Below are 96,794 nucleotides of genomic sequence, written 5' to 3'. Positions count from 1 at the left end.
GCTGGGGGCAAAGCCGGGGGCGGGGGTTTCGGCGACGAGCATCAGCGTGACCGGCTGGCCGCCGCCGGTCAGCGCCCGCCATAGTCCCGACCCCTCTGCGCGCGTCGTCGTGATCGTGCCCGTCACTTCGCCACCGCGCCAGTCGGGCCTGCGATCGGGCGTCTTTGACACGCCCATGTCGATGCTGAGCAGCGGGCCCTCCGCGCCGGTGCGGCAATCGGCGATGTGACGCCAGCCCAGGCTGCCCGCGCCCTCCGTACGCCAGTCGATCACCTCGAGGCACAACGCGCTCGCCCGGCGGAACAGATGGGCATCGCCGCCGAAGCGCGGGAACGCCATCACCGGTTTAGTCAGGTTGGCACGATATTGCGCGATCAGCGCCGCCTTCTCGCCGCGTCGGTCGAGCTGCCAGATGCCCAGCCCGATCATCGCGGCGACGGCCATGGCAACGATCGCGGTGGGAATGACCGGCCAGCGCGTCATTCGCCATCCCCCTCGACGATCCGCCCCTCGCGGGCGGCGTTGCGATATTCGAGCGCGATCAGTGCCGCCTTGGTCAGCCGCAGCGCCGCGACGATCGTGACGAGCCCGAGCGGCAGCCACAGGAGCAGGTGCACCCACCAGGCCGGGCTGAACGCCAGCTCGACCATGACCGCGAGCACGGTAATCAGCGTGCCGAGGATCAGCGTCAGAAAAGCCGCGGGGCCGTCACCGACGTTGAACGCGCCGAAATCAAGGCCGCAAGCACGGCAGTGTTGCGCGAAGCGCACGGTTCCGGCGAACAGGGTCGGCGCGCGGCATCGCGGGCACAGGCCCTTCACCGCCATCTCGGCCAGTCCGGGCTGGGCGTCAGGCGTGACCGACGCACCAGGGGTCGGGACCCATGTCGACCGGCCCATGTCCGGTGCCGGGGCGGGGGTGGATCGATTTGAAGGTGAAGGCCTGCTCATGTGGGCCATAACGATCGAGCAGCCAAAGTCGTGCCAGCGCATCGTCGATGGTCGGGCGCGTGCCGGCCGGAACCCACCACAACGCCTGATAAGCGCCGTCGAAACGCTCGAACCAGCTGCGGCGTTGCGTCATCACGGGGGTATGCGCGCTGCGATAGACGAAGGCGAACAGCGCGTCCGCATCCTTCCAGACCGACAGGTTCACGATCAGCCGCGGGTCCGGCGTCGGCTGATAGGCGGTGGCGTTGCCGCCATTGTCCTGCAGCCGCCACACAAAGCCGGGCGATGCATCGGCGATGGCATTGATGCGGTCGAGCTCGGCGAAAAAACCGGCGACTTGGCGGTCGTCGGACGGCGCGACGAGCCGCCCGATATTGACCTGTGCAAGCTGCCAGTCGCCGGCATCCATCCTAGTGGATTTCGGCGCCCCAGCCGCCCCAGACATAGACGACGACGAACAGGAACAGCCACACGACGTCGACGAAATGCCAGTACCAGGCGGCGGCTTCGAACCCGAAATGCTGGCGCGGGGTAAAGTGGCCGGCATAGGCGCGATAGAGGCAAACCATCAGGAACAGCGTGCCGATGATGACGTGGAAGCCGTGAAAGCCGGTCGCCATGTAGAAGGCCGAGCTGTAGTTGGACTGGCCGAACGGGAAGGGTGCGTGGGCATATTCATATGCCTGGACAGCGCTGAAGATCAGGCCGAGGATGATCGTCAGCCACAGGCCCTTTTTCAGGCCGTCATGCTCGCCGACGCCGATCAGGCCCCACAGCCCCTTCATCTCGCCGCCGCGCTCGCCGTGGATCAGGGCATGATGCGCCCAGGTTACCGTGGTGCCGGACAGCAGGAGGATGAAGGTGTTGAGCAGCGGGAAGTGGAACGGGTCGATGACCTCCAGCCCCTTGGGCGGCCAGCTCAGCAGCGCGTTCGCGCCGTCCTGGCCGATCAGGTTGGCGACGCCGCTTTCGGTGATTTCGAGCGGCACCGGGAACAGCGAGAAATCGAACCACGACCAAAACCAGCCGACGAAGAACATCACTTCCGACGCGATGAACAGAATCATGCCATAGCGCAGGTGCAGCTGGACGACGGGGGTATGGTCGCCGGCATGCGCCTCGCGCACCACATCCGCCCACCACGATCCCATGAAGAACAGCAGCGCGATCATCGCCACGCCAAAGATCGCCGGGCCGCCGGCCGCGTCGCGCATCCACATGATGCCGCCGGCCGCCGCGCCGAACGCGGCGAGCGAGCACATCATCGGCCAGATGCTGGGGGGAAGAATGTGATAATCGTGGTTCTTGGCGCCGGCCATGATCCGTCCTTGGTCCGTGGGTTCGTTGATCCGGTCGTGCTCTAGCTTGCGCTTTTGCCAGAATCCACCGGGTAAAATGTGTAGGACAGCGTAATTGCGGTAACGTCCTTGGCGTCCGGGTCGTCGGCGATGCGCGGATCGACATAGTAGATCACCGGCATCCGCACTTCCTCGCCGGGCTTGAGCGTCTGTTCGCTGAAGCAGAAGCATTGGATCTTGGTGAAATACTGGCCCGCAATCGCCGGGGTGACGTTGAAGCTGGCGGTGCCCGTGACGGTCCTGTCCGAACGGTTGCGCGCGATGAAATAGGTCATCTCGCGTGCGCCGACCGTCACCTGCTCGGCGCGCACCGACGGCTTGAAGTCCCAAGCGAGCGACTGTGCGGTGTTGCTATCGAACCGCACCGTCACCTGACGGTCGATCGCGCCCGGTGCCGCCTGGCCACGCTGGGTCGTTCCGTTCAATCCCGTGACCTGGCAGAATATCCGGTAGAGCGGGACGCTAGCATAGCCCAGCCCGCCCATGCCGACGACGCCGGCCGCCGCGAGCAATGCGGTGCGCAGATTGCGGGTCATCCGCCCATCCCCGCGCGAATCTTGGCGATGGTGATCGCGAACATCAGGATGCAGAAGCCGCCCAGCATCAACGCCATCACGCGTGCGCGGGCGCGCTGGCGGGCGCGGATCGCCTCGCTTTTCTGGAGGGGGGTCAAAGGATCCATTTGTCGATCACCAATACGCCAAAGAGGATGAAGAGGTAGAGGATGGAAAAGGCGAAGAGCTTCTTTTCCGGCTTCATTTTATCGTCCGCGGCCGGCACACGCATCGCGACGATCGCCGCATACCAGCCGAAGATCACGCCCGTCACGATCGCCGTTATACCGTAGAGCCCGCCGGCCAGCCCCAGCGGCCACGGCGCGATCGCAGCTGCCACCATCGGGATGGTGTAGAGCCCGACCTGTCGCCGGGTCGAGCGTTCGCCGGCAACCACCGGCATCATCGGCACGCCGGCATTGGCATAATCGGTGCGCACGAACAGCGCGAGCGCCCAGCTGTGCGGCGGGGTCCACAAAAAGATGATGAGGAACATGAGAATCGGCAGCGCAGAGACGTCGCCGGTCGCCGCCGCCCAGCCGATCAGCGGCGGAAACGCGCCCGCCGCCCCGCCGATCACGATGTTCTGGGGGGTGCGGCGCTTCAGCCAAACGGTATAGATCAAAACATAATAGAGGATCGATAGCGCCAGGATTCCCGCCGCGACATAGTTGAGCGCGAGGCCCATCAGCACGACCGACAGCACCCCGGTGCCGACACCGAAGTGCAGCGCGGTCTGGCGGTCCATCCGGCCTGCGGGCAGCGGCCGTCCGGCCGTCCGCTTCATCAGCGCGTCGATGTCGCTTTCATACCATTGGTTGAGCGCCGCCGCCGCGCCCGCGCCGAGCGCGATGCACAGGATCGCGGTGAAGCCCAGGACCGGATCGATGCCGCCGGGCGCGGCGAGCATCCCGGCCAGCCCCGAATAAACGACCAGCGTCATCACGCGCGGCTTGGTCAGCGCGAGGAAATCGCGCCAATCGGCCGGCAGCGTCACGGGTTGGGCAGGGGTCACGATGGTCATGTCTGCTTTGAAAGCCTCTTTATCAACCCCAAACCCCGCTCATCCTCAGTAGGGACTGAGCCTGGCGAAGGCCCGTATCGAAGGACGCAGAGGTCGCGTGCGTCCTTCGATACGCCGCTTCGGCAAGCTCAGCGGCTACTCAGGATGAGCGGGCGAAGAAGAAATATGATTCTATCTGCGCACCCTTCAATCCGCGAAGGGATCACGGACCAGAATGGTGTCCTGGCGCTCGGGGCTGGTCGACACGAGCGCCACCGGGCACTGGATCAACTCCTCGATCCGGCGGACATATTTGATCGCCTGCGCGGGCAGATCGGCCCAGCTGCGCGCGCCCGCGGTCGATTCGTGCCAGCCCGCCATCGTTTCATAGACCGGCTCGACCGCTGCCTGGTCCCCGGCATGGGCCGGGAAATGGTCCAGCGTCGCGCCGGCCAGGCGATAGCCGGTGCAGATGCGGATCTCGTCGAACCCGTCGAGCACGTCCAGCTTGGTGAGCGCAATGCCGGTCACGCCCGACACCGCGACCGACTGACGCACCAGCACCGCGTCGAACCAGCCACAGCGGCGCTTGCGCCCCGTGACGGTGCCGAATTCGCGGCCGCGTTCGCCCAGCCGCTCACCGGTCGCGTCCGCCAGCTCGGTGGGGAAGGGGCCGGAGCCGACCCGGGTCGTATAGGCCTTGGCGATGCCGAGCACGAAGCCGACCGCGCCCGGCCCCAGTCCCGACCCGCCCGCCGCGGTGCCCGCGATGGTGTTGGACGAGGTGACGAAGGGATAGGTGCCGTGGTCGATGTCGAGCAGCACGCCCTGCGCGCCTTCGAACAGGATGCGGCGGCCCCGCGCGCGCGCCTCGTTCAGTTCGCGCCACACCGGGCGCGCGTAGGGCAGGACGAAGCCGGCGATCTCGCGCAACTGCGCCAGCAGCTCGGCGCGGTCGATCGCCGCGACGCCGAAACCGGCGCGCAGCGCGTCGTGATGCGCGGTCAGCCGGTCGAGCTGGGGATCGAGCGTGTCGAGATGGGCGAGGTCGCACACCCGGATCGCGCGCCGCCCGACCTTGTCCTCATAGGCGGGACCGATGCCACGCCGCGTCGTGCCGATCTTGCCGGCACCACTTGCATCCTCGCGCAGCGCGTCGAGGTCGCGGTGAAAGGGCAGGATCAGCGCGCAATTGTCCGCGATCATCAGCGTCTCGGGAGTCACCGCGACGCCCTGGCCGCGCAGCCGTTCGACCTCGTCGCGCAGCGCCCAGGGGTCCAGCACGACGCCGTTGCCGATGACGCTGGGCGTGCCGCGCACGATGCCCGACGGCAGCAGCGACAGTTTATAGACCTGTTCGCCGACCACCAGCGTATGACCGGCATTGTGTCCGCCCTGAAACCGCACGACGATGTCGGCGCGTTCGGCCAGCCAGTCGACGATCTTGCCCTTGCCCTCGTCGCCCCATTGGGCGCCGATCACTGCCACATTGGCCACATTGCTTCCTTCGCTGCCGCCGGTTTTGCGGTCCCGGCGACCGGACGCCCTAGTGCGATGCGGCGCGGTCGTCCACCGCCATGACGCGCGGCGAGGGTGAATCCAGCGCTGCGCGTACCCGCCGGGCCAGCGCATCGACGGTGAACGGCTTGACCAGCAGCTCGGTCGTGGTGACGCCGGGGATGCCGGGCAGGTCGGCGGCGGCCGCGTCGCGGACATGGCCACTGGTAAAGAGCACCGCCAGCCCGGGGCGATGCCGGCGCGCGGCGGCGGCGAGCTCGGTGCCCAGCATCCCCGGCATCACCACGTCGGTGAACAGCAGGTCGACCGGCTGGCCCTGGCCGAGCAACGCAAGCGCGGCGTCGGCCGACGCGGCTTCATGGACGACATAACCCAGTTCGCGCAGCGCCTCGCACGAATAGGCGCGAACCCTCGCCTCATCCTCGACGACCAGGATATGCTCGCCCCGGCCGACCGGCGTGTCTTCCGATTTGACCAGGTCGATGCCCGGATCCGCGCTGCCCCGATCGAGCGGCAGCAGCATCCGCACCGTCGTCCCCTGATTCTCGGCGCTGTCGATCGTCACGTGCCCCCCCGATTGCCGGACGAATCCGAACACCTGGCTCAGCCCCAGCCCGGTGCCCTTGCCCACATCCTTGGTGGTGAAGAACGGGTCGAACGCGCGCTCCAGCACCGCGGGGGACATGCCCATGCCCGAATCGGATACCGCGATCTCGACATAGTCGCCGGCATCCACCCCCAGCCGCGCGGCCTGGTCCTGGCTCAGCTGGCGGTTGACCGTGGCGATCGTCAACCGGCCGCCGCGCGGCATCGCATCGCGCGCGTTGACGCCCAGATTGAGGATCGCGTTTTCGAGCTGGCCGGGATCGACCCGCGCATTGCCCAGATCGGCGGCAAGCCAGGTTTCGACCTGCACGCTCTCGCCCAGCGTCCGGTTGAGCAGGTCGATCATCCCGCGCACCATCGCGTTCACGTCGATCGTGCGCGGCTCCAGCGTCGACCGGCGGGAAAAGGCGAGCAGCCGGCGCACCAATGCCGCCGCCCGCTCGGCCCCGTCGCGCGCGGCGACGACGTAACGGGTGATGTCCCGCTCGCCGCGCGCCATCCGCCGCTCGAGCAGGTCGAGCGCGCCGATGACGACGGCGAGCATGTTGTTGAAATCGTGCGCAATGCCGCCGGTCAGCTGGCCGACCGCCTCCATCTTCTGGGCCTGGCGCAACTGGTCCTGCGCTGCCAGCAGCTCGCGCGTGCGCGCCTCGACCGCGTGCTCCAGCTCGACGCGCGATCGGCTGAGCACTTCGCGCGCGTCGACGATCTCCTGGATGTCGGTGCATGTACCGAACCAGCGGGTGATCCGTCCCTGATCGTCGCGCACCGGCTGGGCGCGTCCCAGCACCCAGCGATAGACGCCGCTCACATGGCGCAGGCGATATTCGATGTGATAGGGCTCGCCCGTCGCCAGGCTGTGCGACCATGCGGCGATCGAACGCGCCTGGTCTTCGGGGTGAAAGATGCCGTTCCACAGTTCGCCATCGGTCGAGCCATAAGGAACGCCGGTATATTCATACCAGCGGTCGTTGAAATAATCATGATAACCGTCGGGGCGCGTCGACCAGATCATCTGGTCGACCGAATTGGTGATCGCGCGGAACTTGGCCTCGCTTTCCCTGAGCGCGCTGAGTGCGGCCAGCCGACCGACCGCGTCCCAGGTGATTTCCGCCACGGCCTCGACCAGCGCGATTTCATCCGCGCTCCAGTCGCGCGGCGTGGCGCTGCCGACATGCAGGCTCGCGACCCATTCGCCCGCACGCAGGAGCGGCACGCCGATGCCCGACACCACGGTCCACGACCCGATCGTCTCCTGAAAATCCGGGTCCTCGCGCGCATCGCGCGACAGGATCGTCTGCCCCGATCGATAGCGGTTCAGGATCGTCTCCCCGAGCCGATCGACCGGCACGCTGCCCTGCGTCGGTGGCAATGCGCCCGACGTCCAGCAGGGGCCGAACACCATCCGGTTTTCGCGCACCTGAAAAAACCCGGCACGGTCGAGGCCGAGCTGGGCCGCCAGCGCCTCCGCGGTCTCGCGCATCACGGCTTCCGGGGTCTCCAGCCGCCGCTGACGGTCGGCAAGCCGGTAGATGAAGGACTGGGTCTCGGTCGTGGCATGCAGCGTTTCGACCGCGGCGCGCGCGCGTTCCTCGGCTTCGTAGCGGCGCGTGATGTCGAAACTGATGCCGGCAAAGCGCAGCGGCGACCCGTCGGGCGCATAGGTGACCCGGCCCTGCACCGCGATCCAGCGCACGTCGCCCGCGTCCCGGACGACGCGATACTCGACGTCATACGGCGCACCGGTGGTCAGGCTTTCCTCGATCGCCGCCGAGACGCGCGGCAGGTCGTCGGGATGGATTGCGGGAAAGAAGGCGTTGACGTCGATCCCGCGTGCCGACTCGGCGCCCGACATGCCGTAAAGTTCGGCGAAGCGTGCGTCGCTGATCACCAGCCCAGTGGTGAGGTCCCAGTCCCAGGTGCCCAGGCCGCTCGATGAATCGAGCGCCAGCTTCAGTCGGTCCTCGCTCGCGCGCAGCGCCATTTCCGCGCGTGCACGCTCGGTGATGTCGACGACCTGGATCAGGACGCCCACCATCGTGCCCCCCGCGTCGCGGAACGGCTGGAACGCGAAATCGACCAGCCGTTCCTCGGGCGTATCCTGGCCGGCGCGATGCACCCGGACACTGCGCCCCTCGCCACGATAGGCCTGGCTGGTCGCCCACACCCGGTCGAGCAGTTCGACATAGCCCTGCTCGACGAGCTCGGGCATCACCTCGGCGACCGGTCGCCCCTCCAGCTGGTCGCGCCCGACCAGCTCGCGATAACCGGGATTGGCCAGCTCGTGGACATGCTCCGGCCCGATCACCAGCGCGGCCGCCGCGGGCGTCTGTGCGAACAGCTCGCGCAGACGGGTGATCTCCGCTGTCTGCACCCGCTCCGCCAGGACCAGCCTTGTGGTTTCGTTGCCATGGTTGAGCACGCCCGCAATCCGGCCGTGTTCGTCGCGGATCGGCGTGAAGCTGTAGGTCCAGTAGGTTTCCCGGGGCGCGCCGTCGCGCTCCATGCGCAACAACTGATCATAGGAAGCGTGGCCGATCCCGCTCGCCATCACGCTTTCGAACTGGGGACCGACGACGTCCCAGATGTCGTGCCACACCTCGCGCGCGGGGCGGGCGAGCGCGCCCGGGTGGCGATCCGCCGGAATCGGAGCCCAGGCGTCGTTGTAGAGCAGCCAGAGCGGCTCGCCCCAGTAGATCGCGGTCGGATAGCTCGACGCCAGGCAGAGATCGAGCGCGAAGCGCAGGGCCTGCGGCCAGCTTTCCGGGACGCCGAGCGGGTGCGCCGACCAGTCGATCGCGCGAATACGCGCCGCCATCTCGCCAGGATGATCGAGAAAGCCGAAGGAACTGGTCATCGCCACCGGATGGTGGCAGGCAACGCCGGTGTCAACAACCCCGACCGGTCCTCCGTCTGCCAGCACGGAATTCCGGGCGGTGCTGCAACCCATTGGGAGAGAACATGAAATTAGCCAGTCTCAAACATGGCCGCGACGGTCGCCTGGTGGTCGTGTCCGGCGATCTGGCGTGGTGCGCCGATGCGACGAACATCGCGCCGACATTGCAGGCGGCGCTGGACGATTGGGACAGGCTGGCACCGGCGCTGCGCAACCTCGCCGTCGACCTTGAGCACGAGGCGATCCCGCGCGAGCGCTTCCACGAGCGCGAGGCCGCCTCGCCGCTGCCGCGCGCCTATCAATGGGCCGACGGATCGGCCTATGTGAACCATGTCGCACTGGTCCGGCAGGCACGCGGCGCGGAGCTTCCGGACAGCTTCTGGCACGACCCGCTGATGTATCAGGGCGGGTCCGACGCGTTCCTGGCGCCGCGCGACCCGATCCCGCTCAAGGACGAAAGCTGGGGCTGCGATCTGGAGGGCGAGGTCGTCGTCGTGACCGGTGACGTGCCGATGGGGGCGAGCCGCGACGAAGCGCTGGCGGCGGTCCGCCTGGTCGGGCTGACCAACGACGTGTCGCTGCGCAACCTCATTCCCGGCGAACTGGCCAAGGGCTTCGGCTTTTTCCAGTCCAAGCCGGCCAGCGCCTTTTCGCCGGTGTTCGTGACGCCCGACGCGCTTGGAGACTGGTGGCGCGACGGCAAGCTCCATCGCAAGCTGATGGTCGATCTGAACGGCAGGCCCTTCGGGCGCGCCAATGCTGCCGAGGACATGACCTTCGACTTCGGCACGCTGATCGCGCACGCCGCGCGCACGCGGACGCTGGGGGCGGGGACGATCATCGGTTCGGGCACGGTGTCCAACCGCGACGCCGATGGCGGACCGGGCAAGCCGGTGGCCGAAGGCGGGGTCGGCTACAGCTGCATCGCCGAAATCCGCATGATCGAGACGATCCGCGACGGCACGCCATCGACGCCGTTCCTGAAGGCCGGCGACCGGGTGCGCATCTGGATGGAGGATGATCGCCACCACCCGATCTTCGGCGCGATCGAGCAGACGGTTGTCGGATGAGGACGGTCCGGGCGGGATCGCGCATCCCGTCCCGGACCCGGCTCACACGTCTAGATTAGCGACGCTCAGTGCGTTTTCCTGGATGAATTCGCGGCGCGGTTCGACCACATCGCCCATCAGGCGGGTGAAAATCTCGTCCGCGACATCGGCCTGGTCGACGGTCACGCGCAGCATCGCGCGGTTCTGGGGATCGAGCGTGGTTTCCCACAACTGCTCGGCGTTCATTTCGCCCAGTCCCTTGTAGCGCTGGATCGACAGTCCCTTGCGCCCCGCCGCCAAGATCGCGGCGAGCAGTTCGGAGGGGCGCGACACGAGCGATTCGCCCTTGCCCAACGCGGCGGGTTCGTCGCCATTCTCGTCCGCGCCACCGGCCTCCGCCTCGCCCGACGCGGCGGCGTCGACGGCGGCGTTCTTCAGCGGCACCAGCCGCGCCAGACCCTGGTAGCTGGCGACTTCCTCGCTCGCCAGCGCGTGCAGCTTGCGCGCTTCGGCGGAGGCGACGAAGGCGGGCTCGATGATGTGATGATCGGTGACGCCGCGCCACAGCCGGCGGAAATGATAGCCGCCTTCGCCGGTGACTTCGACCGACCAGCGCGCCTCGCGATCGCTCAGCTCGAGCGCGCGCGCCACCGGATCGGCGCGTGACGCGCGTTCGGCGCGCGGCGCTTCGGGGTCGAGCGCGCCGGTCAGCGCCAGCGTCTCGACGATCACCGGATCATAGCGACGCGGGACATAGCGCATCAGCGTGCGCATCCGTCGTGCATGATCGACCAGCGCGCGCAGATCGGCGCCGGTGCGGCGCGCGCCCGCGGCGGTATCGAGCGCGTTGGCCGCCACGCCTGCTTCGACCAGATAGGCGTCGAGCGCGGCATCGTCCTTCAGATAGACTTCGGAGCGGCCTTTCGTGGCCTTGTACAGCGGCGGCTGCGCGATGAAGAGGTGCCCGTTCTCGATGATCTCGGGCATCTGGCGATAGAAGAAGGTGAGCAGCAGGGTGCGGATATGCGCGCCGTCGACATCGGCGTCGGTCATGATCACGATCTTGTGATAGCGCAGCTTGGCGATGTTGAAATCGTCGCGGCCGATGCCGGTGCCCATCGCCTGGATCAGCGTGCCGATCTCGCGGCTCGACAGCATCCGGTCAAAGCGCGCGCGCTCGACGTTCAGGATCTTGCCCCTCAGCGGCAGGATCGCCTGGAAATGCCGGTCGCGGCCCTGTTTGGCGCTGCCGCCCGCCGAATCGCCCTCGACCAGGAACAATTCCGACTTGGCGGGGTCGCGCTCCTGGCAATCGGCCAGCTTGCCGGGCAGGCTGGCGATATCCATCGCGCCCTTGCGCCGGGTCAGCTCGCGTGCCCGCTTGGCGGCTTCGCGCGCGGCGGCGGCGTCGATCACCTTCTGGATGATCGCACGGGCATGGGCGGGGTTTTCCTCCAGCCATTCGGCGAGCTTGTCGGCCATCAGGCTTTCGAGCGGCTGGCGGACTTCGGAGGAGACCAGCTTGTCCTTGGTCTGGCTGGAAAACTTGGGGTCCGGCAGCTTGACGGAGACGATGGCGGTCAGCCCCTCGCGCATGTCGTCGCCGGTGAGGGAGACTTTCTCCTTCTTCAGCATCCCCGACTTGTCGGCATAATTGTTGAGCGTGCGGGTCAGCGCCGCGCGGAATGCCGCCAGATGCGTACCGCCGTCGCGCTGGGGGATGTTGTTGGTGAAGGCGAGGACATTTTCGTAATAGCTGTCGTTCCACTCCAGCGCGACGTCGATGCCGACATCGTCGCGATGGCCGTTGATCGCCACCGGCTCGGGCATCAGGGGCTGCTTGTTGCGGTCGAGATATTTGACGAACGCGGCGATCCCGCCCTCGTAGAACAGCTCGATCTGCCGGGGCTCTTCGTGCCGGGCGTCGTTGAGGAACAGCCGCACGCCCGAATTGAGGAAGGCGAGCTCGCGATAGCGGTGCTCGAGCTTGTCGAAATCGAACTCGGTGATCTTGAAGGTGGCGGGGCTGGGCAGGAAGGTGACGCGCGTGCCCTTCTTTCCGGCGGGCGCCGGGCCGACCACCTTGAGCGGCGCCACCGCGTCACCGAACGCGAACCGCATGTAATGTTCCTGGCCGTCGCGCCAGATGGTGAGGTCGAGCCATTCGGACAGCGCGTTGACGACGCTGACGCCGACGCCGTGCAGCCCGCCCGATACCTTGTACGCGTTGGTGTCCGACGTATTCTCGAACTTTCCGCCTGCGTGCAGCTGGGTCATGATGACCTCTGCCGCCGACACGCCTTCCTCCGGGTGGATGCCGGTCGGAATGCCGCGGCCATTGTCCTCGACCGACACCGAGCCGTCCGCGTTGAGCGTGATGTCGATCCGGTCGCAATGACCGGCCAGCGCTTCGTCGATCGCATTGTCGGAAACCTCGAACACCATGTGGTGCAGGCCGGAGCCGTCATCGGTGTCGCCGATATACATGCCGGGGCGTTTGCGCACTGCGTCGAGGCCCTTCAGGACCTTGATCGAATCTGCGCCATAATCATTGGAATTGGGGTCGGTTGCCATAGCGAGGATATAGGGAGTGGCGGGGGTCAGGGAAAGCGAAATGCGGCATTGCCGCACGCAGCGGCAAGCGCCTTTCGGCTAAATGAATTGGCGGACTGCGCCGCGCAGGACGGGCAGTACCTGTTCGGCAAACCACGGGTTTCGCCGCATCCAGCCGGTGCTGCGCCATGCGGGGTGGGGCAGGGGAAACAGGTGCGGGCCCCAGCGGTTGAACGCGCGCACCCGATCGGTCATCGTCATGCCCGGCGCGCGCGGCAGATAGCGCGCCTGCGCATGGCTGCCGACCAGCAGGGTCAGGCGATCGCGCGGCAGCATCGCCAGCACGGCGTCATGCCACAGCGGCGCGCATTCGGGGCGCGGTGGCAGGTCGGCATTGGCACCCTTGCCCGGATAACAAAAGCCCATCGGCACCAGCGCGACGCGCGCGGGATCGTGCAGTGTCGCCATCTCGATCCCGGTCCATTCGCACAGCCGCGCCCCGCTCGCATCGTCCCACGGCACGCCGCTTTCGTGCACCCGCGCACCGGGGGCCTGGCCGATGATCAGCAACCGCGCGGTCGGGCTGAAGCGGACCACCGGGCGCGGCGGATGCGGCAGATGCCGGGCACAGTGCGTGCACCCGGCAATCCGCGCCGCCAGTTCGCCGCTCATTCCCGGATGAGTTCCTTCAGCGGCACGGTCGTGTCGGCGAGCCGCTCGGGGTCGATCCGCGCGCGCGCCGTCACCAGTGCGCGGCCCTGGACATAGTCGCGCGTCGCATTGACGCAGTCGAGCGCGATCACCCGGCCCTCGCGCAGATAGAGGACTGCGAACTGCCGCGCCGCGGGGTCGCCGCGCAGCACGGTCGCGTCATGTCCCGCCGACAATCCGACGGTCTGGAGCTTGAGGTCGTACTGGTTGGACCAGAACCACGGTACCGCATCGTAATGCGCGGGCTCGCCCAGGATCGACTGGACCGCGACATTGGCCTGGTCGTGCGCGTTCTGGACCGATTCCAGCCGGATCATCGCCCCGCCGGCATAGGGATTGGCATGGTGTGCGCAGTCTCCGATCGCATAGATGTGGGGCAGCGAGGTGCGGCATTGGGTGTCGACATCGACGCCGTTGCCCCCCGCCGCGCCCGCCGCCAGCAACGGCGCGACGGCGGGGACGATGCCGATGCCGACGATCACCATCTGCGCGGGCAGCACCGTGCCGTCGGCCAGCCGCACGCCGCTGACCCGGCCTTCATCGCCCTCGATCGCCGCGACCGCGCTCGACAGGCGGATGTCGACGCCGTGCGCGCGGTGTTCGGCCTCGTAAAAGCGCGACAGGTCGGGGCCGGCGACGCGGGCCAGCACGCGGTCCTGTGCCTCGACCACGGTCACCGCCCGCCCGAGCTTGGTCAGCACGGCTGCCGCCTCCAACCCGATATAGCCGCCGCCGATCACCACCACGTCGCGCACCCCGGGCAGTTCCGCGATCATCCGGTCGGCATCGGCGCGGTCGCGCACGCAATGGACACCGCTCAGCGCGTGGCCGGGGCACGCGATGCGTCGCGCCCGACCGCCGGTCGCCCAGATCAGGTCGCCATAACCGATCGTCGCGCCGCCCGCGGTGTCCAGCCGCCGTGCAGCCGGATCGACCGCGGTCACCTCGGTACCGGGCAGCAGCGTGACCGCGCGCTCGGCCCAAAAGCCGGCCGGGCGGATCAGCATGCGCTCGAACGGCTTGTCGCCCGCCAGATAGTCCTTGCTGAGCGGCGGGCGTTCATAAGGCAGCTCGGGCTCGTCCCCGACGAGCGCGATCGTCCCGGCAAAGCCGCGCTGGCGCAGGACGATCGCGGCCTGTGCCCCGCCATGCCCAGCGCCGACGATCACCACGTCGAACCTGTCCGCCATCCCGTCATCCTCTTTCCTGCTCGCGGTCCTTTGGCGGACCCCCGCGCGACGGTCTATCCCGTAACTGCGCTGCCAAGCATCCGCAGCATCTCCCGATGAAGCGCGTGGGTGCCGTCGTTCGACGGGGACGGCCGCCACGCGGTCTTGACCATCGCGGTGCCGGTCCGCCCGTCGATCAGCAGTCGCTGGCCGTGCACGCCGATCGCGCCGATCACGCCGTCGCCCTGCTGCCACCACAGGTCGCGATAGCCCCAGCCGCGCCGCTCAACGTCGTCGCCGATCGCCTGGATGGGGCCGAACATCCGGGCGACGCTCGCCTCCGCCATCACCCGGCGGGTGCCGACGCTACCGCCCGCGCTCAGCATCGCGGCAAGGCGCGCCAGATCCTCGGGCACGGCGTTCAGCCCGGTGCCGGCGATCTCGTCGCCTGCGGTGTCGAGGATAAGGTGGGCGGGATGCGCCGCGCCGATCGGCACCCATAACAGCTCGCCGAGCAGATCGCCGAGCCGCGCCCCCGTCGCCGCGCGCAGCACCCAGCCGATCATGTCGGCGACCGGGGTGCGATAGGCGAATCCGTCGATCGGCGCACGCCGCCCGATCGTCTTAAGCGCCGCGCGCGTGCCGCCGGGGGCATCGCGCCAGTAATGGCTGGAGTAGCGATGAATCTCGCCGCGCGGATCGGCATAGCTTTCGTCGAACGCGACCCCGTCGCGCATCGCCAGCAAAGCGCCCAGCGTCGCGTCGGTAAAGGCGGTGCCGCGAAAGTCGGGCAGATAGTCGACCACCCGACGCGTCTCCGTAACCGCGCCCTGGTCGATCAGGATGCGGGCGATCAGGCCGAAAACCGACTTCGTGACCGAAAACAGCATATGCCGGTCGTCGACACGCATCGGCGGACGATATTCCTCGTGATGGACGACACCGTCGGTCACCGCGATCACCGCGCTGGCATCGGCGGGCGCGATCATTGTGGCCCAGCCGGGCGGATCGGGCCGGATCGCCCGCGGCAGCGCACGTGGCCGGACGGCGGCGGGCACGATGCGATGCGGCAGGAAAGTATCGGTATGGCGAAATGCCCAGGCTTGCGTCGCGGGCGCCTTCCAGTCGGTCGGGTCGAAACCGGCGGGCGGTGGCTCGGGACGGATCATGCGGTCGGCGGATAGAGCCTGACGAGCCGCCGTTCCAGTTGCCACAGCCGGATGAAGTCGCGCCACCGGTCGGGCTGGAAACCACGCTGCCGGTTCGCTGCGCCGATCGCGAACAGCCACCGGAACTGGGTGAACAGCACGCGATAGGCGTCGCGCAGCCGCATCCGGCTGTCCCAGATGTGCGTCGCCTCCGCCCCCGCGCCGTTGACCTCGACGATGCGGAACCCTTCGCCGCGCTGGAATGCCGCGAAATCGCCGAAGCGCACGTCGAAGCGGCCGAAATGGAATTCGGGAATGGCGCGCGCGATCTGGTCGAAGCGTGCAGTGAGCTCGGGCGTGATATGGCGCGCGCCATCGCGAAAGATCGCGCCGCGGCTGTGGCTGCCGGCAAAGGCCAGCCGCACGCGCTCGCCCGCCGCGACGACCAGGTCGAGGCGATCGGGATGGCGGTGGAAATAGAGGTGGTGGAGCGGGCCGGCGCGTGGATCGGCAAGGATCAGCGCGCGCAGCGTCGACCGCCCGTCGCCGACGACATGCGGAAAATGCTTGAGCGTCAGCGAGAAGATGTGCCCCTGCGCCGCGCCCGGCGGACGGACGTAGAATACGCCGGCTTCGCCCTCGACATCGACCATCTGCTGCAAGAGCAGCCGGTGCCCGGCGGGAAACGCGGCGAGATAGGCGACCAGCTGATCGCCATCGCGCACCGGCCGCACGCCTGCGCCGCGGCAGCCCAGATCGGGCTTGGCGACGACCGGCAGGCTGAGGCCCGCCGCAGTCATGGCCGCGCGGGCACGTGTGGCCGTCGTCGCGGCGTCGTCTTCGCCCCGGTCGAACGCGATATAGGGCGCGACCCATTGCCGCGCGTCGCCCCCGACCAGGTCGAGGATTTGGCTCTTCGATTCGCCGACCAGCCCGCCCGCCGGAAAGCTCGGATTGGCGAGCAGCGGCAGGCGCAGCCCGCGGTGCCGGATCGCCAGCAGGACCAGCCACGCCCAGACCGGCGGATAGAAGCGCCACGCCGGCCAGAACTCGAAGCGCGAAACCACCGGCGCGGGATCGAGCGGCGGCATGGCGGGGCTGCCCGTCATCATGTCGCGCGCGCCATGATCGCGATTTCGCGCGCGATGACGCGGGGGTGCTTCCAGGGCAGGAAATGGTCCTGGCGGTCGAGGCGGATGACGCGCAACGGGTGCGCGGCGGTGAAACGCGCGGTCATGTAGGGCACGTTGGCATAGGGCACCTGTACATCGGCGGTGCCGTGGATGATCGTCACCGGCTGGCGCACGTCGTCCAGTCGCGGGGCCAGCGCGATCAGCTCGTGCTTCAGCGCCAGCAGCTCGCGATTGGCATTGGCAAGCATGCGCGGCAGCAATCCCTTGAGCGTCAGCCATTCGCCGACCCATTGTGCGGGGTGCACCTTTTCCTGTCCCGGATCGAGCGCGGCGGCGAGCAGGATCACCCCGCCGACGCGTTCCGGCATTCGCGCCGCCGCCGCGGCCGCGACGGGCCCGCCATAGGAATGGCCGACCAGGATTGGCCAATGGCCGTTGCGCGCCACGAGCAGCGGGGCGATCGCATCGGCATGCGCGGCGAGCGTGACGACCGCATCCGCCGGCTGCGACTGACCAAAGCCGGGGCGGTCGATCGCCAGATATTCGAACCCCGCCGGCGCGTTTTCGACGGTCGCGCGCCAGCCCGCCGCATCGCCCGGGGTGCCGTGGATGAAGATGACCCGCCGTCCGCCCGGCGTGCCGCCGCGCAACATGCTGATCCGCCAACCCGGCGGTACGGCGGTGGTATAGCTTTCGCGCGTCACGGCGGCGGGCCCGGCCGGCTTGTCCGCGCTGCCCGCCAGCCCGACCGCGGCGAGTGCCAGCGGTACGGCACGCGCCTTCATGCCGCCAGCGTGTCGGCCGTGTCCACGATCAGCCGGGCATGGCATCGCCGTACGGCCGGTGCGGCGCGCCGGGCCAGTGCGCGCGCGCCCGCTATGTCCCCGCTGCGCAACAGCGCGTCGACAGCGATGCGTGCGAACAGGTCGCGCTGGACCACGCTGCCGCCCGCCAGGTGCAGCTGGTCGTGCACATGGCCCAGGCGCATCGCCGCGCGCGGATAGTCGCCGGTCGCGTGCGCGATCATCCCGGCCAGCGCGTCGGGCATCATCATGCGCCACGGCGCTTCGGCCCGTCCCGCATGGGCATCGGCCGCCGCGATCAGATCGCCCAGGGCGTCGCCTGCGTCGCTGCGTGCCAGCGCATAGGCGTAATGGAGGTCCAGAAAGCCATCGACCGCGTCGCCCGCGAACGGTGCGATTTCGCGCGCCAGCTCCGCCCAGCGGTCGCCGACGTCGCCGCCGGCCAGCTCGAGCCGCGCAAGCAGGGCCACCGCGTTGATCTGGTCCTGACAGTAATCGTGCCGTCGCGCCCACACGCGCGCATCGTACAGCTCTATCGCGCGCGCCATGTCGCCCAGCTCGAGGTGAAACAACGCGGCGTGCCACCAATTGTGGGTGTAGAGAAAGGACGAGCAGTCCGCCCAGGCGGCCGCATGGCTCTCGAGCCAGTCGACGCCGTCACGCGCACGGCCCATGGCATCGAAGGCATGGGCCAGCGCATGGTGCGCCCATGGATCGTCAGTGAGGGCGATGCCGCGCCGGGCCGCGCGCTCGGCGCCGCGCGCATCGCCGGTCTCGCCGAGCGCGAAGGCGTGCATCGCGTGGACGCGGCCGTCGAGTTCGTGGTGACGCACCAGCATCGTCGCGGTGCGCAGCATATCGGCGGAACGACCGCTGGCGAATTGCAGATATTGCAACAGCTTGGCGGCGAACAGGTCGCGCGGCTCGTCGTCGAGCACCGCGGTCAGCCGGGCAATCGCCAGCTGCGGCTGCCCGTTGCCCCATGCCAGGATGGCGGCGATGACGCCACGTTCGCGTGCGCTGTCCGCCCGGCCGGCCCGGGCACCGTCCAGATAGGGCCGGGCGCGCGCAATCGCCGCCCGGGTCAGCGCGAACAGGTGCGCGGCCGCGCCATAGGCCTGGGCGATCGCGCATTCAGGGTCACGCGCGATCGCGGTGAAGACGATCGCCGCGCCCTGACCATAGCCGAGCAGTTCTTCTTCAAAGGCGTGCAGCAGGGCAGCGACCTCTGGATCGTGCGTCGATACGGCCAGCCCGCGCGGTGTGCTGAATCCTGTTCCGGTCATCGCAGTCCCGCCGTCGCTCACGCCACGACCTGATTGTTCAGGCCGCTGCGGATGCCCCCGCGGTAGGCGGCGGGCGTCGTGCCGACAATACGCCGGAAGCGTCGCGTAAGGTGGCTTTGATCAACGAAGCCGCACGCGGCGGCGACCTGGCTCGCCGGCTCGCCGATCGCGAGCAGCCGCCTGGCCATGTCGATCCGCGCCTGGGTCTGGAATTGCCACGGCGTCAGGCCGGTTTCCGCGCGAAAGACCCGGATCAGGTGGAATTTGCTGATCCCGGCGATCTCGACGAGTTGCTCCAGGGTCACGCGCTTGTTCGCCTCCGTCATCAAATGCTCGCGCACGCGGCGCACGGCCTCGCGTTCGACGCTCTGCGCCGTGGCACCGGCACCCAGGATGGCATGTTCGACCAGCAGCGCAAGAAAATCAGTCAGCGCGGCTTCGCGGTCGGCCGCATCGGCGGTCGACACCAATGTCTCGGAGAGCCGGGTAAAGGCGCGCGCGACATCGGCGTTGGTGATTACCGGGCCGGCCAGGATCGGCAGGCCGCTTTGCCCCGCCGCGGCGATTGCCCGGCGCATCCGCTCGGGCGGGAGGAACAGCGCGCGATAGCCCCACCCCTTTCCGGGCAGGCTGCCGCCTTCGTGCACGACCCCGGGGTTGATCGTGCGCAGGCTGCCCGCTGCCGACCTGCCGGGCTGGCCGGCCTGGACAAAGTCCTCGGTGCCTTCGGTGGTTAGCCCGATCAGGTAATCGGCGTGGCTGTGCGGCGGGAAGCGGTGCTTGCGGTAAAAGGCGTGGACATGCTCGACGGCAAGGTCGGCGTCGAAGCGGAAGATCGCATATTCGCCCTTCATGATGCGGCATCGGTCGGCAGCGCAGCCGCCGGGCGAAGCCAGCGACGCAGGAGTGCGGGCGACGCGGCGATCAGCACGACGACGCCGATCGCGATGCCCCAGCCGAGCCCGCCGAAGCGGCCGACGCCCTGCATCCCAAGCTTGGAGGAGATCACGAAGAGTAGCGGCGTCCACAGCAGGGCGGTGCCGATCACCGCGGCAAGGAAGGGCTTGATCGGCATGCGGACCGCGCCGGCGGCGAGATAGACCGGCAGGCGAAAACCCGGCGCAAAGCGCGCGAGGATGACGATCGGCAGGGCGTTTCGGCTGATCCAGGCGAGCGCCGACTGGACGAGCGGCTGGGCGAGCAGGCGCGCGATCGGCCCAAAGCTTCCGAACCAGCGTGCGGCGACATAAAGGACCACGTCGCCCAGGATCGTTCCGGCCAGCAGCGCCGCAATGGCGATGCCGGGATCCAGCAGCATCTGGGATGCGAGCAGCGCGACGGTGACGACCGCGACGTCCTCGAGCAGGAAGGTCGCGATCAGGATGGTCACGACCAGCGGAACCGGCTGCGTCGCGACCGCGGTCAGCATATCGGCAAGCGCGTAGCTCGGTTCCATCGTCTCGCTCCACATGGCCGGATCGGCACATCCTTGTGGCGGAGCGCGCGAGCCGCGAGAAATGCCTGGTTGCGATTGGTTCGATAGCCGGTGTGCATTGCATCCCCGGCGGCGATACGCGCCGCCTATCGAACTGATGCGCGCTGCCCCCTTCCGTCGGACCCGGTTTCGCGGGCATAGGGCCGACATGGCTCAGCCCCCGACTCTTCGCGACAAGCTGGTCGAATGCAGCCAGACCCTTGAGGACTGGATGCCGATCTATGACGCCTTCGTCGCGCGATTGCGGGGCCTGGGCGTCGGCGAGCTGGCGCCGAGGCCGGGCGATCGGTTCGTCGATTTCGTCCTGCCCGACATCAACGGCCGCTTTCACTCGCTCGACACGATGGTCGCCAATGGCCCGCTGGTGCTCAGCTTCAATCGCGGCGGCTGGTGTCCCTATTGCCGCAGCGAGCTTGCGACGTGGCGCACGCACGAGGCCGATCTCGCCGGGCTTGGCGCGCGCTTCGTTTCGATCGCGGCGGAAGTGGGCGGGCGCGCAAAGGTGCTCGGCGACATTCTGGGACCTGGGGCGCTCGTGTTGTGCGACATCGATCACGGCCTTGCGCTCATGGCCGGGCTCGCCTTTCACTGCGAGGCCGATCTTCGCCGGCGCTACCTCGACTGCGGCCTCGATCTTTCGGAAATCTACGGCACCGACAATGGGCTTCTGCCGGTCCCCGCGACCTTCGTGCTGACCCCGGACAAGATCGTGCGCTATGCGTTTCTCGATCCCGATTTCCGCAAGCGGGCCGATCCGTCGGACGTGCTTTCCGTCCTGGCGGCGCTCTAGGCGCCGGCGCAAGTCAGCGGTCGGGCCATGCCCGTGCGCGCGCGGCACGCACGAACGCATCGGCCGCGGGCGATCGCTTGCGTCCGGCAATCCCCGCCAGCACCACCGGCGCCATCATGTCGGCATCCAGGATGGACAGCACGCCCAGCCGCTCGTCCACCCCGGGGGTGACCATCAAAGCGCTGCCCAGCCCACCGCGCACCATCACCAGCGTCTGGTCGTAATGGTTCGTGCGATGGCGAAAATCAGGGGTAAAGCCGGCGAGCGCGGCCTGCGCGCGCAGCCGGGCCGCGCCGTCACCGCCGCAATCCACCCAGATCTCCGACGCAAGCTCACCGATCGGCACCTCATGGCTGCGCGCCAGCCGGTGGTCGGGGGCGGTGATCATGCGATAGGTCTGGATGAACAGCCGCCATGCCTCCAGCCGTTCCGGCCCGCCATCGGGCGCTTCGACGAGCAGCAGGTCAAGCTCGCCCTTCATCGCCTGATCGATCAGGTCGCCGGAATGGCCCGTGGTCATGCTCAGCTCGAAACCGGGCAGGCTGTCGGCGACCGACCGGATGACCTCGCTCAGCGCCGGGCAGGATGCGGAATGCGCCACCCCCAGCGAAAGCGGCGCGACCTGCGCCTTGTTGAGCCCCTGCGCCAGCGCCTTGGCGGCCTGTGCGGCCTCGAACGTCCGTTCCAGATGCGGCAGCATCATGCGGCCCAGATCGGTCAGATGAGTCAGCGATCGTTCGCGACGGAACAGCAGTCCGCCGAGCTCGTCTTCAAGCTTTTGCACCGCACGGGTCAGCGACGGCTGCGTCACATTGCATTCGTCCGCAGCGCGCGTGAAATTGAGGGTGCGCGCGACGGCAAGGAAATAGCGGACCTGATGCATCTCCATGTTCAGAATCACCCAGTGCGGCAACGGCCACTCTCCGCCTCTCGGTGCCACGCATTGGACGCGATTGCGATTCGTTTGTGGCGATGCGGGGGCGGATTGAGCAAGGATCAAAAACTGCGCGCGAATGCGAAATCGTGAACGCGGGCGTGCCGGGCGCCGGGGCCGTCCGCCGGATCGTCGCCGCGTTGCGGATCGCGCGCTTCGTCGTCACCGTCCTCGTCGGCATCGCCATGCTGCTGGTACCCCAGCTGCTGTGGCTCGCCGCAACGCGGGGACGACCGTCGCCGATCGCGCGGCTGTTCCACCGGATGCTGTGCGCCGCGCTCGGCATCCGTCGCGACGTGGTCGGGCGTTTGTCGGCAGTGGGTGCAGCACCGCTGGTCGTCGCCAACCATATGTCGTGGACCGACATCCTCGTGCTCGGCGCGACGATCGATGCGACTTTCGTCGCCAAATCGGACGTCCGAGGCTGGCCGCTGCTGGGATGGCTCGCCGCGCTCAACCCGACCCTGTTCGTGGCGCGTGGCGCGCGCGGCGCGGCGCGCGACCAGATCGCACAGCTCGCGGCGGCGCTGCGCCGCGGGCCGGTCGTGTTGTTTCCCGAGGGGACGACGTCGAACGGCCGCCGAGTCCTGCCGTTTCGGTCGACGCTGTTCGCCGCGGCGGGCGGCGCGGTGCAGCCGGTGACGCTGTGTTACTCGCCTGGTCCGCCGCGCGCCTGGGAACCGGGCGAGCTGGAAGCGGTGGCGTGGGACGGCGACAAGGAATTCCTGCCGCATTTCCTGATGATGATCGCGCGCGGACGGTTGCGTTGCCGGATCGTGCTGCATCCGCCCGAGCCCGCCGACGGTGATCGCAAGCGGCTGGCCGATCGTTGCCGGACGGTCATCGCCGCCACGCTCGACCACCATCTCGGCCAGCAATCCTAGCGCATCGCCGCCATTCGCCGCTCAATCCAGCGCGGCAGGGCGAGCATCAGGCTGGCGCCCGCGATCAGCGCCAGATAGGCGACCGGCGCGTGCGGCGACAGGCCGGGAAAGCCGTGCAGGACGAGCGCATCGTTGCCGCCGGGGATCCAGGCGGTGCCGATGCCCATGACGAACCCGCCAACCAGTCGCTGGGGCAACTCACGACCGTTGAGCCGCGGAACGAACGCATCGGTGCGCCACGCCGCGAACATCGCGCCGCCGACGCTCGCTAGCGAGATCAGCAACAGGTCGAAATCGGCGATGCCGCCGGCGCGCATCGTCTCCGCCCCGCGTTGCAGGACGATCGTGTAGGCCCAGCTGCCGTGGAGCGCATAAAGCAGGCCGCCGGTCACGCCCATCACCGCTGCTGCGCCCTCGGGCGACCAGTCGCCCCCGTCGCCGCGCCGCGTCCGCCCGCGCACCAGCTCATGCACGACGAAGACCCAGGCGATGACCAGGACGATGACCGCCGTCGTGCCCATCGTCTCGAGCAGGCTGCGCCCCATCGGTCGGGGTGCCGAGACGACGCCGTGCGTGAACGCGGCCGCCTGAAAGCCGCCGAGCATGCCGAGCAACGTCGCAAGATAGCTGAAATCGCCGGCGCCGAGCCGGATGATGGTCCCGAACGAGCAGCCGCCGTTGATCGCGGCGCCCGCGCCGAACGCCATCCCGGCCAGCGCGGCGGTCAGCGTCGGGAAATAGATGGCGGAAAGATGTGCATCGGGATCAAGCCACAGGATCGGAACGCTGATCGCGATGACCCACAGGCTGCAGCGGAAGAAGGAGAGGAACAGGCGCGGCGACCGTCCATCGAAGACGCCCTCGATCCCGCGGACGATGCAGATGCTGCCACGGCGAGCGGCATAGCCAAAGGCCAGGCCGCTCGCCGCCGAAAGTGCCAGGATGACCGGCGACGCCCCGTTCACGCGAAGCTGGTCTTGCCCTTGCCGCCGCCGACCAGTGCGAGAAGCCGGTCGCGGTTGACCAGGATGAGGATCGCGGACGAAATCCACACCAGGCACGCCAGCCCGAACAGCAGCCCGCCATCCTGCGTCCCGTCGGCATTGGGGACCGACACGCCGAGCGGGGTGAACAGGTGAAAGACGATTGCGCCGGAAATCACGCCCATCGCCATCAGCGCCCCGAAGGGACGCAGGCCGCGCAGCGCCGGGATCAGGCTGGCGAGCAGGATCAGGCTCGCGACCAGTTCGGCCGAACCGATCACATATTGGGAGAAGATGCCCGACGGCGCGAACAGGCCGGGAAAGCCGAGGCCCGTGGCCCATGCATCCAGCGTCCCGAAGATGTGCACCGTCTCAGGCGAGTTGGTGAACTTGAAGAACAGCGACTGGATGAACACGAAGGCGATGAACAGCACGAAGATCGGCTGAATGCGGCGAAGGATCGACATCGGACATTTCCCTCAAAATGCGGTGAGCGTGACGCCAGCGGTTACTTGGCGAGCAGTTTCGGCCAGTTGCCGTCGGCGGCCTTGATGTGGCCGGGGATATTCTTCGACCAGCGCTCGCCGACCTCGGCGTTGTAGTTCAGATAGAGCTTGCCGTTGACGACCTTCCACACCTTCGGGTCACCCGACGCGGTATAGCCCTGGCTCACCGCCCAGGCGCAGTAGCCGCCATATTGCGGGGCATAGGCGGCGGGGTTCGCCTTGAACTTCGCCAGATTCTCGGCGCTGGCAAAGCGGAACTCGGCACCCTTGTAGCTGGTCTTGAACTTGGCATCGCCCTTCACCGGCTTGCCCGCGGTGAAATAGGCGACGGGGTCGTAGCCCGACACGGCGACGTTATCGAGCAGGCCGGTATAGACGGGCTCGGTCTTTGCCCAGGCCGCGGCGGGCAGGCCGGCGGTGAACGCCAGGCTGCCGGCGATCATGACGAGCGAGCGGGTGAAACGGCGCATAACAATCTCCATCATCCAATTCGGGGAAGGCGTGCGGCACGCCTTCGGCATCCGTCATTTGGACCTGATGGGACGCTGACGGAAATGCCGGGTTCCTATGCTTTCGATGCGCAATCGGCATGTAACCGGTCGAGGCGCTTAGCCGCCATGCGGGGGCCGTGGCGGCTGGACCAGGCCGAAGCGGCGCCCATAGCGGCCGACGATATGCTCGACGGGCATGACCATGAACACGTCGACCGTGTTGAAGTCATGATCGATGAACGCGCCGTCGCCAACCTTGGCACCGACGCGCAGATAGCCCTTGATCAGCGGCGGCAATTCCCGCCCGGTCAGGTCGCCGGTCACCGCGCCCTCGTCCATTTCGACATGATGGTGCGCCAGCGTGCGCACGCGGATCTCCGCGGCGGCCAGGTGAAAGCGTTTCAGATAGGCGAGGCTGTCGGCGTGCACGCGCGGATCGGTGCCGCCAAAGGAGGCGCATCCGAACAGGAAGCCGATCCGGTGCGCCTCCAGATAGGCGGCGATCGCGCGCCACAACAGGCTGATCGTCGCGTGGTTGCGATAGGCCGGCGCGACGCACGATCGGCCGAGTTCGAGCAGCTGCGTGCCCATTCCTGCCGCCAGCCCGTGCCGCAGCAGCGGTTCGAGGTCGTATTCGCCCGCCGAATAGAAGCCGCCGACCTGCATCGCCACCCGCTCGCGCAGCAGCCGATAGGTGCCGACCACCGGCAATCCGGGCAGCGCATGGTCGATCACGACCAGATGGTCGCAAAACTCGTCATAATGATCGCGGTCGAGCGATGCGCCGCCCGCCGATGACCCGCCCGTCGGCCGTGCGCCCATCTCCTCGACGAAGATCGCGTGGCGCAGCGCCTGGGCACGGACGATGTCGACCCCCGCCGCGAGCCGCACCTCCAGCGTGCCCGCGTGGTGAGTCAACTGCGCCGGATCGATCTCGGCGTCCTCGATCCGCGGGCAGCTGCCCGGCCATGTTCCGCCCATCGTGCCCATTCCCCTCAGCATCGATTCGCCGCCCGCCTCAGTCTGGTAGGATATTGCTGCATCTGGTGCGCGTCACGCGACCGCATCCTCCCCGCGCGGGGCCGGGCGGGGCGGCGATGCCGCTGGATCGCCGCCGGTGATCAGCCGCGCCCCGCGGTTGAACGTGACATAGTGCCACAGCCAGTTCGCGCCGACGACGATGCGGTTGCGAAACCCGACCAGGAAATAAATGTGCGCGATGCACCAGAACAGCCAGGCGATCGTACCGCGCAGCTGGAAACGGCCGAAATCGGCGACCGCACGGTGACGGCCGATCGTGGCGAGGTTGCCCAGATTCCGGTACGCGAAGGGCGGCGGCAGCTGGTCCGTCCGGCCCGCGATGCGGGCGGCGAGCGTGCGGGCGACATGCTCGCCCATCTGCTTGGCGGCGGGCGCGACGCCCGGCTGCGGACGTCCGTCGGCCTGGGGGCATGCGGCGACGTCGCCGATCAGAAAGATGTTGTCATGCCCGGCCAGGCTCAGGTCGGGTTCGACCTTGACCCGGCCCGATCGATCGGCGGTCTCGGCGCCCAGCCATTGCGCGGCGGGCGATGCCATCACTCCGGCACACCAGATCACACAGGCCGAATCGATCCGCTCGCCGCCCACCTCGACCCCCTGCGCGTCGATCCGGGTCACCGGTGCGCCGAAGCGCAGCTCGACGCCCAGTCCCTCGAGCGAACGGCGCGCGCAGTCCGACAGCGCCTCCGGAAAGGTGCCGAGCACCCGCGGGCCGCTTTCGATGAGCAGGATGCGTGGCTTCGACTGCATCACCGCACGGAAATCGTTGCCCAGCGCGTGGCGGGTCAGTTCGGCGACTGCGCCAGCCATTTCGACGCCGGTCGGCCCCCCGCCGATCATGACAAAGGTCAGCTCACGGTCGCGATCGGGGCCGGGGGGCAGGTTCTCAGCGCGCTCCAGCGCCAGCAGGATCGATCGTCGCAACCGGGTGGCGTCGTCGATGGTCTTGAGCCCGGGCGCGAGATCGGCCCATTCGTCGCGGCCGAAATAGCTGTGGCGCGCGCCGGTGCCGATGACCAGATAGTCATAGCTGACCGGTGCGCCCTGGCGCAGCAGGACATGCCGGGCGGACTTGTCGACGCCCGTGACCTCGTCGAGCAAAACACGCGCATTGGGCTGGTCGGACAGGATGCTGCGGATCGGCGCGGCGATGTCGGCGGGGGACAGGCCGGCCGTGGCGACCTGATACAGCAGGGGCTGGAACAGGTGGTAGTTCTGGCGGTCGATCACGGTGATCCGCGCATCGGTCCGGCGCAGGCTGCGTACCAGCGACAGACCGCCAAAGCCCGCGCCGACGATGACGATGTGGGGTCGGCGGTCCGGACCGTCCCGGTCGGCGATGACGGTTTCGCCTGCATGTGCGGGGACGACGCTGGTGTGTTCGATGACCTGACGCTGCATGGTTAGGGGTTCCCGACCGCTTGATGTGCGTGGCAACGCCGCGCGCGGTGAAGCTTCTTCTACCGCACCTGCGAACGGAAATGCCGATCACGCATCAACATCATGCATAACGCGGCTCGGGCTCCAGCCAGAATTCGACCTCGCGTTCGACAAACGCCCATTCCTCGCTCGCGCGCAACGCGTCGAGCAGCGCCTGAAAGCCGGCATCATACCCCTGGTCGAATTCGAACCAGGTCAGGAAATCGAACGGGCCCCCCAGCTCGCGGCAATGGAACAGCGTTCGGCGCACGCGCGGCAGGTGGTCGAGCCCGATCGGCGTGTGGCGGCCACGACGATAGATGGCGAGCCGCTCGTCCTGCGCCAGCGCCCACCATGCGGCGGACTTGCGGATGGGGATCAGCACCGCACGGTCGCTCGGCGCGGGTTCCTGCCCGGCGAAGGGCGCGGCGAGAGCCGAACGTTCTTCGCGCGTGGTATAGCGCAGGTTGCTGGTCGTCCCGGCGAGCATCCACGTCCAGGCGGCGGGCGGATGCTGCGCGATATGGCTCACCCGGTCGACATCGCTCCCCACGATGGCGACCTGGCGCGATACACGCCACGCCCCGTCGTCGCTGCCATAGAATTGCCGCCGCATCGGCGTGGCTCCGTTCGGCTCGCTCATTGCAATCTCCGCGCAGTCATCTTCAGAACCCGAAACGTACGCTCGCCCGGATATCGCGGCCCGCGATCGGGGCGAAGTCCTTGAGCAGGCTCGCGTGGCGCCGCCCGGTCGCATCGAACAGATTGTCGGCGCTGAGCTGAAAGGCGAGCTCGGGCCGTGTCGGAACCGGCCGCCACGTCATGGTCAGGTTGACGGTCGCATAGTCGTCGGTCGGCGTCTCGAACGGCGACAGCCGTCGCTGCGCCGCGACATATTCGAGCTCGGCGCGCAGGCTGAGCGTACCGCTCTCGCCGCCGATCGCACCCAGCGCGCGAAAGGGCGGGATGCGCGGAAAGGGTGAGCCATCGGCCAGGGTGGCGCGGTTGTAGTCGGCCAGCCCGTCGAGCATCAGCGTCCAGTCGGCGAACCGCGCGAGGCGCACGCGCCCCTCAAGCTCGAAACCCCAGAAGGTCGCGCCGACCTGGTCAAAGCTGAATACGGGCAGGTTGTCGATGATCTCGCCCGTCTCGCGTGCGAAGATGGCGCTCGAAAAGTCGGTGTAGTGGAGCGTGCCGCCCAGCGCCCAGTTCGGGGTCTCGTGCCGCACGATCAGTTCGCCGCCATAGCTGCGTTCCAGGTCGAGCGCGGTGTTGCCGAGCAGCGTGCCCTGGGTGCCGGGGTCGATGCCCTGGGTCAGCAGCTCCTCGACCACCGGTGCGCGTTGGCTGTAATTGGCGTTGAACGCGACGTTCCAGACGCCGAAGCGGCGATTGACGCCCGCAGCAAAGGAAACCGCGTCATAGCCGCGATCGAAAACGGGGTTGCGCAGGATGTCGTCCCGGTCGGCCTCGACCTCGATCCGCTCGTAGCGGGCGGAGCCCTCCAGCCGCCATTCGCCGAGCGAAATGCTGTGCAGCATGAATGCAGCAAATTGCGAAGTCCGGTTCGGCGGCAGCAGCGGTGCGGGGCCGACGACGCTGAAATTTCGCTGGTATAGGACGGCCCCGAAGGTCGGCTGCCAAGCGCCGATAGGGGCCAGGGCCGCTTCGACCCGGCCCTCATACGCCGTGTTCAGGAAGGTGGCGGTTACCGTGTCGTCGGTCAGGATCTCGTCATGCGCATAGTCGGCATAGCCGAAGCGGCCGCGGATCGTCTCGATTCCCGCCGGCCCGTCGAACTCGAAGCGCAGGTCGAAGCGCTGCTGGTCGAGCTCGATCCGCGAATCCAGCACTGCGCCGTCGGGCTCGAGCGAGAATCGGGTAGGCAGGCCATATTCGCTTTCGAACGTGCCGAATGAAATGCCGACCTGGCCCGTCGGCAGGATGATCGAGGCGCCGCCCGCGATCTCGAAGGTGCGTGCGGCCGAACTGGGCAGGTCGCCGGCCAGATCGGCCAGCGCGCGCACCGCCGGGTCGGGCGACGCAAGCGCCTGGGCCCGCTGGGTCGGACCCAGGATGAAGCCGCCGGTTTCGAGCAACCCGGATCGCAGGAACTGGCCATCGGCATGGAGCACGATGTTCGATCCGACCCCGACATTCACCGCCGCCGCAATGCTGCGTTCATTGGCCGCGCTGGCGAAGCCGGCCTTGACAACGCCGTCGACGCCCTCGGGCAGGCGGCGGGGAATGCGGTTGGTGACGCTGTTGACCACGCCGCCGGTCGATCCCGACGCATAGAGCAGCGCGGTCGGCCCGCGCAGGATTTCGATGCGCTCCGAGACGATCGGATTGATCGCCACCGCGTGGTCGGGGCTGGTGTTGGACACGTCCAGGCTGCCGATCCCGTCGATCAGCAGTCGCGCGCGCTCGCCATTGAAGCCGCGCAACGTTGGTCGCGAGGCGCCGGGTCCGAAGGAAGCGGACGAAACGCCAGGCAGCCGTGCCAGCGTCTCGCCGATTGTCGCGCGGACGTTGCGCGCCAGCGCGTCCGCCGTCAGCGTCGATCCGGACGCGACATCGGCGCGGCGCGACTTGGTGCGCATGCCGGTGACGATGATGTCGGGCGGCACGTCGTCGATCGCCATCGTCTCCAGTGCATCGGTCGACATCATGTCGTCCATGTCTGTGACTTGCGGCGGTGCCGCGTCCTCGGTCGGCACTGCCGCCTCGGCAGGTGGCGGGGGCGGCACGGCATCCTGTCCGGGCCGGGCAAGCGCGACCGTCGGAGCGGCGATGCCCGCGACGATAAGCGCCGCGCTGAGACGCAACGTGGCGGGTGCAGGCATCGGTACTCGCTACAAAAAGGGGGGTGCGGGGCGGCCCGGGGGAAAGCCGCCCCGCTGGGAGTGTCGTGTCCGGGTTAGTTGATGCGGTACACGACGGGGCAGTTGACGACGAAGCCGACCGCGCGGAAATCACCGCCGTCAAGGCTCTTGAGGTAGCCGCGCGTCGACATTTCGGCCGCCTGCAGCGCGCTCGTCATGCGATAGCGATAGCCCTTCTTGATCGCTTCGTCGGTCCAGACGGCGGGGAACAGCCGCCACATCGGCGAATAGTCGAGATTGATCGTCGGGATGCCGCCCAGAATGTTGAGCGGTCCCCGACCGTCGGTCAGGGCGCTGACCAGGCCCTGGCGATGCGGGTTGTCGAGGCCGGTCGGGCCGTTGACGACGACGACGATGCGCTCGGCCGACTCGCCGGGCGATGCGTCCTCGAGCGCGAAGGGCAGATCTTCGAGTGCAGGCGCGAACGTCGCATTCTCCAGCGCGGCGACCAGCGGGTTGTTGGCTTCGGTCGAGAGATACTGGATCGGCTTGTCGAAGGTGAAACCCAGCGTCATCGACAGCGTCACGGTCTCGTCACGCGGACAGATGGCGACGACCTTGTCGTGCACCTTGCTGTGATCGACATTGCCTGCGCACATCGCGTTCAGTTCGGCTTCGCTGGCCTGGCTGACCACCGGCGCGTTCAGGATCACCGATTTGGCCGAGTTTTCGACTTAGACCATCGGCGTATAGGTCGCGTCACCGACCGATCCCGGCTGGAATTTGGCCGGCGGGAACGGGGCGTTGGCGGGTCCGGGCGTGACGCCCAGCACCGGCTTGAAATCGACGCTGCCGCTTTCAAAGGTGAACGACCCGTCCTTTTCGATGGTCGCGCGGCGAGCGCCGCGACCCGTCAGGCCATAGGCCATCTTCGGCGCATAGTTGACGCCGTGCAGGTTCGAGAGGTTTTCGTCGGTCGTGTCGGTGATGATGAACCACACCGGGGTGCCGTTCTTCAGCTTGCCCTTGCGCAGCGGAAGGGTGGCCGTGCCCTTTTCCAGGTCGATATGCGCTGACTTCAGCATCACCACCGGGCCCAGATATTCGGGCTTCACCTCCGAGGGGGAGGGCTGCGCGACGATGGTGCGCAGATCGGGGTAGATCGAGCCCGGCGCCTGACGGATTTCGTCGAGCGGCTTGCCTTCCTTGCCACGGACCACGACTTCGGCGGCGGCGGGGCTGATCGCGCCCAAGGCGACGGCACCGACGCTGGCAAACGCACACAGCTGACGGGTGAAAACTCTTGGCATGATGTCCCTATCCTTCGATCGATTCGTTGGTTCGCGGCCCGACTCGATCGGTGCCACTGACGCATGATTAGGGAGCCGGCGACCGCGGGGCTTTCGCATTGGCACCGCTTTTGCGCGAACTTGCCGCGTGATCGCGCAGCAAATTCCGCTAAAACCAGGCCGGACGACGCAATATCGCGAAAGGCCGGGTGGTCGCCACGCCGGTATGTTCTTGCTTTGGAAGGTGCGCGCGCGATGCCCTGGCGACGGCTGTTCTTTCAGGACCTGGAGCACCCGCAGCCGGTGGAAATCCCCCCGGACCTGACCCTCGTGACCTTGCGGCTGATCGAGAATCCTTCGCCGGACGAGGTCGCCTTCTACGATGAGGCGGAGCGGGCGACGTTGCTCGACTGGTGCCGGAGAGGCCAGTTTATCTTGGCTTTATGCAATACGGCGGGGACCGAACTGGAATTGCTTTGCCCATCGGACCGGGACACGACGCACGCGCTCGTCATGTCGATGCCGTTCGTCGTCGCGGGGCTGTCGACCTTTCATCTGCGGCCGATGATGCTCCTTCGACTATCGCCCGCCGTGATCCCGGCAAAGATGAATTGATCGCGGGCACGACCTTTTCACGGTTTTGCCATTTTGCCCTTTTCTGGGCACCGGCATCGCTGCCGCGTTGAAGCGTCGGCGTCGTCAGGATATCTTGTTTCCACGGCGTAACGGGTGAGGGTTGCCCGGTTCTGCGCCGTTGAATGGAGGACCGCATGGAACGCGCGGATCCTGGCAACGTGCTGCGTTACGGCGGCGCGACCGGTAAGACATGCTATGATTCAATCCGCTTTTCGGGGCCGCCGAAAGCGGAATTGCTGAGTGCTTCTTCATCGACGATCACGGTGGTGCGACACATCGCCGTCAACGTCGAGGGCGAATCGCGGGCACGCGCCGTGATGAAGCGCGACGACTATGATCTGCTCGCGATGAACCTGAACGGAAGCGGTCAGTATGATCGCTTTGAAGGCGGCAAATGGGTGCGCGCGCCGCTGCGCCGCGACGACATCAGTTTCATCCCGCACGGCTATGAATCGATCGTGGAATGCCCGCCTGAACAGGCGGCGTTGCTGATCTCGTTTCCGAGCAGCCTGCTGGGCAGCGCGGCTGCCGAAATGGGCACGACGGAACTCGAGCCGATCCACACCGAACCCAATGCGCGGCTCGCGCAGCTCGTGCGTTTCCTGGTCGGGGAGGTACGAACGCCGGGTTTCGCGGCCGATGTCATGCTCGACGGCATCGTGCGCGCGATCGCGGCGACGATGATCCGTCAGGATGCGGCGCATCGCGTCGCGGAGGCCGATCGCATCTACCTGACGCCGCTCCGGCTCAACCGGGTGATCGAGTTTATCGAGGCGAACCTGTCACGCGACATCGCGCTGACCGACCTGGCGCGCGTCGCCGGGCTTTCGATCTTCCATTTTGCGCGGGTGTTCAAGCGCGCAACCGGCCAGACGCCCTATCAGTTCGTCTGCCATCGCCGGTTGAGCGAGGCCTGCCGGATGCTCGCCGCCGGCGAAGTGCCGCTTGCACAACTTGCCCTGTCGTGCGGCTTTTCCAGCCAGGCGCATTTCACCGCTGCGTTCAGCAAGGCGATGGGAATGCCGCCCGGTCGCTACCGGCGGGTCGTGCTCTCCTGACGCGGAGACCGGCCGACGCACGATTTTGATAATTGCGACATTGCACGAAATACATGGTTTGCTGCGCAGCATAAATCGGTTGGGTCACCCAGTTTATCGGGAGCTCAACAATGAAATATCTTGCAATGGCCGCCGTCATCGCCGGCCTGGGGGGTGCGACACCCGCATTCGCCCAGTCGGAGGAATGGACGCCGCTGACGAAGGACTTTTTCGGCGAACTGACCGCGCCGTGGATTCCGGTGCCCAATGGTGACAGCGGTGCGCCCCGGCAGGGCTGGCTGGCGACCGCGGACGGCTTTTTCACGCGTGAAGCGCATCTCGCTTATTCCTACACCGACGCGACCGCGGAAACGCACGAGGTGCTGGCGCGCTTCAACTATCCGCTGTCGCGGCGGTTTTGGATCGGCACCGAACTGCCCTTCTATCGCGACGTTGGGGGGGAATCCGATGTCGGCGACGCGACGATCACCACCCAGGTGATGTTGCTCGAAAACCGTAACCTCTCCGTCAATGCCGGCGTCGGCTGGCGTATCCCGGTCGGGTCCGCGACGTCGGTGGCGGTGTCTTCGCGGCCGAACCCCAGCTCAATTTCTGGACCGACGTCGGGAGCGGTTTCGCGCTCCGCGGCCGCGTATCGTACGCATTTCCGGATTCGGGCGTTGATGAGAGCTTCGCGCTCAACTTCGCGATCGGCCAGACCTTTACCGATCATGACAAGGCGCCGCTCGGCGATCTGACCTGGTACATCTCGGGCAATTGGCGTGAATCGCTCAGCGGCCCGGGCAGTTATGTCAGCATCACGCCCGGCGTGCGCACGCATCTGGGCGGCAACCTGTTCGCGCTGGCGGGGATCGAGATCCCGCTGACCGATCCGGACAATTCCTTCCGCGAACGCTTCATCTTCCAGCTCGTTCAGGGCTTCTGATCGTCCACAGCGACATCAGCGGCCGGGTCGCCGGGGTCTGGCGCACGCCAGCCCCGGTGGCGTCGATATTCGACCGGGGAGATGCCCATCACCTCCCTGAACCGCGTCGAAAACTGTGCGTGCGACGAAAAGCCCGATTGCACCGCGACCTCCGCGATCGGCAGGTCGCCGCCGGCAAGCAGTGCACAGGCATGCTCGATGCGCTGCCGGATCAGATACGCATAGGGCGGGTAGCCGGCGCTGATCCGGAACGCCCGGACGAAATGATAGCGGCTATAGCCAGCCACCATCGCCAGATCATCCAGCGTGATCCGGTTGGCCAGGTTGGCCATGATATATTCGCGCACGCGGCGCACCGTGTGCGGGGCCAGCGTCAGCCGGGGCGGCGGCACGAAGCTGCCGCCCTGGGTGGCGAGCGAGGCGAGCCGCACGATCAGCGCGTCCAGATAGGGTTCCGCCAGCGCACTCCAGTCCGGCTGATCGCGGGCCGCCAGCACCGCGTTGAACAGGTTGGCGGTCAGCGGGTCATATTGGCCGATGCGTTCGGCGAGCCGGACATTTGCCGGATCGCGATTGAACGCTTCCCCGACCATCTCGCCGAACCGGTCGGGGCGCACATAGATATGGGCAAAGGCGATCGGGCCCTCGGTGTTCCAGTGATAGCTGCTGCCGCTTTCGACGGTGGTGCAGCTGTTCAGCGCGACGATCTCGTCCCGGGTCTGGCCGGCCCCCTTTCGCACCACGCGTTTGGGCCCGCCCTGATGGAGCACGAACAGGTGATGGTCGAGCGCGGGCTGGCGCATCTCCGCATCGCTGCCGGTCCATTGCTGGATGATCGCGCGGTCGAGGTGATGCGGACCAAAATCGATGACGCCCGTGCTCGCCTCGAACCCGCGCCATTGCAACGGATTGAGGTGGCCACCGCCTAACTGACTGCGCGACGTCGCCAAATCTGTTCCCCCGGGGATGCGCCGGTGGTGTCCCGAAGCGGCGAACCGATGGCTGCATACCCCATGGCCCATGTCTAAACCGACTGGCCCCGCGGCTGTATGGTATCAAATTGCGCGAGGCGGCCGCCCGAGCGACTCCGAGCGCCGAGTCGTGCGAATGCGGGACGATCGCCGCAGCTCCGCCATCGTCGGTTTTCCGTCTCGGTCGCCGCGGCAGTTTGCTGCAAGACATCGGTCGGGATCGATCCGATGGCAGGCGGGTTGGGCCGGACAGGGGAGGACACCCGACCGATCGACCCGCCTGATGAACCCCGGGGGCACCACGACGATGAAACCGCTCAAGTTACTGACTTTCTACGGTTCCTATCGATCGGATCGCGCGGGCATCCGCCTCGCGCGCTATGCGGTCGACCGCTTTGCGGCGCGTGGCCATGACAGCCGGCTGGTCGACGCGCAGGCGGTCGGCCTGCCGATGCTCGACCGGATGCACAAGGAATATGCGCCCGGCACCGCCCCGCCGGCGATGGCCGAACTGGCCGGACAGATCCGCGATGCGGATGGTTTTGTTTTCGTCGTTGGAGAATATAATTGGGGTGTCCAGCCCGGATTGAAGAACCTGACCGACCATTTCCTCGAGGAATGGTTCTGGCGACCCGCCGCGATCATCAGCTACTCGGCGGGACGACTGGCGGGTGCACGTGCCGGACTCGTCTGGCACGGCACCCTGTCCGAAATGGGTATGGTGGTGATTTCCAGCACGGTGACGGTGGGCGGGATCACCGGGGCGCTCGATGCCGCGGGCAAGCCGATGGGCGACGGCGGCGCCGCGCTCGAAGCGACATTTCCGCGCTTCGCCGATGACCTTGAATGGTGGGCCAATGCCGCGCGCAGCCAGCGTGCGGTCCAGGCGCCGCCCTACTGACCCGGCTTATTCGTCGCGCACGCGCGCCCGTCCGGCCTTGATCTGCGCGCGCCCCTTTTTCGCGTCGACGCGCCGCGCCTTGGCCGCGCGGCTCGGCTTGGTTGCGACGCGGCGGGCCTGACGCACATGCGCCTGCGCCAGCAGCGCCAGCGCGCGTTCGCGGGCATCGGCGCGGTTGGCCTCCTGCGTGCGGAACCGCCGCGCGACTATCAGCAGTTCGCCCGCCGCGGTCAGCTTGCCGCCCGCCAGCTGCTTCAGCTGCTGCCAGGCGTGCGGCGGCAGGCCCAGACGGAACGCGTCGATGCGCAGCTGAACCGCGGTCGCGACCTTGTTGACATTCTGCCCGCCGGGTCCGGTCGCCGCGAGAAAGCGTTCCTCGACCACCGCGGCCTCCAGCGCGGCCGCGTCAATCACCGTCGTCCTCCGCAGCGGGCTCGGCAAAGCCGAGCGCGGTGAACCGGGCGGGCAGCGGCGCGTGCGCGGCGACCGCAGGCTTGCCGGCGCGCGGCACGACCAGGCGATGCGCGTGGAGCAGGGTCAGCGTCTGCGCGATCGGCCGGCCATAGATGGGGTCGCCGGCGACCGCGATCCCGATCCCCTCGGCGGCGTGGACGCGAATCTGATGCGTGCGCCCGGTCTCGGGCCGGAACGCGACGAGCGCGCGGCCGTCGACTGCCGCGATGCGCCGCCAGTGCGTGCGCGCGGGCTTGCCGTCGGCGGAACCGACCATGCGCCACCCGGCCTCGCGGGTGCTTACCTTGGCGAGCGGCAGGTCGACGGTGCCCGTATCGGCATCCGGCACGCCGTCCAGGACGGCCAGATAATGTTTCACGACCGCGCCGCCCTCGAACGCCTGCTGGAAGCGCTTGTGCGCCTTTGGGTTGCGCGCCAGCAACAGGCAGCCGCTGGTGTCGCGGTCGAGCCGGTGGACCGGGTGCGGCGGGCGCTGGAAGCCGAAGGTGAGCTCGTCCAGCATCGCCTCGACACTGGCGCTGCGATCGCGGGGGCGATCGACCGGCAGGCCGGCGGGCTTGTCCAGCACCAGCGCCTCGCCGTCGATGAAGAGAACGCGATCGGTCAGCATCGCGCTCCCTTCGCAGGTTTGCCGGGATTGGAAAAGGGTTGGCGCCGCTGCCGCCGGTCGGGGAGGGGGACCCGGGGGCGTGCAGCGGCGCCGGCCGCGCGTCAGCCGTGCAGCTTCACGGCCACTTCGGCGATGCGGCGGCCTTGATAGCGCGCCCCGTCCAGCTCGACCGCGGATGGCTGTCGGCTGCCGTCGCCGTCGGCGATGGTGGTCGCGCCATATGGCGATCCGCCCTTCACTTCGTCGACGCCCAGCTGGCCCTGAAAGCCATAATCAAGACCGACGATCGTCATGCCGAAGTGCATCAGGTTCGTCAGGATCGAGAACAAAGTTACTTCCTGTCCGCCATGCTGGCTCGCGGACGAGGTGAAGGCACCACCGACCTTGCCGTTGAGCGCGCCGCGGAACCACAGGCCGCCGGCCTGGTCGAGGAACGACGCCATCTGGCTCGGCATCCGTCCGAAACGGGTCGGGGCGCCGATAACGATCGCGTCGTAATTGGCCAGTTCCTCGACGCTGCCGATCGCGCCATGCGCGCTTTCGGTCTTGAAATGCGCCGCCGCGACGACCTCGGCGGGCGCGGTTTCGGGCACGCGCAGCACGTCGACCTGGGCGCCCGCACCGCGCGCACCGTCGGCGATCGCGTCGGCCATCTTCTCGATATGTCCGTAGGACGAGTAGTAGAGCACCAGAACCTTGGCCATTGTCATTCTCCTTGATGGGCCCGCGGCACGGGCCGGTTCACGCAGTTTACCGGGCGTCGACCAGGACGATTTCGGCGTCCTCGATGGCGGTGATCGTCACCTTCTGGCCGCCCGACAGCGCGACGCCGTCGCGGGCGTTGGTCCGCACGCCGTCGATGTCGATCGCTCCGGTGGCGGGGACCAGATAGGCGTGGCGGCCCGCGCCGACCTGATGGGTCACCTGGTCGCCCGCCTTCAGCGTTGCGCCAAGCACCCGCGCGTTGGCGCGAATGGGCAGCGCGTCGCCATCCTCGGCAAAGCCCGACGCCAGCGTCACGAAGCGGCCCGAGCGTTCGTCCTTCGGAAACGGCTTGGCGCCCCAGCTCGGCGAACCGCCGGGCGCATCGGGCTCGATCCAGATCTGAAAGATCCGGGTGGTCTCCGCTTCCAGATTATACTCCGCGTGGCGTACCCCGGTGCCCGCCGACATCACCTGGACATCTCCCGCCCCGGTGCGGCCCTGGTTGCCCATCGAATCCTGATGGGTGATCGCGCCCGAGCGGACATAGGTGATGATTTCCATGTCGCGATGGGGGTGGGGCGGAAAGCCGCTGTTGGCGGCGATTTCGTCATCGTTCCACACCCGGATCGCGCCCCAGCCCATGCGGGCGGGGTCATAATAGCTGGCGAACGAGAAGTGATGCCGTGCATTCAGCCAGCCATGGTCGGCATGGCCGAGGGTTTCAAAGGGTCTCTGGTCAATCATGGCGATTTCTCCATTGCGTGGTGCCTAGTTAGGGACCAGGATCGCGACGTAAATGGAAACGATCGAAACGCATCGTTTCAGGAGATGATGATGGCGCTGCCCGATTTCGAATCCTGGGCCATGTTCGCCAAGGTGGTGGAGCACCGTTCGTTCAGCGGTGCCGCGCAGGCACTGGGCGTTTCCAAGGCGACGATCTCCAAGGCGGTGTCGCGGCTGGAGACGCGGCTGGGCACGACGCTGTTCCACCGCACCTCGCGCAAGCTGACGCTGACCGACAATGGCCGCGATCTCGCCGAACGCGCGGCGCAGATCCTGGCGATGGGGGAGGCCGCCGAGGAAGCCGCCCGCGAATCCGCGACTGCGCCGAGCGGGCTGGTGCGGGTCGCCGCGCCCATGACCTTCGGCCTTCGCTATGTTGCGCCCGCGGTCGCCGACTTCCTTGTCGCCCATCCGGGAATCTCGATCGACCTCAGCCTGTCGGATGCGCGAATCGACATTGTCGAAGCGGGATTCGACATCGCGCTGCGGATCGCCGACCTGCCCGACAGCTCGCTGCGCGCACGCCGCCTCGCGCCGGTGACCACGCATATCGTCGCCTCCCCCGACTATCTCGACCGCAACGGGCGTCCCGCGCATCCCGCCGAGCTCGCCCGCCATGCCTGTATCGCCTACACCAACATCGCCAATCCCAGCGTCTGGCACTTCCGCCGCGGCACCGAGGAAGCCGCGGTGCGCCCGGCCGGACCGCTGCGCGCGGACAGTGGCGACGCGATGCTGCCGGCGCTGCGGGCGGGGCTGGGCATCGCGCGCCTGCCCGACTTCATCGTCGACGACGACCTGCGCCGCGGCACGCTCGAATCGATCCTGCCCGACTGGGCGGGCAGCGGCATCGCGCTCCATCTGCTCACGCCCCCCGGCACCCTGCGCCCGGCGCGGGTCGAACTGCTGATCGCCTTTTTCGCGCAGCGGTTCCGCCAGCTCTGCCTGAGCGCCAACACCGCATCGCCGAGGCTGACGGATTCGTAACGACTCGTGGTTTCCAGCCAATTAGGACCAAATTAACCTTTTGCCTTCAAATCGGGTTAGGTTAATGCATGACCTTAATGCGTGGTCGGGGCCGTCGAACGGCGCCGGGCTCGTTTCACGGGGCAAGGGGACAACCATGCGTGTGTTGTTGATCGAGGACGAGCCGACCACCGCCAAGGCCATCGAGCTGATGCTCACCACCGAGGGCTTGAACGTCTATACGACCGACCTGGGCGAAGAGGGCTTGGACCTCGGCAAGCTCTATGATTACGACATCATCCTGCTCGACCTGAACCTGCCCGACATGCACGGCTATGACGTGCTGAAAAAGCTGCGGGTGGCGCGGGTGCAGACGCCGGTGCTGATCCTGTCGGGCATCAACGAAATGGATTCCAAGGTGCGATCGTTCGGCTTCGGCGCGGACGATTATGTCACCAAGCCTTTCCACCGCGAGGAACTCGTCGCCCGCATCCACGCGGTCGTCCGCCGGTCCAAGGGCCATTCGCAGTCGGTGATCCGCACCGGCAAGCTCGCGGTCAACCTGGACGCCAAGACGGTCGAAGTCGACGGCGCGCGCGTCCACCTGACCGGCAAGGAATATGCGATGCTCGAGCTGCTTTCGCTGCGCAAGGGCACCACGCTGACCAAGGAAATGTTCCTCAACCACCTGTATGGTGGGATGGACGAACCCGAGCTCAAGATCATCGACGTCTTCATCTGCAAGCTGCGCAAGAAGCTGAGCATGGCGACCGACGGCGAGAATTACATCGAGACGGTGTGGGGCCGCGGCTATGTGCTGCGCGACACCGACGAAGGCGTGGCCACCGACACCAAGGTCGCCTGAACCCGAAAATTTATCGGCCCTGTCGGGCCAGCGTGCGGGGCGCGGTTTCGGGGGGAACCGCGCCCCGGTTCGTCTGCGGCGCGGATCGGCCGCGGGCTGGCGCGCAATATTGTTGCGAAGTTGCGGGCTGTGCGAGGTTGTACGCCCATCCGTGCATCGGCCGGCGGGCGTGGATGCGACGGGGAAGCAATCGGGCATCGCGGCAGCCTAGGGCGACCGGCGGTGCAGGACAGCGCCGGCGGGCGGTGCGCGGTGTGGCTGCCGGTGCATCCGGATGCCGCGCGCGAGGTTGCAGGCGGGTGCGCGCCTGCCAGCGGTGCTGCCGGGCGCCGGATCAAGGCGGGCGTGCGGGTCAGGCGGGTGCGTGCCTGGGGCCCCGCATTATGGATCGCGCCGACCGATGTTGAGCCGCCGCGCCACGGTCGGGTCGAGCACGGCCATCACGAAATAGGCGGCGAGCTGCTTGACGCGCTCCAGCCACGATCCGCGTGCGGCCAGCCAGTCGGGCGTGATCGGCTCGGACATCGCGACTTCGCCGTCGACATAGGCGCGGACATGCGCCGCGAAGACGGGATCCTCGATCCGCAGCATCAGCTCGAGGTTGAGGAAGAGGCTGCGGATATCGAAATTGGCCGAGCCGATATGCACGACATCGTCGATCAGCAGCAGCTTGGTATGCAGTTTGGTCGGCAGATATTCGTGAATGGCGACGCCGCGGCGCACCAGCCCGCGATAGGTGAAGCGCGATGCCCAGATCGCCGGATAATTGTCGGTGACCGACGGCAGGACGATGCGCACGCGCGATCCGCGTGCCGCCGCGCGGCCCAGGCGGCGCAGCATCGACGGGCTTGGCGCGAAATAGGCGGCGATCAGGTCGATGCGCCGCGCGCGGGTCAGTTCGCGGCGGACGACGCGCGCCCAGGGCGACAGGCGTCGCGTCGGCCCGCCCATCAGCCAGCGGGTGACGCCTTCGGGTTCGCTCCACGCGCGCAGCAGCCGGGTCAGCGCGCGCACGGGCGCGCGGGGACGCCGCGCCCAGCGTTGCAGCGCGTCGAAATAGCCCGCCAGGCGCGCCGCCGCGTCGCCTTCGACCCACAGGCCCAGGTCGCGCCAGTTGAGGCCGGCCGCGGCGCCGAAATAATCCTCCCCGATGTTGAACCCGCCGATGATCGCGCGGCTGCGATCGGCGAGCGCGAGCTTCTGGTGATTGCGCAGCAGATAGCGGCGACCGAATTTGGGCAGGAAGCGGGTCAGGTCGACCCCGGCCTGTTCGAGCGGCGCAAAGAAGCCCGTGCGGTCGGCCGCCGCACTGCCCAGCCCGTCGATGATCAGCGCGACCGCGACGCCGCGCCGGGCGGCGGCGGCAATCGCATCGCGGATGCGCGTCGCCACCGGATCGTCCTCGAAGATGTAATAGAGCAGGTCGAGCGAGGTCTGTGCCCCGTCGATCAGCTCCAGCAGCGCCGCCAGCCGCGCCTCGCCGGTTTCGAGCAGGCGCAGCCGGTTGCCCGCGACCGTGAAGACAGGATCGGGGCGCACGGTGTCGTCCATGGCGATGCTGTGGGGTCGATCGGCCGGCGACGCAAGTCGAGGGTGGCGGGCGGCGCGCGGCGCGGGCGGGGGCATGACGTTGACATTGCGCGCCCGTCGATCTACCTGCTCGCCTTTCCCGAATTCCGTAAGCGAAGGAAGCGTGGCATGGCGCGCGTGACAGTCGAAGATTGCGTCGACAAGGTTCCCAACCGGTTCGATCTCGTCCTGCTGGCGGCGCAGCGCGCCCGGCAGATTTCGGGCGGTGCGGAGCTGACGATCGACCGCGATCGCGACAAGAACCCGGTGGTGGCGCTGCGCGAGATTGCCGAGGAAACAATCCGTCCCGATCATCTCGAGGAAGCGGTCGTCTCCAGCCTGCAGCGCGTCCAGGTCGATGACGAGGAAGCGCCCGACGATGTCGGCTCGCTCGCCGCGTCGGCGGAGGCGCTGCGCCTCACCGCGGCCGCGCCGCCGCGCAACCAGAATCTGGGTGGCGACTACGACGGTTGAGTCGCTGATTTGGAACGTCGCCCCGGCGCAGGGGCTCCCGCAAACCATTACTTTGCGGGGAACCGCGCAGGCCGGGACCGCTATCCACTGTAGCGCAACATTTGCCAGCGGCCCCGGCCTGCGCCGGGGCGACGCGTCTTGGCCATGCACGCGGTGAGCCGTCACCCGACCTCGTGCCGGGGTGACGACAGCGGGGCGGTGGTGCGCGGGTGACGCTTTCTTCGGACGCACGCTTTGTGCCGGCAGCCCCTCGGCCGGGGCGATGCTAGCTGTCGCTTGCAGTCGACCGGCCCTTGAAGCCTTGGGCGATCACATACCATTCGGATGAATCCTTGCGGCTCGCCGGTGGCTTGGCGTGCTTGACGGTCGCGAAATTGCGCTTCAGCCCGGCGACGAGCGTGTTGTCCGCCCCGCCCGCCAGCACCTTGGCGACGAACGCGCCGCCGGGGCGCAGGACGTCGCAGGCGAAATCCGAACCTGCCTCGACCAGCGCCATGGTGCGCAGATGGTCGGTCTGGGGGTGGCCGACGGTGTTCGCCGCCATGTCGGACAGCACGATGTCGGCGGGGCCGCCCAGCGCCTCGACCAGCAGCTCGACCGCACGATCGGACAGGAAATCCATCTGCAGGATCGTCACGCCGTCGATCGGGTCGACGGGCAACAGGTCGATGCCGACGATCGCCGCCTGGGGTACCTGTTTGCGCACCACCTGTGCCCAGCCGCCCGGCGCGATGCCCAGGTCGACGACGCGGCGCGCGCCCTTCAGCAAGCCGAAGCGTTCGTCGAGCTCGATCAGCTTGTAGGCGGCGCGGCTGCGATAGCCCTCCGCCTTGGCGCGGCGGACATAGGGGTCGTTCAATTGGCGTTCCAGCCATCGCGTCGACTGGGCGCTGCGTCCGCGCGCGGTGCGCACCCGCTGATGGCCGGGGCGGCCGATGTTGCGGCTCACGCGGTGCCGCCCTGCATCAACCGGCGCAGAATGCCTTCGCGGATGCCGCGATCGGCGACGCCCAGCCGTTCGGCCGGCCACAGATCGAGGATCGATTCGAGGATGGCGCAGCCCGCGACGACCAGGTCGGCGCGCTCCTGGCCGATGCACGGGATGGCGGCGCGATCGTTGAGGTCGAGGCCGGCCAGCCGCGTGCTGATCGCGCGCATGGCATCGGCGCTCACGGTCAGCCCGTCGACCTGGGCGCGGTCATAGCTGGCGAGCGCGAGGTGGACGCTGGCCAGCGTCGTCACCGTGCCGCTGGTGCCGAGCATGCGCAGCGGCGGCCCGTCGGCGATCCCGCGCGCGTCGAGCCGCGCCGCAAAGGGCGCGAAGGCCGCGCTCGCCACTTCGCGCATCCGGCGATAGGCGGCCGCGCGGGCAGGGCCATCGGTGCCGTCGCCGCCACCATGCGCCTCCGTCAGCGACACGACGCCCCATGGCGCGCTGTGCCAGTCGAGCACGCGGAAGCTGTCGGCATGGCCGTCGATCAGCACCAGTTCGGTCGACCCGCCGCCGATGTCGAACACCAGCGCCGGGCCGTCGCCGGCCTCGAGCAGATTGTGGCAGCCCAGGACCGCAAGCCGCGCTTCTTCCTCCGCGCTGATGATGTCGAGCCGGATGCCGGTTTCCTCCTGCACCCGCGCGATGAAGGCCGCGCCATTGGCGGCGCGCCGGCATGCCTCGGTCGCGACCGAGCGGGCGAGCGTGACCTGGCGGCGGCGCAGCTTGTCGGCACAGATGCGCAAGGCCGCGATCGTCCGCTCGATCGCCGCATCGCTGAGCCGGCCGCTCGACGCCAGCCCCTCGCCCAGCCGGACAATGCGCGAAAAGGCGTCGACAACCGCGAAGCCCTCGCGCTGCGGCCGCGCGATCAGCAGCCGGCAATTGTTGGTGCCCAGATCCAGCGCGGCGTAGAGGCCGGGATGATGCCGCGGGGCGCGGGGTTCGGGCGGACGTGGTTCGGCGGTGCGTGGCCGCTGCTGGCCCCCGGGGTTACGGTGGCCCGGTCGCCGCGATGGCGGCAGATGGGCGGGACTTTCCCCCATTGCATACTCACTTCGGTTCTTCCGTCACAGCGAAGTCGCTGCTCGGCGCTTGGGACAAAGGCTATCGCAATGTCGACGCGCGGGCAAGCGGCGCCGCCACGGCCACATCGCCGCCCCCTTGACCCCTCCCGACGCGCGCTTTAGAGCCGCCGGCGATTGCCCCGTCGTCTAAAGGTAAGACCACGGACTCTGACTCCGTTAATTGAGGTTCGAATCCTCACGGGGCATCCAGCCGCCTTTGCCAGCCATCATTCAACGCCGGCCGCCGAGAAAGGCTCGTATGCCTCGCGGCCACGTGCCGCGCGGGATCAGAAGATACCGCCGCCGAGGATCAGGCGCAGCGTGCCGATCACCAGCACGACGAGGTTGAGGTTGCGCCCGGAATTCGAGCTCGACAGCGCGCCGATCCCCGCGCCGACCACCGCGAAGGGCAGGATCAGCCAGTTGGCCCAGCCGAGCAGCGGGAAGAACGCGACCGCGACCAAGGCGAGCGCGACGATGCCGATGAGAATCGAGATCAGGTTCAGCATGGCGGTTCCTCCGTACGGCCGACCCTTAGGGCCTGGCTGCGGGCGTTAACAGAAATTTTATCAATTAACTGTCTTTGCACAGACTTTCTTAACCTTCGCGACTCAAGGCTCGTGCGATGATGCAGGAGCTGTTTGGATGACGCATTCCCTTTTGCGCGCGACGGGCGCGGCGCTGCTCGTACTGGGGCTGGCCGCGTGCCAGTCCGAACCGGACAATGCGCTGGTCGCGCTCGACGATGCCCTGCTGGAAGGGGACAACCGCACCGCGGCGCCAGCCGCCGCCAATGCGACCGATGCGGGAATCGTCGTCGACCCGCGCGTGGCCGGCGCGGCGACCGTCAATGCGCCGGCGGCGACGCCCGGCGCACTCGCGAAGGGACGAAAGAACGCCGCCGTCTGCGCGACCGAAGTCGACTATTCGCCGCAATGGGCCGAAAAGCTGCCCCGCGACCTGCCGATGACGCCCGATGCGCGGCTGATCGAGGCGGCGGGCAATGCGAAGGGCGATTGCGCGCTGCGCGTCGTCAATTTCACGACCGCGCTGCCGGTGGAGAAGGCGATCGACTGGTATCAGGCGCGCGCGACCAAGGCGGGTTACAGTGCCGAGCGTCAGCGCGACGGCGCGCAGCACGTGCTGGGCGGCGTGCGCGAGCGCGACGGCGCGGCCTATGTCGTGTTTCTGAGCGCGCGGCGCGAAGGCGGCACCGAAATCGACCTGGTCGCCAATCGCGGGGTGTGAGCGCGTCGCGTCGCCGTCGCGGCGCGCGGCCATTTCCCTGAAGGCCGATCCGCGCTACGGCAGCGCCAGATGCCTAATCTCGTTCTTGTAATGATCGGCGGCGCGATCGGGTCGGCCGCACGCTACCTGGTCGGCCGCGCCGCGCTCGCTTCGTTCGGGCCCGCGCTTCCGTGGGGGACGCTGATTGTCAATCTGGGCGGCGGGCTGGCGATGGGCGCGGTGGCGGCGTGGCTGGCGCGCGGGCCGGCGACCGCCGGCGAGCCGGCACGGCTGCTGATCGCGGTCGGCGTGCTGGGCGGCTTCACCACTTTCTCGGCCTTTTCGCTCGACGTCGTGACCCTGATCGAGCGCGGCGCATGGGGACCCGCGATCGGCTATGCGCTGGTGTCGGTGGTGGGATCGGTGCTGGCGCTGTTCGCGGGCCTGTCGATCGTCAGGGGGCTGGCATGAGCGAGCGCGCGCGCGAGGTTCGCCAGTTTACCGTCGCGGAGGATGACGACGGCATCCGGCTGGATCGCTGGTTCAAGCGGCACCTGCCCGAAGCGAGCTTCAACACCGTGTCGCGCTGGGCGCGCACCGGCCAGTTGCGCGTCGACGGCGCGCGCGCGACGCCGGGCGACCGGCTGGCCGCGGGCCAGGTGCTGCGCGTGCCGCCCGCCGAGCCCGAAAAGCCCGACACCGCGGCGCGGGCCAAGCCGGCGCGCAAGCCGCTATCGGCCGAGGAGGTCGAGCTGGCGCAGGCGATGGTCATCCATCGCGACGCGCAGGCGATCGTGCTCAACAAGCCGCCGGGCCTCGCGACGCAGGGGGGCACCAAGACGACGTCGCATGTCGACGGGCTGCTCGACGCGCTGACCTTCGAGCTCGAGGCGCGGCCCAAGCTCGTCCACCGGCTGGACAAGGACACGTCGGGCGCGCTGCTGCTGGCGCGCACCGCGCGGGCGGCGGCGTTCTTCTCCAAGCATTTTTCGGGGCGCAGCGCGCGCAAGGTCTATTGGGCGCTGGTCGTCGGCGTGCCGCAGATCGAGGACGGCTATATCGACCTGCCGATCGCCAAGCAGCCGGGGACGGGCGGCGAGAAGATGCATGTCGACGAGGCGGAGGGGCAGGCGGCGCGCACCCGCTATCGCGTGATCGAACGCGCGGGCAACCGTGCCGCCTGGGTCGAGCTGCAGCCGCTGACCGGGCGCACCCACCAGTTGCGCGTGCACATGGCGGCGATCGGCCACCCGATCGTCGGCGACGGCAAATATGGCGGGCCGGAGGCGTTCCTGAGCGGGCGGATCAGCCGCAAGATGCACCTGCACGCACGCCGCATCCGCATCGACCATCCCGATGGTGGGCGGATCGACGTCACCGCCGGCTTGCCCGATCACATCGCCGAATCGATGGCGACGCTGGGCTTCGACGTGGCGCAGGGCGATGCGATGATGATCGACGACGCGCCCCCGCCGCCGAGCCGGGCGCAGCTGAAGGCCAAGGCGAAGGCGCATGCCAAGACGGTGCGCAAGGAACGGCGCGGCGAACGGCGCAGCCGGGGGAGCGGCGGATGACTCGACTGGTGGTCTTCGACTGCGACGGTACGCTGGTCGATGGCCAGGCGAACATCTGCATCGCGATGGAGCGGGCATATGACGGCGACGGCCTGACCCCGCCCGACCGCCACGCCATTCGTCGCATCGTCGGGCTGAGCGTGCAGGATGCCGTCGCGGTGCTGTCCCCCGCGCTCGACGCCGCCGCGCACCTGCGGCTCGCAGAGGCGTTCAAGGCCCATTTTCAGGCGCTGCGCACCTCCGCGCTGTTCCAGGCGGAACCGCTGTACGAGGGGATTCGCGAGCTGCTCGCCGGGCTGGCGTCGGCGGGCTGGGTGCTGGGGGTCGCGACGGGCAAGTCGGATCGCGGCCTGCGCCTCGTGCTCGAACATCACGGGCTCGCCGACCATTTCGTCACGCTGCAGACCGCCGACCGGCACCCGTCGAAGCCGCACCCCGCGATGATCCATGCCGCCATGGCCCAAGCGGACGCGACGCCCGAGACGACGATCATGATCGGCGACACCAGCTATGACATGGCGATGGCGGTCGCGGCGGGCGTGCATCCGGTCGGGGTCGACTGGGGCTATCACGACCGCGACGAGCTGGTCGCGGCCGGCGCGCGCTTTGTCGCCGATCACGCCCGCGACCTCACCCGTTATCTGGAGCACGCATGAGCAGCGACGACGAGGAACGGGCCCGCAACCGATACTTCACCCTGGTCGGCGTGCACCTGGCGGCGACGGCGGGCGCGGTGTTCGGGCTGGTCATCGTCGGCCGTGCCGCCGCGTTCGAGACGCGGTTGCTGGGCGCGGCGATCCTGCTCGCGGCGGTCTATGTCATGGCGGTCGTCCCGCGCAGCCTGGCGCGGCGGTGGCGCACGCCGCCGGGCGCATGAAGCGCTTCTGGCGATCGGTCACGGTCGCGGATGCCGGGGCGGGCTGGCAGGTGCGGCTCGACGACCGCACGGTCAACACGCCGGGGCGCGTGCCGCTGGCGCTGCCGACCGAACGACTGGCCGATGCGGTCGCGCGCGAATGGGACGCGGTCGGCGATCGGATCGATCCCGCCGCCATGCGGCTTACCGGCCTCGCCAACGCGGCGATCGACCGGATCGCGCCTGATCCCGCCGGGTTCGCGGCGGGCATCGCGGCCTATGCGGCGAGCGACCTGCTCTGCTATCGCGCCGATGCGCCGCCGCCGCTGGTCGCGCGCCAGCAGGCGGTGTGGGACCCGCTGCTCGACTGGGCGCGCCGGCGTTACGACGTGCATTTCGTCGTCACCACCGGCGTGATGCATGTCGATCAGCCGGCGGCGACCCTGGTGCGGTTGAGCGATGCGGTTGCGGCACGGCCGGCATTCGTGCTGGCGCCGCTGGCGTCGCTGGTGCGGCTGAGCGGATCGCTGGTGATCGGGCTGGCGCTCGCCGAAGGCGCGGTGGATGCGGCGACCGGCTGGGCCGCGGCGCAGGTCGACGAGGACTGGCAGACCGAGCAATGGGGCGAAGACAGCCTGGCCGCCGAGGCGCGGGCGGGGCGGCGGATGGATTTTGATGCGGCGGTGCGGTTCCTGGCGCTGCTCGAAGATCGGGCATGAGGCGCATTCGCCCGTCACCCCGGCCTCGTATCGGGGTGAGGGCGATCTGGTTCAGTGCCAAAGCAAGGATGATTGCATCGCGGCCGGAGACCCATGTCTCACGACTTGGGCCGGTTACTTCATCAATTCGCGGATGAAGCCGATCAGGCCGGGCTGGCGCGACCGCTTCATGCGTTCGGTGACCAGGATCTGGCGGACCTTTTCAAAGCAGCGATCGACATCGTCGTTGACGAGCACATAGTCATAGCCGTCCCAATGGCTGACCTCGGCCGCGGCACGTGCCATGCGGGCATCGATGACCTCCGCGCTGTCGGTGGCGCGCGCGGTCAGCCGGCGGCGCAGCTCCGCCATCGACGGCGGCAGGATGAAGACGCGCACGACGTCGCCGCCCTTCAGCTGGAACAGCTGCTGCGCGCCCTGCCAGTCGATGTCGAACAGCACGTCCTGCCCGAGCGTGAGCATCGCTTCGACCTGCGCGCGCGGCGTGCCGTAGCGGTGGCCGAAGACATGCGCCCATTCCAGAAAGGCGTGTTCCGCCACCATCTGCTTGAAGCGGTCGGTCTCGATGAAATGATAATCCTGGCCGTCGACTTCGCCCGGCCGTATCGGGCGGGTCGTCGCGGACACCGACATGCCGAGTCCCGGTTCGGCGTCGAGGAGCTTGCGCGCGATCGTCGACTTGCCCGCGCCCGATGGCGAGGACAGGACGAACAGCACGCCGCGGCGATGAAAGCCGTGCGGATCGGGTTCGGGGACGAAGGCCATGCGCGCCCTTGCCGTGTGCAGGGGCCGCTCGTCAAGCTGCCAGCACGATGGGTCGCCCCGGCGCAGGCCGGGGCCTCCATCCACTGTCGCGCAACATTTGCCAGAGGCCCCGGCCTACGCCGGGGCGACGTAAGGGTTTAGCCGGGGCGACGTGTGGGTTGCGCCGGGGCGACCGCGCGGATCAGCGACGTCGGCGCGCCTTGTGGCGGTCATAGGCCTTTTTCGCGACATAGCCGCCGCCGATCACCATGCCCAGCGGCCCCATGCGGCGCAGCAACCCCGCCGCCGCCCAGCCCAGCGCCGCGCCCTTTACGCCGCCGCTGCCGTCGCGTCGATCGATCTCGCGCCCGACAAGCGCGCCGATCACATGCCTGATCATCCTTCACCTCCGCCAAACAGCCGGTCGCCGGCCTGTCCGATGCCACGCAGCACCGCCCAGCCGACAAAATAGGTGACCGCGACCGGAATCGCCACCTTGAGGACGTTGGCAGTGACGGCGCCGATGATCGCGCCGTCGGCGACGCCGTCCTCGCCGCTCATCCCGTCGATCGCGCCGCCGATCAGCGCGCCAATGGTGGTTGCACCCAAAACCGGTCTCCTTGAATTGCTGGTCCCGCCGTCAACGCGCCAGCCGTCGGCGGGTTCAATTGCCGACCATCGTCTCGGGACGCACCACGCGGTCGAAGGTCGCCGCGTCGACCAGGCCAAGCGCCAGCCCCGCCTCCTTGAGCGTCAGGCCATGCGCATGGGCATGCTTGGCGATCTTTGCCGCATTGTCATAGCCGATCTCGGGCGCGAGCGCGGTGACCAGCATCAGCGACCGGTCGCGCAGCTCGGCGATGCGCGCTTCATTGGCGACGAGGCCGTCGACGCAGTGATCGGCGAAGCTGCGCATCCCGATCGCCAGCAGCTCGATCGAGCGCAGCACCGCCGCGCCGATCATCGGCTTGAACACATTGAGCTCCAGATGCCCCTGCATGCCGCCGACGGTCACCGCCTGATGATTGCCGATCACTTGCGCTGCGACCATCGTCAGCATTTCGCACTGGGTCGGATTGACCTTGCCCGGCATGATCGAGCTGCCGGGTTCGTTGGCGGGCAGGTCGATCTCGCCCAGCCCCGATCGCGGGCCCGAGCCGAGCAGCCGGATGTCGTTGGCGATCTTCGTCAGCGCGACCGCCAGCGTCGCCAGCGTCGATGACAGATGGACGAGCGGGTCGTTGGAGGCGAGTGCCTCGAACTTGTTGTCGGCGGTGCGGAAGGGCAGCCCGGTCAGTGCGGCGATTTCCGCCGCGACGGCGGTGTCGAAGCCCGGCGGCGCGTTGAGCCCCGTGCCGACCGCGGTGCCGCCCTGCGCCAGCGCGGTCATGCCGTGCATCACCGCTGGTTCGATCCGCGCACGACAGCGATAGAGCTGGTGGACATAGCCCGAAAACTCCTGCCCCAGCGTGACCGGGGTCGCATCCTGAAGGTGCGTGCGGCCGATCTTGATGAGGCCCGCCCACGCCTTCGCCTTCACATCGAGTGCGTCGTGCAGCCGGTCGAGTGCGGGCATCAGGTCGCGCGTCGCGGCGATCGCGGCGGCGATGTGCAGGGCGGTGGGGAAGCTGTCGTTCGACGACTGGCTCATGTTGACATGGTCGTTGGGGTGCACGGGTGACTTGCCCCCGCGCCTGCCGGTCAGCGCCTCGTTCGCGCGGCCGGCGATCACCTCGTTGACGTTCATGTTGCTCTGGGTCCCGCTGCCCGTCTGCCAGATGACCAGCGGGAACTGGTCGTCGAGCACCCCGTCCGCGACTTCGACGGCTGCCGCCTCGATCGCGTCGGCGACGGCGGGATCGAGCCCGTGCGCACGGTTCACGCGTGCCGCCGCCTGCTTGATGCGGGCGAGCGCGTGGATGATGCCGATCGGCATGCGTTCGTGCGCGGGGAAGGGAAAATTGCCGATCGACCGCTGCGTCTGCGCGCCCCAATAGGCGTCGGCCGGAACCTCGATCGATCCGATCGAGTCGCTCTCGGTACGCGTCGCGCTCATGGCATTCTCCCGTGGCTGGCCCGCGCCCAAGCTGGGGTCGCGCGCCGGCTTCGCCAAGGCGCGGGCTTGCGATTGTTTGCCGCGCCGATCGCGTGTTGCCCGCGCGCGGCACGCGGCATAGGACGGCGGTCATGGCGCGCGCGATGCTCACCCTGCTGGTCCTGCTGATCACGGTCGGCTGCGAGCGCCGCCCCGACAATGTGCCGGTGGTGGTCAGCGTCGTCGGCGGGCGCGCCGGCCTGGTCGAACCGTCGCAGCGCGACATGACCGAGCCGCAGCGCGTCCTGGTCGGCGCGACCGCGCAGGGGCTGGTCCGCTTCGACGCCAATGGCCAGGTCGAGCCGGGGCTGGCCGAACGCTGGATCATGATCGACGACGGCACCAGCTACATCTTCCGGCTGGGCGAGGCGGAATGGGCCGACGGCAGCCGCGTGACGGCGGGCGACGTGGTCGCGGTGCTCAACCGCGCGATCGCCGAAGGATCGGCCAACCGGCTCCAGCCCTTCCTCGCCAACATCAACGAGGCGGTCGAAATGACGCCGCAGATCGTCGAGCTGCGCCTGAGGCGGCCGGTGCCCAATTTGTTGCAGCTGCTCGCCCAGCCCGAGCTGGCGATCATCCGCGCGCGCGGGCTGACCGGCAGCGGGCCGTTCCGCGTGGCCGAGCGCGAGGGCGGCAGCCTGGTGCTCAGCCCGGTGTTCGACCCGGTCGCCAATCCCGATGCGGCCGAGCCGCAGCCCGAGGACCTGGTGCGCCTGCGTGGCGAGCGCGCGGCGCTGGCGATCGCCCGCTTCGCCGCGCTCGCCTCCGACCTCGTGCTGGGCGGCAGCTATCTCGACTGGCCGCTGCTCGGCCTGGCCGAGCTGCCGCCGCGCAGCGTGCGCACCGATCCCGCCGCCGGGCTGTTCGGCTTTGCCGTCATCGGTCGCCAGGGTTTCCTGGCGTCCAGCACCGCGCGCGAGGCGGTGGCGATGGCGATCGACCGGCCGCGGCTGCTCGCCCAGTTCCGCCAGGACTGGGCCCCGGCGGAGACGATCCTGCCCGAGCCGCTCGATTCCGCCGCGCCGCCCGCCGAGCCGAGCTGGCGGTCGCTCAATTACGACATCCGGCTGGCACTGGCGCGCACGCGGGTGAACAACTGGGCGGCCGACCAAGGCGCGCCGGCGATCCGCATCGCGCTGCCCGACGGGCCGGGCGCCAACCTGGTCTGGGGTGCGGTTGCCGCTGACCTGCGCGCGGCGGGGATGCGACCCCAGCGGGTCGGGATGCGTGCCGCCGCCGACCTGATCCTGATCGACCTGGTTGCGCCGACCGACACCGCGCGCTGGTATCTGACGTCGGCGTGCGTGCGCTGTGCCGACGACGCGGCGACGCTGATCGATGCGGCACGCGACGCGACGACGACCGACGCCAAGCGCCAGCGCCTGGCGGAAGCGGACGCGGCGCTGACTGCGGATGCCGCCTTCATCCCGATCGCGCGACCGCTGCGTTGGTCGCTGGTCGCGCCGCGGCTGCGCCAGTGGCAGGGCAATGCGCGCGGGTGGCATCCGTTGAATCGATTGCGCGCCGACCCCAATTAGAGGGTATGGCCAAACCCAACCCCGTCGACCCCGCTACCCTGGACCGCATCGCCGCCGCATTGCAGGTCGGCACCGACCCGGCATCGGTCCGGCGTCGGGTCGAGGCGATCGAGCGCGTGCTCGAACGCGCCTTCACCATCCCGGGCACGCAGCAGCAGTTCGGGCTCGACGCGCTGCTCAGCCTGTTGCCCGTCGGCGGCAGCTTCATCGCCGCCGCGATGGGCAGCTATATCCTTTGGGAAGCGCGCAATCTGGGGCTCAGCCGGCTTCAGATGGCGCGGATGGCGGGCAATGTCGGTTTCGACTGGTTGCTGGGCCTGATCCCGGTCGTCGGCGCGGTGCCCGACCTGTTCTTTCGATCCAACAGCCGCAACCTGAAGATCATCCGCCGTCATCTGGACAAGCATCATCCGGCGACGGTCACGATCCAGGGCTAGCGCGCGTTCACTGACGCGCGGAACGGATCAGCGGCTGCGCCAGATGCGCAGCCGTCCGCCCGTTGGCTGGCGTTGGTGCGCGGGACAGGCGCGATAGCGAAAGCGCGTGTCGAGGCAGACCCACAGCTCGTCGAGCCACCCGCCTTTCGCGGTCGTCACCCGCATCATGTCGGCCCGCAGCCCCGGATTGGCGCGCGCGACCGCGGTGGCGAATTGCGCGACGGTCAGGTCTCGACGCCGCGACAGCGCGTCCATGTCGGGATAGCGCAGCCGTGCGTAGAGCCGCGTCGCCCGCCCGAAATAGGCCGCCGCGCCACCGTCCATGCAGCTCCCATGTTTGGCCCATTCGTGCTGAAGCAGCTGGACCGAAGGGGTCGCGCACAGATTGGCGCGCACGACCGGCTCGCTCAGCAGCGGCACGGCCCGGCAATATTGCGGCCATACCCGGTCGCGACCGTCAGGCCACAGCCCGTGGAGCGTGAAGCCGAAGCGGTTGCCCGCGCCGCACTGGAACCGGTCGTTCCTGTCGCGTGCATTCTCGCGGCAATATTGCGGCGCCCAGCTGAGCGCGAGCGTGTAGCCGCCGATCGGGACGACCCGGCGCGGCGTCCGCGCATCGGGCCCGTCGGGGCGCGGACGCGGCAGATCGGCAGGGATCGCGCAGCGATAGGCCTGGGCCAGTGCGCTCCCCGGCGCAAGGAGCACGCATGCGGCCATCGCCGCGATCGCGGCGCGCCGGATCACGTCCGCGGCTCGACATCCGGCTGCGCGTCGGACGCGAACCAGGTGACAGTGTCGCGGCGGAACAGGCACAGCAGCGACGCGACCGCGAATACCCATGAGATGATGTTGACCACGGTCGACGGCCCGAACACGAACATGTCGGACAGCGCGGTATTCAGGAACAGGCCGGCGCTGATGAAATACAGCACCGCCATCACCCAGCGCGCGGTGTTGTTGCCGCGCCGCGCGATCAGCAGCCACAGCAGGAACGACAGGCCGAGATTGATGACGATGCCGATGATCAGCAACGGCGTCGCCAGCGCGGCGATGTTGGGATCGGCGCTGAGCTGTTCGCGCACGGGACCCCAGGCCAGCAGCGTCGCCACGATGCCGAGCAGGACGCTGATCCAGAACAGGCGTTCGAACAGGATGATCGACTTGGGACGGGACACGCGCGACTCCCCATAGCGTGACGGTAACATGAATACTAACTTCACCGCGTTGCGCGGCAAGCCGCAAACCTAATTGAAGTCGAGTCCGATATCGGCGGCCGGCGCGGATTGGGTCAGCCGCCCGACGCTGACATAGGTGACGCCCGTTTCGGCGATCGCGCGGATCGTGTCCAGTCGTACCCCGCCCGATGCCTCGGTCGGCACGCGGCCCGCGACCAGGTCGACGGCGCGGCGCAGCGTCGCCAGGTCCATATTGTCGAGCAGCAGGTGGGTTGCGCCTGCATCGATCGCGGGCGCGATCTGTTCGGTCCGGTCGACCTCGACGATGATGCGTGTGATCCCCGCCGTGACGGCGCGGTGCACCGCCTCGCCCACCGATCCGGCGACGGCGACATGATTGTCCTTGATCATTGCGGCGTCCCACAGGCCCATGCGATGATTGGTCGCGCCGCCCATGCGGGTCGCATATTTCTCCAGCACGCGCAGCCCCGGCAGCGTCTTGCGCGTGTCGAGCAGGGTCGCGCCCGTGCCCGCGATCGCATCGACATAGGCGCGCGCCAGCGTCGCGACGCCCGACAGATGCTGGACGGTGTTGAGCGCGCTCCGTTCGGCGGTCAGCATCGCGCGCGCATTGCCCGACAGGCGCATCAGGTGCGTGCCGGCCGGAACCGCATCGCCGTCGGCGACCAGGCGCGTGATCGCCATGTCGGGCTGGATCGCGCGGAAGAACGCCTCAGCGAGTTCAAGTCCCGCGACGACGATCGCATCGCGGCTGGACATCACGCCGTCGAAGCGCGCGTCGGCGGGAATGACCGCGGCCGACGTGATGTCGCCGATCGCGCCCAGATCCTCGGCCAGCGTCGCGGCGACGAACGCGTCGCGGTCAAACCCCGCCAGAGTCATCGATGCTTTCATGCTGCGTCCCCCGTCCGCGAACCGCGCCCTGATAGGCAAGTTGCGCCAGATCGCCAGCCTGAAACGGCTTGCGCAGCAAATGAGTGTCGGCGTCCATCACCGCGTCCAGCGCGGCGCTGTCCGAAAACCCGCTGACCAGGATGATCGGCAGGTTCGGTGCGGTCTGGCGCACCCGGCGCACCACCTCGGCCCCGTTCATCTCGGGCATCGCGAAGTCGACGACCATCAGCGCCGGGTCGCTTTCGCGCAGCGCGGCCAGCCCCGGTGCGCCGCCGTCAAAGGCCTCGACCCGATAGCCAAGCTGGTCGAGCGTGTCCGCGATCACCTGGCGCACGCCATCATCGTCGTCGATCACCATCACCCGCACATCGTCGTGCGGCGCGCGCGGCGCGGGTGTCTCGCTGGCGAGGTTGAGGCTCGGGACGTCAAGCAGTTCGGTCTCCTGGTCGCGCCGCAGCAGGATGGTGACGGTCGTGCCCTGTCCAGGCCGGGTGTCGATGTGAAGCGCACCGCCCGACTGCTTGGCGACGCCATAGACCATGCTGAGGCCCAGGCCTGTGCCCTTGCCGACCCCTTTGGTCGTGAAGAACGGATCGAGCGCGCGCCGTGCGACTTCGGGAACCATGCCCGAGCCCTGATCGGTGACGCGGATCGCCACATATTCGCCCGGCTCGACCCCGGGTGCCTCGCCGAACCGGATCCGGGTACGCTGGGTCGAAATGGCCAGCGTGCCGCCGTCGGGCATCGCGTCGCGCGAATTGATCGCGAGATTGAGGATCGCGAGCTCGAGCTGGGTACGATCCGCCAGCACCGTGCTTTCCTGACCCTCCAGCCGGGTCTCTAGCCGGATCGTCGGCGTCAGGCTGCGCTGGATCAGATCATGCATGCCGCCGATCAGCGCGTTCACCTCGACCGGGCGCAGCTCCATCCGCTGGACGCGCGAAAAGGCGAGCAGCTGGTGAGTTAGACGGGCGCCCCGCTCGACCGCACCGATCGCGTTCTGCGTCCAGCGCTTGACCGCGTCGAGCCGGTCCGGCTGCTGGCGGATGAGCTCCAGATTACCGGCGACCGCCTGAAGCAAATTATTGAAGTCATGCGCGATTCCGCCAGTCAGCTGGCCGATCGCGTCGATCTTCTGCGCCTGGACCAGCGCCTCTTCGGCGCGTTCGCGCTCGCCAATCTGTGCCTTGAGCTCGGCAAGCGCCGTGTCGCGCTGCTCGACCATGCTGGCCAGCTCCTGGTTGGCCAATCGCAGCTGCTGGGACGAGGGGATGGCGAGCAGCCGGGGGATGAGCATCCACAACAGGATGGCGGTCGGCACCGATGCCGCCGCGGTCACCAGCTTGATCAGCGCTTCCAGCCCGTAATCGCCGTGCCACAGGTTCCAGATCGCGATCAGATGCGATGTCCCGCAGGCGAGAATGAACAACGCGAACAGCCAGAAGATCGCGCCGAACTGAAGGTCGCGGCGGCGCCGGACGAAGCTGACCAGGGCGACGGGGATCGAGAAATAGGACGCCGCGATCAGACCGTCGGAGATGACATGGGTCCAGACCAGTTCCGGCTGCCACAACAGGCAGTAGCCGTGCGGCGCGAATTCGCCGGCTAACAGTCGGTCGACATAATTCTGCATGGCTTGTCCCCGCCCCATCAGGCCCAAGCGGCCCCCGGCGCCAGCATCACATGGGTCGGGATAACAAGCTAGAAGCTAATTCAAAACATGAGCTTAACGTAGTCGAAGCCGTCAGTCGCCGCTGATCCTGACCGGCCCCAGGTCACCGAGCCCGACCGTGCCGCTGGCCATGGCCAGCATCCGGTCGAGCGAGGTCTTGGCCTTGAGGCGCAGCTCTTCCTCGATCTCGATCCGCGGCTCGAGGTCGCGCAGCGCGACGTAGAGCTTCTCGATCGTGTTGAGTGCCATGTACGGACAGATGTTGCAGTTGCAGTTGCCGTCGGCACCCGGCGCGCCGATGAAGGTCTTTTCCGGCACCGCCTTTTCCATCTGGTGGATGATGTGCGGTTCGGTGGCGACGATCAGCGTGTCGCCGGGCATCGTCTTGGCGTACTCCAGAATGCCGCTGGTCGATCCGACATAATCGGCGTGATCCAGAATGTGGGCCGGGCATTCCGGGTGCGCGGCAACGGGCGCGCCGGGGTGCTGCGCCTTCAGCTTCAGCAGCTCGGTTTCGCTGAACGCTTCGTGGACGATGCACACCCCCGGCCACAACAGCATGTCGCGCCCGGTCTTGCGCTTCAGGTAGCCGCCGAGATGCTTGTCGGGGCCGAAGATGATCTTCTGCTCCGACGGGATCTGGCTCAGGATCTTTTCCGCGGATGAACTGGTGACGATCACGTCCGACAGCGCCTTCACCGCGGCCGAGCAGTTGATGTAGGTGAGCGCGATGTGATCGGGATGCTGGGCGCGGAACGCGGCGAACTGTTCGGGCGGGCAACTGTCCTCAAGGCTGCAGCCGGCGTCCATGTCGGGCAGCACGACGATTTTCTGCGGGCTCAGAATCTTGGCGGTTTCCGCCATGAAGCGCACGCCGCAAAATGCAATGACGTCGGCGTCGGTCTCCGCCGCGCGGCGCGACAGTTCCAGGCTGTCGCCGACGAAATCGGCGATGTCCTGCAATTCGGGACGCTGGTAGTAATGCGCCAGGATGACGGCGTTGCGCTCACGCCGCAGTCGGTCGATCTCCGCCAGCAGGTCGAGCCCGCCCAGCGATCCGCCCATGCCGTTGCGTGCGTCCATGTCCCGTACCCCGCATTGCCAGAACGGCCCACATGGCCGCCCGGCGCGCGCTAATCAAGGGCGCGCGGGCGGAGGCGGGGCAAAGGCGAGCGGGGCGGCCGACGCGCCGGGATGCCCGGCGGTGACGGCTGCGAAGATCGCGTCGCCGACCGGGCTGCGCACGATCAGCTCGCCGACCCCCAGCGTGCCGAGCAGCACCGCCACGCTCCACCACCATGCCGGGTGCACCCGTCCCTCGACCCGCCGATCGCGGATCATGCCCGCGATCGGGAAGACGAGCGCGACCAGCGCCGCGATCTGGAATGCCCAGGGGATCATCAGCGGCATCGGCAGCATGCGCCCGAAGCCCGGCCCCAGGATCATCGTCATCGCCCCCAGGTGCAGCCGCGCGTGCCAGTCGGTACGGTGGCGGTTGACGATCGCGGCTGCGGTGAGCCCGGCAAAGGCGAAGATCGTCATCGGATTGACGATCAGGAAATATTGCGGCTGGAAGAAGAAGGGCGTGAGACCCGCCTGCGTCTTCACGATGATGACGCCGACCCCCGCGATCAGCATCGCGATCACCCATCCCGCGCCGATCCAGCCGAGCGCGCGATGCAGCGCGATCGATCCGCGCGACGCGAGCAGCGTCTGGGTGACGAGCAGCGCGACCCAGCCGAAGAAGATCATGCCATGTGCGTGGGTGAGCATGGGCGCGTCGAAGCTCGATCGCCCGGCGAGATATTGCGTGGCGAACCCCGCCACCAGCACCAGCGCCATCAGCAGCGCCATCGTGACGAAGAAGCGCGCGTCGCGCGGTACGGCGACCGGTGACGCGGAGAAGGCTGTGGCCATTTTGCATCCCCCCGAATGACTGCGCGCGCCTATAGCGCAATCGCGGGCCGGGCGACAGTCGTCCGCGTGCGCGCTTAGCGCGCCTGGCGGTCGGCCAGCACCTGCTGGATCGATCGCGTCACGTCCCAGCGTTCGTCGTCGCCGGGCACGGGTTCGTCGGGAAAGAACGCCTCGACGCGCGCATCGACGCCGGCGGCGCGCAGCGGCAGGGCAAAGCTGCGCTCGACCGCGCGGCGGGTGGCATCGCGCGCCAGCTTCATCGGCACCGGCTCGCCCGCCTGGCGGACCAGTTCCGCCTGGCCGGCGCGGCGATTGGCGGCATCGAGCCGCGCCTCCGCATCGGTGATCGCCAGCAGGATGCCGCCGCCATCATATTCGCGGATCTGGGTCAGGTCGATCTGCGGGCCGACGATGGCGACAGGGGGCAGGCGCACGCGCATCGTCCGAGTGGGCGCGTCCCAGGCGATATCGTCCGGGCCGAGCTCGGCCATGTCGATCTCGTACCGGACCAGCCCCGGCAGGATCAGCGTGCGTTCGGCGGACAGGCCCAGCCGGGTCTGACGCGACGTCACCACCGCGACATAGCGCGCGGCAAAGGCCGACAGCCGGTTCTGTTCGCGCAGCCCCTGCAGGCTGGCGCTGGCGATCGTCACCGGATCGGGATCGAGCCGCTGCTCGACGCTTCGCCCGACCAGCCAGACCGCAGCTGCGCCGGCCAGCGCGATCAGGACCAGCAGGCCGGCGGCGCCGACCAGCGCGCGGCTTACGCGACCCCCCGCCATCGATCCTCCTGTCCGACCACCAACCCGCGATTTTCCAGGTCGATCAGGTGGGCGAGCACCGATCGCCCCGCCGCGCCGTGCAGCCGGGGATCGAGTCCGGCATACATCTGCGCCACCATGTCCGGGATGGCGCGGGGCGCGTCGCGCAACAGGCGCAGGATCTGGCCCTCGCGCTGCTTGCGGTGCCCGATCATGCCGCGCACCAGCCGCTGCGGCCGGTCGATCGCGTCGCCATGCGCGGGGTAATAGATGCGGTCGTCGCGCGTCATCAGCCGCTCCAGGCTGGCCATATAGGCCGCCATGTCGCCGTCCGGCGGCGAGACGACGCTGGTCGACCACGCCATGACGTGATCGCCGGTGAACAGCGCGCCGCTTTCGATCAGCGCGTAGCAGAGATGGTTGGATGTGTGCCCCGGCGTCGCGACCGCGCGCAGCGTCCAGCCGTCGCCCGCCACCTCCTCGCCATCCGCCAGCACGCGATCCGGCGCATAGGCCGGGTCGAACGCGGCGTCGGCGCGCGGCCCGGCATCGTCGAGCGACAGCGGTGCGCAGCCGACGATGGCGGCCCCGGTCCGCGCGCGCAGCGGGGCGGCGGCGGGGCTGTGGTCGCGGTGGGTGTGGGTGCACAGGATGGCCGCGATCCGGCGCGAACCCGCCGCCGCCACGATCGCGTCGACGTGCGCGGCGTCGTCAGGACCCGGATCGATTACCGCGACGTCGGCGGCACCGGTCGCGCCGACGACATAGGTCTGGGTACCCCAATAGGTGTAGGGTGACGGATTGGGCGCCAGCACGCGCGCGACCAGCGGCTCGACCTGCACCGCGACGCCAAAGGGGGGCTCGCTCATATCAACGGAGATGGCCGTTCGGCCGGCGGCTGGCAAGGGCGCGCCGCGCGCCGCGCGCGCGAAAAAGGACGGGGCCGGCTCCGCGCACGAAGGAAGATGGAGCCGGCCCCGGTTGCGACGACGGCCGGCCATGGGGTGCCCCGCCGCCGCGCTGTCCCCTCCCCAGGGGAGGCGGAAAGCGTGTCGATCAGTCCTCGTCGCCGTCGATCTTCTCGGCCTGAAGCTCCTTCAGTGCCTGATCGATGCCGGCCAGCGCCTCGCGCCGCTGTTCCTCGCTGAGCTCGGACTGATGTTCGATGGTGTTGCGCGCATGCTTCAGGCCCCACATCGCGCTCTGGATGCCCATGCGCGCCGAATTAAGCGCGAAGACGCGGGTGCGCTCGGCCTTGCCGGCGGCATCCTTCGCCATCCACTCGATCCGATCCTTGCAGATGATCGTCGCGGGCTTCTTGGCGCCGCCCTCGCCGGTTTGCAGGTGGATGACCGGGGCCTTGCCCTTGCCGCAATCGCGTTCGACGATCTCGGGCAGGTTCCGTTCCACTTCCCGGGCGAGCCGTTCGGCATCGACGGCCTTCAGCGCCGCCGAGTCCGCCAGCTTGCGCAGTTCGGCGATGTCCTTCCCGTCCATGGTCATGAACGTCGTATGCTCCTCGCCCTCGGGCGTGCGGACCACGACGAAGCGGCGCTCGATCTTCTTGATCTTCTCCGGGGCTTCCGGGGCCTCGGGCGCCTCAGTCGCTTCGGGCGCGGCCGCCGGGGCGGGCGGAGCCGGCGGGGCGGACTGCAGCGCGACCGCCGACAGCCGCGTCAGATCGGCGCCGATCGTGGCGCTCACCCGCTCGCGGACCCGCTCGGCCGCGGCGGTGCCGGACGCGGTGACGAACAGTCCGGCCATCGCCAGTGTCGTCAGGCTGAGCGTGCCGCCCACCAGCTGGCCGCGAGTCATCTTCCTGTGCTTTGTCAGCATCTTCAGTCTCCCTTTGATGTCGTTTATGGTATGGAGGTGGCAGGCAGCCGACACCGCGCCGCCATGCGCTGATTTGACGATCGCGCGACCATAGGCGTGGCGCAGGTCGGGCGCGCGGCCGGCCAGGACATAGGCGTCGCAGGCCATTTCCTGATCGGCGCGGAACGCCTTGAACGCGCGCCAGGCCAGCGGGTTGAACCAGTGGAGCGCGAGCATCGCCAGCGCCACCCAGTTGGCGACGAGGTCGCCGCGCTGGTGGTGGGTCAGCTCGTGCGCCAGCGCCAGGTTGCGCTCGACCGGATCGTAACGCTCGGCGAAGTCGCGCGGAAAGGCGACATATTTGCGCCAGATGCCGAAGGCGAGCGGGCCGCTGGTCGCCGCGGTCTCGATCACCGTCACCCGTCCGTCGGCGACCAGGCGCTTGCGCCGCGCCTGGGCATGGACCCGCGCGCAGAAGCGGCTGTGCGAGACGAGATGATAGGCGAGAAACGCGACTGCGCCGACCAGCCAGAGCGCACCGACCAGGACTGCGATGCTCGGCCCCTGCGGCGTGGCGACGGGGGGCAGCACCGCGATCTCGACCGGGCCGTGGGCCATCGCGATCTTCGCGTCCAGGATCGACTGGCGGGCGAGCTCCAGCGACAGATGCGCGGGATTGAGCACGCCGACCGCGACGCCGCTGTCGCTCATGCCGCTGACCGCCGGCGCGATCAGCTGGCTGAGCCGCCAGTCGCCGGGCAGGGGCGGCAGGAACAGCCGCAGCACCGGCAGCGCCCACAGCGCATAGGCGACCGAAGGGCCGAAGGCGCGGCGCACCGGATCGCGCAGCACGAGGACGAGCAGCATCAGCAGGCTGGAGGCGATCAGCGCCTCGACGATCCACGCGATCATTGTTTCAGCTCCTTCAGCAGGGCCTCGATCTCGGCAATGTCCTGGTCGGTCAGCGCGTCGCGCTCGGCGAGGTGCGCGACCAGCGGGGTCAGCCGGCCGCCGAACAGCCGGTCGATGAAGCGGCGCGATTCGCCCTCGACATAATCCTCCCGCGCAACCAGCGGGCGATAGAGGTAGCGGCGACCATCGGCCTCATGCGCGATCACGCCCTTGGACAACAGCCGGCCGAGCAGCGTCTTCACCGTGTTGGCGGTCCAGTCGCGCGCCGGCGCGACGCGGTCGACGACATCCTGGGCGGTGAGCGGACTTTCGTCCCACAACACCTCCATCACGCTATGTTCGGCGTCGCTGATCCGTTCCTGCGTCATCTGTTCGTTTCACCCCATCCGGCCAATCGACTCGCGGCCTGTCGACCACAGCCGTAATCGTCTTGATTACATCTGTAGTCAACCGGCTGAACCGCGAATGAACGAAACGGTCGGGAAATGACCGGATGGCGACGAACGGCAGGGCCGGGGGTCAGTCGCGGCGGTTCGGGAGGCGCTGTCGGTGGGGTTTACAGCCGGGGCACGGCCGGGCGGGGCGTTAACGATCGCAAACCGCATCTGGCCGTCATTCGTGCCAATTGGCACGGATGGTGCGGGACAGGGGGACAGCCGAGCGCAAGGACGGCTTCAATCCGGCGGGCCGATGCCCCCCCGATCTCCGTATCGGCCCGCCATCCCGCTTCATTCGACGATCAAGCGCCCGCCGGAGCAGGCGGGTACGTTCAGCCCTGCGCCTTCGCGCCGAGCAGCTCGGCGAGCTCGCCCGATTCGTACATTTCCATCATGATGTCGGAGCCGCCGACGAACTCGCCCTTCACATAGAGCTGGGGGATGGTCGGCCAGTCGGAATATTCCTTGATCCCCTGGCGGATGCCCTGATCCTGGAGCACGTCGACGCTTTCAAACGGCGTGTCGAGATGCTGGAGGATGGCGACCGCGCGGCTGGAAAAGCCGCATTGGGGAAATAGCGGGCTGCCCTTCATGAACAGCACCACGTCATTGGTCTTCACGATCCCGTCGATCCGGGCCTGTGCGTCGTCGGTCATGTCACTTCACTCCTGTACCGGCGCGGCGGTGGTCAGTTGCAGCGCGTGCAGCACGCCGCCCATCCGCCCGCCCAGCGCCGCATAGACGGCCTGGTGCTGCTTGATCCGGGGCAGCCCCCGAAAGGTTTCGCTGACGACGCGCGCGGCATAATGATCGCCGTCGCCGGCAAGGTCGGTGATCTCGACCCGAGCATCGGGAATGCCCGCGACGATCAGCGCCTCGATCTCTGCGGCCGCCATCGGCATGGCTATTTGGCTTCCATCAGCTGGCGGCGGGCTTCGACCTCCATGTCGGCCAGCGCCGCGCGCACCGTCGCATCGTCGATCGCGACGCCGGCGGCGGTCAGGTCGGCGATCAGCTTGCGCACCACATCCTCGTCGCCGGCTTCCTCGAAATCGGCCTGGACGACCGCGGTCGCATAGGCTTCGGCTTCCTCGCGCGTCAGCTTCATCTGCTGCGCGGCCCATTGCCCGACCAGGCGGTTGCGCCGCGCGTGCACGCGGAACAGCATCTCCTCGTCGCGGGCGAATTTCGCCTCGAAAGCCCGTTCGCGGTCGTCAAAAGTGGTCATCGGTCAGCAGCGCCCCATGATGGATGTTCCGCCCCGGAAATAGGCACCGTGCCGGAGAAGCGCAACGGCGCGTGGGTGGTTAGAGGGTGACCCGCGCTTTTCGTCACCCCGGGCCCTTCGACAAGCTCAGGAGAGCCTTGAGCCGGGGTCCCGCTGTTTCTCGCGCCGATCAGGCAGCGGGACCCCGGCGCAAGGCCGGGGTGACGGTAAAATCATTGAAATGGCGAGGACTTTAGACCACGCCTCAGCCGCCGACGCGGACCACCAGCTTGCCGATCGCGTCGCGCGACGCCATCTTCGCGATCGCCCGGCCGCCCTCGGCGAAGTCGAAGATGTCGGTGACGCGCGGGCTGATCCTGCCGTCCGCCCACAGCCGGAACAGGTGATCGACATGCGCCTGGTTGGCGGCGGGATCGCGCGCGGCGAACGCGCCCCAGAACACGCCGCACACGTCGCAGCTTTTGAGCAGCGTCAGGTTGAGCGGCAGCCGCGGGATGCCGGCGGGGAAGCCGACGACCAGATAGCGCCCCTCCCACGCGATCGAGCGCAGCGCAGGTTCGGCATAGTCGCCGCCGACCGGATCATAGATGACGTTCGCGCCGCCGGGGCCGGTCGCGGCCTTGAACTGGTCGGCCAGCGCCTTCGACTGGTCCTTGTCGAACGGCGCGCGGGCATAGACGATGACCTCGTCCGCACCGGCCGCGCGGGCGGCGTCGGCCTTGGCGTCGCTCGACACCGCCGCGACGACGCGTGCGCCGAATGCCTTGCCGAGCTCCACCGCCGCCAGCCCGACACCCCCCGCAGCGCCGAGCACCAGCAACGTGTCGCCGGCCTTCAGATGCCCGCGGTCGAGCAAGGCGTGGATGGTGGTCGCATAGGTGAGGAGCAGCGCCGCGCCGTCCTCGAAACCGCGCGCGTCGGGCAGGCGATAGAGGCGGCTTGCGTCGATCGCCATGCGTTCGACCAGCCCGCCATGGCCGACGGTCGAAATCACCCGGTCGCCGACCGCCCAGCCGGTCACACCCTCGCCGACCGACGAGACGACGCCCGCAATCTCGCTGCCCGGTGCAAAGGGGCGGGGCGGCTTGAACTGATATTTGTCCTCGATGATCAGGACGTCGGGATAGTTGATCGCACAGGCGCGGACATCGACCACCACTTGCCCCGCGCCCGCGACCGGATCGGGCAGCTCGGCCAGTTCCAGGGTTTCAGGTCCGCCCGGTTCCTTCGACAACAATGCCCGCATGTCCGCCTCTCCTGCCGATCCACGGGCGTGCATCGGCGACCGCGGATTCATATTTCGAAATCGCGGTATCCTTTGACAGGGTCAGCGCGATTTCGTCCAGCCCTTCCATCAGGCATTGGCGGCGAAACGGGTCGAGGGTGAAGGCGAAGCGGTCCTGAAAGGGCGTGGTGACGGTCATCGTCTCCAGATCGACAGTGATCGGCTGAGTACGGGCGACCTCGATCAGCCGGTCGATCGCTTCCTGCGGCAAGGCGACGGTGACGATCCCGTTCTTGAAGGCGTTGCCGGCAAAGATGTCGGAAAAGCTGGGCGCGATCACCGCGCGCACGCCCATGTCGTTGAGCGCCCAGGCGGCGTGCTCGCGGCTGGAGCCGCAGCCGAAATTGTCACCCGCGATCAGGATCGGCGCGCCGGCATATTCGGGATCATCGAAGACGTTGCCGGGCTCGGCGCGCACGGTCTGGAACGCGCCCTTGGCCAGGCCCGACCGGGTAATCGTCTTCAGCCATTCGGCGGGGATGATGACGTCGGTGTCGACATTGCTCGCGCCCCAGGGATAGGCGCGCCCGGCGACGGTGCGGACCGGCTCCATCACTCGGCCGCCCGGGGGAAGGCGGGCAGCTTGGCGATGTCGGCGGGCTCGTGCTGGATGATGACGGTGGCCTTCAGATTCTTCGCCATCGCCTTGAACCGGTGGATCGAGGCGAGCGTATCGGCGCGGTCGGTGTTGAAGGTGGGCACGCCGTCGCTGTCGTAATTTTCCTGGAAATGGCTGAGGTCGCCGGTCAGCAGGAACCGCTTGCCGCCGGCGAGGCGCACCAGCAGCCCGTGATGGCCCGGCGTATGGCCCGGCAGGTTGAGCATGACGACGCTGCCGTCGCCGAACACGTCCTTGTCGCCGCTGATCGGCTCGGCCTTGCCGGTGCCAGTGATCCAGTTGGCGACGGGGGCGGGGTTGGTGCCGGGCGCACCGGCCTTCAGCGCATCGAAATCGCCCTTGCCGATCATCAGCGTCGCGGCGGGGAAGCTGCCCGCCTGGCCGATATGGTCATAGTGATAATGGCTGATGCCGACCATCTTGACCGCGTCCGGCTGCACGCCAAGCTCGGCAAGCTGCTCGACCACCGTTTTGGTCACGGTGGCGGCGATCGGTGCCTTGGGGTCGATCGCCGCGCCCTTGAGCGCCGCGGGCAGGCCGGTGTCCCACAGCAGATAGTCGGCGCCATGCTGGATCAGATAGCAGCTCGACGTCAGCCGCTTCGACTGGCCGGTATAGGCCTGGGTGTCGGAAAAGACGTTGAGATTGTTGGCGACGACGCTGCCGCAATCGAGCCGCCACAGCTTGACCGGGGCGGGAGCGGCGGGAGGTGCCGTGGTCTGCCCGGCCAGCGGCGCGGCAAGTGCCAGCGCGGCGAGGGTGCCGAGCGTGGAGGTCGCGATGTGCCGCATGGTCATTCTCCTGTTGGTGTGTGGCAGATGGTAAAATGGGGGGAACCACTGCAAAGACTTCCCGCTCATCCTGAGTAGGGTCTGAGCGGAGGCGAAGGCCCGTATCGAAGGACGCGCACGCGCTCTGTGTCTTTCGATACGCCGCTTCGGCTTCGCTCAGCGGCTACTCAGGATAAGCGGGTAGGGATAAGCGCCCCTGGACACTGCGCCCTGCTTGTCATCTCAACTTGCTCATCGTCGGCTCACAGCTCGGCGCTGTCGCCTGTCTGCCGCCCGGTCTCGCGAAGCTCGCCACGCTTCACCGTCCCGGCATAGCCGGCATAGGCCGCCGCCAGCCCGCTGATGATCGTGCCCGCGAACAGCAGCACCATGACCCGTTTCATGCCTTCACTCCCCTTCACCCGCGCGAGCCAGGTCGCGCACATCGGTCAGCCGGCCTGTCACCGCCGCCGCCGCGGCCATCACGGGCGAAACCAGATGGGTTCGCGCGCCCGGCCCCTGCCGTCCTACGAAATTGCGATTCGAGGTGGAAGCGCATCTTTCGCCCGGCGGCACCTTGTCCGGGTTCATGCCCAGGCACATCGAACATCCCGGCTCGCGCCATTCAAAGCCCGCATCGGTAAAGATGCGATCGAGCCCCTCGGCCTCGGCCTGATGCTTGACCAGCCCGGATCCCGGCACGACCAGCGCCTGGCGGATGCCGTCGGCGATGCGGCGACCGCGCAACACCGCGGCGGCGGCGCGCAGATCCTCGATCCGGCTGTTGGTGCAGCTGCCGATGAAGATGTGCTCGACCGCGATGTCCTGCATCCGCGTGCCCGGCGTCAGCCCCATATAGGCGAGCGACTTGCGCGCCGCCTCGCGCTTGGCGGGATCGGCGAAGCTGTCGGGATCGGGCACCGCGCCGGTGATCGGCACGACATCCTCCGGACTGGTGCCCCAGGTCAGCGCCGGCGCGATGTCGCTCGCGTCGATGTGCACCGTGCGGTCATACCGCGCACCCGCATCGGTCGGCAGCGTGCGCCAATAGGCGACCGCGCGGTCCCAGTCATCGCCGGTCGGCGCCAGCGGGCGACCCTTCAGATAGGCGAAGGTCTTGTCATCGGGCGCGATCAGCCCGGCGCGCGCGCCCCCCTCGATCGACATGTTGGCGATGGTCAGCCGCCCCTCGATCGACAGGTCGCGGATCACCTCGCCGGTATATTCGATGACATGGCCGGTGCCGCCCGCCGCCCCGATGCGGCCGATGATCGTCAGGATGACGTCCTTGGCGGTGACGCCGAAGCCGAGCGTGCCGTCGACGCGAACTTCCATCGTCCGCGACGGGGTGAGCAGCAGCGTCTGGGTGGCGAGCACATGCTCGACCTCGCTGGTCCCGATGCCGAAGGCGAGCGCGCCCAGCGCCCCGTGTGCCGCGGTGTGGCTGTCGCCGCAGACAAGCGTGGTGCCGGGCAGTGTGAAGCCCTGTTCGGGGCCGACGACATGGACGATGCCCTGCTCGCGCGCGGTCGCGTCGATATAGCGGATGCCGAATTCGGGCGCGTTGCGGCGCAGCGCGGCGAGCTGCTCGCGGCTGGCCGCGTCGGCGATCGGGATCGGCTGGCCCGCGGCATCGACGCGCGCGGTAGTCGGCAGATTATGGTCGGGTACCGCCAGCGTCAGGTCGGGGCGGCGGACCGGCCGTCCGGCGCTGCGCAACCCCTCGAACGCCTGGGGGCTGGTGACTTCGTGCACCAGATGCCGGTCGATATAGATCAGGCAGGTGCCGTCATCGCGCCGTTCGACGACATGATCGGCCCAGATTTTCTCGTAAAGGGTGAGCGGACGGCTGGCCATGCGCCGCGCCTTAACCATTTGCTGCGCGCGCGCAAGCGCGGGCGCATCATTCTTGCGGGGCGAGCGGGCGCTCCTTGGGGCTGACATAGCGCGGGTCGTGCGCGAAGGGCAGTCGCGCCCCGTTACGCAGCGCCGCCAGCACCGCGGCGAAATCGGTGTCGAAGCCAAAGCCGAGATCGCGCTGGATCGCACCCGAATCATAGACGCGCCCGATCGTGTCGGGCAGCCGCCAGCCGCGCGCGGCATAAAGCGCGGGTGCGTCAGGGAAATGCCGCGCGATCACCGCGGCGGCGTCGCGCTTCAATTCGGTCGCATCGGCACGCGCGAAGGGCGTGGGCGCGGAGACGATGTAGGTGCCAAAGCCGACACGCGGCGCGGCGTCCAGCGCGGCGACATGCGCGCGTGCCGCATCCTCCACGGTCAGGCGGCGGTTGAGGAACTCGTTGGCTTTTAGATTCTCGCCGGGCGGGTCGCCATGCGTGTCGTCATCCTCCGGAAAGAAGCGCCCGGTGCGCAGCACGACGACGTTGAGGCCATGTTCGAGATGGGCAAGGCGGCACAATTGCTCCGCGGCGTATTTGGTCACGCCATAGATGTTGCGCGGTTCGATGGGCCCCGAGCTTTCGTCGAGCCACACCGCCGCATCGCCCGCTTCGTCGCGGATGGCGCGGGAGATCATCAGCGACGTGGTCGAGGTGAAGACGAAGCGGTCGTGCCCGGCCGCCCGGGCGGCCTCCAGCAGGTTGAGCGTGCCGGTCACGTTCACGTCGATGAACGCCTGCGCCGGATAGCGGGCGATATCGGGCTTGTGCAGCCCGCCGGCATGGATCACCGCCTCGATCGCATGGTCGGCAAAGGCGCGGTCGATGACGGCGCGGTCGGCGACCGATCCGATCACCTGCGTATCGGCCCCGGGGGCGACGTCGAGCCCGACGACATGATGCCCTGACATGCGCAAACGCGGGGCGAGGAAGCGGCCGAGCCAGCCCGACGATCCGGTCAGCAGGATGTTCATGGCCGCTTCCCTACCCGCGCGACGCCGCGCCGAAAAGCGGGAACATGTCGCGATTGCGTGGCCGTTGGTATCGGGTCAGTCGGCGACCGACACCTCATAGGCGTGGCCGGTGGTGCCGATCGGATAGACCGACGCGCTGAAGCCGCCTTCGACATAGAGTACCTGGCCACCCGGCAGCGCTGTCACGAACTTCTGTGCGAAACTGTCGAGCCGCGACCATCGGCCGAGCTTTTCCAGCTCGGGCCGGGTCACCATCATCGCCGTGACCGAGGCGCAGGGTTCTTCCCAGAACAGCGTTTCGGGATCGTGGCCGGCATAGACATAGCGGATGTCGCACGCCGGTGCGCCGCGCAGCACGAAGTCGCGCTTGCCGAGGATGCGTGACGTTCCCGCCGGGGCCGGAGGCTTGGCTGCGGCGGGCGTCGCGTGTGGCGCGCCCGCGGGCTTGCGCGCCTGGGCCGCGCCGGCGTCGTCGCCGGCCGAGCAGGCGGTGGCCACCATGCACAGCGCCGCAACCCATCCGACCGGCCGCACGGGGCCAGGTGCCATCACGCGGCTAGTCCGGGTCGAATTCGACATGCAGATGGTTGTCGCTCGCATTGGCAAAGGTTTCAAACAGAACGTCGTAGCGGTCGCCCAGGAGCCGCTGCACCTCGTCACGCAGGGCATTGCCCTGCGCCACGCTGATATTGTTGCCCCGGAAATCGAGCGCCTCGTTTGAATAGTGCAGCGATGCGGTGCCGTGGCGGCTGTCATTGCCCGAGGTGATGACCGGCGTCGGCAGGCCGAGCCGTTCGGCGGCCTGTGCCACGGCACGGATCGCCGGTGCCATTTCGGATGCCAGCCGGTCGATGCGGACACCCGGTCCCTTGATCGCCACACCCGCCTCCGCGGCGAGGCGGCGGCCGTCGAACGCGCCGGGCGGCTCGCGAAGGGGTGAGGGTTCGGCGGCACCGGGCAGGGCGACCACATAGTCGCCAGGCCGGTATCGCTGCAATTCGGGCACCGTGCCGTGGCGGTGGATCGCGTCGCCACGGCCCAGCACCGGGCCGTCCAGCGCCATGATCCAGCCCAAATTGTTGGCGCTGGAATAATTGGGATTGGCGTAGTTGAGGTGCGATCCGATCGACGATGCGCGGCCCGCCGCGCGCTCGGCGAGATAGCTGTCGACCAGCTGGTCGACCCGTGCGCTGATCCGGCTGGCCGGGATGTCGTCCACCGAATTGCGACCGTCGCGGCGCGACACCGGCCCGTTGATGTCGGAAAACTGGTTATAGGCGTTGACGACGTCGGCGACGCTGTCGCCCCATCGCCCCGACACCGTGCGATTGAGGATCGTGTCGATGATGCCATGCGCCTGCGCGTCGCCCGCCGATTGCACCCATTCGGTCTGCAGCGTCTTCTTGAGGTCGACGATATCGGCGGCGCTGAGCGTCAGCGTGCCGTTTTCGACGCGCGTCGTGCCGGCGACGGGTGCGACGGCGCCGGCGTGCGCGGGGCTGGCGGCAGCGGGACGCTCGGCAACCGGGATGCGCAGCACGTCGCCCGGATAGATGCGGTCGGGATTGGCGATCTGGGGGTTGGCGGCAAGCAGGCCGTCGATGCCGACGCCCGCGCGTCGCGCGATCGCGCCCAGCGTGTCCCCCTGTTGCACGACATGGTTGCGACCCGCCCCGTCCGGCAGGACCAGATCGTCGCCGGCGCGGATGCGGTCGGGATCGCGGATGCCGTTGATCGCCGCCAGCGTCGCAACATCGGTGCCATGGCGCGCGGCGATGGCCGACAGGGTCTCGCCGGGGGCGATGCGGTGGATGGCCGGCGGTGGCGGCGGTGCCGACGCCGACAGGGACTGACCTTCACGCGCTGCGATCGCACCGACCATGGACCCACTCCTCGATACGCGAGGGGAGCAGGCATCCCATATCGTCTCGTGTCCGTCTCTAGTCGGACCGACTAGGCGCGGGCGCGGTCATGCCGGGGTGAGGGCGACCTCGTACTGCGCGGTGGTCCTGGCCGCGACTTCGTCGGCGGTGACGCCCGGGGCCAGCTCGATCAGGCGGAAGGGCGATTGATGGTCGGGGCGCTCGAACACCGCCAGGTCGGTGATGATCATATCGACGACGTTCCGGCCGGTCAGGGGCAGCGTGCATTCGGGGATGAACTTCGCGCCGCCGTCCTTGGCATTGTGCTCCATGACCACGATGATGCGCTTGACCCCGGCGACCAGGTCCATCGCGCCGCCCATGCCCTTGATCATCTTGCCCGGGATCATCCAGTTGGCGATGTCGCCGCCCTGGCTCACCTCCATCGCGCCCAGCACGGTCAGGTCGATATGCCCGCCGCGGATCATCGCGAAGCTGTCGCTGCTCGAGAAATAAGAGGAGGAATCAAGCTCGCTGATCGTCTGCTTGCCCGCATTGATCAGGTCGGGATCGACCTCGTCCTCATAGGGGAAGGGGCCGATGCCCAGCATGCCGTTTTCGGACTGGAGCGTGACTTCCAACCCCTCGGGAATGTGGTTGGCGACCAGCGTCGGGATGCCGATGCCCAGATTGACGTAATAACCGTCCTCCAGCTCACGCGCGGCGCGCGCGGCCATGTCGTCACGGGTCCAGCCCTTTGTCGCCACCACTTCGCTCATCTGCTCGCGCTCCTACCAATATTGGGAAATACCGAACTCGGCCATTTTCGAATCGTTGCTGATCAATGCGAGGTTTTCGAGCCGGGCCTGCGCCGGCTGCGCCTCCGGACAGACGTGCCCATGCACGCCACGTTCCGAGTGCATAGACCAGGCCGTAGCCAAGCACGATCACCGACGACCAGATGTTGAAGGCCGTGCGCGCCGGCGGGTGAATGAGGATGGGGATGATGAGCAGGCCGCGAAGCAGATAGATGGCGCTGATCACGACCAGCCCCGTGCGCAGTAACGGCAGTCTGGCGATCATGCCGGCTCCCGAAAACGCATAGGCTGCCCAAATCGCGAGTATGATCGTGATGCCGGTGGTGATCGTTGGCGGATACCAGTGCCCCCGTTCGGCCATGCGCGCCATCGCCTCGCCCGCACCGAAGAAGCGATACCATTCCGGTCCGCCAAAGATGCAGCCGATATGCAGCAATGCGGCCACGACGCTCAGCCAACCGCCGATTCTCAGCAGCGATTGGCGGTCGCTCACGCCGCTTCCCGCTGGCGCACGGTGCGGAACTCGATCTTCTTGTCATAGGGGGCGCCGACGATCATGCGCTTCACATAGATGCCGGGCAGGTGGATCGCATCCGGATCAAGGGAGCCGACCGGCACGACTTCCTCGACTTCGGCGACGCAGATGTGGCTGGCGGTGGCCATCGGCTGGTTGAAATTGCGCGCGGTCTTGCGGAAGACGAGGTTGCCGGCTTCGTCCGCCTTCCACCCCTTGATGATCGACAGGTCGGCGACGATGCCGCGCTCCAGGATATATTCCTGCCCGTCGAAGACTTTCACTTCCTTGCCCTCGGCCACTTTCGTGCCGACGCCGGTGCGGGTGTAGAAGCCGGGGATGCCCGCGCCGCCCGCGCGGCAGCGTTCGGCGAGCGTGCCCTGGGGGCAGAATTCGACCTCGAGCTCGCCCGACAGATATTGCCGCTCGAACTCCTTGTTCTCGCCGACGTAGCTGGAGATCATCTTTTTGATCTGGCGCGTGCGCAGCAGCTTGCCCAGGCCCTCGCCATCGATCCCGGCATTGTTGGAGACGAAGGTCAGCCCCTTCACCCCCGACGCCTGGATCGCGTCGATCAGCCGTTCGGGAATGCCGCAAAGTCCGAAGCCGCCGGCGCAGATCAGCATGTCGTCGCGCAACAGCCCCGCGAGCGCGGCCTCGGCATCGGGATAGAGCTTGTTCATCGCGGACTCCCTCAATTGCGCCCGCCGGATAGGCGCGGCCGGCGCGCGCGGTCAAGCGATGCCTGTCCGGCTTTACCGCAACCTTGCGGTGGTGCGCCGAAGCGAGCGCGAGCGGCCGGCGATCGGCCGAATGCGCTCGTTTCAGCTTGGGGTGGGGCCGACGCGCCGGCGCTGTCCATCCGCCCCCTCGCATCGCGATTGCGCTTGGCCTATCTGGGTGCCCAGCCCACCGCCTGCCGAAGGACGCACCATGCCCGACCAAGCCTATGACGCCGACCTCAAGCTGTTCGTCGCGGGGGCATGGCAGGCGGGCGAGGGGCGCGACACGCGGCCGGTGGTCAATCCCGCGACCGGCGATGCGATCGCCGAGGTGCCGCTCGCCTCGTCCAGCGACCTCGATGCGGCGCTCGACGCCGCCGACCGGGCGTTCGCGCCCTGGCGGGCAACCGATGTCGAGGCGCGGGGCGCGATTTTGCACAAGGCCGCGGCGCTGATGCGCGAGCGCGCCGACCAAATCGCCGCACTGCTGACGCGCGAACAGGGCAAGCCGATCGCCGAGGCGAAGGGCGAGGTGATGGGCGCGGCGCAGATGTTCGATTTCTATGCCGAGGAGGCCAAGCGCGCCTATGGCCGCGTGCTGGTGCGCCCGACCGGCCAGCGGTCGATCGTCATTCCCCAGCCGGTCGGCGTGACTTTGGCGCTCAGCCCGTGGAACTTCCCGGTCTATCTGATGGCGAAAAAGCTCGCGCCGGCACTCGCCGCCGGTTGCTCGGTGATTGCCAAGCCGCCGGAGGAAACGCCGGCGTGCACCAGCGCGATCCTGCGCTGCCTCGACGATGCGGGGTTACCCAAAGGCACCGCGCAATTGGTGTTCGGGGTGCCCGATACGGTCAGCCGCCACCTGATCGCCTCGCCGGTGGTGCGCAAGGTCAGCTTCACCGGATCGGTGCCGGTCGGCCAGCACCTGCTCAAGCTCGCCGCCGACGGCGTCAAGCGCACGACGATGGAGCTTGGCGGCCATGCGCCCGTGCTGATCTTTGCCGATTGCGACCTGGAAAAGACGCTCGACATGGTCGTGCCGCAAAAGTTCAGGAACGCCGGACAGGTGTGCGTCAGCCCGACGCGCTTCTATGTCGAGGCGTCGATCTACGAGGCGTTCCTCGCGGGGTTTGCGGAGCGCACCGCGCGGCTGCCGGTCGGTGACGGGTCGGACCCCGCCAATCGCATGGGGCCGCTTGCCAATGTCCGCCGTCCGGAAGCGGTGGAAAAGCTGGTGGCGGATGCGCAGGCGAAGGGCGCGCGCACGCTGGCCGGGGGGGAGCGGTTCGGTGACGGCGGCTTTTTCTTCCGCCCGACCCTGCTCGCCGACGTGCCGGTCGAGGCCGACATCATGTCGAACGAACCGTTCGGCCCGGTGGCGGTCAGCCGGTCGTTCGAAACGTTCGATGAGGTGATCGAACAGGCCAACCGCCTGCCCTATGGCCTTGCCGCGTTTGCCTTCACCGAGAATGGTCGCCGCGCCAATCTGCTCGGCGACGCGCTGGAGGCCGGCATGGTCGGAATCAACAATTTCGCGATCAGCAGCGCCGATGCGCCGTTCGGGGGCATCAAGCATTCGGGCTTCGGCAGCGAAGGCGGGCCTGAGGGGCTGGCGAGCTATCAGGTGACCAAGGCGATCCATCAGGCCTGAGCCATGTCGGTTACGATTTGGCAAAATATTGCTGCTACCGAGTCGCGATGGACGCAAGATTCGAAATCGACGTCGACCCGTCGCGCAACCTTGTCCGTCAGAAGCTGGCCGGCTTTTTCGGCCCGGACGATATTGCGCGGTTCGTCGCCGCCCGCAACGCCGCGCATCGCCGGCTGACCTGTGGTCCCAACCAGCATGTCACGCTGGCCGATGTGCGCGAGATGAAGATCCAGCCGCAGGAAATGGTGCAGGCGTTCGGATCGGTGCTCGCCGATCGCAGCCAGCAGTCGCGCAAGCTGGCCTTCGTCTTTTCCTCCTCGCTCGCACGGATGCAGCTGCTGCGCGCGGCCGAGCGGCGCGATGCGCGTTACTTCACCAGTATCGCAGAGGCCGAAGCGTGGCTGATGGCCGATGACGATCCGGAGGATGCGGCGCCGCTTTGCAGGGAAGCCGCTGCCCGCTAACAAGCCGGGCATGACTGAACCACGCAGTGGCGGCCGCATCCTGGTCGACAATCTGGTCGCGCAGGGCTGCGATCGCATCTTTCAGGTGCCGGGCGAGAGCTTTCTGGCCGTCCTCGACGCACTGGTCGATGTGCCCGCGATCGACGTCGTCACCTGTCGCCAGGAGGGCGGGGCGGCGTTCATGGCGTGCGCCGACGGCGCGCTGACCGGCCGGCCGGGCGTGTGTTTTGTCACCCGCGGGCCGGGGGCGACCAATGCCTCGATCGGCGTCCATGTCGCGATGCAGGATTCGCAGCCGATGATCCTGTTCATCGGCGATGTCGATCGCGGGATGCGCGACCGCGAGGGGTTCCAGGAGGTCGATTTCGTTGCGATGTTCGCCCCGCTGGCCAAGCTGGCGCTGAGGATCGACGATGCGCGCCGCATCCCCGAATATGTCGCGCGCGCGTTCAGCGTGGCGATCAGCGGCCGGCCCGGCCCGGTGGTGATCGCGCTGCCGGAAGACATGCTGAAGGATGTGGTCGAGGCGGTGGATCGGCCACCCGTCGAGCGGCATCGGATGCCGCTCGATCCTGCCGATTTCGACGAGGTGCTCGACCGCGTGCGCAAGGCCGAACGCCCGGTGGCGATCGTCGGCGGGGCAGGCTGGGACACGGCGACCGGCGCGGCGTTCGACTGCTTCGCGCGCAGCTGGGGCATCCCGGTGGCGGCGGCATTCCGGCGGCAGGACGCGATTTCCAATGACTCGCCGGCATGGGCAGGCAATCTCGGCTATGGCCCCAACCCCAAGCTGGTCGCGCGGATCAAGGCCGCCGATGTCGTGCTGGCGATCGGCGCGCGGCTGGGCGAGGCGACCACCGACAGCTACACGCTGATCACCCCCGATCACCCCGGCCAGACGTTGATCCACATCCACCCCGATCCGGCGGAGCTGAACCGCGTCTATCGCGCCGATGTCGCGATCTGTGCCGATGTGCTCGAAGCCGCTGCCATGCTAGCCGCCGCCGAGCCGCCCGCGATGCCGCACCCGTCAGCTGCGCAGGCGCGGGCCGATTATCTCGACTGGACCACCCCCGCGCCCCGCGACGGCGTTACGCTGGACCTTGGCCAATGCGTGCTGGCGATGCGCGAGAGGATCGCGGCGGTGGACGCCATCATCTGCAACGGCGCTGGCAATTTCTCCGGCTGGTGGCATCGCTATTGGCGCTACGGCCCCCATGGCAGCCAGTTGGCCCCCACCGCGGGCGCGATGGGCTATGGTGTGCCCGCCGCCGTCGCCGCCGCGCGCCGTTGCCCGGACAAGACCGTCGTCGCGGTGGCGGGCGACGGCGATTTCCTGATGAACGGGCAGGAACTGGCGACTGCGGTCCAGCATGGCATCGATCTGCTGGTCATCGTCGTCGACAATGGCGGCTATGGCACGATCCGCATGCACCAGGAGCGCGACTATCCGGTGCGGGTCAGCGGCACCGAATTGCGCAACCCCGATTTCGCCGCACTCGCCCGCGCTTTCGGCGGCTGGGCGGAGACGGTCGACCGCACCGCCGATTTCGCCCCCGCGCTCGACCGCGCGCTGGCCGAGCGCGGCGTGCGGCTGCTGCACCTTCGGACGGATATCGAAGTGATCACGCCGGGCACGACGATCACCCGGCTGCGCGACGCCTAACGCCGGATCGACGCCAGGAAGCGTTCGACCGCCATCCAGTTGGCCGGCGCGCCGGCGGCGTTGCGCGCGGCGATCAGCGTCGAGCTGCCATGCACGCCGGTTTTCGGCTCGGCCACCGTCGCGCCGCCGGGCACCGCCGCGGCGATGTCCCGTGCCGCCCGGAGCTCGCCCGCGTCGCTTGCCGCGGTGACGAACACCGGTGCCTTGACCCGTGCCGCCGCATCCCGGACCAACCGGGGCGACCCCAGATACTCGCCGGGCGAGAATGCGAGCACGCCCGCGACCTTGTCCGCATGATCGGCGGCGACCAGAAACACCAGGGCGGCCGAGTAGCTGCTGCCCCAAAGCAGCACCGGCGCGTCGCCCGGCCGCGCATCCGCCCAGGCGACCGCCGCGTCGAGGTCGGCGCGGGCCTCGAGATAGTCGCGCGTCCCGCCCAGCGCGCGCACGGTTTCGTTGCGGCCGAACAGGTCGCCGCCCGACCGCTGGTCGATCGCCAGCGAGCTGTAGCCCAGCTCGGCGAGGTGCGGCTGGATGGTCGCATATTCGTCCTTGCTCGACCCCGCCTGGTGGAACAGCAGGATCAGCCCGCGCGCGTCGGTCACCTCGAGCAGCCGGCCCGTCACCTTCACCCCGTCAGCCGCGGTCAGGCCGATCGTCCGGGCGGCGGTCGGCGCGAGTTCGGAGGCCGCGACGGCCGCGTCGGCGACGGGCGGGCCCGCATCGGTCCCGCATCCGCCCAGGATCAGCACCGCGGTGAGGGGAAGCAGACGCATGATGCGCTCCGATGGCCAGGGTGACAGAATGATATCGCTGTCGGAGCGGGTTTCGATCGACATCTTGCCCCCGCCACGACAGCGGGGCGCCGGACGAAGGATCGTCCGACGCCCCGTCGCAGGTCGTCAGGCCAGGCGGTCATCCCCGCCGGGCGGTTGGAGGATCAGTCGCAGCACGGCAGGCCGCAGCACACGCCGATGGCGCAGCAGGCTGCGTGCACCGCAGTGCCGACGGCGCCGGGCGCGGCCGCATAGGCCGAGCTGGCGGTGAAGAACAGGCCGATGGCCCCGTATTTCAGATAACGCATGTCAAATTCCTCAAATGGTCGATTGGGTGATCGCTGCGGCTTGGCCGCGCGGCGGGGGTGGATCGGGACTGGCAGGAAAGCGTGCCGGGTCGCGGCTGTGGATGATGGCATAGGATACGGGCGCGACGCGTGCGGCGTGATCGACCGGGTTCGCGCGGACGAGGCCGGCATGACAGCCGGCGCAGGCGACGTCGCACGCCGCCGATGGTCCGGGTCCATCGTCTTCGTCGGGACAGCAGGGGTGGGTGCAATCGGGGCGGACCGGCGCGGGCGCGACCACGCCCATATGCGTCGGTGCCATATGAAAAGACGCCCCCGCCGCGCCGGTCGGCGCGAGCAGGAGCGTCGTTATCAGGATCAGGACGACCCGGCGCATGTGCCTGCCTATCATGCCGCGGGTTTCGCTGCAAAACGGGCCGGGGTTACCGCGCCGGGGGATTTTTCGTCAGATGTCGTCGCCGAGCGCGCCCTTCACCTTGCCGGCAAACTGCTGGGCCTTGCCCTTGCCTTCCTGGGCCGCGCCCTCGGCGCGCGTGTCGGGATCGTTCGACTGCTGCTTGGCCTTGCCCAACGCTTCGTTGACGTTGCCTTTGATCTTGTCGGTCAGCTCGCCCATGGCGGAACTCCTTTCGGGTTGTGGTCGTGATGGTTGATCAACGGCCGGTCCCGATCGGAGTTCCGGGGAGCGGCGTCAGCTCGCCGACAGATATTGCCGGATATAGTCGGTCGACGTGCTGACCCAGCCGAGTTCCAGGTGATTGACTGCGACGGTCACGCTGCCGCCATGGGTGGTGATCCCCTGGATGTCACGGCAGCTTTCGATGAACACGACGCCGTCGGATGGCCCGGTATGTTCATTGTGGAGCAGCGCGATATCGGGCTGGTTGCCGCAGACATTGTGGACGCGCACGCCGGCGGGCGAGGGCGCGTAGCGGATGGTATCGACCAGCGAGCGGCTGAGATAGGCGTTGAGGCCCGGCCCGGCGCTGTAGAAGCCGGTGCCGCCGTAAAAGGTCGTGTACCAGTCCTGCTCATAGGTCGGCAGCGCGAACCGGCCGACCCAGGATTTGAGCAGTTGCGCCGATCCCGGGAAATAGGCCGAGCCATAGGTCCATTCCGCGCCCGAGCGCCACAGGCCATAGCAGACCAGTGAATCATGCGGGGTCGGCCCGTTGATGACGCCGCCGCACGCCGGATAGACGGTCAGGCTGAACGTCCAGCCATGGCGGAACGACAGGTCGATGCCGTTGTTCGCGCTGCCCAGCAGGATCAGCCGGCGCACGTCGCCGCGATAGGCGGTGCCCCAGCTCTTGCGGACGCCGGAGATGTACATGCGCGCGTTCGACGCGGCTTTTGACCAGGCGACGACGTCGACCGATGTCGCCCCGGTCCGCGATTTGATGATCGCGATCGCATCGGCGATCTGTTCCGACCAGAAATAGCCGTCGCCATTCTTGTGCGGCAGGCCGAGCGCGAACACCTTGTACCCGTCCGCCGACAGCGTCTGCATAAGCCCGGTCGAGGGGCAGGTCGGCCGGCCGCAGCCATAGCCACCGGCTTCATTGGGGTCGGCCCAGGCGAGGTCGGCGTCCTGGTTGGCGCCATGGACCAGCAGCACCGGGGTCGCGCGCGTGCCGGTGTTCCATCCCGGCGCGTAATACATCAGGAATTTCGACGAATGCGGCTGCGGCGTGCCGAACGCGGTCGCGCGCTGGCCGCTCTGGTCACCGCGCCCGTCGGTGGGAAAGGCTTCCTGGGTGAAGCCGGTGGCGTTGTCGCGCCATCGCTCGATGCGCACCCAGCCATTGGCGATGCCGCTCGAATAGGTCGCCTCCAGCGTGGTGCTGCCCGCCGATGCCGGCGCGGCGGCACCGGCCATCGACATCGTCACTGCAATCGTCGTCCACAGGCGGCGCCAGCCGCGTGCAATCCGGGTTCCCGTCATGGCCTCTCACTCCTGTTGTGGTTTGGCCGGTGTCCCCGGCTCTGCTAGATGATGCGCATCGCCTGTCCCATCGCCTGGGCCAGCTCGCGGCGCATCGCCTGCGCGCAGTCGAGGACGCCGAAAGACAGGAAGGCGTGGATGGTCGATTCAACGCATTCGTAGCGGCTGGCGATGCCGGCCTCGATCAGCCGCAGATGATAGGCATGGGCCTCGTCGCACAGCGGGTCGTGTCCGGCGGTCACGATCATCGCCGGGGCGAGGTCCGCGGGGATGTCGCCGATCAGCGGCGATACGCGCGGGTCGTCGGGGCGGGCGGGCGTGCCGGTCAGATAGACGTCTCGCGCGAAGTCGATCCCGGCATTGGCCAGGAAATAATCGCCCGCGCCGAAATCGCGACGCGACGCATAATCCGCATGGTCGGCGGTCACGTCGGTCATCGGATAGACCAGATATTGTGCGCGCAGCCCGCCGACCCCCGCCTGCGCGATTTCGCGGGCGACCACGGCGGCCAGGTTGCCGCCCGCGCTGTCGCCCATCACCGCGACGCGGGCCGGGTCGCAGCCGATCGTCGCGGCCGATCCCATCAGGAATCCGGTCGCGGCCATCGCATCGCTCAGCCCGGCGGGAAAGGGATGTTCGGGAGCGAGCCGATAGTCGAGGCTGAGCACCGCGACCCCGCTCAGCGCGGCGAGCGACGCGGTGAGCCCGTCATAGGCGTCGATGCCGCCGAGCGACCAGCCGCCGCCATGCAGGAACAGCACCACGCCGGGGTCGGCCCCGTCCGGCGCGGCGGGGCGATAGAGTCGCGCGGGGCGGTCGCCGGCCCCGCCGGGCACGGTCAGGTCGACGACCCGTTCGGGGCGCAGATCGCGATCGGCACCGCGAAAGGCCGCGAACACCGCGTCGGCAAAAGCGCGCGATCCGGCCATGCCCTGTTCAACCACGCGCGGCAGCCATTCCTGCTTCATGGCGTCATAAGCGCGCAGCAGCGCCCGGCTCTGCGGGTCGAGCGTGTCCATGTCGGCCGCCACCGCCTCGCGTCGCACGCTCAATACCGGACGATCAGGCGCAGGTCATAGGTGCGCGGGGCGCTGAAGAAGCCGACCTGGACGCCGGGGAATTCCTGGAGGTTGAACCCCTGCACCCGCACATTGCGGTCGGTCAGATTTTCCACCCCGGCGCGCAGCTGCCAGCGGTCCTGCGGGCCGTTCAGCGCAACAAAGGCGTTGATCCTCTCATAGCCCTCCTGCCGCAGCAGCGGCGAATCGGTGATCTCGGTCGCCACGGTCGAACGATAGGACCCGTCGACATGGAAGGTCGCGGACAGGTAGCTGCTGAGCGGTGCGGTATAGGTCGCGCCAAGGCTGGCGTTGAAATCGGGCGCGTTGACCACGCGGCGGTCGCTGACGTCGGTGACCACCCCGCCGACCAGGATGTCGAAGCGGTCGTAATTGGCATCGAGGAGGCCGAGCGAGCCGGTGATCGCCAGGCCGTCGGTGGGCTGGGCGAGCAGTTCCAGCTCGGCACCCCACGCGCTCGCCGACGCGGCGTTGGTGAACAGGCTGACGAACACGCCGGTGACGGGATCGGAGCCGAACGACGTCACCTGAACATCGGTATAGTCATTGTAGAAGACCGAGCCGTTGAGCGTCAGCCGCCCGTCGAGCCAGCTCGTCTTCGCGCCGCCCTCATAGCTCCAGACGAATTCAGGGCGGAACGGCTGGAACGCGAAGTCGGTGGAGGCACGGCCGTCGAACCCGCCGCTCTTGAAGCCGCGCGAGGCCGATGCATAGAGCAGCACGTCGTCGCTCGCCTGATAGGAGATCGAACCGCGCGGCGTGAACGCGTCGAAGCTCGCCTCGCCGTTGATCGGTCGCCCGGCGACACCCACCCCGGCAAGAAACGGTGGTGTGTTGCGGATCGTCGAGATGGCGGGGTTGAAGAAATTCTCGAACAGCCGCCCCGAGCTGCGATCCTCGGTCGTGTAGCGCAGGCCCGCGGAAATGCTCAGCCGGTCGGTCAGCTGATAGGTGGCGTCGCCGAAGATCGCATAGCTGTTGGTTTCCTGCCGCGTTTCGGCCAGGCTCGACGAGGCGAAGCCGAACAGCGTGACCGGAAAGCCGAAGATCGTCGCCGCGCCGTTGTCGACGCCTGAAAAGGTCGTGTCGTCGTCATAGAAATAATAGAGGCCGCCGGTGAAGGTCAGGTTGTCGGGGTCCTCATAGGTCAGGCGCAATTCCTGGCTGAACTGGCGCTGGTCCTGGTTGAGCAGGATGTCGAGGATCGGCAGCCGCGAGCCGTCGGTGTCGAGGTTCAGGTCGAACCGGAACTCGCGATAGGAGGTGATCGATTCCACCGTCACCTTGTCATTGACGAACCAGCGCGAGGTGAGCGCCACGCCCCAGCCGGTCTGGTCGGACAGGCCGTTGGCGTTGGTATCGACCTGATAGTCGCCGGGGCTGGCGGGGAAGGTAACGAGCCCGCCGGGGATCGCGCCGGTGATCGGCGTTTCGCGCACCGGGCTGCGCGACGTGTCGGGGCGGTCGACGCGGCCATCGGCGCTCAGCAGGAACTCGACGTCGCTCGACGGCTCGAACAACAGCGAGACGCGGCCCGACAGCGTGTCGACATCGCCGTCGTCCTGGCCGGTGAAGCTGTTCTGGTTATAGCCGTCGCGCTTCGAATAGGCGAAGGCGACCTTGGCGCTCAGCGTGTCGCCGGCGATCGGTCCGCTCAGCCGCCCCTTCAGGATCAGGCTGTCGAAATTGCCGTAGCCGACTTCGCCATAAGCCGTGACGTCGCGGGTCGGGCGGGTCGACACGAACTTGATCGCGCCGCCGATCGTGTTGCGGCCATAGAGCGTGCCCTGCGGCCCGCGCAGCACCTCGATCCGCTCGACATCGAACACCTCCAGGAACGCGGCCTGTGAGCGCGAGATGAAGACGTCGTCCACATAAACACCGACGCCGGGGTCGGCAAAGGCGAGCGAGTCATTCTGGCCGACGCCGCGGATATAGATGACCGCGTTCCCGGCATCGCCTTGGTCGAGATAGAGGTTGGGGGTGGCATATTGGATGCCCGACAGCGTGTCGGCCTGGAGGTTGCTCAGCGCATCCTCGCCGAATGCGGAGATCGAGATCGGCACGTCCTGTAGCGATTCCGCGCGGCGGCGCGCGGTGACGACGATGTCGCCGGGCAGCGGATCGTCGGCTTGCGCCTCGGTGTCGGCCGGGGGACCGGCATCCTGGGCCATCGCGCCGACGGGCGCGCCCATCAGGCCGATCGCCGACGCCAGAACAGCGGCGCGGATGCGCCCGATCCCGCTTGAAACCTTCATGTCTATCCTCCCCGCCGATCATTGGTCGGCTTGCTCGCGAGGATCAGGCTAGGCGGGAAGGGGTGCGAGGGTCGAGGACAAGCGCGGTCAAGTTGACAGGACAAATTCGCTCACGCCGCGCAATGCGCGATCAGGCTTCGTTGTTCTGTGGTTCGCCGCGCATCCGGCCGCGATATTGCGCGGGGGTGACCGCGTGCCAGGCCTTGAACGCGCGCGAAAAGCTGCGCGCGTCGCAAAAGCCGAGCGTGTCGGCGATGTCGGGGACCGCGCGGCCGTTGGCGAGCAGCACCGTCGCACGCCGCGCCAGCGCCTCCGCGCGCAGCGTCCGGAAATCGGCACCCTGCGCGGCAAGCCGGCGGCGCAGCGTCGCGACGCTCAGGCCAAGCCGACGGGCGATCGCCGCCTGGTCGGTGATGCCGCCGCCCAGCAGGCTGCGGACCTGGGCGACCGGATCCCCGTGCGCGGCATCCGCCTGGCGCGCGTCGATTGTGGCGAGGATGCGCGCATAGACGTCCTGGCTGGTGAAGGTGCCGAGATCGGGCGGGATGCCGAGCGCCGCGGCGCCGGGCGCATATTCGAGCAGATAGGCGTTGGCGTGGCGGCGGACCGGCACGTGCCAGTAACCGAGCAGCCCGTCCGCCGCGCCGGTGCCCGGCCGACGCGTCGCGACCATGCGGAGCCACGGATCGAGCGGGCTGGACACCACCATCGACAACATGCTGTGCACAAAGATCAGCACCCCTTCCATCACGGTGGTTGCCGCGTCCGGATCGGCATCGAACGCAAAGGGAAAGCCGGCATCGTCGATACGATAGACCAGCCGGTCCGCCTGACGCTCGACCCGGTTGAAGCTGCCGCCGTGGAGGAGGTTATAGGCGCGCGCGATCCGCCGCATCACCTCCTCGAGGTCGCGGGCACCGGCCAGCGTCTCGCTGACGAAATCGGTCGTGCCGCGCGCCAGCGGCCGGCGCGACAGCTGGCACGTCTCGTCCTCGGTCTCGATCGACAGCTGGAGGAGCATCCGGAAATGCCGCGCGATCACCGGCTCGGCGTCGGCGGGCACGGCCGCCGATATGGCGGGTGCCGCGCGGACGGCGCGGTCGGCAGGCAGCGGCGGGCGCGTTGCGTGCGGATGCATCGCCGCGATTGTGCGTCGCTTGCGCGCGGATCGCAATCGACTTTGCGCATCGACCCGGTCGATGCCGCGTTTGCGGGACGTCAGGTCATGTTTCCAATTGCGGGCAAGCGCACTAAGGCCGGGTGCGATGGCGGACCAAATGGCCAAATCGCCCCGGATCAGCCGGCGGCGCCTGATGATCGGCGGCGGCGCGGGCGTCGGGCTGGTGGTCGCGTGGTGGCTGTGGCCGCGCCGCTACCTCCCCAACCTGCCGGTGGGGGAGGACGAGACGCTGTTCAGTGCGTGGCTGAAGATCGCGGAAACCGGGCAGGTGACCGTCGCCGTGCCCCAGGCCGAGCTGGGGCAGGGGGTCTATACCGCGCTGCCCCAGATCCTGGCCGACGAACTCGGCGCCGACTGGCGCACCGTCGGTGTCGAGCCGGCACCGCTGCACCCCCTTTATGCCAATCCCGACGGTGCGCAGGCCCTGTTCGGCACCAAACCCGCGCGGCACGCCGATGTGGCGCTCATGCTGACCGCGGGATCGACATCGGTGCGCGCGTTCGAAGCGCCGCTGCGCGAGGCGGGCGCGGCCGCGCGCGTCATGCTGTGCAAGGCGGCGGCGGCGCGCTGGGGCGGCGACTGGGAATCCTGCGCCACCGCCGACGGGTTCGTCATGCGCGACGGGCAACGGCTGCGCTTCGCCGAACTGGCTGCCGAAGCGGCAGAGCACCGCGTGCCCGAGGCACTGCCCCTGCGCAGCGAGGGCCCACGGCTGACCGGCCAGTCGCTGCCCCGGCTCGACACCCCGGCAAAGGTCGACGGCGCCGCCAATTTCGCTGCCGACATCCGCCTGCCCGGCATGGTGTTCGCCGCGATCCGCCAGGGGCCGATCGGCGACACGCGGCTGGTGCGGATCAACCGCGCGGCGGCCGAGCGGCTGCGCGGGGTGGTCGGCATCGTCGAACAGCCCGGCTGGGTCGCGGCGGTGGCGGAAAGCTGGTGGGCGGCCAATCGCGCGCTCGACACGCTCGCCCCGCGCTTTGAAACGCGCGGCGGCATCGTCAATTCGGACAGCATCGCGGCCGCGCTGCGCACCGCGATCGCGGGTGAGGGCACGCGCATGGCGTCCATGGGCGACCTTGCCGCCACCTTTCGCGGGGCATCGATCGTCAGCGCCGAATATCTGGCCGCACCGGGACTGCACGCCGCGATCGAGCCGATGAGCGCGACCGCGGTCTGGCGCGACGGACGGCCGACGGTGTGGATGCCGAGCCAGGCACCCGCGCTCGCCCGCGCGGCGATCGCGCGCGCTTGTGCCGTCGATGCCGACACGGTGACGCTGCACGTCACCATGGCGGGCGGATCGTTCGGCGCCAAGCTGGAGCCCGACGTGGGTGTCCAGGCCGCGCTGATCGCGCGCGCGGTCGACAAGCCGGTCCAGCTGACCTGGTCGCGCAGCGAGGACTGCCTGCACGATCGCTATCGCCCGCCCGCGCTCGCCCGCCTGAGCGCGCGCGTCCAGCCCGGCGGCAGCGTCACCGGCTGGCTTGCCAAGATCGCCGCACCTTCGATCGGCCGCGAGCTCGAGGCGCGGCTCAACGGCGGGGAAGCGGGCTGGCGCGGCAGCCTGGGGCGCAGCGGCGATGCGGCGGCGGTGGCGGGCGCGCGGCCGCTTTACGCCATCCCCAATCTGGCGATCGACCACCATCCGGCCGATATCGGCGTGCCGGTCGGCGAATGGCGGTCAGGCGCGCACGCCTATACCTGCTTCTTCAACGAATGCTTCGTCGATGAACTCGCGCATGTCGCCAATGTCGAGGCGATCAGCTTTCGCACGACGATGCTGGCGGCCGAGGCGCGGATGGTGCGTTGCATGTCGGTCGTCGCCAGCCTGGGCGCGTGGCAGGGCGGGATTCCGGGCAGCGGCCAGGGCGTCGCCACCCATGCCGCGCACGGATCCTACATCGCGGTGCTGGCCGAAGCGCGGCCCACCGGCGGCGGGATCAAGGTCGACCGGCTGATCGCCGCGGTCGATTGCGGGCGGATGATCAATCCGGACCTGGTCCGCCAGCAGATCGAGGGCGGGTTGATCTTCGGCATGGCCGCCGCGATTGGCGGCGCGACCGGATTTACCGAGAATCTCGCCGATGTGCGCGGCTTTGCCCAAATGCGGCTGCCGACGCTGGCCGATATGCCCGAACTGTCGATCGAACTGATCGAGAGCAATGCGGATCCCGGCGGGGTCAGCACGCTGGCGGTGCCGCCGGTCGCCCCCGCCATCGCCAACGCGCTGGTCGCGGCGACCGGCACCCGGATCCGCCGCCTTCCCCTGTTGAGCGAAAGCGAATGACCTTGCCGCCCGATCATCCCCCGGTCCTCCGTCCGCGCATCGGCGTGCTGCTGATCAACCTCGGCACCCCCGACGATCCCAGCCCGCGCGCGGTCAAACGCTATCTGGCCGAGTTCCTGTCCGACCGCCGCGTCGTCGAGCTGCCGCCGATCGCGTGGCAGCCGATCCTGCGCGGGCTGATCCTCAACACCCGGCCGCGCAAGTCGGCGGAGGCCTATCGCGCGGTATGGACCGATGACGGCTCGCCGCTGGCGGTCATCACCCGCGATCAGGCGGCGGCGCTGCAGGGCGCGTTCGGGGCCGATGTGACGGTCGACTGGGCGATGCGCTATGGCCGGCCGTCGATCGCGGAGCGGCTGGCGGCGATGCGCGAAGCCGGGTGCCAGCGCATCCTGGTCGCGCCGCTCTATCCGCAATATTGCGCGGCGACGACCGCGACCGCCAATGACAAGGTGTTCGCCGAGCTGATGAAGCTGCGCTGGCAGCCGGCGCTGCGCACGCTGCCGCCCTATCACGACGACCCCGCCTATATCGACGCGCTCAGGGTATCGGTGGAGGCCGGGCTGGCCGCGCTCGATTTCGTGCCCGACACGATCATCGCCAGCTTTCACGGCATGCCGCGCCGCACGCTCGACCTCGGCGACCCCTATCATTGCCAGTGCCAGAAGACCGCGCGGCTGCTGAGCGAGGCGCTCGGACGGCCGTTGACCGTGGCGTTCCAGTCGCGGTTCGGCCCGGCCGAATGGCTCGGCCCGCCGACCGACGACACGCTCGTCGAGCTGGCAAAAGCCGGCAAGCGCAAGGTCGCGATCCTCGCGCCCGGCTTTTCGGCCGACTGTCTGGAGACGCTCGAGGAGCTGTCGATCCGCGGGCGCGAGCAGTTCGAGGAAGCGGGCGGCACCCATTTCGCCTATCTGCCCTGCCTCAACGCGTCGCCGGGCGGCATCGAATTGTTGCGCCATCTGATCGCGCGCGAGCTTGAAGGCTGGGTGCGACCCGCCTAACCGTGGGTCAAACACCAGCAAGGAGTGTCGAGGATGTCGAGGGTAGCGATCGTAACGGGCGGGACGCGCGGAATTGGCGAGGCGATCAGCTGCGCGCTTGCCGCACAAGGAATCACGGTGGCGGCGAACTATGCCGGCAATGACGAGCGTGCCCAAGCGTGCGCCGCGCGCAACAACATCAAGGTCTACAAGTGGGACGTCGCCGACCACGACGCCTGTATCGAGGGCGTGAAGCGCGTCGAGGCGGAGCTGGGGCCCGTCGACATCGTCGTCAACAATGCCGGCATCACCCGCGACGGCACGCTGATGAAGATGAGCTATCAGGCGTGGAAGGAAGTGATCGACACCAATCTGGGCGGCTGCTTCAACATGGCCAAGGCGACCTTTGCCGGGATGCGCGAGCGCAAATGGGGCCGCATCGTCAATATCGGGTCGATCAACGGCCAGGCCGGGCAATATGGCCAAGTCAACTACGCGGCTGCGAAATCGGGCATCCACGGCTTTACCAAGGCGCTGGCCCAGGAAGGCGCGAAGTTCGGCGTCACCGTGAACGCGATCGCACCGGGCTATATCGATACCGACATGGTGGCGGCCGTGCCCGCCGACGTGCTGGAAAAGATCGTCGCTAAGATTCCCGTCGGGCGGCTGGGCCAGGCGCATGAAATCGCGCGCGGCGTGGCATTCCTGTGCTCGGACGATGCGGGCTTCGTGACGGGGTCGACGCTGTCGATCAACGGCGGCCAGCATATGTATTGACGGGCGGAGGCGGGTCGCGCGCCGCGGACCGCGCCGGTGCGCGGCAGCGCAGTGCCCGTCACGGCCGGCGGGAGCCAGCCGGCTCCCGACCGACGACGCGGCGGCTTTGCCGTCGCCGTCCTTGCTTGTGACATGATAAGAGGGGCCGGCCCCCGAAGGAACCGGCCCCCGCCCTCGCTACGCTACCCGAGGGATCGAAGGATCAGCGGCAACCGCGCGGACGGTCGGCCCGGTCGATCGCGCGTCCGGCCAGCGCGCCAACCGCGCCGCCCAGGATGGTGCCGACCGCCCGGTCGCCACGCCCGGCGACTTCGTTGCCGAGCAGGCCGCCGGCGATCGCGCCGACCACCAGACCACCGGTGCCATTGTCGCGGCAGCGATAGTTGTTGCGGTAATTGTTACGATAGTAGCGGCGGTCCTGGCGCCAGTCGCGGCGGTCGCGGCGATAGTCGCGATAGCCATAGCCGTCGTCGTAGCCGCGGCCATAATAGCCGTCGCGGTCAAGCGCCATGGCGGGCGCGGCGGGGACCAGAGCAGTGGCACCCATCGCGAACGCGGCGCCGGCGAGCATCAGCTTGTTCAGCATTTCAAATCTCCTCGTCACTTCACGTTTCGATCGTGCCGGCGCCGGAACCAGGTCCATCCGCCGTCGATGAAAGCGTTATGCGCGAGTCGCGCTGAGGCGATCCTGAATGCGCTCGTTATGCGCGGTTCAGCTTCGCGGGGCGGCATCATGCCCTTGAATAATCCGCGTGGGTGGTGCGAAGGCGCGGGATGCGTCGCGTTCTTGTCGTCATCTTCCTCATTCTGGCGGGCGTGCCGACCTGGTCGGGCCGCGAACGCCTGCCGCTGTTCGGCGCGAGACCGGTGCTGCGCGCCGAACGCGTTGCGCTCTACCCCGACAGCCCCGCGCGGCGCGATCTCGGCGCACTCGAATATCTGGGGGGGCTGCGGCTGCGCGGCAACGACCCCGCCTTTGGCGGCTTCTCCGCGATGACGGTGGCGGGTGACCGGTTCACGCTGCTTGCCGACGGATCGACGTTCATCCGGTTCCGCATGGGCAGCGACCTGCGCCCGCAGAGTGCCCGGTTCGGAGTGCTGTCGCAGGGGCCTGGCACCGGCTGGCCCAAGGAAAGCCGCGATTCGGAGGCGATGGCGCGCGACCCGGCGACCGGCACCGCCTGGGTCGCGTTCGAACGGACCAATCAGATCTGGCGCTATGAAGGGCAGCTGGCGCGCGCGACCGGCCAGGTCGTCCCGGCGCTCATGCGGCCATGGTCGACCAATGGCGGGCCCGAATCGATGGCGCGGCTGCGCGACGGGCGGTTCATCGTGATCGCGGAAAACACGCGCTGGCCCGAGGATCGAGCGCGCGGACCCGGCATCGAACGCGCCGCGATTCTATTCGATGGCGATCCGGTCGCGCCCGGCACCCGCGCCGATCGCTGGCGCTATCGCCCGCCGGCCGGCTTCAGCCCGACTGATGCGACCGAGCTTCCCGACGGGCGGATCGCGATTCTCAACCGCCGGGTCGGCGCGCCCGACTTCTTCACGGCGGTGCTGACGGTGATCGACGGTTCGGCGCTACGTCCGGGCGCGACGCTGACCGGCCGCATCATCGCGCGGTTCGAGCCGCCCGTGCGCCACGACAATTTAGAAGCCATCGCCGCGACGCGCGAAGGCGATGCGACCATCCTGTGGATCGCGTCCGACGACAATCAGTCGTGGCTCCAGCAGACGCTGCTGCTGAAATTCCGGCTGGTGGATTAGGCGGCCTTGGTCGCCGACAGCTTGCGCGCGACGTCGCGCTTCAGGCGGCGCGCGCGCAGCGACAGGTCGTCGTCGCTGGTCTTGATCAGCCAGTTGTCGAGGCCACCGACATGTTCGACCGAGCGCAGGCCGTGGGTCGACACGCGCAGCTTGACCGAACGCTCCAGCGCGTCGGAGATCAGCGTCACATTCTGCAGGTTGGGCAGGAAAGTGCGCTTCGTCTTGTTGTTGGCGTGGGACACATTGTGACCCACCTGGCGACCCTTGCCGGTCAGCTCGCAAATGCGCGACATGATTCGTTCCTGATTTCGGTCTGGCGGGGCCCGAGCCCCGGAAAGTGGGCGCGATTATCGACAAAGTGCCGCCGCGTCAACCGCCCGGACGCGGTTGCATTGCCCGGCCGACGCAACCCTTGGCCCTGCCGGCGCGTTCGACTCGGTACTGAAACAAATGGAAAAGAGGTGGACGATGCGCGGATTCCTGATTCTGGTGGCGATCCTGGTGATCGGCGTGGTGATCCTGCTGGCGACCGGTATGATGAATATCGACCAGACCGCGGACACCAAAGTGCCCGAAATCAAGGTCGAGGGTGGTCAGGCCCCCGAATTCGACGTAGATGTCGGCGATGTCGACGTCCGCACGGTCAACCGGACGATCGAGGTTCCGGTGGTCGAGGTCGAACAGGCCGAAAAGTCCGATCGCGCGCCCGAATAAGGCGGGACGGCCGCGCCCGGCGCGGGCTGGCGCAAAGCCACGGTGGGCGGCATAGGGAAGACGATGTTCCCCTTGCCCCCGCCGATGCGCGCCGCGCTCGACGCCGCCGACGACGCCGCGCGACGGGGCGATATCCCCGTCGGCGCGGCGATCGTGCATCGGGGCGAGGTCATTGCGACCGCGGCGAATGCCCCGCGCGGGGCGCATGACCCGACCGGCCACGCCGAGATCCGGGTAATCCGCGCCGCCGCCACGCTGCTGGCGCGCGACCGGCTCGACGATTGCGACCTGTGGGTGACGCTGGAGCCCTGCGCGATGTGCGCCGGGGCGATCGCGCATGCCCGCATCGCGCGGCTCTACTACGCCGCGCCCGATCCAAAGGGCGGTGCGGTCGAACACGGGCCGCGCTTCTTCAACCAGCCGACCTGCCACCACCGGCCGGAAGTCTATGCCGGACTTGGCGAAGCCGAGGCGGCCGACCTGCTCCGCCGATTCTTCGAGGCGAGGCGATGAGCGTCAGGGCCAACACTGCCCGACGTGTGCGGCCCGGCGGTCTGCGGCACATGGTGGCGCTGCTCCTGCTCGCCGGCTGCACACCTGGCGACAAATTCGATTCCGCGAAATGGAAGGGGGCGGATCTGACCACCCGTGCGCGCGCGGACATGGTCGATGCTCTGATCCGGCAACATCCCTTAGCCGGAATGCACCGCAACGACGTCGTTCGGTTGCTCGGCGAGCCGACGCAAACGGACAAGTGGGAGGGGTGGGACATGATCTATGTCCTTGGCCCGGCCAGCTACACATCGGTCGATCATGCGTGGCTGGTGATCAAGCTGGGTGCGGATGGCCGCGTTTCGGACTATCGCATCACCGCGGATTAGGCTCGCGGGTCTGCCCCGGTGCGGGATTGCACCGGGGCGACACGCGGGATCAGCCGGCGCTGGTGTCGGTGATCGGCACGATCTTGATTTCGACGCGGCGGTTCTCACTGCGGCCGGCCTCGGTATCGTTGCTGGCGACGGGCTGGGTTTCGCCGAAGCCGCGCGTGCCGATGCGCGCGCTCTTCACGCCCTGGGTAGCCAGATAGTCGGCGACCGACCGCGCACGGCGTTCGGACAGCGCCTGGTTGTAGCTGTCGGTCCCGGTCGAATCGGTGTGGCCGTAGACGTCGATATAGGTCTGCTCATATTGCGCGAGGACGCTCGCCACTTCGTTGAGCGTGCCGCGGAATTCGGGCTGGATGTTGGCGCTGTCGGTCGCGAAGGTGATGCCCGAGGGCAGGTTGAGCAGCAGCTCGTCGCCGTTGCGCGTTACCTGCACGTCGGTGCCCGCGGTACGGGCACGCAGCTCGCGCTCCTGCCGGTCGATATAGGCGCCGATCCCCGCGCCCGCGAGCGCGCCGATGCCCGCCCCGACGATCTTCTCGGTCCGGTCGCGCCGCCCGCCGACCAGGTCGCCGAGCAGATAGCCCGCGAGCGCGCCGCCGCCGCCGCCGATCGCGGCCTTCGACACGCGACGCTCGCCGGTCACCGGGTCGGTGACGCATGCGGTGGTGAGCGTCAGCGTGGCGACCGCGGCCGCACCCATAAGACGGGATGTGAACTTCATACTTTCCTCCTGAACAATCGCTCTTGCACTGCAGAACCATCGGACCGACGCCGTTGTTCCGGCAGCGGATCGAATCGCGTGCTGAACGCCGCCAGCTGAACCGGTTGTGAAAGGGGGCCGGTTGGCGCTAAGGGGATGGGACCAACGCTGATGGAAACCCTCCCTTCATTTCCCTGGCTGGATGTTGCGATCATCCTAGCGCTCGTCGCGCTGAACGGCGTGTTCGCGATGTCCGAACTCGCGATCGTCTCCGCGCGCCCGGCGCGGCTGGAGGCGATGGCGCGCGGCGGCAGCCGGGGTGCGGCCGCCGCGCTCAAGCTGTCGGAGGATCCGGGCAAGTTCCTGTCGACGGTGCAGATCGGGATCACGCTGATCGGCATCATCGCGGGCGCCTATTCGGGGTCCAGCCTCGGCCTGCCCGTCGCGCTGCGCATCGAGCGGCTGGGGATCGAGCATGAGGCGGCCGAGGTGATCGCGTTCACGATCGTCATCGGCCTGACCACCTATGCTTCGCTGGTGATCGGCGAGCTCGTTCCCAAGCAGTTCGCGCTGCGCGCGCCGGAGCCGATCGCGGCGCTGGTTGCGCTGCCGATGCGCTGGCTGGCCGTGGCGACGGCGCCGATCGTCTGGGTGCTCGATTCGACGACCTCGCTCGTCTTCCGCGCGATCGGTCTGAGCCGCGAGGCCGAGAACCGCGTGACCGCGGAGGAGCTTCAGGTGCTCGTCGCCGAAGCGCACAAATCGGGCGTGATCGAGGAGCATGAACGCTCGATCATCTCGGGCGTGGTGCGGCTGGCCGACCGGCCGGTGCGCGAGGTGATGACTCCGCGTACCGACGTCGACTGGCTCGACGTCGACCTGGATGCCGAAGGGCTGCGCGCGGCGCTGCTGCGCACGCCGCACACCCGCCTGCCGGTTGCCGAAGGGTCGATCGATTCGGTCGTCGGCGTCGTCCAGGCGCGCGACATCGTCGGGGCGCTGATGCGCGGCGAGGCGATCGACCTCAGGCGGCTGGCGCGGTCCGCGCCGGTGCTGCCCGATCAGGTCGACGCGATGGACGCGCTGGGCGCGCTGCGCCGGGCCGACGTCGCCATGGGCTTCGTCCATGACGAATACGGCCATTTCGAAGGCGTGGTGACGCCCGCCGATCTGCTCGCGGCGATCGCCGGCGAGTTCAACGCCGATGACCCCGGCGAAACCCCCGGCGTCCACGAGCGCGAGGACGGATCGCTGCTCGTGTCGGGCCAGATGCCCGCCGACGCCTTTGCCGAACGCATCGGCCTCGACCTGCCGGAGGATCGCGATTTCGCAACGGTGGCGGGGCTCGCGCTGGCCGTGCTCAAGCGGTTGCCCGAGGAGGGCGACCATTTCGTCGAGCAGGGCTGGCGCTTCGAAATCGTCGACATGGACGGGCGCAAGATCGACAAATTGCTGGTCAGCGCGACCTGATCCCCCCGTGGGGCTGGGATTCGCGCCAGCCGTCGATCATTTCTCCTTCGGTCGTCAGCGCCGCGTCGCCCGTCCGCCCAGGATCAGGCGCGCGCATCCTGTTCGATCGCGTTCTCGTTCCACTGCAGCGCTTTGAGGACGGTGTCGACGATGTGTTGTGCGTTGAGTTTTGCGAGGTCGTACTGGCGTTCGGGTTTATCCTGGTCCTGGAACAGGTCGGGCAGGCGCATGGTGCGCAGCCTGAGGCCGTGGTCGATCAGGCCCATGTCGCTGGCGAGGGTGAGGACGTGCGCGCCGAACCCGCCGATTGCGTTTTCCTCGATCGTGACGGCGACCTCGTGGGTGGCGAGCAGCCGGCGGATCAGTTCCTCGTCGAGCGGCTTGGCAAAGCGCAGGTCCGCGACGCTCGTCGACAGCCCCCTCGCCTCGAGCGCGTCGGCCGCCTTCACCGCCTCCGCCAGCCGCGTGCCCAGCGACAGGATCGCCACCTTGTGCCCGGTACGCACCATCCGCCCCTTGCCGATCTCGAGCCGCTCGGGCACCTCGGGCAGCGCCACGCCCACCCCGTTGCCGCGCGGATAGCGCACCGCGATCGGCCCGGTGTCGTGGCACACCGCGGTATAGGTCATGTGCACAAGCTCGGCCTCGTCGGCCGCCGCCATCACCACGAAGTTGGGCAGCGTCGCCAGATAGGTGACGTCGAAGCTGCCCGCATGGGTGCACCCGTCCGCGCCGACCAGCCCGGCGCGGTCGATCGCGAACCTGACCGGCAGGTTCTGGATCGCGACATCGTGCACCACCTGGTCATAGGCGCGCTGCAGGAAGGTCGAGTAGATCGCGCAGAACGGCCGCATCCCCTGTGCCGCCAGCCCCGCCGCGAACGTCACCGCATGCTGTTCGGCAATGCCCACGTCGAACGCGCGGTCCGGATGCGCCTTTGCGAACTTGTCCACCCCCGTCCCCGACGGCATCGCCGCGGTAATCGCACAGATGCGGTCGTCGGTCTCCGCCAGCTTCGCCAGCGTCTCGCCGAACACATTCTGGTAGCTCGGCGGTCCCGGCGGCGCCTTGTCCTGCGCGCCGGTGATCACGTCGAACTTCTGGACGCCGTGATATTTGTCGGCCGACGCCTCCGCCGGGGCATAGCCCTTGCCCTTCTTGGTCACGACATGGACCAGGATCGGCCCCTCCTCGGCATCGCGGACATTTTCGAGCACCGGGATCAGATGGTCGAGATTATGCCCGTCGATCGGCCCGACATAGTAAAAGCCGAGCTCCTCGAACAACGTCCCGCCCATCGTGATGCCGCGCGCGAACTCGTCGGTCTTGCGCAGCCCCGAATGCAGCGGCCGCGGCAGCCGCCGCGCCACCCGCTTCAGCGTCTCGCGCAGCCCCAGAAACTCCCGGCTCGACACGATGCGCGACAGATATGCCGACAAGCCCCCCACCGGCGGCGCGATCGACATGTCGTTGTCGTTCAAAATCACCACCAGCCGGTTGCCCGCCGGCTCGGCGTTGTTCATCGCCTCATACGCCATGCCCGCGCTCATCGCGCCGTCGCCGATCACCGCGATCGCCTTGCCCGGCTGATCCTTCAGCTTGTTGGCGATCGCAAACCCCAGCGCCGCCGAGATCGAGGTCGAGCTGTGCGCCGCCCCGAACGGATCATAGTCGCTCTCCGCACGCTTGGTGAACCCCGACAGCCCACCCCCCATCCGCAGCGTCCGGATGCGGTCACGACGACCCGTCAATATCTTGTGCGGATAGCATTGATGCCCCACGTCCCAGATCAGCTTGTCGTCGGGCGTGTCGAACACATAATGCAGCGCCACCGTCAGCTCGACCACCCCAAGCCCCGAACCCAGGTGACCCCCCGTCACCCCCACCGCCGAAATCACCTCCGATCGCAGCTCGTCCGCCAACTGGCGCAACTGGCCAGGCTTCAGCCTGCGAAGATCCTCGGGCGTGGCAACCGTATCCAGCAACGGCGTGTCGGGCGT

The 96,794-nt window shown here is 68.3% G+C and carries 106 protein-coding genes and 1 tRNA gene; 30 read left to right on the top strand and 77 right to left on the bottom strand.

Annotation, left to right across the window (positions count from 1 at the left end; translation table 11 throughout):
• The 9 genes from AX676_RS06645 to AX676_RS06610 all read right to left on the bottom strand — a co-directional run.
• Positions 1–483: SURF1 family cytochrome oxidase biogenesis protein (locus AX676_RS06645; RefSeq protein WP_066482237.1), on the bottom strand; the 483-nt coding region annotated here is incomplete at its 3' end.
• A complete protein-coding gene (locus AX676_RS06640; protein ID WP_066482235.1) occupies positions 480–827 on the bottom strand; it encodes a DUF983 domain-containing protein in 348 nt (115 codons plus the stop codon). The genes AX676_RS06645 and AX676_RS06640, both read right to left, overlap by 4 nt.
• A gap of 22 nt (positions 828–849) precedes the next feature.
• Complete coding sequence (locus tag AX676_RS06635) at positions 850–1,359, bottom strand: DUF3291 domain-containing protein (RefSeq protein WP_066482233.1); 510 nt, start codon at positions 1,357–1,359, stop codon at positions 850–852.
• Between the two features lies 1 nt (position 1,360).
• Positions 1,361–2,269 carry a cytochrome c oxidase subunit 3 gene (locus AX676_RS06630; RefSeq protein ID WP_066482229.1) on the bottom strand — a complete coding sequence of 303 codons (909 nt, stop codon included), beginning with the start codon at positions 2,267–2,269 and terminating at the stop codon, positions 1,361–1,363.
• Positions 2,270–2,310: 41 nt separating this feature from the next.
• Positions 2,311–2,844 (bottom strand): cytochrome c oxidase assembly protein, encoded by a 534-nt coding sequence (locus tag AX676_RS06625; protein WP_066482226.1) that lies wholly within the window; start codon positions 2,842–2,844, stop codon positions 2,311–2,313.
• Positions 2,841–2,990 (bottom strand): hypothetical protein, encoded by a 150-nt coding sequence (locus tag AX676_RS18040; RefSeq protein ID WP_197417189.1) that lies wholly within the window; start codon positions 2,988–2,990, stop codon positions 2,841–2,843. The genes AX676_RS06625 and AX676_RS18040 overlap by 4 nt, the downstream gene beginning before the upstream one ends.
• Positions 2,978–3,886: a heme o synthase gene (locus AX676_RS06620; protein WP_082731209.1), complete on the bottom strand. Its 909-nt coding sequence runs from the start codon at positions 3,884–3,886 to the stop codon at positions 2,978–2,980. The genes AX676_RS18040 and AX676_RS06620 overlap by 13 nt, the downstream gene beginning before the upstream one ends.
• A gap of 186 nt (positions 3,887–4,072) precedes the next feature.
• The gene (locus AX676_RS06615) at positions 4,073–5,362 is read right to left on the bottom strand and encodes an adenylosuccinate synthase (protein ID WP_066482277.1); all 1,290 of its coding nucleotides are present in this window, start codon (positions 5,360–5,362) and stop codon (positions 4,073–4,075) included.
• A 49-nt stretch (positions 5,363–5,411) separates the two neighbouring features.
• The gene (locus AX676_RS06610; RefSeq protein WP_231726153.1) at positions 5,412–8,846 is read right to left on the bottom strand and encodes a PAS domain-containing protein; all 3,435 of its coding nucleotides are present in this window, start codon (positions 8,844–8,846) and stop codon (positions 5,412–5,414) included.
• A gap of 104 nt (positions 8,847–8,950) precedes the next feature.
• On the opposite strand from AX676_RS06610, the gene AX676_RS06605 reads away from it, so the two are divergent.
• Entirely contained in the window at positions 8,951–9,955 is a 1,005-nt protein-coding gene (locus AX676_RS06605; protein WP_066482224.1) for a fumarylacetoacetate hydrolase family protein, read from the top strand.
• Positions 9,956–9,997: 42 nt separating this feature from the next.
• Here AX676_RS06605 and gyrB read toward each other — a convergent pair whose 3' ends face one another.
• From gyrB to AX676_RS06560, 9 genes are all read right to left on the bottom strand, one after another.
• The gene (gyrB, locus tag AX676_RS06600; RefSeq protein WP_066482221.1) at positions 9,998–12,508 is read right to left on the bottom strand and encodes a DNA topoisomerase (ATP-hydrolyzing) subunit B; all 2,511 of its coding nucleotides are present in this window, start codon (positions 12,506–12,508) and stop codon (positions 9,998–10,000) included.
• A 78-nt stretch (positions 12,509–12,586) separates the two neighbouring features.
• The gene (locus AX676_RS06595; RefSeq protein ID WP_066482216.1) at positions 12,587–13,159 is read right to left on the bottom strand and encodes a uracil-DNA glycosylase family protein; all 573 of its coding nucleotides are present in this window, start codon (positions 13,157–13,159) and stop codon (positions 12,587–12,589) included.
• Positions 13,156–14,388: an NAD(P)/FAD-dependent oxidoreductase gene (locus AX676_RS06590; RefSeq protein ID WP_066482214.1), complete on the bottom strand. Its 1,233-nt coding sequence runs from the start codon at positions 14,386–14,388 to the stop codon at positions 13,156–13,158. The genes AX676_RS06595 and AX676_RS06590 overlap by 4 nt, the downstream gene beginning before the upstream one ends.
• A 53-nt stretch (positions 14,389–14,441) precedes the next feature.
• On the bottom strand, positions 14,442–15,536 hold the full coding sequence (locus tag AX676_RS06585) for a serine hydrolase domain-containing protein (RefSeq protein WP_066482210.1): 1,095 nt from the start codon (positions 15,534–15,536) through the stop codon (positions 14,442–14,444).
• Entirely contained in the window at positions 15,533–16,627 is a 1,095-nt protein-coding gene (locus AX676_RS06580) for a hypothetical protein (RefSeq protein WP_066482209.1), read from the bottom strand. Before AX676_RS06580 ends, AX676_RS06585 begins: the two co-directional genes overlap by 4 nt.
• Positions 16,624–17,433 (bottom strand): alpha/beta fold hydrolase, encoded by an 810-nt coding sequence (locus AX676_RS06575; protein WP_066482208.1) that lies wholly within the window; start codon positions 17,431–17,433, stop codon positions 16,624–16,626. Before AX676_RS06575 ends, AX676_RS06580 begins: the two co-directional genes overlap by 4 nt.
• Positions 17,430–18,737, bottom strand: coding sequence for a hypothetical protein (locus tag AX676_RS06570; RefSeq protein WP_066644643.1), 1,308 nt, complete (start codon positions 18,735–18,737; stop codon positions 17,430–17,432). Before AX676_RS06570 ends, AX676_RS06575 begins: the two co-directional genes overlap by 4 nt.
• Positions 18,738–18,754: 17 nt before the next feature.
• Positions 18,755–19,591, bottom strand: coding sequence for a helix-turn-helix transcriptional regulator (locus tag AX676_RS06565; RefSeq protein WP_066482201.1), 837 nt, complete (start codon positions 19,589–19,591; stop codon positions 18,755–18,757).
• Positions 19,588–20,193, bottom strand: a complete 606-nt coding sequence (locus AX676_RS06560) for a DedA family protein (protein WP_197417190.1) — start codon at positions 20,191–20,193, stop codon at positions 19,588–19,590. Before AX676_RS06560 ends, AX676_RS06565 begins: the two co-directional genes overlap by 4 nt.
• A 187-nt stretch (positions 20,194–20,380) precedes the next feature.
• Here AX676_RS06560 and AX676_RS06555 point away from each other — a divergent pair, with 187 nt between their 5' ends.
• Complete coding sequence (locus AX676_RS06555; RefSeq protein WP_066482197.1) at positions 20,381–21,022, top strand: peroxiredoxin-like family protein; 642 nt, start codon at positions 20,381–20,383, stop codon at positions 21,020–21,022.
• Between the two features lie 13 nt (positions 21,023–21,035).
• Here AX676_RS06555 and AX676_RS06550 read toward each other — a convergent pair whose 3' ends face one another.
• The gene (locus AX676_RS06550; RefSeq protein WP_066482195.1) at positions 21,036–21,911 is read right to left on the bottom strand and encodes a LysR family transcriptional regulator; all 876 of its coding nucleotides are present in this window, start codon (positions 21,909–21,911) and stop codon (positions 21,036–21,038) included.
• Between the two features lie 134 nt (positions 21,912–22,045).
• Here AX676_RS06550 and AX676_RS06545 point away from each other — a divergent pair, with 134 nt between their 5' ends.
• Positions 22,046–22,840, top strand: a complete 795-nt coding sequence (locus AX676_RS06545) for a lysophospholipid acyltransferase family protein (protein WP_197417191.1) — start codon at positions 22,046–22,048, stop codon at positions 22,838–22,840.
• Here the strand turns inward: AX676_RS06545 and AX676_RS06540 are convergent.
• The 9 genes from AX676_RS06540 to AX676_RS06500 form a co-directional block, all read right to left on the bottom strand.
• Complete coding sequence (locus AX676_RS06540) at positions 22,837–23,805, bottom strand: YeeE/YedE thiosulfate transporter family protein (protein ID WP_066482183.1); 969 nt, start codon at positions 23,803–23,805, stop codon at positions 22,837–22,839. The two genes, AX676_RS06545 and AX676_RS06540, sit on opposite strands and share 4 nt — an antisense overlap.
• Positions 23,802–24,290, bottom strand: coding sequence for a hypothetical protein (locus AX676_RS06535; protein WP_066482180.1), 489 nt, complete (start codon positions 24,288–24,290; stop codon positions 23,802–23,804). The genes AX676_RS06540 and AX676_RS06535 overlap by 4 nt, the downstream gene beginning before the upstream one ends.
• A gap of 41 nt (positions 24,291–24,331) precedes the next feature.
• Positions 24,332–24,799: a YHS domain-containing (seleno)protein gene (locus AX676_RS06530; RefSeq protein WP_066482179.1), complete on the bottom strand. Its 468-nt coding sequence runs from the start codon at positions 24,797–24,799 to the stop codon at positions 24,332–24,334.
• A 138-nt stretch (positions 24,800–24,937) separates the two neighbouring features.
• On the bottom strand, positions 24,938–25,822 hold the full coding sequence (locus AX676_RS06525) for a GNAT family N-acetyltransferase (protein WP_231726154.1): 885 nt from the start codon (positions 25,820–25,822) through the stop codon (positions 24,938–24,940).
• Between the two features lie 51 nt (positions 25,823–25,873).
• Positions 25,874–27,262: an NAD(P)/FAD-dependent oxidoreductase gene (locus tag AX676_RS06520; RefSeq protein WP_066482177.1), complete on the bottom strand. Its 1,389-nt coding sequence runs from the start codon at positions 27,260–27,262 to the stop codon at positions 25,874–25,876.
• Positions 27,263–27,362: 100 nt separating this feature from the next.
• Positions 27,363–27,923: a chlorite dismutase family protein gene (locus tag AX676_RS06515; RefSeq protein WP_197417192.1), complete on the bottom strand. Its 561-nt coding sequence runs from the start codon at positions 27,921–27,923 to the stop codon at positions 27,363–27,365.
• Positions 27,924–27,945: 22 nt separating this feature from the next.
• Positions 27,946–30,126 (bottom strand): TonB-dependent receptor, encoded by a 2,181-nt coding sequence (locus tag AX676_RS06510; protein ID WP_066482175.1) that lies wholly within the window; start codon positions 30,124–30,126, stop codon positions 27,946–27,948.
• Positions 30,127–30,200: 74 nt separating this feature from the next.
• The gene (locus AX676_RS06505; protein WP_066482173.1) at positions 30,201–30,818 is read right to left on the bottom strand and encodes a hypothetical protein; all 618 of its coding nucleotides are present in this window, start codon (positions 30,816–30,818) and stop codon (positions 30,201–30,203) included.
• A gap of 21 nt (positions 30,819–30,839) precedes the next feature.
• Positions 30,840–31,415 (bottom strand): hypothetical protein, encoded by a 576-nt coding sequence (locus AX676_RS06500; protein ID WP_156437818.1) that lies wholly within the window; start codon positions 31,413–31,415, stop codon positions 30,840–30,842.
• A 234-nt stretch (positions 31,416–31,649) separates the two neighbouring features.
• Between AX676_RS06500 and AX676_RS06495 the strand changes: the two genes are divergently transcribed.
• From AX676_RS06495 to AX676_RS06485, 3 genes are all read left to right on the top strand, one after another.
• Entirely contained in the window at positions 31,650–32,009 is a 360-nt protein-coding gene (locus AX676_RS06495) for a hypothetical protein (RefSeq protein ID WP_066482170.1), read from the top strand.
• A 155-nt stretch (positions 32,010–32,164) separates the two neighbouring features.
• Positions 32,165–33,088: an AraC family transcriptional regulator gene (locus AX676_RS06490; protein ID WP_197417193.1), complete on the top strand. Its 924-nt coding sequence runs from the start codon at positions 32,165–32,167 to the stop codon at positions 33,086–33,088.
• A gap of 110 nt (positions 33,089–33,198) precedes the next feature.
• On the top strand, positions 33,199–33,825 hold the full coding sequence (locus tag AX676_RS06485) for a hypothetical protein (protein ID WP_066482166.1): 627 nt from the start codon (positions 33,199–33,201) through the stop codon (positions 33,823–33,825).
• 175 nt (positions 33,826–34,000) lie between these two features.
• On the opposite strand, the gene AX676_RS06480 is transcribed toward AX676_RS06485, so the two are convergent.
• A complete protein-coding gene (locus AX676_RS06480; RefSeq protein ID WP_156454144.1) occupies positions 34,001–34,963 on the bottom strand; it encodes a helix-turn-helix domain-containing protein in 963 nt (320 codons plus the stop codon).
• A gap of 304 nt (positions 34,964–35,267) precedes the next feature.
• On the opposite strand from AX676_RS06480, the gene AX676_RS06475 reads away from it, so the two are divergent.
• A complete protein-coding gene (locus AX676_RS06475) occupies positions 35,268–35,885 on the top strand; it encodes an NADPH-dependent FMN reductase (protein ID WP_231726155.1) in 618 nt (205 codons plus the stop codon).
• Positions 35,886–35,891: 6 nt separating this feature from the next.
• On the opposite strand, the gene arfB is transcribed toward AX676_RS06475, so the two are convergent.
• The 4 genes from arfB to AX676_RS06455 form a co-directional block, all read right to left on the bottom strand.
• On the bottom strand, positions 35,892–36,296 hold the full coding sequence (arfB, locus tag AX676_RS06470) for an alternative ribosome rescue aminoacyl-tRNA hydrolase ArfB (RefSeq protein ID WP_197417194.1): 405 nt from the start codon (positions 36,294–36,296) through the stop codon (positions 35,892–35,894).
• Positions 36,292–36,969 carry an RluA family pseudouridine synthase gene (locus AX676_RS06465; RefSeq protein ID WP_066482156.1) on the bottom strand — a complete coding sequence of 226 codons (678 nt, stop codon included), beginning with the start codon at positions 36,967–36,969 and terminating at the stop codon, positions 36,292–36,294. The genes arfB and AX676_RS06465 overlap by 5 nt, the downstream gene beginning before the upstream one ends.
• A gap of 101 nt (positions 36,970–37,070) precedes the next feature.
• Entirely contained in the window at positions 37,071–37,673 is a 603-nt protein-coding gene (wrbA, locus tag AX676_RS06460) for an NAD(P)H:quinone oxidoreductase (RefSeq protein WP_066482155.1), read from the bottom strand.
• A gap of 46 nt (positions 37,674–37,719) precedes the next feature.
• Positions 37,720–38,418, bottom strand: a complete 699-nt coding sequence (locus AX676_RS06455) for a pirin family protein (protein ID WP_066482154.1) — start codon at positions 38,416–38,418, stop codon at positions 37,720–37,722.
• Between the two features lie 90 nt (positions 38,419–38,508).
• Between AX676_RS06455 and AX676_RS06450 the strand changes: the two genes are divergently transcribed.
• Together AX676_RS06450 and ctrA are read left to right on the top strand one after the other, a co-directional pair.
• Entirely contained in the window at positions 38,509–39,444 is a 936-nt protein-coding gene (locus tag AX676_RS06450; RefSeq protein WP_066482266.1) for a LysR family transcriptional regulator, read from the top strand.
• Between the two features lie 136 nt (positions 39,445–39,580).
• The gene (gene ctrA / locus AX676_RS06445) at positions 39,581–40,288 is read left to right on the top strand and encodes a response regulator transcription factor CtrA (RefSeq protein ID WP_066482152.1); all 708 of its coding nucleotides are present in this window, start codon (positions 39,581–39,583) and stop codon (positions 40,286–40,288) included.
• A 381-nt stretch (positions 40,289–40,669) separates the two neighbouring features.
• Here the strand turns inward: ctrA and AX676_RS06440 are convergent, their stop codons facing one another.
• Positions 40,670–41,839, bottom strand: coding sequence for a phospholipase D-like domain-containing protein (locus AX676_RS06440; protein ID WP_066482151.1), 1,170 nt, complete (start codon positions 41,837–41,839; stop codon positions 40,670–40,672).
• 147 nt (positions 41,840–41,986) lie between these two features.
• Here AX676_RS06440 and rpoZ point away from each other — a divergent pair, with 147 nt between their 5' ends.
• The gene (gene rpoZ / locus AX676_RS06435; RefSeq protein ID WP_066482264.1) at positions 41,987–42,331 is read left to right on the top strand and encodes a DNA-directed RNA polymerase subunit omega; all 345 of its coding nucleotides are present in this window, start codon (positions 41,987–41,989) and stop codon (positions 42,329–42,331) included.
• 265 nt (positions 42,332–42,596) lie between these two features.
• Here rpoZ and AX676_RS06430 read toward each other — a convergent pair whose 3' ends face one another.
• Together AX676_RS06430 and AX676_RS06425 are read right to left on the bottom strand one after the other, a co-directional pair.
• Positions 42,597–43,280, bottom strand: coding sequence for an RlmE family RNA methyltransferase (locus AX676_RS06430; protein ID WP_066482149.1), 684 nt, complete (start codon positions 43,278–43,280; stop codon positions 42,597–42,599).
• Positions 43,277–44,368 (bottom strand): Ppx/GppA phosphatase family protein, encoded by a 1,092-nt coding sequence (locus tag AX676_RS06425; protein ID WP_066482147.1) that lies wholly within the window; start codon positions 44,366–44,368, stop codon positions 43,277–43,279. The genes AX676_RS06430 and AX676_RS06425 overlap by 4 nt, the downstream gene beginning before the upstream one ends.
• 157 nt (positions 44,369–44,525) lie before the next feature.
• Between AX676_RS06425 and AX676_RS06420 the strand changes: the two genes are divergently transcribed.
• A tRNA-Gln gene (locus AX676_RS06420) sits at positions 44,526–44,599 on the top strand.
• A 77-nt stretch (positions 44,600–44,676) separates the two neighbouring features.
• On the opposite strand, the gene AX676_RS06415 is transcribed toward AX676_RS06420, so the two are convergent.
• Entirely contained in the window at positions 44,677–44,898 is a 222-nt protein-coding gene (locus AX676_RS06415) for a hypothetical protein (protein ID WP_066482145.1), read from the bottom strand.
• A gap of 136 nt (positions 44,899–45,034) precedes the next feature.
• On the opposite strand from AX676_RS06415, the gene AX676_RS06410 reads away from it, so the two are divergent.
• The 6 genes from AX676_RS06410 (at position 45,035) to AX676_RS06385 (ending at position 48,765) form a co-directional block, all read left to right on the top strand.
• Positions 45,035–45,637, top strand: a complete 603-nt coding sequence (locus AX676_RS06410; RefSeq protein ID WP_066482143.1) for a hypothetical protein — start codon at positions 45,035–45,037, stop codon at positions 45,635–45,637.
• Positions 45,638–45,706: 69 nt separating this feature from the next.
• Complete coding sequence (gene crcB, locus AX676_RS06405) at positions 45,707–46,087, top strand: fluoride efflux transporter CrcB (protein ID WP_082731220.1); 381 nt, start codon at positions 45,707–45,709, stop codon at positions 46,085–46,087.
• Positions 46,084–47,190, top strand: a complete 1,107-nt coding sequence (locus AX676_RS06400) for an RluA family pseudouridine synthase (RefSeq protein WP_066482140.1) — start codon at positions 46,084–46,086, stop codon at positions 47,188–47,190. Before crcB ends, AX676_RS06400 begins: the two co-directional genes overlap by 4 nt.
• Positions 47,187–47,846 carry an HAD-IA family hydrolase gene (locus tag AX676_RS06395; protein ID WP_066482138.1) on the top strand — a complete coding sequence of 220 codons (660 nt, stop codon included), beginning with the start codon at positions 47,187–47,189 and terminating at the stop codon, positions 47,844–47,846. Before AX676_RS06400 ends, AX676_RS06395 begins: the two co-directional genes overlap by 4 nt.
• Positions 47,843–48,067 (top strand): hypothetical protein, encoded by a 225-nt coding sequence (locus tag AX676_RS06390; protein ID WP_066482136.1) that lies wholly within the window; start codon positions 47,843–47,845, stop codon positions 48,065–48,067. The genes AX676_RS06395 and AX676_RS06390 overlap by 4 nt, the downstream gene beginning before the upstream one ends.
• Positions 48,064–48,765, top strand: coding sequence for an ATP12 family chaperone protein (locus tag AX676_RS06385; protein ID WP_066482263.1), 702 nt, complete (start codon positions 48,064–48,066; stop codon positions 48,763–48,765). Before AX676_RS06390 ends, AX676_RS06385 begins: the two co-directional genes overlap by 4 nt.
• 114 nt (positions 48,766–48,879) lie before the next feature.
• Here the strand turns inward: AX676_RS06385 and gmk are convergent, their stop codons facing one another.
• The 4 genes from gmk to fumC form a co-directional block, all read right to left on the bottom strand.
• Positions 48,880–49,530 (bottom strand): guanylate kinase, encoded by a 651-nt coding sequence (gene gmk, locus AX676_RS06380; RefSeq protein WP_066482132.1) that lies wholly within the window; start codon positions 49,528–49,530, stop codon positions 48,880–48,882.
• Between the two features lie 181 nt (positions 49,531–49,711).
• Positions 49,712–49,909 (bottom strand): hypothetical protein, encoded by a 198-nt coding sequence (locus AX676_RS06375; protein ID WP_066482130.1) that lies wholly within the window; start codon positions 49,907–49,909, stop codon positions 49,712–49,714.
• Complete coding sequence (locus AX676_RS06370) at positions 49,906–50,118, bottom strand: hypothetical protein (RefSeq protein ID WP_066482128.1); 213 nt, start codon at positions 50,116–50,118, stop codon at positions 49,906–49,908. Before AX676_RS06370 ends, AX676_RS06375 begins: the two co-directional genes overlap by 4 nt.
• Before the next feature lie 55 nt (positions 50,119–50,173).
• The gene (gene fumC / locus AX676_RS06365) at positions 50,174–51,565 is read right to left on the bottom strand and encodes a class II fumarate hydratase (RefSeq protein WP_066482260.1); all 1,392 of its coding nucleotides are present in this window, start codon (positions 51,563–51,565) and stop codon (positions 50,174–50,176) included.
• Between the two features lie 131 nt (positions 51,566–51,696).
• Here fumC and AX676_RS06360 point away from each other — a divergent pair, with 131 nt between their 5' ends.
• Both AX676_RS06360 and AX676_RS06355 read left to right on the top strand, forming a co-directional pair.
• Positions 51,697–53,145: an ABC transporter substrate-binding protein gene (locus AX676_RS06360; RefSeq protein ID WP_066482257.1), complete on the top strand. Its 1,449-nt coding sequence runs from the start codon at positions 51,697–51,699 to the stop codon at positions 53,143–53,145.
• Between the two features lie 5 nt (positions 53,146–53,150).
• A complete protein-coding gene (locus AX676_RS06355; RefSeq protein ID WP_066482126.1) occupies positions 53,151–53,582 on the top strand; it encodes a DUF4112 domain-containing protein in 432 nt (143 codons plus the stop codon).
• Between the two features lie 27 nt (positions 53,583–53,609).
• Here AX676_RS06355 and AX676_RS06350 read toward each other — a convergent pair whose 3' ends face one another.
• The 24 genes from AX676_RS06350 to AX676_RS06240 form a co-directional block, all read right to left on the bottom strand.
• Positions 53,610–54,326 carry a ribonuclease T2 gene (locus tag AX676_RS06350; RefSeq protein ID WP_066482124.1) on the bottom strand — a complete coding sequence of 239 codons (717 nt, stop codon included), beginning with the start codon at positions 54,324–54,326 and terminating at the stop codon, positions 53,610–53,612.
• Complete coding sequence (locus AX676_RS06345) at positions 54,323–54,757, bottom strand: hypothetical protein (protein ID WP_156437817.1); 435 nt, start codon at positions 54,755–54,757, stop codon at positions 54,323–54,325. The genes AX676_RS06350 and AX676_RS06345 overlap by 4 nt, the downstream gene beginning before the upstream one ends.
• 69 nt (positions 54,758–54,826) lie before the next feature.
• The gene (nadC, locus tag AX676_RS06340) at positions 54,827–55,660 is read right to left on the bottom strand and encodes a carboxylating nicotinate-nucleotide diphosphorylase (protein WP_197417033.1); all 834 of its coding nucleotides are present in this window, start codon (positions 55,658–55,660) and stop codon (positions 54,827–54,829) included.
• The gene (locus AX676_RS06335; RefSeq protein ID WP_066482118.1) at positions 55,641–57,305 is read right to left on the bottom strand and encodes a response regulator; all 1,665 of its coding nucleotides are present in this window, start codon (positions 57,303–57,305) and stop codon (positions 55,641–55,643) included. Before AX676_RS06335 ends, nadC begins: the two co-directional genes overlap by 20 nt.
• 111 nt (positions 57,306–57,416) lie before the next feature.
• Complete coding sequence (nadA, locus tag AX676_RS06330; RefSeq protein WP_066482115.1) at positions 57,417–58,427, bottom strand: quinolinate synthase NadA; 1,011 nt, start codon at positions 58,425–58,427, stop codon at positions 57,417–57,419.
• A gap of 54 nt (positions 58,428–58,481) precedes the next feature.
• Positions 58,482–59,261, bottom strand: a complete 780-nt coding sequence (locus AX676_RS06325) for a hypothetical protein (RefSeq protein ID WP_066482110.1) — start codon at positions 59,259–59,261, stop codon at positions 58,482–58,484.
• Positions 59,262–59,335: 74 nt separating this feature from the next.
• Positions 59,336–60,043 (bottom strand): DUF4230 domain-containing protein, encoded by a 708-nt coding sequence (locus tag AX676_RS06320; RefSeq protein WP_066482108.1) that lies wholly within the window; start codon positions 60,041–60,043, stop codon positions 59,336–59,338.
• Entirely contained in the window at positions 60,025–60,891 is an 867-nt protein-coding gene (locus tag AX676_RS06315) for an MBL fold metallo-hydrolase (protein ID WP_066482106.1), read from the bottom strand. The genes AX676_RS06320 and AX676_RS06315 overlap by 19 nt, the downstream gene beginning before the upstream one ends.
• Before the next feature lie 187 nt (positions 60,892–61,078).
• Positions 61,079–62,749 (bottom strand): M56 family metallopeptidase, encoded by a 1,671-nt coding sequence (locus tag AX676_RS06310; RefSeq protein ID WP_066482104.1) that lies wholly within the window; start codon positions 62,747–62,749, stop codon positions 61,079–61,081.
• A complete protein-coding gene (locus AX676_RS06305; RefSeq protein WP_066482100.1) occupies positions 62,746–63,117 on the bottom strand; it encodes a BlaI/MecI/CopY family transcriptional regulator in 372 nt (123 codons plus the stop codon). The genes AX676_RS06310 and AX676_RS06305 overlap by 4 nt, the downstream gene beginning before the upstream one ends.
• Before the next feature lie 401 nt (positions 63,118–63,518).
• Positions 63,519–63,842: a Grx4 family monothiol glutaredoxin gene (gene grxD, locus AX676_RS06300; protein WP_066482097.1), complete on the bottom strand. Its 324-nt coding sequence runs from the start codon at positions 63,840–63,842 to the stop codon at positions 63,519–63,521.
• A gap of 6 nt (positions 63,843–63,848) precedes the next feature.
• Positions 63,849–64,088 carry a BolA/IbaG family iron-sulfur metabolism protein gene (locus AX676_RS06295; RefSeq protein ID WP_066482089.1) on the bottom strand — a complete coding sequence of 80 codons (240 nt, stop codon included), beginning with the start codon at positions 64,086–64,088 and terminating at the stop codon, positions 63,849–63,851.
• A 2-nt stretch (positions 64,089–64,090) separates the two neighbouring features.
• The gene (locus AX676_RS06290; RefSeq protein ID WP_066482085.1) at positions 64,091–64,414 is read right to left on the bottom strand and encodes a DUF1476 domain-containing protein; all 324 of its coding nucleotides are present in this window, start codon (positions 64,412–64,414) and stop codon (positions 64,091–64,093) included.
• A gap of 244 nt (positions 64,415–64,658) precedes the next feature.
• Complete coding sequence (locus AX676_RS06285; protein ID WP_197417032.1) at positions 64,659–65,660, bottom strand: NADPH:quinone oxidoreductase family protein; 1,002 nt, start codon at positions 65,658–65,660, stop codon at positions 64,659–64,661.
• Entirely contained in the window at positions 65,623–66,252 is a 630-nt protein-coding gene (gene leuD / locus AX676_RS06280) for a 3-isopropylmalate dehydratase small subunit (RefSeq protein WP_066482082.1), read from the bottom strand. Before leuD ends, AX676_RS06285 begins: the two co-directional genes overlap by 38 nt.
• Positions 66,252–67,109 (bottom strand): N-acyl homoserine lactonase family protein, encoded by an 858-nt coding sequence (locus tag AX676_RS06275; protein WP_066544204.1) that lies wholly within the window; start codon positions 67,107–67,109, stop codon positions 66,252–66,254. The genes leuD and AX676_RS06275 overlap by 1 nt, the downstream gene beginning before the upstream one ends.
• Before the next feature lie 242 nt (positions 67,110–67,351).
• Entirely contained in the window at positions 67,352–67,492 is a 141-nt protein-coding gene (locus tag AX676_RS17700; protein ID WP_156437816.1) for a hypothetical protein, read from the bottom strand.
• Between the two features lie 4 nt (positions 67,493–67,496).
• Positions 67,497–68,945 carry a 3-isopropylmalate dehydratase large subunit gene (gene leuC, locus AX676_RS06270; protein WP_066482080.1) on the bottom strand — a complete coding sequence of 483 codons (1,449 nt, stop codon included), beginning with the start codon at positions 68,943–68,945 and terminating at the stop codon, positions 67,497–67,499.
• A gap of 46 nt (positions 68,946–68,991) precedes the next feature.
• Positions 68,992–69,960 (bottom strand): NAD-dependent epimerase/dehydratase family protein, encoded by a 969-nt coding sequence (locus tag AX676_RS06265; RefSeq protein WP_066482077.1) that lies wholly within the window; start codon positions 69,958–69,960, stop codon positions 68,992–68,994.
• Between the two features lie 75 nt (positions 69,961–70,035).
• Complete coding sequence (locus AX676_RS06260) at positions 70,036–70,509, bottom strand: hypothetical protein (protein WP_066482069.1); 474 nt, start codon at positions 70,507–70,509, stop codon at positions 70,036–70,038.
• Positions 70,510–70,516: 7 nt separating this feature from the next.
• Positions 70,517–71,842, bottom strand: coding sequence for a LysM peptidoglycan-binding domain-containing protein (locus tag AX676_RS06255; RefSeq protein WP_066482067.1), 1,326 nt, complete (start codon positions 71,840–71,842; stop codon positions 70,517–70,519).
• A gap of 87 nt (positions 71,843–71,929) precedes the next feature.
• Positions 71,930–72,601: a 3-oxoacid CoA-transferase subunit B gene (locus AX676_RS06250; RefSeq protein ID WP_066482065.1), complete on the bottom strand. Its 672-nt coding sequence runs from the start codon at positions 72,599–72,601 to the stop codon at positions 71,930–71,932.
• Entirely contained in the window at positions 72,564–73,133 is a 570-nt protein-coding gene (locus AX676_RS06245) for a hypothetical protein (protein WP_197417085.1), read from the bottom strand. The genes AX676_RS06250 and AX676_RS06245 overlap by 38 nt, the downstream gene beginning before the upstream one ends.
• A complete protein-coding gene (locus tag AX676_RS06240; RefSeq protein ID WP_066482063.1) occupies positions 73,130–73,837 on the bottom strand; it encodes a CoA transferase subunit A in 708 nt (235 codons plus the stop codon). The genes AX676_RS06245 and AX676_RS06240 overlap by 4 nt, the downstream gene beginning before the upstream one ends.
• Positions 73,838–74,087: 250 nt before the next feature.
• On the opposite strand from AX676_RS06240, the gene AX676_RS06235 reads away from it, so the two are divergent.
• Genes AX676_RS06235 through AX676_RS06225 form a run of 3 tightly spaced genes read left to right on the top strand, consistent with a single transcriptional unit; the run spans position 74,088 to position 77,657 of the window.
• Positions 74,088–75,527, top strand: coding sequence for an NAD-dependent succinate-semialdehyde dehydrogenase (locus tag AX676_RS06235; protein WP_066482061.1), 1,440 nt, complete (start codon positions 74,088–74,090; stop codon positions 75,525–75,527).
• A gap of 47 nt (positions 75,528–75,574) precedes the next feature.
• A complete protein-coding gene (locus tag AX676_RS06230) occupies positions 75,575–75,991 on the top strand; it encodes a hypothetical protein (protein WP_066482059.1) in 417 nt (138 codons plus the stop codon).
• 10 nt (positions 75,992–76,001) lie between these two features.
• Complete coding sequence (locus tag AX676_RS06225; protein ID WP_066482057.1) at positions 76,002–77,657, top strand: thiamine pyrophosphate-binding protein; 1,656 nt, start codon at positions 76,002–76,004, stop codon at positions 77,655–77,657.
• On the opposite strand, the gene AX676_RS06220 is transcribed toward AX676_RS06225, so the two are convergent.
• The 8 genes from AX676_RS06220 to AX676_RS06190 all read right to left on the bottom strand — a co-directional run bounded on the left by AX676_RS06220 (position 77,654) and on the right by AX676_RS06190 (position 85,161).
• Positions 77,654–78,433 (bottom strand): alpha/beta hydrolase, encoded by a 780-nt coding sequence (locus AX676_RS06220; RefSeq protein ID WP_082730985.1) that lies wholly within the window; start codon positions 78,431–78,433, stop codon positions 77,654–77,656. The genes AX676_RS06225 and AX676_RS06220 overlap by 4 nt on opposite strands.
• Before the next feature lie 164 nt (positions 78,434–78,597).
• Complete coding sequence (locus tag AX676_RS18035) at positions 78,598–78,741, bottom strand: hypothetical protein (protein ID WP_197417084.1); 144 nt, start codon at positions 78,739–78,741, stop codon at positions 78,598–78,600.
• A gap of 10 nt (positions 78,742–78,751) precedes the next feature.
• On the bottom strand, positions 78,752–79,117 hold the full coding sequence (locus AX676_RS06215) for a hypothetical protein (RefSeq protein ID WP_066482055.1): 366 nt from the start codon (positions 79,115–79,117) through the stop codon (positions 78,752–78,754).
• A gap of 69 nt (positions 79,118–79,186) precedes the next feature.
• A complete protein-coding gene (locus AX676_RS06210) occupies positions 79,187–79,357 on the bottom strand; it encodes a CsbD family protein (RefSeq protein WP_066482053.1) in 171 nt (56 codons plus the stop codon).
• Between the two features lie 75 nt (positions 79,358–79,432).
• On the bottom strand, positions 79,433–80,686 hold the full coding sequence (locus tag AX676_RS06205; RefSeq protein ID WP_066482051.1) for an esterase/lipase family protein: 1,254 nt from the start codon (positions 80,684–80,686) through the stop codon (positions 79,433–79,435).
• A gap of 44 nt (positions 80,687–80,730) precedes the next feature.
• Entirely contained in the window at positions 80,731–81,732 is a 1,002-nt protein-coding gene (locus tag AX676_RS06200; protein ID WP_066482050.1) for an alpha/beta hydrolase, read from the bottom strand.
• Between the two features lie 2 nt (positions 81,733–81,734).
• Positions 81,735–84,023 carry a TonB-dependent receptor gene (locus AX676_RS06195; protein WP_156437814.1) on the bottom strand — a complete coding sequence of 763 codons (2,289 nt, stop codon included), beginning with the start codon at positions 84,021–84,023 and terminating at the stop codon, positions 81,735–81,737.
• Positions 84,024–84,153: 130 nt separating this feature from the next.
• Entirely contained in the window at positions 84,154–85,161 is a 1,008-nt protein-coding gene (locus tag AX676_RS06190; protein WP_066482049.1) for a helix-turn-helix domain-containing protein, read from the bottom strand.
• 139 nt (positions 85,162–85,300) lie between these two features.
• Here AX676_RS06190 and AX676_RS06185 point away from each other — a divergent pair, with 139 nt between their 5' ends.
• From AX676_RS06185 to phbB, 3 genes are read left to right on the top strand one after another with little or no spacing between them, the layout of a single operon-like run.
• Positions 85,301–87,493, top strand: a complete 2,193-nt coding sequence (locus AX676_RS06185) for a xanthine dehydrogenase family protein molybdopterin-binding subunit (protein ID WP_066482245.1) — start codon at positions 85,301–85,303, stop codon at positions 87,491–87,493.
• Positions 87,490–88,497, top strand: a complete 1,008-nt coding sequence (gene hemH, locus AX676_RS06180) for a ferrochelatase (protein WP_066482048.1) — start codon at positions 87,490–87,492, stop codon at positions 88,495–88,497. The genes AX676_RS06185 and hemH overlap by 4 nt, the downstream gene beginning before the upstream one ends.
• A gap of 33 nt (positions 88,498–88,530) precedes the next feature.
• Positions 88,531–89,253, top strand: a complete 723-nt coding sequence (gene phbB / locus AX676_RS06175) for an acetoacetyl-CoA reductase (RefSeq protein ID WP_066482046.1) — start codon at positions 88,531–88,533, stop codon at positions 89,251–89,253.
• A 202-nt stretch (positions 89,254–89,455) separates the two neighbouring features.
• On the opposite strand, the gene AX676_RS06170 is transcribed toward phbB, so the two are convergent.
• Positions 89,456–89,839, bottom strand: a complete 384-nt coding sequence (locus tag AX676_RS06170) for a glycine zipper 2TM domain-containing protein (RefSeq protein WP_066482043.1) — start codon at positions 89,837–89,839, stop codon at positions 89,456–89,458.
• 188 nt (positions 89,840–90,027) lie between these two features.
• Here AX676_RS06170 and AX676_RS06165 point away from each other — a divergent pair, with 188 nt between their 5' ends.
• Positions 90,028–91,023, top strand: coding sequence for an esterase-like activity of phytase family protein (locus AX676_RS06165; RefSeq protein ID WP_066482041.1), 996 nt, complete (start codon positions 90,028–90,030; stop codon positions 91,021–91,023).
• On the opposite strand, the gene rpmB is transcribed toward AX676_RS06165, so the two are convergent.
• On the bottom strand, positions 91,020–91,316 hold the full coding sequence (gene rpmB / locus AX676_RS06160; protein ID WP_066482038.1) for a 50S ribosomal protein L28: 297 nt from the start codon (positions 91,314–91,316) through the stop codon (positions 91,020–91,022). The genes AX676_RS06165 and rpmB overlap by 4 nt on opposite strands.
• A 175-nt stretch (positions 91,317–91,491) precedes the next feature.
• Here rpmB and AX676_RS06155 point away from each other — a divergent pair, with 175 nt between their 5' ends.
• The 3 genes from AX676_RS06155 (at position 91,492) to AX676_RS06145 (ending at position 92,618) form a co-directional block, all read left to right on the top strand.
• A complete protein-coding gene (locus tag AX676_RS06155; RefSeq protein WP_066667084.1) occupies positions 91,492–91,737 on the top strand; it encodes a hypothetical protein in 246 nt (81 codons plus the stop codon).
• Between the two features lie 84 nt (positions 91,738–91,821).
• Positions 91,822–92,250, top strand: a complete 429-nt coding sequence (locus tag AX676_RS06150; protein WP_066482033.1) for a nucleoside deaminase — start codon at positions 91,822–91,824, stop codon at positions 92,248–92,250.
• On the top strand, positions 92,247–92,618 hold the full coding sequence (locus AX676_RS06145; RefSeq protein ID WP_156437813.1) for a hypothetical protein: 372 nt from the start codon (positions 92,247–92,249) through the stop codon (positions 92,616–92,618). The genes AX676_RS06150 and AX676_RS06145 overlap by 4 nt, the downstream gene beginning before the upstream one ends.
• A 49-nt stretch (positions 92,619–92,667) precedes the next feature.
• Here the strand turns inward: AX676_RS06145 and AX676_RS06140 are convergent, their stop codons facing one another.
• On the bottom strand, positions 92,668–93,345 hold the full coding sequence (locus AX676_RS06140) for an OmpA family protein (RefSeq protein ID WP_066482028.1): 678 nt from the start codon (positions 93,343–93,345) through the stop codon (positions 92,668–92,670).
• A 150-nt stretch (positions 93,346–93,495) separates the two neighbouring features.
• Here AX676_RS06140 and AX676_RS06135 point away from each other — a divergent pair, with 150 nt between their 5' ends.
• A complete protein-coding gene (locus AX676_RS06135) occupies positions 93,496–94,794 on the top strand; it encodes a hemolysin family protein (protein ID WP_066482022.1) in 1,299 nt (432 codons plus the stop codon).
• An 83-nt stretch (positions 94,795–94,877) separates the two neighbouring features.
• Here AX676_RS06135 and dxs read toward each other — a convergent pair.
• A partial coding sequence (dxs, locus tag AX676_RS06130; protein WP_156437812.1) for a 1-deoxy-D-xylulose-5-phosphate synthase occupies positions 94,878–96,794 on the bottom strand: 1,917 nt, incomplete at its 5' end.

The sequence above is a fragment of the Sphingomonas sp. CCH21-G11 genome (genome assembly GCF_001555965.1).
GTDB lineage: Bacteria > Pseudomonadota > Alphaproteobacteria > Sphingomonadales > Sphingomonadaceae > Sphingomonas.
This window is presented reverse-complemented; position numbering and strand designations above follow the sequence as displayed.

Excerpts from the sequence above, each read along its gene's own strand:
- AX676_RS06640 (WP_066482235.1), bottom strand. The coding sequence starts at position 827 with ATGGCGGTGAAGGGCCTGTGCCCGCGATGCCGCGCGCCGACCCTGTTC.
- AX676_RS06635 (WP_066482233.1), bottom strand. The coding sequence starts at position 1,359 with ATGGATGCCGGCGACTGGCAGCTTGCACAGGTCAATATCGGGCGGCTC.
- AX676_RS06630 (WP_066482229.1), bottom strand. The coding sequence starts at position 2,269 with ATGGCCGGCGCCAAGAACCACGATTATCACATTCTTCCCCCCAGCATC.
- AX676_RS06625 (WP_066482226.1), bottom strand. The coding sequence starts at position 2,844 with ATGACCCGCAATCTGCGCACCGCATTGCTCGCGGCGGCCGGCGTCGTC.
- AX676_RS18040 (WP_197417189.1), bottom strand. The coding sequence starts at position 2,990 with ATGGATCCTTTGACCCCCCTCCAGAAAAGCGAGGCGATCCGCGCCCGC.
- AX676_RS06620 (WP_082731209.1), bottom strand. The coding sequence starts at position 3,886 with ATGACCATCGTGACCCCTGCCCAACCCGTGACGCTGCCGGCCGATTGG.
- AX676_RS06610 (WP_231726153.1), bottom strand. The coding sequence starts at position 8,846 with ATGACCAGTTCCTTCGGCTTTCTCGATCATCCTGGCGAGATGGCGGCG.
- AX676_RS06605 (WP_066482224.1), top strand. The coding sequence starts at position 8,951 with ATGAAATTAGCCAGTCTCAAACATGGCCGCGACGGTCGCCTGGTGGTC.
- gyrB (WP_066482221.1), bottom strand. The coding sequence starts at position 12,508 with ATGGCAACCGACCCCAATTCCAATGATTATGGCGCAGATTCGATCAAG.
- AX676_RS06595 (WP_066482216.1), bottom strand. The coding sequence starts at position 13,159 with ATGAGCGGCGAACTGGCGGCGCGGATTGCCGGGTGCACGCACTGTGCC.
- AX676_RS06590 (WP_066482214.1), bottom strand. The coding sequence starts at position 14,388 with ATGGCGGACAGGTTCGACGTGGTGATCGTCGGCGCTGGGCATGGCGGG.
- AX676_RS06585 (WP_066482210.1), bottom strand. The coding sequence starts at position 15,536 with ATGATCCGTCCCGAGCCACCGCCCGCCGGTTTCGACCCGACCGACTGG.
- AX676_RS06580 (WP_066482209.1), bottom strand. The coding sequence starts at position 16,627 with ATGATGACGGGCAGCCCCGCCATGCCGCCGCTCGATCCCGCGCCGGTG.
- AX676_RS06575 (WP_066482208.1), bottom strand. The coding sequence starts at position 17,433 with ATGAAGGCGCGTGCCGTACCGCTGGCACTCGCCGCGGTCGGGCTGGCG.
- AX676_RS06570 (WP_066644643.1), bottom strand. The coding sequence starts at position 18,737 with ATGACCGGAACAGGATTCAGCACACCGCGCGGGCTGGCCGTATCGACG.
- AX676_RS06565 (WP_066482201.1), bottom strand. The coding sequence starts at position 19,591 with ATGAAGGGCGAATATGCGATCTTCCGCTTCGACGCCGACCTTGCCGTC.
- AX676_RS06560 (WP_197417190.1), bottom strand. The coding sequence starts at position 20,193 with ATGGAACCGAGCTACGCGCTTGCCGATATGCTGACCGCGGTCGCGACG.
- AX676_RS06555 (WP_066482197.1), top strand. The coding sequence starts at position 20,381 with ATGGCTCAGCCCCCGACTCTTCGCGACAAGCTGGTCGAATGCAGCCAG.
- AX676_RS06550 (WP_066482195.1), bottom strand. The coding sequence starts at position 21,911 with ATGGAGATGCATCAGGTCCGCTATTTCCTTGCCGTCGCGCGCACCCTC.
- AX676_RS06535 (WP_066482180.1), bottom strand. The coding sequence starts at position 24,290 with ATGTCGATCCTTCGCCGCATTCAGCCGATCTTCGTGCTGTTCATCGCC.
- AX676_RS06530 (WP_066482179.1), bottom strand. The coding sequence starts at position 24,799 with ATGCGCCGTTTCACCCGCTCGCTCGTCATGATCGCCGGCAGCCTGGCG.
- AX676_RS06525 (WP_231726154.1), bottom strand. The coding sequence starts at position 25,822 with ATGCTGAGGGGAATGGGCACGATGGGCGGAACATGGCCGGGCAGCTGC.
- AX676_RS06520 (WP_066482177.1), bottom strand. The coding sequence starts at position 27,262 with ATGCAGCGTCAGGTCATCGAACACACCAGCGTCGTCCCCGCACATGCA.
- AX676_RS06515 (WP_197417192.1), bottom strand. The coding sequence starts at position 27,923 with ATGAGCGAGCCGAACGGAGCCACGCCGATGCGGCGGCAATTCTATGGC.
- AX676_RS06510 (WP_066482175.1), bottom strand. The coding sequence starts at position 30,126 with ATGCCTGCACCCGCCACGTTGCGTCTCAGCGCGGCGCTTATCGTCGCG.
- AX676_RS06500 (WP_156437818.1), bottom strand. The coding sequence starts at position 31,415 with ATGCCAAGAGTTTTCACCCGTCAGCTGTGTGCGTTTGCCAGCGTCGGT.
- AX676_RS06495 (WP_066482170.1), top strand. The coding sequence starts at position 31,650 with ATGCCCTGGCGACGGCTGTTCTTTCAGGACCTGGAGCACCCGCAGCCG.
- AX676_RS06490 (WP_197417193.1), top strand. The coding sequence starts at position 32,165 with ATGGAACGCGCGGATCCTGGCAACGTGCTGCGTTACGGCGGCGCGACC.
- AX676_RS06485 (WP_066482166.1), top strand. The coding sequence starts at position 33,199 with ATGAAATATCTTGCAATGGCCGCCGTCATCGCCGGCCTGGGGGGTGCG.
- AX676_RS06475 (WP_231726155.1), top strand. The coding sequence starts at position 35,268 with ATGAACCCCGGGGGCACCACGACGATGAAACCGCTCAAGTTACTGACT.
- AX676_RS06465 (WP_066482156.1), bottom strand. The coding sequence starts at position 36,969 with ATGCTGACCGATCGCGTTCTCTTCATCGACGGCGAGGCGCTGGTGCTG.
- wrbA (WP_066482155.1), bottom strand. The coding sequence starts at position 37,673 with ATGGCCAAGGTTCTGGTGCTCTACTACTCGTCCTACGGACATATCGAG.
- AX676_RS06455 (WP_066482154.1), bottom strand. The coding sequence starts at position 38,418 with ATGATTGACCAGAGACCCTTTGAAACCCTCGGCCATGCCGACCATGGC.
- AX676_RS06450 (WP_066482266.1), top strand. The coding sequence starts at position 38,509 with ATGGCGCTGCCCGATTTCGAATCCTGGGCCATGTTCGCCAAGGTGGTG.
- ctrA (WP_066482152.1), top strand. The coding sequence starts at position 39,581 with ATGCGTGTGTTGTTGATCGAGGACGAGCCGACCACCGCCAAGGCCATC.
- AX676_RS06440 (WP_066482151.1), bottom strand. The coding sequence starts at position 41,839 with ATGGACGACACCGTGCGCCCCGATCCTGTCTTCACGGTCGCGGGCAAC.
- rpoZ (WP_066482264.1), top strand. The coding sequence starts at position 41,987 with ATGGCGCGCGTGACAGTCGAAGATTGCGTCGACAAGGTTCCCAACCGG.
- AX676_RS06425 (WP_066482147.1), bottom strand. The coding sequence starts at position 44,368 with ATGGGGGAAAGTCCCGCCCATCTGCCGCCATCGCGGCGACCGGGCCAC.
- AX676_RS06415 (WP_066482145.1), bottom strand. The coding sequence starts at position 44,898 with ATGCTGAACCTGATCTCGATTCTCATCGGCATCGTCGCGCTCGCCTTG.
- AX676_RS06410 (WP_066482143.1), top strand. The coding sequence starts at position 45,035 with ATGACGCATTCCCTTTTGCGCGCGACGGGCGCGGCGCTGCTCGTACTG.
- crcB (WP_082731220.1), top strand. The coding sequence starts at position 45,707 with ATGCCTAATCTCGTTCTTGTAATGATCGGCGGCGCGATCGGGTCGGCC.
- AX676_RS06400 (WP_066482140.1), top strand. The coding sequence starts at position 46,084 with ATGAGCGAGCGCGCGCGCGAGGTTCGCCAGTTTACCGTCGCGGAGGAT.
- AX676_RS06395 (WP_066482138.1), top strand. The coding sequence starts at position 47,187 with ATGACTCGACTGGTGGTCTTCGACTGCGACGGTACGCTGGTCGATGGC.
- AX676_RS06390 (WP_066482136.1), top strand. The coding sequence starts at position 47,843 with ATGAGCAGCGACGACGAGGAACGGGCCCGCAACCGATACTTCACCCTG.
- AX676_RS06385 (WP_066482263.1), top strand. The coding sequence starts at position 48,064 with ATGAAGCGCTTCTGGCGATCGGTCACGGTCGCGGATGCCGGGGCGGGC.
- gmk (WP_066482132.1), bottom strand. The coding sequence starts at position 49,530 with ATGGCCTTCGTCCCCGAACCCGATCCGCACGGCTTTCATCGCCGCGGC.
- AX676_RS06375 (WP_066482130.1), bottom strand. The coding sequence starts at position 49,909 with ATGATCAGGCATGTGATCGGCGCGCTTGTCGGGCGCGAGATCGATCGA.
- fumC (WP_066482260.1), bottom strand. The coding sequence starts at position 51,565 with ATGAGCGCGACGCGTACCGAGAGCGACTCGATCGGATCGATCGAGGTT.
- AX676_RS06360 (WP_066482257.1), top strand. The coding sequence starts at position 51,697 with ATGGCGCGCGCGATGCTCACCCTGCTGGTCCTGCTGATCACGGTCGGC.
- AX676_RS06355 (WP_066482126.1), top strand. The coding sequence starts at position 53,151 with ATGGCCAAACCCAACCCCGTCGACCCCGCTACCCTGGACCGCATCGCC.
- nadC (WP_197417033.1), bottom strand. The coding sequence starts at position 55,660 with ATGACTCTGGCGGGGTTTGACCGCGACGCGTTCGTCGCCGCGACGCTG.
- AX676_RS06335 (WP_066482118.1), bottom strand. The coding sequence starts at position 57,305 with ATGCAGAATTATGTCGACCGACTGTTAGCCGGCGAATTCGCGCCGCAC.
- nadA (WP_066482115.1), bottom strand. The coding sequence starts at position 58,427 with ATGGACGCACGCAACGGCATGGGCGGATCGCTGGGCGGGCTCGACCTG.
- AX676_RS06325 (WP_066482110.1), bottom strand. The coding sequence starts at position 59,261 with ATGGCCACAGCCTTCTCCGCGTCACCGGTCGCCGTACCGCGCGACGCG.
- AX676_RS06320 (WP_066482108.1), bottom strand. The coding sequence starts at position 60,043 with ATGGCGGGGGGTCGCGTAAGCCGCGCGCTGGTCGGCGCCGCCGGCCTG.
- AX676_RS06315 (WP_066482106.1), bottom strand. The coding sequence starts at position 60,891 with ATGAGCGAGCCCCCCTTTGGCGTCGCGGTGCAGGTCGAGCCGCTGGTC.
- AX676_RS06310 (WP_066482104.1), bottom strand. The coding sequence starts at position 62,749 with ATGATCGCGTGGATCGTCGAGGCGCTGATCGCCTCCAGCCTGCTGATG.
- AX676_RS06305 (WP_066482100.1), bottom strand. The coding sequence starts at position 63,117 with ATGACGCAGGAACGGATCAGCGACGCCGAACATAGCGTGATGGAGGTG.
- grxD (WP_066482097.1), bottom strand. The coding sequence starts at position 63,842 with ATGACCGACGACGCACAGGCCCGGATCGACGGGATCGTGAAGACCAAT.
- AX676_RS06295 (WP_066482089.1), bottom strand. The coding sequence starts at position 64,088 with ATGCCGATGGCGGCCGCAGAGATCGAGGCGCTGATCGTCGCGGGCATT.
- AX676_RS06290 (WP_066482085.1), bottom strand. The coding sequence starts at position 64,414 with ATGACCACTTTTGACGACCGCGAACGGGCTTTCGAGGCGAAATTCGCC.
- AX676_RS06285 (WP_197417032.1), bottom strand. The coding sequence starts at position 65,660 with ATGCGGGCATTGTTGTCGAAGGAACCGGGCGGACCTGAAACCCTGGAA.
- leuD (WP_066482082.1), bottom strand. The coding sequence starts at position 66,252 with ATGGAGCCGGTCCGCACCGTCGCCGGGCGCGCCTATCCCTGGGGCGCG.
- AX676_RS06275 (WP_066544204.1), bottom strand. The coding sequence starts at position 67,109 with ATGCGGCACATCGCGACCTCCACGCTCGGCACCCTCGCCGCGCTGGCA.
- AX676_RS17700 (WP_156437816.1), bottom strand. The coding sequence starts at position 67,492 with ATGAAACGGGTCATGGTGCTGCTGTTCGCGGGCACGATCATCAGCGGG.
- leuC (WP_066482080.1), bottom strand. The coding sequence starts at position 68,945 with ATGGCCAGCCGTCCGCTCACCCTTTACGAGAAAATCTGGGCCGATCAT.
- AX676_RS06265 (WP_066482077.1), bottom strand. The coding sequence starts at position 69,960 with ATGAACATCCTGCTGACCGGATCGTCGGGCTGGCTCGGCCGCTTCCTC.
- AX676_RS06260 (WP_066482069.1), bottom strand. The coding sequence starts at position 70,509 with ATGGCACCTGGCCCCGTGCGGCCGGTCGGATGGGTTGCGGCGCTGTGC.
- AX676_RS06255 (WP_066482067.1), bottom strand. The coding sequence starts at position 71,842 with ATGGTCGGTGCGATCGCAGCGCGTGAAGGTCAGTCCCTGTCGGCGTCG.
- AX676_RS06250 (WP_066482065.1), bottom strand. The coding sequence starts at position 72,601 with ATGAGCGAAGTGGTGGCGACAAAGGGCTGGACCCGTGACGACATGGCC.
- AX676_RS06240 (WP_066482063.1), bottom strand. The coding sequence starts at position 73,837 with ATGAACAAGCTCTATCCCGATGCCGAGGCCGCGCTCGCGGGGCTGTTG.
- AX676_RS06235 (WP_066482061.1), top strand. The coding sequence starts at position 74,088 with ATGCCCGACCAAGCCTATGACGCCGACCTCAAGCTGTTCGTCGCGGGG.
- AX676_RS06230 (WP_066482059.1), top strand. The coding sequence starts at position 75,575 with ATGGACGCAAGATTCGAAATCGACGTCGACCCGTCGCGCAACCTTGTC.
- AX676_RS06225 (WP_066482057.1), top strand. The coding sequence starts at position 76,002 with ATGACTGAACCACGCAGTGGCGGCCGCATCCTGGTCGACAATCTGGTC.
- AX676_RS06220 (WP_082730985.1), bottom strand. The coding sequence starts at position 78,433 with ATGCGTCTGCTTCCCCTCACCGCGGTGCTGATCCTGGGCGGATGCGGG.
- AX676_RS18035 (WP_197417084.1), bottom strand. The coding sequence starts at position 78,741 with ATGCGTTATCTGAAATACGGGGCCATCGGCCTGTTCTTCACCGCCAGC.
- AX676_RS06215 (WP_066482055.1), bottom strand. The coding sequence starts at position 79,117 with ATGCGCCGGGTCGTCCTGATCCTGATAACGACGCTCCTGCTCGCGCCG.
- AX676_RS06210 (WP_066482053.1), bottom strand. The coding sequence starts at position 79,357 with ATGGGCGAGCTGACCGACAAGATCAAAGGCAACGTCAACGAAGCGTTG.
- AX676_RS06205 (WP_066482051.1), bottom strand. The coding sequence starts at position 80,686 with ATGACGGGAACCCGGATTGCACGCGGCTGGCGCCGCCTGTGGACGACG.
- AX676_RS06195 (WP_156437814.1), bottom strand. The coding sequence starts at position 84,023 with ATGAAGGTTTCAAGCGGGATCGGGCGCATCCGCGCCGCTGTTCTGGCG.
- AX676_RS06190 (WP_066482049.1), bottom strand. The coding sequence starts at position 85,161 with ATGCATCCGCACGCAACGCGCCCGCCGCTGCCTGCCGACCGCGCCGTC.
- AX676_RS06185 (WP_066482245.1), top strand. The coding sequence starts at position 85,301 with ATGGCCAAATCGCCCCGGATCAGCCGGCGGCGCCTGATGATCGGCGGC.
- hemH (WP_066482048.1), top strand. The coding sequence starts at position 87,490 with ATGACCTTGCCGCCCGATCATCCCCCGGTCCTCCGTCCGCGCATCGGC.
- phbB (WP_066482046.1), top strand. The coding sequence starts at position 88,531 with ATGTCGAGGGTAGCGATCGTAACGGGCGGGACGCGCGGAATTGGCGAG.
- AX676_RS06170 (WP_066482043.1), bottom strand. The coding sequence starts at position 89,839 with ATGCTGAACAAGCTGATGCTCGCCGGCGCCGCGTTCGCGATGGGTGCC.
- AX676_RS06165 (WP_066482041.1), top strand. The coding sequence starts at position 90,028 with ATGCGTCGCGTTCTTGTCGTCATCTTCCTCATTCTGGCGGGCGTGCCG.
- rpmB (WP_066482038.1), bottom strand. The coding sequence starts at position 91,316 with ATGTCGCGCATTTGCGAGCTGACCGGCAAGGGTCGCCAGGTGGGTCAC.
- AX676_RS06155 (WP_066667084.1), top strand. The coding sequence starts at position 91,492 with ATGCGCGGATTCCTGATTCTGGTGGCGATCCTGGTGATCGGCGTGGTG.
- AX676_RS06150 (WP_066482033.1), top strand. The coding sequence starts at position 91,822 with ATGCGCGCCGCGCTCGACGCCGCCGACGACGCCGCGCGACGGGGCGAT.
- AX676_RS06145 (WP_156437813.1), top strand. The coding sequence starts at position 92,247 with ATGAGCGTCAGGGCCAACACTGCCCGACGTGTGCGGCCCGGCGGTCTG.
- AX676_RS06140 (WP_066482028.1), bottom strand. The coding sequence starts at position 93,345 with ATGAAGTTCACATCCCGTCTTATGGGTGCGGCCGCGGTCGCCACGCTG.
- AX676_RS06135 (WP_066482022.1), top strand. The coding sequence starts at position 93,496 with ATGGAAACCCTCCCTTCATTTCCCTGGCTGGATGTTGCGATCATCCTA.